This window comes from Exiguobacterium sp. s125 (assembly GCF_018618605.1).
In the GTDB taxonomy this organism is placed as follows: Bacteria; Bacillota; Bacilli; order Exiguobacteriales; family Exiguobacteriaceae; genus Exiguobacterium_A; species Exiguobacterium_A oxidotolerans.
In genome coordinates, this window is the sequence record NZ_JACSMI010000001.1 from 1250845 (window position 1) to 1364227 (window position 113383).

125 protein-coding genes, 1 other RNA gene, 1 pseudogene and 2 riboswitches (1 of these 129 cut by a window edge) are annotated in these 113383 nt (G+C 46.6%); of the genes and pseudogenes, 32 read left to right on the forward strand and 95 right to left on the reverse strand.

Annotated features, from left to right (window positions below; translation table 11 throughout):
• Together KNQ05_RS06340 and KNQ05_RS06345 are read right to left on the reverse strand one after the other, a co-directional pair.
• Positions 1 to 1876, reverse strand: partial view of a glycoside hydrolase family 3 protein gene (locus tag KNQ05_RS06340; RefSeq protein WP_214804785.1) — the 5' portion only. 65 nt of this gene lie to the left of the window's left edge; the window shows 1876 of its 1941 coding nt (coding positions 1-1876); its start codon is at positions 1874 to 1876; the stop codon falls past the left edge of the window.
• Between the two features lie 829 nt (positions 1877 to 2705).
• Entirely contained in the window at positions 2706 to 3488 is a 783-nt protein-coding gene (locus KNQ05_RS06345; protein WP_251132431.1) for a type I restriction endonuclease, read from the reverse strand.
• Positions 3489 to 3705: 217 nt separating this feature from the next.
• On the opposite strand from KNQ05_RS06345, the gene KNQ05_RS06350 reads away from it, so the two are divergent.
• Positions 3706 to 4215 (forward strand): hypothetical protein, encoded by a 510-nt coding sequence (locus KNQ05_RS06350; protein WP_214804787.1) that lies wholly within the window; start codon positions 3706 to 3708, stop codon positions 4213 to 4215.
• Positions 4216 to 4271: 56 nt separating this feature from the next.
• Here the strand turns inward: KNQ05_RS06350 and KNQ05_RS06355 are convergent, their stop codons facing one another.
• Positions 4272 to 4508, reverse strand: a complete 237-nt coding sequence (locus KNQ05_RS06355) for a hypothetical protein (RefSeq protein ID WP_214804789.1) — start codon at positions 4506 to 4508, stop codon at positions 4272 to 4274.
• Between the two features lie 206 nt (positions 4509 to 4714).
• Positions 4715 to 5044, reverse strand: coding sequence for a winged helix-turn-helix transcriptional regulator (locus tag KNQ05_RS06360; RefSeq protein ID WP_012370213.1), 330 nt, complete (start codon positions 5042 to 5044; stop codon positions 4715 to 4717).
• Between the two features lie 329 nt (positions 5045 to 5373).
• Here KNQ05_RS06360 and KNQ05_RS06365 point away from each other — a divergent pair, with 329 nt between their 5' ends.
• From KNQ05_RS06365 to KNQ05_RS06375, 3 genes are read left to right on the forward strand one after another with little or no spacing between them, the layout of a single operon-like run.
• Positions 5374 to 6576: an MFS transporter gene (locus KNQ05_RS06365; RefSeq protein ID WP_214804791.1), complete on the forward strand. Its 1203-nt coding sequence runs from the start codon at positions 5374 to 5376 to the stop codon at positions 6574 to 6576.
• Positions 6577 to 6588: 12 nt separating this feature from the next.
• Positions 6589 to 7539, forward strand: coding sequence for a TIGR03571 family LLM class oxidoreductase (locus tag KNQ05_RS06370; RefSeq protein ID WP_214804793.1), 951 nt, complete (start codon positions 6589 to 6591; stop codon positions 7537 to 7539).
• A 13-nt stretch (positions 7540 to 7552) separates the two neighbouring features.
• Positions 7553 to 7831 (forward strand): winged helix-turn-helix transcriptional regulator, encoded by a 279-nt coding sequence (locus KNQ05_RS06375; RefSeq protein ID WP_214804795.1) that lies wholly within the window; start codon positions 7553 to 7555, stop codon positions 7829 to 7831.
• Between the two features lie 14 nt (positions 7832 to 7845).
• Here KNQ05_RS06375 and KNQ05_RS06380 read toward each other — a convergent pair whose 3' ends face one another.
• Entirely contained in the window at positions 7846 to 8589 is a 744-nt protein-coding gene (locus KNQ05_RS06380; RefSeq protein ID WP_214804797.1) for a class I SAM-dependent methyltransferase, read from the reverse strand.
• 145 nt (positions 8590 to 8734) lie between these two features.
• On the opposite strand from KNQ05_RS06380, the gene KNQ05_RS06385 reads away from it, so the two are divergent.
• A complete protein-coding gene (locus KNQ05_RS06385) occupies positions 8735 to 9640 on the forward strand; it encodes a TerC family protein (protein WP_214769467.1) in 906 nt (301 codons plus the stop codon).
• Positions 9641 to 9723: 83 nt separating this feature from the next.
• On the opposite strand, the gene KNQ05_RS06390 is transcribed toward KNQ05_RS06385, so the two are convergent.
• The 20 genes from KNQ05_RS06390 to KNQ05_RS06485 all read right to left on the reverse strand — a co-directional run bounded on the left by KNQ05_RS06390 (position 9724) and on the right by KNQ05_RS06485 (position 24098).
• Positions 9724 to 10578, reverse strand: a complete 855-nt coding sequence (locus KNQ05_RS06390) for a hypothetical protein (RefSeq protein ID WP_214801373.1) — start codon at positions 10576 to 10578, stop codon at positions 9724 to 9726.
• Between the two features lie 105 nt (positions 10579 to 10683).
• A complete protein-coding gene (locus tag KNQ05_RS06395) occupies positions 10684 to 10914 on the reverse strand; it encodes a hypothetical protein (protein ID WP_251132430.1) in 231 nt (76 codons plus the stop codon).
• 32 nt (positions 10915 to 10946) lie between these two features.
• Positions 10947 to 11711: an ankyrin repeat domain-containing protein gene (locus KNQ05_RS06400; RefSeq protein ID WP_214804799.1), complete on the reverse strand. Its 765-nt coding sequence runs from the start codon at positions 11709 to 11711 to the stop codon at positions 10947 to 10949.
• Positions 11712 to 11752: 41 nt separating this feature from the next.
• Positions 11753 to 12409: a UbiA prenyltransferase family protein gene (locus KNQ05_RS06405; RefSeq protein WP_214804801.1), complete on the reverse strand. Its 657-nt coding sequence runs from the start codon at positions 12407 to 12409 to the stop codon at positions 11753 to 11755.
• Between the two features lie 17 nt (positions 12410 to 12426).
• Positions 12427 to 13041, reverse strand: a complete 615-nt coding sequence (locus KNQ05_RS06410; protein ID WP_214804803.1) for a hypothetical protein — start codon at positions 13039 to 13041, stop codon at positions 12427 to 12429.
• 66 nt (positions 13042 to 13107) lie between these two features.
• The gene (locus tag KNQ05_RS06415) at positions 13108 to 13365 is read right to left on the reverse strand and encodes a hypothetical protein (RefSeq protein ID WP_214769483.1); all 258 of its coding nucleotides are present in this window, start codon (positions 13363 to 13365) and stop codon (positions 13108 to 13110) included.
• Positions 13366 to 13415: 50 nt separating this feature from the next.
• On the reverse strand, positions 13416 to 13850 hold the full coding sequence (locus KNQ05_RS06420) for a hypothetical protein (protein WP_214804805.1): 435 nt from the start codon (positions 13848 to 13850) through the stop codon (positions 13416 to 13418).
• A 55-nt stretch (positions 13851 to 13905) separates the two neighbouring features.
• A complete protein-coding gene (locus KNQ05_RS06425) occupies positions 13906 to 14124 on the reverse strand; it encodes a hypothetical protein (RefSeq protein ID WP_214804807.1) in 219 nt (72 codons plus the stop codon).
• 147 nt (positions 14125 to 14271) lie between these two features.
• Positions 14272 to 14823 carry a DUF2691 family protein gene (locus KNQ05_RS06430; protein WP_214804809.1) on the reverse strand — a complete coding sequence of 184 codons (552 nt, stop codon included), beginning with the start codon at positions 14821 to 14823 and terminating at the stop codon, positions 14272 to 14274.
• Between the two features lie 488 nt (positions 14824 to 15311).
• The gene (locus tag KNQ05_RS06435; RefSeq protein WP_214804811.1) at positions 15312 to 15791 is read right to left on the reverse strand and encodes a hypothetical protein; all 480 of its coding nucleotides are present in this window, start codon (positions 15789 to 15791) and stop codon (positions 15312 to 15314) included.
• Positions 15792 to 15881: 90 nt separating this feature from the next.
• Positions 15882 to 16490: an NfeD family protein gene (locus KNQ05_RS06440; protein ID WP_214804813.1), complete on the reverse strand. Its 609-nt coding sequence runs from the start codon at positions 16488 to 16490 to the stop codon at positions 15882 to 15884.
• Between the two features lies 1 nt (position 16491).
• Complete coding sequence (locus KNQ05_RS06445; protein WP_214804815.1) at positions 16492 to 17214, reverse strand: DUF2750 domain-containing protein; 723 nt, start codon at positions 17212 to 17214, stop codon at positions 16492 to 16494.
• A 29-nt stretch (positions 17215 to 17243) separates the two neighbouring features.
• Entirely contained in the window at positions 17244 to 17783 is a 540-nt protein-coding gene (locus tag KNQ05_RS06450) for a hypothetical protein (protein WP_214804817.1), read from the reverse strand.
• 16 nt (positions 17784 to 17799) lie between these two features.
• Complete coding sequence (locus KNQ05_RS06455) at positions 17800 to 19101, reverse strand: suppressor of fused domain protein (RefSeq protein ID WP_214804819.1); 1302 nt, start codon at positions 19099 to 19101, stop codon at positions 17800 to 17802.
• Positions 19102 to 19445: 344 nt separating this feature from the next.
• The gene (sstT, locus tag KNQ05_RS06460; protein ID WP_214804821.1) at positions 19446 to 20717 is read right to left on the reverse strand and encodes a serine/threonine transporter SstT; all 1272 of its coding nucleotides are present in this window, start codon (positions 20715 to 20717) and stop codon (positions 19446 to 19448) included.
• Positions 20718 to 20917: 200 nt separating this feature from the next.
• Positions 20918 to 21913, reverse strand: coding sequence for an SMI1/KNR4 family protein (locus tag KNQ05_RS06465; protein ID WP_353048685.1), 996 nt, complete (start codon positions 21911 to 21913; stop codon positions 20918 to 20920).
• Between the two features lie 26 nt (positions 21914 to 21939).
• Positions 21940 to 22245, reverse strand: a complete 306-nt coding sequence (locus tag KNQ05_RS06470) for a hypothetical protein (protein ID WP_214804823.1) — start codon at positions 22243 to 22245, stop codon at positions 21940 to 21942.
• A 35-nt stretch (positions 22246 to 22280) separates the two neighbouring features.
• Positions 22281 to 22613 (reverse strand): hypothetical protein, encoded by a 333-nt coding sequence (locus KNQ05_RS06475; RefSeq protein WP_251132429.1) that lies wholly within the window; start codon positions 22611 to 22613, stop codon positions 22281 to 22283.
• Positions 22614 to 22661: 48 nt separating this feature from the next.
• A complete protein-coding gene (locus tag KNQ05_RS06480; RefSeq protein ID WP_214804825.1) occupies positions 22662 to 23342 on the reverse strand; it encodes a hypothetical protein in 681 nt (226 codons plus the stop codon).
• A gap of 66 nt (positions 23343 to 23408) precedes the next feature.
• Positions 23409 to 24098: a hypothetical protein gene (locus KNQ05_RS06485; protein ID WP_214765716.1), complete on the reverse strand. Its 690-nt coding sequence runs from the start codon at positions 24096 to 24098 to the stop codon at positions 23409 to 23411.
• A gap of 138 nt (positions 24099 to 24236) precedes the next feature.
• Here KNQ05_RS06485 and KNQ05_RS06490 point away from each other — a divergent pair, with 138 nt between their 5' ends.
• On the forward strand, positions 24237 to 24458 hold the full coding sequence (locus KNQ05_RS06490) for a hypothetical protein (RefSeq protein WP_214765713.1): 222 nt from the start codon (positions 24237 to 24239) through the stop codon (positions 24456 to 24458).
• A gap of 189 nt (positions 24459 to 24647) precedes the next feature.
• Here the strand turns inward: KNQ05_RS06490 and KNQ05_RS06495 are convergent, their stop codons facing one another.
• The 3 genes from KNQ05_RS06495 to KNQ05_RS06505 form a co-directional block, all read right to left on the reverse strand.
• On the reverse strand, positions 24648 to 25007 hold the full coding sequence (locus KNQ05_RS06495) for a cupin (protein WP_214804827.1): 360 nt from the start codon (positions 25005 to 25007) through the stop codon (positions 24648 to 24650).
• An 87-nt stretch (positions 25008 to 25094) separates the two neighbouring features.
• Entirely contained in the window at positions 25095 to 26066 is a 972-nt protein-coding gene (locus tag KNQ05_RS06500) for a LacI family DNA-binding transcriptional regulator (RefSeq protein WP_214804829.1), read from the reverse strand.
• The gene (locus tag KNQ05_RS06505; protein WP_214801348.1) at positions 26050 to 26943 is read right to left on the reverse strand and encodes a Cof-type HAD-IIB family hydrolase; all 894 of its coding nucleotides are present in this window, start codon (positions 26941 to 26943) and stop codon (positions 26050 to 26052) included. The genes KNQ05_RS06500 and KNQ05_RS06505 overlap by 17 nt, the downstream gene beginning before the upstream one ends.
• Before the next feature lie 231 nt (positions 26944 to 27174).
• On the opposite strand from KNQ05_RS06505, the gene KNQ05_RS06510 reads away from it, so the two are divergent.
• On the forward strand, positions 27175 to 27753 hold the full coding sequence (locus KNQ05_RS06510) for a histidine phosphatase family protein (RefSeq protein WP_214765701.1): 579 nt from the start codon (positions 27175 to 27177) through the stop codon (positions 27751 to 27753).
• A 110-nt stretch (positions 27754 to 27863) separates the two neighbouring features.
• Here the strand turns inward: KNQ05_RS06510 and KNQ05_RS06515 are convergent, their stop codons facing one another.
• Genes KNQ05_RS06515 through KNQ05_RS06525 form a run of 3 tightly spaced genes read right to left on the reverse strand, consistent with a single transcriptional unit; the run spans position 27864 to position 31331 of the window.
• Positions 27864 to 28490 (reverse strand): hypothetical protein, encoded by a 627-nt coding sequence (locus KNQ05_RS06515; RefSeq protein ID WP_214801344.1) that lies wholly within the window; start codon positions 28488 to 28490, stop codon positions 27864 to 27866.
• Complete coding sequence (locus KNQ05_RS06520) at positions 28487 to 29347, reverse strand: ATP-binding cassette domain-containing protein (RefSeq protein WP_214765695.1); 861 nt, start codon at positions 29345 to 29347, stop codon at positions 28487 to 28489. Before KNQ05_RS06520 ends, KNQ05_RS06515 begins: the two co-directional genes overlap by 4 nt.
• Positions 29340 to 31331 carry a hypothetical protein gene (locus KNQ05_RS06525; RefSeq protein ID WP_214769532.1) on the reverse strand — a complete coding sequence of 664 codons (1992 nt, stop codon included), beginning with the start codon at positions 31329 to 31331 and terminating at the stop codon, positions 29340 to 29342. Before KNQ05_RS06525 ends, KNQ05_RS06520 begins: the two co-directional genes overlap by 8 nt.
• 170 nt (positions 31332 to 31501) lie before the next feature.
• On the opposite strand from KNQ05_RS06525, the gene KNQ05_RS06530 reads away from it, so the two are divergent.
• On the forward strand, positions 31502 to 31855 hold the full coding sequence (locus KNQ05_RS06530; RefSeq protein ID WP_214765689.1) for a hypothetical protein: 354 nt from the start codon (positions 31502 to 31504) through the stop codon (positions 31853 to 31855).
• Positions 31856 to 31878: 23 nt separating this feature from the next.
• Positions 31879 to 32259 (forward strand): GNAT family N-acetyltransferase, encoded by a 381-nt coding sequence (locus KNQ05_RS06535; protein WP_353048684.1) that lies wholly within the window; start codon positions 31879 to 31881, stop codon positions 32257 to 32259.
• 220 nt (positions 32260 to 32479) lie between these two features.
• Here KNQ05_RS06535 and KNQ05_RS06540 read toward each other — a convergent pair whose 3' ends face one another.
• A complete protein-coding gene (locus tag KNQ05_RS06540; protein WP_214765683.1) occupies positions 32480 to 32701 on the reverse strand; it encodes a DUF2188 domain-containing protein in 222 nt (73 codons plus the stop codon).
• Positions 32702 to 32838: 137 nt separating this feature from the next.
• On the opposite strand from KNQ05_RS06540, the gene KNQ05_RS06545 reads away from it, so the two are divergent.
• Positions 32839 to 33486 carry a DUF3885 domain-containing protein gene (locus KNQ05_RS06545; RefSeq protein ID WP_214765680.1) on the forward strand — a complete coding sequence of 216 codons (648 nt, stop codon included), beginning with the start codon at positions 32839 to 32841 and terminating at the stop codon, positions 33484 to 33486.
• A 49-nt stretch (positions 33487 to 33535) separates the two neighbouring features.
• Here the strand turns inward: KNQ05_RS06545 and KNQ05_RS06550 are convergent, their stop codons facing one another.
• The 6 genes and pseudogenes from KNQ05_RS06550 to KNQ05_RS06575 all read right to left on the reverse strand — a co-directional run bounded on the left by KNQ05_RS06550 (position 33536) and on the right by KNQ05_RS06575 (position 38139).
• Positions 33536 to 33979: a helix-turn-helix domain-containing protein gene (locus KNQ05_RS06550; RefSeq protein WP_214765677.1), complete on the reverse strand. Its 444-nt coding sequence runs from the start codon at positions 33977 to 33979 to the stop codon at positions 33536 to 33538.
• A 72-nt stretch (positions 33980 to 34051) separates the two neighbouring features.
• Positions 34052 to 34576: a DUF421 domain-containing protein gene (locus tag KNQ05_RS06555; RefSeq protein WP_214804831.1), complete on the reverse strand. Its 525-nt coding sequence runs from the start codon at positions 34574 to 34576 to the stop codon at positions 34052 to 34054.
• A gap of 127 nt (positions 34577 to 34703) precedes the next feature.
• A pseudogene (locus tag KNQ05_RS06560) lies at positions 34704 to 35270 on the reverse strand (helix-turn-helix domain-containing protein); the annotation flags it as partial.
• Positions 35271 to 35828: 558 nt separating this feature from the next.
• Positions 35829 to 36056 (reverse strand): DUF2188 domain-containing protein, encoded by a 228-nt coding sequence (locus KNQ05_RS06565; protein ID WP_088836900.1) that lies wholly within the window; start codon positions 36054 to 36056, stop codon positions 35829 to 35831.
• A 67-nt stretch (positions 36057 to 36123) separates the two neighbouring features.
• Positions 36124 to 36981 carry an SDR family oxidoreductase gene (locus KNQ05_RS06570; protein ID WP_214765671.1) on the reverse strand — a complete coding sequence of 286 codons (858 nt, stop codon included), beginning with the start codon at positions 36979 to 36981 and terminating at the stop codon, positions 36124 to 36126.
• Positions 36982 to 37200: 219 nt separating this feature from the next.
• Positions 37201 to 38139 (reverse strand): SMI1/KNR4 family protein, encoded by a 939-nt coding sequence (locus KNQ05_RS06575; protein ID WP_214804833.1) that lies wholly within the window; start codon positions 38137 to 38139, stop codon positions 37201 to 37203.
• 171 nt (positions 38140 to 38310) lie between these two features.
• On the opposite strand from KNQ05_RS06575, the gene KNQ05_RS06580 reads away from it, so the two are divergent.
• Both KNQ05_RS06580 and KNQ05_RS06585 read left to right on the forward strand, forming a co-directional pair.
• On the forward strand, positions 38311 to 39216 hold the full coding sequence (locus tag KNQ05_RS06580) for an EamA family transporter (RefSeq protein WP_214804835.1): 906 nt from the start codon (positions 38311 to 38313) through the stop codon (positions 39214 to 39216).
• Between the two features lie 12 nt (positions 39217 to 39228).
• Positions 39229 to 39693: a hypothetical protein gene (locus KNQ05_RS06585; protein ID WP_214804837.1), complete on the forward strand. Its 465-nt coding sequence runs from the start codon at positions 39229 to 39231 to the stop codon at positions 39691 to 39693.
• Between the two features lie 82 nt (positions 39694 to 39775).
• Here KNQ05_RS06585 and KNQ05_RS06590 read toward each other — a convergent pair whose 3' ends face one another.
• Positions 39776 to 40252: a glutathione peroxidase gene (locus KNQ05_RS06590; RefSeq protein ID WP_214804839.1), complete on the reverse strand. Its 477-nt coding sequence runs from the start codon at positions 40250 to 40252 to the stop codon at positions 39776 to 39778.
• A 75-nt stretch (positions 40253 to 40327) separates the two neighbouring features.
• Positions 40328 to 40546, reverse strand: coding sequence for a hypothetical protein (locus tag KNQ05_RS06595; RefSeq protein WP_214804841.1), 219 nt, complete (start codon positions 40544 to 40546; stop codon positions 40328 to 40330).
• 254 nt (positions 40547 to 40800) lie between these two features.
• Between KNQ05_RS06595 and KNQ05_RS06600 the strand changes: the two genes are divergently transcribed.
• A complete protein-coding gene (locus KNQ05_RS06600) occupies positions 40801 to 41772 on the forward strand; it encodes a DUF2268 domain-containing putative Zn-dependent protease (protein WP_214804843.1) in 972 nt (323 codons plus the stop codon).
• A gap of 107 nt (positions 41773 to 41879) precedes the next feature.
• Here the strand turns inward: KNQ05_RS06600 and KNQ05_RS06605 are convergent, their stop codons facing one another.
• Positions 41880 to 42497: a hypothetical protein gene (locus KNQ05_RS06605; RefSeq protein ID WP_214804845.1), complete on the reverse strand. Its 618-nt coding sequence runs from the start codon at positions 42495 to 42497 to the stop codon at positions 41880 to 41882.
• A gap of 660 nt (positions 42498 to 43157) precedes the next feature.
• On the opposite strand from KNQ05_RS06605, the gene KNQ05_RS15670 reads away from it, so the two are divergent.
• The 4 genes from KNQ05_RS15670 to KNQ05_RS06625 all read left to right on the forward strand — a co-directional run bounded on the left by KNQ05_RS15670 (position 43158) and on the right by KNQ05_RS06625 (position 46040).
• On the forward strand, positions 43158 to 43400 hold the full coding sequence (locus KNQ05_RS15670; protein WP_251135101.1) for a hypothetical protein: 243 nt from the start codon (positions 43158 to 43160) through the stop codon (positions 43398 to 43400).
• A 65-nt stretch (positions 43401 to 43465) separates the two neighbouring features.
• A complete protein-coding gene (relB, locus tag KNQ05_RS06615) occupies positions 43466 to 43621 on the forward strand; it encodes a type II toxin-antitoxin system RelB family antitoxin (protein WP_251131949.1) in 156 nt (51 codons plus the stop codon).
• A 486-nt stretch (positions 43622 to 44107) separates the two neighbouring features.
• The gene (locus KNQ05_RS06620; RefSeq protein ID WP_214765643.1) at positions 44108 to 44587 is read left to right on the forward strand and encodes a DUF7878 domain-containing protein; all 480 of its coding nucleotides are present in this window, start codon (positions 44108 to 44110) and stop codon (positions 44585 to 44587) included.
• A gap of 1045 nt (positions 44588 to 45632) precedes the next feature.
• Complete coding sequence (locus KNQ05_RS06625; RefSeq protein ID WP_483297399.1) at positions 45633 to 46040, forward strand: YrvL family regulatory protein; 408 nt, start codon at positions 45633 to 45635, stop codon at positions 46038 to 46040.
• Between the two features lie 1416 nt (positions 46041 to 47456).
• Here KNQ05_RS06625 and KNQ05_RS15815 read toward each other — a convergent pair.
• The 4 genes from KNQ05_RS15815 to KNQ05_RS06645 all read right to left on the reverse strand — a co-directional run bounded on the left by KNQ05_RS15815 (position 47457) and on the right by KNQ05_RS06645 (position 48619).
• On the reverse strand, positions 47457 to 47615 hold the full coding sequence (locus KNQ05_RS15815) for a hypothetical protein (protein WP_353049617.1): 159 nt from the start codon (positions 47613 to 47615) through the stop codon (positions 47457 to 47459).
• Positions 47584 to 47820, reverse strand: coding sequence for a hypothetical protein (locus tag KNQ05_RS06635; protein ID WP_214804849.1), 237 nt, complete (start codon positions 47818 to 47820; stop codon positions 47584 to 47586). The genes KNQ05_RS15815 and KNQ05_RS06635 overlap by 32 nt, the downstream gene beginning before the upstream one ends.
• A 128-nt stretch (positions 47821 to 47948) precedes the next feature.
• The gene (locus KNQ05_RS06640) at positions 47949 to 48236 is read right to left on the reverse strand and encodes a hypothetical protein (RefSeq protein ID WP_214765637.1); all 288 of its coding nucleotides are present in this window, start codon (positions 48234 to 48236) and stop codon (positions 47949 to 47951) included.
• Between the two features lie 41 nt (positions 48237 to 48277).
• Positions 48278 to 48619, reverse strand: a complete 342-nt coding sequence (locus tag KNQ05_RS06645; RefSeq protein WP_214804851.1) for a hypothetical protein — start codon at positions 48617 to 48619, stop codon at positions 48278 to 48280.
• Between the two features lie 1265 nt (positions 48620 to 49884).
• Here KNQ05_RS06645 and KNQ05_RS06650 point away from each other — a divergent pair.
• Entirely contained in the window at positions 49885 to 50130 is a 246-nt protein-coding gene (locus tag KNQ05_RS06650) for a hypothetical protein (RefSeq protein WP_088836884.1), read from the forward strand.
• A 483-nt stretch (positions 50131 to 50613) separates the two neighbouring features.
• On the opposite strand, the gene KNQ05_RS06655 is transcribed toward KNQ05_RS06650, so the two are convergent.
• Together KNQ05_RS06655 and rnpB are read right to left on the reverse strand one after the other, a co-directional pair.
• Positions 50614 to 51759, reverse strand: a complete 1146-nt coding sequence (locus KNQ05_RS06655) for a THUMP domain-containing class I SAM-dependent RNA methyltransferase (RefSeq protein WP_088836883.1) — start codon at positions 51757 to 51759, stop codon at positions 50614 to 50616.
• A 109-nt stretch (positions 51760 to 51868) separates the two neighbouring features.
• Positions 51869 to 52242: RNase P RNA component class B (gene rnpB, locus KNQ05_RS06660), an RNA gene on the reverse strand.
• Between the two features lie 135 nt (positions 52243 to 52377).
• Here rnpB and KNQ05_RS06665 point away from each other — a divergent pair.
• Entirely contained in the window at positions 52378 to 52830 is a 453-nt protein-coding gene (locus tag KNQ05_RS06665; protein ID WP_235195231.1) for a hypothetical protein, read from the forward strand.
• A 52-nt stretch (positions 52831 to 52882) separates the two neighbouring features.
• Here KNQ05_RS06665 and KNQ05_RS06670 read toward each other — a convergent pair whose 3' ends face one another.
• The 4 genes from KNQ05_RS06670 to KNQ05_RS06685 form a co-directional block, all read right to left on the reverse strand.
• Positions 52883 to 54226 carry a S8 family peptidase gene (locus KNQ05_RS06670; RefSeq protein WP_214804853.1) on the reverse strand — a complete coding sequence of 448 codons (1344 nt, stop codon included), beginning with the start codon at positions 54224 to 54226 and terminating at the stop codon, positions 52883 to 52885.
• A 59-nt stretch (positions 54227 to 54285) separates the two neighbouring features.
• On the reverse strand, positions 54286 to 54699 hold the full coding sequence (locus KNQ05_RS06675) for a hypothetical protein (RefSeq protein ID WP_088836881.1): 414 nt from the start codon (positions 54697 to 54699) through the stop codon (positions 54286 to 54288).
• A gap of 59 nt (positions 54700 to 54758) precedes the next feature.
• Positions 54759 to 55451 (reverse strand): hypothetical protein, encoded by a 693-nt coding sequence (locus KNQ05_RS06680; protein WP_159172631.1) that lies wholly within the window; start codon positions 55449 to 55451, stop codon positions 54759 to 54761.
• Between the two features lie 68 nt (positions 55452 to 55519).
• Positions 55520 to 56515, reverse strand: a complete 996-nt coding sequence (locus tag KNQ05_RS06685) for a potassium channel family protein (protein ID WP_251132428.1) — start codon at positions 56513 to 56515, stop codon at positions 55520 to 55522.
• A gap of 70 nt (positions 56516 to 56585) precedes the next feature.
• Between KNQ05_RS06685 and KNQ05_RS06690 the strand changes: the two genes are divergently transcribed.
• From KNQ05_RS06690 to KNQ05_RS06700, 3 genes are all read left to right on the forward strand, one after another.
• A complete protein-coding gene (locus KNQ05_RS06690) occupies positions 56586 to 56813 on the forward strand; it encodes a DUF1659 domain-containing protein (protein WP_214801289.1) in 228 nt (75 codons plus the stop codon).
• An 18-nt stretch (positions 56814 to 56831) separates the two neighbouring features.
• On the forward strand, positions 56832 to 57038 hold the full coding sequence (locus KNQ05_RS06695; protein ID WP_214804855.1) for a DUF2922 domain-containing protein: 207 nt from the start codon (positions 56832 to 56834) through the stop codon (positions 57036 to 57038).
• Positions 57039 to 57130: 92 nt separating this feature from the next.
• Entirely contained in the window at positions 57131 to 58030 is a 900-nt protein-coding gene (locus tag KNQ05_RS06700) for a hypothetical protein (RefSeq protein WP_159172632.1), read from the forward strand.
• Positions 58031 to 58139: 109 nt separating this feature from the next.
• Here KNQ05_RS06700 and KNQ05_RS06705 read toward each other — a convergent pair whose 3' ends face one another.
• Positions 58140 to 58562, reverse strand: coding sequence for a hypothetical protein (locus tag KNQ05_RS06705; RefSeq protein ID WP_088836877.1), 423 nt, complete (start codon positions 58560 to 58562; stop codon positions 58140 to 58142).
• A gap of 315 nt (positions 58563 to 58877) precedes the next feature.
• Here KNQ05_RS06705 and KNQ05_RS06710 point away from each other — a divergent pair, with 315 nt between their 5' ends.
• Both KNQ05_RS06710 and KNQ05_RS06715 read left to right on the forward strand, forming a co-directional pair.
• On the forward strand, positions 58878 to 59561 hold the full coding sequence (locus KNQ05_RS06710; protein WP_029333472.1) for a lytic transglycosylase domain-containing protein: 684 nt from the start codon (positions 58878 to 58880) through the stop codon (positions 59559 to 59561).
• 13 nt (positions 59562 to 59574) lie between these two features.
• Complete coding sequence (locus KNQ05_RS06715; RefSeq protein WP_029333471.1) at positions 59575 to 60156, forward strand: DUF1643 domain-containing protein; 582 nt, start codon at positions 59575 to 59577, stop codon at positions 60154 to 60156.
• 117 nt (positions 60157 to 60273) lie between these two features.
• Here KNQ05_RS06715 and KNQ05_RS06720 read toward each other — a convergent pair whose 3' ends face one another.
• The 13 genes from KNQ05_RS06720 to adhE all read right to left on the reverse strand — a co-directional run bounded on the left by KNQ05_RS06720 (position 60274) and on the right by adhE (position 78642).
• Entirely contained in the window at positions 60274 to 60528 is a 255-nt protein-coding gene (locus KNQ05_RS06720; protein WP_251132427.1) for a hypothetical protein, read from the reverse strand.
• A gap of 19 nt (positions 60529 to 60547) precedes the next feature.
• Complete coding sequence (locus tag KNQ05_RS06725) at positions 60548 to 61450, reverse strand: acyl-ACP desaturase (protein ID WP_088836876.1); 903 nt, start codon at positions 61448 to 61450, stop codon at positions 60548 to 60550.
• Positions 61451 to 61727: 277 nt separating this feature from the next.
• On the reverse strand, positions 61728 to 64064 hold the full coding sequence (locus KNQ05_RS06730) for a glycoside hydrolase family 31 protein (protein ID WP_251131948.1): 2337 nt from the start codon (positions 64062 to 64064) through the stop codon (positions 61728 to 61730).
• Between the two features lie 213 nt (positions 64065 to 64277).
• Positions 64278 to 65801 carry a cardiolipin synthase gene (locus KNQ05_RS06735; RefSeq protein ID WP_088836874.1) on the reverse strand — a complete coding sequence of 508 codons (1524 nt, stop codon included), beginning with the start codon at positions 65799 to 65801 and terminating at the stop codon, positions 64278 to 64280.
• A gap of 112 nt (positions 65802 to 65913) precedes the next feature.
• On the reverse strand, positions 65914 to 67032 hold the full coding sequence (locus KNQ05_RS06740) for a GTP-binding protein (protein ID WP_214765614.1): 1119 nt from the start codon (positions 67030 to 67032) through the stop codon (positions 65914 to 65916).
• Between the two features lie 110 nt (positions 67033 to 67142).
• Positions 67143 to 68012 carry an alpha/beta fold hydrolase gene (locus KNQ05_RS06745; RefSeq protein ID WP_214765611.1) on the reverse strand — a complete coding sequence of 290 codons (870 nt, stop codon included), beginning with the start codon at positions 68010 to 68012 and terminating at the stop codon, positions 67143 to 67145.
• Positions 68013 to 68024: 12 nt separating this feature from the next.
• A complete protein-coding gene (locus KNQ05_RS06750) occupies positions 68025 to 68471 on the reverse strand; it encodes a DinB family protein (RefSeq protein WP_214804859.1) in 447 nt (148 codons plus the stop codon).
• The gene (locus KNQ05_RS06755; RefSeq protein ID WP_214804861.1) at positions 68464 to 68979 is read right to left on the reverse strand and encodes a GrpB family protein; all 516 of its coding nucleotides are present in this window, start codon (positions 68977 to 68979) and stop codon (positions 68464 to 68466) included. Before KNQ05_RS06755 ends, KNQ05_RS06750 begins: the two co-directional genes overlap by 8 nt.
• Before the next feature lie 86 nt (positions 68980 to 69065).
• Positions 69066 to 71783: a bifunctional 2',3'-cyclic-nucleotide 2'-phosphodiesterase/3'-nucleotidase gene (locus tag KNQ05_RS06760; RefSeq protein ID WP_214804863.1), complete on the reverse strand. Its 2718-nt coding sequence runs from the start codon at positions 71781 to 71783 to the stop codon at positions 69066 to 69068.
• 211 nt (positions 71784 to 71994) lie between these two features.
• Entirely contained in the window at positions 71995 to 73383 is a 1389-nt protein-coding gene (locus KNQ05_RS06765; RefSeq protein WP_214804865.1) for a hypothetical protein, read from the reverse strand.
• Between the two features lie 149 nt (positions 73384 to 73532).
• Complete coding sequence (locus tag KNQ05_RS06770) at positions 73533 to 74870, reverse strand: LLM class flavin-dependent oxidoreductase (RefSeq protein WP_214804867.1); 1338 nt, start codon at positions 74868 to 74870, stop codon at positions 73533 to 73535.
• Positions 74871 to 74907: 37 nt separating this feature from the next.
• Positions 74908 to 75660, reverse strand: coding sequence for a 3-oxoacyl-ACP reductase (locus tag KNQ05_RS06775; protein ID WP_214765596.1), 753 nt, complete (start codon positions 75658 to 75660; stop codon positions 74908 to 74910).
• Between the two features lie 137 nt (positions 75661 to 75797).
• Positions 75798 to 75898: riboswitch (TPP riboswitch) on the reverse strand.
• Between the two features lie 149 nt (positions 75899 to 76047).
• Positions 76048 to 78642, reverse strand: coding sequence for a bifunctional acetaldehyde-CoA/alcohol dehydrogenase (gene adhE / locus KNQ05_RS06780; protein WP_214804869.1), 2595 nt, complete (start codon positions 78640 to 78642; stop codon positions 76048 to 76050).
• 332 nt (positions 78643 to 78974) lie between these two features.
• Between adhE and KNQ05_RS06785 the strand changes: the two genes are divergently transcribed.
• The 4 genes from KNQ05_RS06785 (at position 78975) to KNQ05_RS06800 (ending at position 82617) form a co-directional block, all read left to right on the forward strand.
• The gene (locus KNQ05_RS06785; protein ID WP_088836864.1) at positions 78975 to 79526 is read left to right on the forward strand and encodes a beta-class carbonic anhydrase; all 552 of its coding nucleotides are present in this window, start codon (positions 78975 to 78977) and stop codon (positions 79524 to 79526) included.
• A gap of 142 nt (positions 79527 to 79668) precedes the next feature.
• The gene (locus KNQ05_RS06790; RefSeq protein ID WP_029333456.1) at positions 79669 to 80991 is read left to right on the forward strand and encodes a Na+/H+ antiporter family protein; all 1323 of its coding nucleotides are present in this window, start codon (positions 79669 to 79671) and stop codon (positions 80989 to 80991) included.
• A gap of 104 nt (positions 80992 to 81095) precedes the next feature.
• A complete protein-coding gene (gene uptA / locus KNQ05_RS06795; RefSeq protein WP_214804871.1) occupies positions 81096 to 81689 on the forward strand; it encodes an undecaprenyl phosphate transporter UptA in 594 nt (197 codons plus the stop codon).
• 55 nt (positions 81690 to 81744) lie between these two features.
• Positions 81745 to 82617: a hypothetical protein gene (locus tag KNQ05_RS06800; protein ID WP_214804873.1), complete on the forward strand. Its 873-nt coding sequence runs from the start codon at positions 81745 to 81747 to the stop codon at positions 82615 to 82617.
• Between the two features lie 41 nt (positions 82618 to 82658).
• On the opposite strand, the gene KNQ05_RS06805 is transcribed toward KNQ05_RS06800, so the two are convergent.
• From KNQ05_RS06805 to KNQ05_RS06830, 6 genes are all read right to left on the reverse strand, one after another.
• Positions 82659 to 83621, reverse strand: coding sequence for a glycoside transferase (locus KNQ05_RS06805; RefSeq protein WP_088836860.1), 963 nt, complete (start codon positions 83619 to 83621; stop codon positions 82659 to 82661).
• Entirely contained in the window at positions 83618 to 84847 is a 1230-nt protein-coding gene (locus tag KNQ05_RS06810) for a glycosyltransferase family 2 protein (protein WP_088836859.1), read from the reverse strand. Before KNQ05_RS06810 ends, KNQ05_RS06805 begins: the two co-directional genes overlap by 4 nt.
• A complete protein-coding gene (locus tag KNQ05_RS06815) occupies positions 84844 to 85614 on the reverse strand; it encodes a hypothetical protein (RefSeq protein ID WP_088836858.1) in 771 nt (256 codons plus the stop codon). The genes KNQ05_RS06810 and KNQ05_RS06815 overlap by 4 nt, the downstream gene beginning before the upstream one ends.
• A gap of 191 nt (positions 85615 to 85805) precedes the next feature.
• Positions 85806 to 86573, reverse strand: a complete 768-nt coding sequence (locus tag KNQ05_RS06820) for an ABC transporter permease (protein WP_088836857.1) — start codon at positions 86571 to 86573, stop codon at positions 85806 to 85808.
• A gap of 1 nt (position 86574) precedes the next feature.
• The gene (locus tag KNQ05_RS06825; RefSeq protein ID WP_239456869.1) at positions 86575 to 87498 is read right to left on the reverse strand and encodes an ATP-binding cassette domain-containing protein; all 924 of its coding nucleotides are present in this window, start codon (positions 87496 to 87498) and stop codon (positions 86575 to 86577) included.
• A gap of 130 nt (positions 87499 to 87628) precedes the next feature.
• Positions 87629 to 88438 (reverse strand): transporter substrate-binding domain-containing protein, encoded by an 810-nt coding sequence (locus KNQ05_RS06830; protein WP_088836856.1) that lies wholly within the window; start codon positions 88436 to 88438, stop codon positions 87629 to 87631.
• Between the two features lie 205 nt (positions 88439 to 88643).
• On the opposite strand from KNQ05_RS06830, the gene KNQ05_RS06835 reads away from it, so the two are divergent.
• Entirely contained in the window at positions 88644 to 89285 is a 642-nt protein-coding gene (locus KNQ05_RS06835; RefSeq protein ID WP_214767565.1) for an SDR family oxidoreductase, read from the forward strand.
• 43 nt (positions 89286 to 89328) lie between these two features.
• Here KNQ05_RS06835 and KNQ05_RS06840 read toward each other — a convergent pair whose 3' ends face one another.
• From KNQ05_RS06840 to KNQ05_RS06855, 4 genes are all read right to left on the reverse strand, one after another.
• The gene (locus KNQ05_RS06840) at positions 89329 to 90357 is read right to left on the reverse strand and encodes an ABC transporter permease (protein WP_214767562.1); all 1029 of its coding nucleotides are present in this window, start codon (positions 90355 to 90357) and stop codon (positions 89329 to 89331) included.
• 72 nt (positions 90358 to 90429) lie between these two features.
• Positions 90430 to 90852 carry a MarR family winged helix-turn-helix transcriptional regulator gene (locus tag KNQ05_RS06845; protein WP_088836853.1) on the reverse strand — a complete coding sequence of 141 codons (423 nt, stop codon included), beginning with the start codon at positions 90850 to 90852 and terminating at the stop codon, positions 90430 to 90432.
• A 104-nt stretch (positions 90853 to 90956) separates the two neighbouring features.
• Positions 90957 to 91265: a hypothetical protein gene (locus KNQ05_RS06850; protein ID WP_214767559.1), complete on the reverse strand. Its 309-nt coding sequence runs from the start codon at positions 91263 to 91265 to the stop codon at positions 90957 to 90959.
• Positions 91266 to 91305: 40 nt separating this feature from the next.
• The gene (locus tag KNQ05_RS06855) at positions 91306 to 92040 is read right to left on the reverse strand and encodes a nuclease-related domain-containing protein (protein WP_214767556.1); all 735 of its coding nucleotides are present in this window, start codon (positions 92038 to 92040) and stop codon (positions 91306 to 91308) included.
• Between the two features lie 132 nt (positions 92041 to 92172).
• Between KNQ05_RS06855 and KNQ05_RS06860 the strand changes: the two genes are divergently transcribed.
• On the forward strand, positions 92173 to 92478 hold the full coding sequence (locus KNQ05_RS06860) for a hypothetical protein (protein WP_088836850.1): 306 nt from the start codon (positions 92173 to 92175) through the stop codon (positions 92476 to 92478).
• A gap of 102 nt (positions 92479 to 92580) precedes the next feature.
• Here KNQ05_RS06860 and KNQ05_RS06865 read toward each other — a convergent pair whose 3' ends face one another.
• From KNQ05_RS06865 to KNQ05_RS06925, 13 genes are all read right to left on the reverse strand, one after another.
• Positions 92581 to 92796 carry a hypothetical protein gene (locus tag KNQ05_RS06865; protein WP_214767553.1) on the reverse strand — a complete coding sequence of 72 codons (216 nt, stop codon included), beginning with the start codon at positions 92794 to 92796 and terminating at the stop codon, positions 92581 to 92583.
• Between the two features lie 598 nt (positions 92797 to 93394).
• Entirely contained in the window at positions 93395 to 94132 is a 738-nt protein-coding gene (locus KNQ05_RS06870; protein WP_214767550.1) for a Bax inhibitor-1/YccA family protein, read from the reverse strand.
• A 59-nt stretch (positions 94133 to 94191) separates the two neighbouring features.
• Entirely contained in the window at positions 94192 to 94983 is a 792-nt protein-coding gene (locus tag KNQ05_RS06875) for an AAC(3) family N-acetyltransferase (protein ID WP_214767547.1), read from the reverse strand.
• Between the two features lie 12 nt (positions 94984 to 94995).
• A complete protein-coding gene (locus KNQ05_RS06880; protein ID WP_214804875.1) occupies positions 94996 to 98007 on the reverse strand; it encodes an AAA family ATPase in 3012 nt (1003 codons plus the stop codon).
• Entirely contained in the window at positions 97989 to 99110 is a 1122-nt protein-coding gene (locus tag KNQ05_RS06885; protein WP_214804877.1) for an exonuclease SbcCD subunit D, read from the reverse strand. Before KNQ05_RS06885 ends, KNQ05_RS06880 begins: the two co-directional genes overlap by 19 nt.
• A 179-nt stretch (positions 99111 to 99289) precedes the next feature.
• Positions 99290 to 99652, reverse strand: a complete 363-nt coding sequence (locus tag KNQ05_RS06890; protein ID WP_214767536.1) for a hypothetical protein — start codon at positions 99650 to 99652, stop codon at positions 99290 to 99292.
• Between the two features lie 126 nt (positions 99653 to 99778).
• On the reverse strand, positions 99779 to 100789 hold the full coding sequence (locus tag KNQ05_RS06895) for a ThiF family adenylyltransferase (RefSeq protein WP_214804879.1): 1011 nt from the start codon (positions 100787 to 100789) through the stop codon (positions 99779 to 99781).
• A complete protein-coding gene (locus tag KNQ05_RS06900) occupies positions 100786 to 101550 on the reverse strand; it encodes a thiazole synthase (RefSeq protein WP_088836837.1) in 765 nt (254 codons plus the stop codon). Before KNQ05_RS06900 ends, KNQ05_RS06895 begins: the two co-directional genes overlap by 4 nt.
• A 2-nt stretch (positions 101551 to 101552) precedes the next feature.
• Positions 101553 to 101756 carry a sulfur carrier protein ThiS gene (gene thiS / locus KNQ05_RS06905; RefSeq protein ID WP_029333431.1) on the reverse strand — a complete coding sequence of 68 codons (204 nt, stop codon included), beginning with the start codon at positions 101754 to 101756 and terminating at the stop codon, positions 101553 to 101555.
• A complete protein-coding gene (locus tag KNQ05_RS06910; protein WP_214804881.1) occupies positions 101740 to 102744 on the reverse strand; it encodes an NAD(P)/FAD-dependent oxidoreductase in 1005 nt (334 codons plus the stop codon). Before KNQ05_RS06910 ends, thiS begins: the two co-directional genes overlap by 17 nt.
• Positions 102741 to 103331, reverse strand: a complete 591-nt coding sequence (locus KNQ05_RS06915; protein WP_214804883.1) for a thiamine phosphate synthase — start codon at positions 103329 to 103331, stop codon at positions 102741 to 102743. Before KNQ05_RS06915 ends, KNQ05_RS06910 begins: the two co-directional genes overlap by 4 nt.
• Positions 103332 to 103420: 89 nt before the next feature.
• Positions 103421 to 103523: riboswitch (TPP riboswitch) on the reverse strand.
• Positions 103524 to 103589: 66 nt separating this feature from the next.
• Complete coding sequence (gene nagZ / locus KNQ05_RS06920) at positions 103590 to 104804, reverse strand: beta-N-acetylhexosaminidase (protein WP_214804885.1); 1215 nt, start codon at positions 104802 to 104804, stop codon at positions 103590 to 103592.
• On the reverse strand, positions 104801 to 105226 hold the full coding sequence (locus KNQ05_RS06925; protein WP_088836833.1) for an OsmC family protein: 426 nt from the start codon (positions 105224 to 105226) through the stop codon (positions 104801 to 104803). The genes nagZ and KNQ05_RS06925 overlap by 4 nt, the downstream gene beginning before the upstream one ends.
• A gap of 205 nt (positions 105227 to 105431) precedes the next feature.
• Here KNQ05_RS06925 and KNQ05_RS06930 point away from each other — a divergent pair, with 205 nt between their 5' ends.
• Together KNQ05_RS06930 and KNQ05_RS06935 are read left to right on the forward strand one after the other, a co-directional pair.
• Positions 105432 to 106619: an MFS transporter gene (locus tag KNQ05_RS06930; protein ID WP_214804887.1), complete on the forward strand. Its 1188-nt coding sequence runs from the start codon at positions 105432 to 105434 to the stop codon at positions 106617 to 106619.
• Positions 106620 to 106836: 217 nt separating this feature from the next.
• Positions 106837 to 107334, forward strand: a complete 498-nt coding sequence (locus KNQ05_RS06935; protein WP_214804889.1) for a C40 family peptidase — start codon at positions 106837 to 106839, stop codon at positions 107332 to 107334.
• Between the two features lie 94 nt (positions 107335 to 107428).
• On the opposite strand, the gene KNQ05_RS06940 is transcribed toward KNQ05_RS06935, so the two are convergent.
• From KNQ05_RS06940 to KNQ05_RS06970, 7 genes are all read right to left on the reverse strand, one after another.
• Entirely contained in the window at positions 107429 to 108514 is a 1086-nt protein-coding gene (locus KNQ05_RS06940; RefSeq protein WP_214804891.1) for a hypothetical protein, read from the reverse strand.
• A 10-nt stretch (positions 108515 to 108524) separates the two neighbouring features.
• Positions 108525 to 109337, reverse strand: a complete 813-nt coding sequence (locus KNQ05_RS06945) for a hypothetical protein (protein WP_214804893.1) — start codon at positions 109335 to 109337, stop codon at positions 108525 to 108527.
• Entirely contained in the window at positions 109334 to 110014 is a 681-nt protein-coding gene (locus KNQ05_RS06950; protein ID WP_159172669.1) for an ATP-binding cassette domain-containing protein, read from the reverse strand. Before KNQ05_RS06950 ends, KNQ05_RS06945 begins: the two co-directional genes overlap by 4 nt.
• A complete protein-coding gene (locus KNQ05_RS06955) occupies positions 110007 to 110387 on the reverse strand; it encodes a GntR family transcriptional regulator (protein ID WP_029333419.1) in 381 nt (126 codons plus the stop codon). The genes KNQ05_RS06950 and KNQ05_RS06955 overlap by 8 nt, the downstream gene beginning before the upstream one ends.
• A gap of 213 nt (positions 110388 to 110600) precedes the next feature.
• Positions 110601 to 110891, reverse strand: coding sequence for a hypothetical protein (locus KNQ05_RS06960; RefSeq protein ID WP_029333417.1), 291 nt, complete (start codon positions 110889 to 110891; stop codon positions 110601 to 110603).
• A gap of 222 nt (positions 110892 to 111113) precedes the next feature.
• Positions 111114 to 113123: a catalase gene (locus tag KNQ05_RS06965; protein WP_214767518.1), complete on the reverse strand. Its 2010-nt coding sequence runs from the start codon at positions 113121 to 113123 to the stop codon at positions 111114 to 111116.
• 63 nt (positions 113124 to 113186) lie between these two features.
• Entirely contained in the window at positions 113187 to 113375 is a 189-nt protein-coding gene (locus KNQ05_RS06970) for a hypothetical protein (protein WP_029333410.1), read from the reverse strand.
• Positions 113376 to 113383: the final 8 nt, after the last annotated feature.

Consider the following 113383-nt stretch of genomic DNA (forward strand, 5'->3'; position numbering starts at 1 on the left):
CCTCAAATTTCGGGACATCGACCGGCAGTTTTCCCTGTGGTTTCACTTCACTAAAGATGGCACGGATTCCTGCCGGTAAATTCGGTCCGGCCGATTTCGTGTTCCCGGCTTCCGAGTCGGGCCCGTTTGGATCGCCCTTGAAACCGTAGACAAGCAGTTGCGCTTTCGCGTCCGGTTGCACGGCGACATCATACGGATTCCGGAGACTGAGCAGGACGGACGGTGTGTTGGTCCGTTTCGCCTGACGGAAGACTTCCGCCGGTACATAATGATCCGCCGCCGTCGCTTTCAGCTTGTCACTGTTGTTGACGTTTGAGCCGACGATGATGTAGTCCGCCGCATCCAGCTTTTCTTGCAAGACCTGGTTTTGCTCCAGGTGCGGCGTCGACGCCGTATAATTTTCTGTCACGATGTTGACGTGTTTCAGGTTACCGGCGTTTTTCTCAAGCGACCGGATCGTCTTGACCATACTGTCCGTCTGATCTTTTGCCGGTGACAGGACGAGGATTGTCTCGCCTTTCTTCGGTTTGATCGGCAGTGTTTTCTTATCATTCTTGACGAGCGTGACCGCGGCTTCCGTCATTTCTCGTTCAAGTGCTTTATGCTCCGGACTGCCGACGACCGTTTTTGCTTGTACGAGTTTTTCGTCGAGCGTCGCCGCGTCGACTGTTTCGTTCCAAATGCCGCGCGTTGCTTTTAACGTCAAAATTCGTTCGACGGATGCGTCAATCGTTGCTTCCGATAATTGACCGGCTTCAACGGCTGCAATCACATCGTCAAAAATCGTCTCCAGTTTCGTCACATCGTTCGCAGATCTTAAAATCGTCGGCATCAAGGCGATATCGACGCCTGCTTTAAACGTCTTGATGACGGCTTCCGACTCCGTGAAGTTGTCGGCAATCGCCTGCATGTTCAAGGCATCGGTGACGACAAGTCCGTCATAGCCGAGTTCTTCGCGCAGGACACCGGTGATGACGTCATCCGACAACGTCGCCGGTAACGGGAACGTCCCTTGTTTGGACTCGACGACTTCATCCTCGATTTGCGGCATGCCGATATGTGCCGTCATGATCATGTCGATGCCTTCCGCAATCGCCCGTTTAAACGGAATCAGTTCAAGCTGTTGTAATGCTTCAAGTGATTTATCGACGACCGGCAGACCGTAATGCGAATCGACCGCCGTATCGCCGTGTCCCGGGAAGTGTTTCGCCGTCGCAACGACACCTTGCTCCTGGATGCCGCGTGTCATTGCCGAACCGAGTTCCCCAACCAGGTTCGGATCACTCGAAAACGAGCGAACGCCGATGACCGGATTGCCCGGGTTGTTGTTGACGTCTAGGACCGGACCAAAGTTGACGTTGATGCCGAGGGCCTTCAACTCGGACCCGATGATGCTTCCTGCCGCTTCCGCGTAAACCGGACTGCGGGTCGCCCCGAGTGCCATGTTGCCCGGTAAATTCGTCCCCGTCCCGAGGCGTGTGACGATGCCACCTTCCTGGTCAATCGTCACGAACAGTGGAATGTCGTTACTCGCGTCACTTTTGATGACTTCCTGCAAGTCATGGACCAGTTTCGTCGTCTGTTCCGTTGCACTGACATTTTCCGCAAACAAGATGACGCCGCCTAAATCAAACCGGTCGATGACCCGTCCGACTTCCGGTGCCAGCTGCGTATGGTCGCCCCCGTCCCACAGCCGGAAATCCGGCATGATCATTTGTCCGATTTTCTGTTCGAGCGTCATCTGATCGAGTTGTGCGTCGACCCGCTCCGTGACGGAGGTTGCCGTTTCCGCCGCGACCGGTTGCATCGGTAGCGACGCAGCGAGTAGCGCCGTCGTCAATCCGAGTGTTGCCGTCCAGTTGAGTTTTTGTCCCATGTGCTCAGCTCCCCTTTAATGAAATCATTGACCGTTATAAGACAATGTAATATAAAACATCGTTTTGACTGTACATCGCTCGTTGATCCGTAATTCGTGCGCAAGTTCCCCGTGTTCACCAACAGTATAGCAAGTCCTCATTTAAGAAACAATGTTTTAATTGAAAGCGTAAACAAATTAAAATAAAATTACTGAAATGAAATAAAAAAACCTACCTCGCTAAAGGTAGGCATGTTGTAGAACAATTAAAAATCTGGTGTTCATGAATGTTTAGCCGCTCATTTCATTCTTTTCTCAAATCGCCTCTTAGCGCCAATCTTGTACGCCGCTACGCTACGATGCAGGGCTGGTTTTGGTTACCCTTTCCCTTAAAAGCGATTCATGTCGGAAATCACGTCAATGCCCTCGCTATCAAAAGTAAGAATTGGAACTGACATTCCAACCACTGAAGCAGCGGGCTTCCTAGCCATAAATTCTGTGAAGACAGACATCTAAATAAGGAAATTAAGTTGAAGCAATGATTTCGTTGACGATATCTGATAAGCGCTCTTTATATTGTTCGATTTCATATACTTCATTAATTTTATGTCGCACATTCGGTTCATCACGGAAAGTTATATATTTATTTGTTAATGAATTAAGGTGCAAACGACAGACCCATTTCCGATTACTATCATCAATCAGAATGTTAAAGTAGCTCGCGTTATCCCGATAAAAAATTCGATTTTTATCGACTGTCGATCCAAGTAACACCTTTACGGTCGCATAACCCTCAATTTCTTCTTGTGTGGTTTCAATCGAAGGCTGTGATGGAATATCTATAGCCGGTTCATCGATGGTATTTTCTGCTTCTAACTCTGATGAGGAAGGAACAGAGAGAGACCGTCGATGATTCCGAGTCTCCTGAAATTACATGTTTGATTCGTTCATTCATATTCTCATTCATGAACTGCGTAAACGCTTTTGAAACGATAGGTCTAAACTTATCAACCACAGTTTGCGTTTTAATCCCTTGATAGCAGTCTTGAATCAGTAATCTAATAAACTCGTCGCTCGGTAACTGTGATTGTGTTTTTAACTGTTCTTTAATCGCACTTAAATATTTTAGTTCCTCTGCTGTAGAGAGAATCGTGTTGACGTTAAATTCTTGTTTTTTAAATTTGTACAGCTCTTTGATTTCATTATCCTTAATGGTAGACAGTGTAATTTCAAAGAATGGAACAGTATCCATTACGTTGGGTGTTTCTAAATCCGTGTAGAATCGATAAGTGTCGCCATTCGTTAAAATAGCAAACTTAGCTTGTGTCGTTCCATAGTACCTAAACAGTTGCGAATCATGTTTCGTGAGAGGTTCTCGAATTGATTTAGCTTCAATAAGAATAGTCGGCTGTCCCTGATCCATGATTGCATAATCAACCTTTTCACCCTTTTTTATTCCGACGTCAGCAATATACTCCGGAGTGAACTCTGCCGGATTAAATACGTCATAACCCAACGTTTGAAAAAACGGCATAATTAAAGCGGTTTTAGTAGCTTCTTCGGTAGAAATCGAATGTTGAATTTGTTGAATCCTTTGAGAGACCAAACGAATATCTGAAGAAAATTTTTCCAATGTAAAAACCTCCTCATTTCATAGTTCAGTAAAGATGTATTTAAAGCGAACTAATGTTAATTCACATTATTTATATAGGAATTTCCATTTACCATCAAGTAAAAACAGAAATTAACGATATTTAATCAAAAATTATCCGATTCGCTTTATTCAACTTAGTTTGACGTGTAAAAAAGATAATTACATAACTCGATTCACGTAAAGGAGTACTAAAGACATGAAAAAATTCAGAGGCAAACGGCGCTACTTCCGAAATCTTCAAAAAGAACAACAACTCAGCGCCCATCCGCTCGATTTCAGTCCTGACAGCTGGTTCGATTTTTGGCACGTCCACCTCGATTTTGACGGACACGGAAACGGTCACCTTAAGATGCGAACAGCACATGTCCAGGCCTTGTTTCATCTGATGGATGAGTTAAACGCCGCCCTTCAAACGTGGGGACAACCGTACCAGCTCTGGATCGAACTGTCCCAGCTGGATGCAGGATCGGACGCGGTTTTCATCCATACAAATAATCCGAACGACGATAATTTTCCGTTTACCGATCCAACGTTAACGGATTTGACCGAAAGATTGCCGGACTATTTGCAAACCATCGAGGGTTTGGAGCAATACCAAATCCGGTTGTCCGAACGAATCACGTATGATCCGTTCGACGACGAACCGGAAGAAATCACGGATCACATTCTCGTCATCGAACGACGAGGGAGTCGTTACCCTCTTTAACCACGTACATACGGATGGTCCTATGAAAGAAACCGTCCGTTGATTGCAACTGACCTTTATATTCTTTTGAACATCATTTTCGAACCGGCAAGGAACACGATCAGAAGTACGCCGCCGAATATGAGATTGATCAGACAAGGTAATGTTCCTGTGAACACTTCTTTAGCCGCACCGTTGAACCAGTAAGCTAGAGCCGCAAACAACACCACGCTCATCAGCAGGATAAACGAAAAGCCACTGTCCTGCTTTTGTGTTTTCTTGGCAATCCCGCAACCGATGAGAAAAACAACCACTGCTCCAGTTGCAAAATAAATGTAAAACCATGCATCGACAGACAGCGTAAACGGACCACCTCCTATTAAGAAATGAATTTCCTTAATAAGGAATTTGCCGTTTTAATCTCTAATCCTTTCGCACGGTCAAACACTTCAATCGTACTAACAAAAACGACCGCCTGAAATCAGGACGGTCGTTTTGCTGTGCAGTATGATGGTCCGCTTTAAGAAGAAACGACTTCCTCACCCGTCAAATCGATATGTCCTTCGCCCCACGCACACATGGCGTCGAGAATCGGACGCAATGACCAACCGTAGTCGGACAAGGAATAGATGACTTTCGGTGGGACTTGTTCGTAGACGGTCCGGATGATGACACCGTCCTGTTCAAGCTCGCGCAATTGTTGCGTCAACATTTTTTGCGTGATGTTCGGCATCAGCTTCTTCAACTCACTCGTCCGTCGTTCCCCTTTGATGAGATGACACATGATGACGACTTTCCATTTGCCTCCGATGACTTGCAGCGTCGCTTCGACCGGAATGTTATAGGCCATGCTGATTCTTCCTTTCGATTCTTGGAGTACAGCGGGACAGGTACTTTTTAGTGACTATCGTACTTAAAAGTGTGTACTTCTCAAGTGCATTTGATGGGTTTATGATAACAACTGTCAACAGAAAGTACAAGTTGCTTTCGTCCATTGATTTGATGAAAGTAGGTAAGGTACTTTTTAGTGCCTATGGTACTTGAAAGTGCGTACTTCCTTAATTCAACTTGTCATTCTATGATGGGATGCAGAAGCTTCTCCTTTTCATCAAGCAGACTGGGCCCGGTCTGCCGGCAACAAACTGTTTTTTATTCATTTCAACCTTAGGAGGAATTATCATGAATCAATTAAACCCCCGTTCCGAACAGGAACAGGTTCCTAAAAACGGTCGCCTCGCCCTGCTTGCCCTTGCAATCAGCGCTTTCGGCATCGGAACAACAGAATTCGTCCCGGTCGGATTGCTTGCTGCCATCGCCGGTGACTTAAATATCGGCATCACTCTTGCCGGGTTGATCATTTCCGGTTACGCGATTGGCGTCGCCGTCGGTGCCCCGATTCTGACTGCTTTAACGAACCGGATGAACCGGAAAACGTTACTGATGGCATTGATGGTCATCTTTATAGCCGGTAATCTCGTCTCTGCCGTCGCTCCCAGTTTTGAACTGTTGATCGTCGCCCGTTTTATCACCGCATTCTCGCACGGTGTCTTCTTCTCGATTGGTGCGACGATTGCCGTTCAGCTCGTACCGGCAGATAAAAAAGCCAGTGCCATCGCCTTGATGTTCACCGGACTGACGGTCGCAACGGTTACCGGCGTCCCGCTTGGTACGTTCATCGGTCAAGCGTTCGGTTGGCGCGCGACGTTCTTCGCAGTAGCCGCATTAGGTCTTGTCTCAATCATCGCCAGTTTCTTCTTAATTCCAAAAGACTTGAAACAATCTCCACCAGCGAAGTTTTCCGACATGTTTAAATTGTTGACGAACGGGCGCTTGATGCTCGGTTTCTTAATCACTGCGCTTGGTTACGGTGGAACGTTTGTCGCCTTCACCTACTTGACGCCGATCATGCAGGACGTCACGAAAATCAGTCCGAGCCTGATCAGCATCATCCTGCTCGTCTACGGCATTGCCGTCGCGATCGGCAACGCAGCAGGTGGAAAACTCGCCAACGGCAATCCGATTAAAGCATTGTTCTATATGTTCATTTTGCACGCCATCGTCATGATCGCCTTGTCATTCATGATTCCGTTTAAAGTCGCCGGTATCATCGGCATTATTCTAATGGGATTGCTCGCCTTCATGAATGTCCCGGGACTGCAACTCTATATCGTTCAGCTCGCTGAAAAATATGTCCCGGCTGCCGTCGATGTCGCGTCTGCGTTAAACATCTCCGCCTTTAACATCGGGATCGCCCTCGGTGCAACGATCGGCGGACTTGTCGCCGACACGATTGGACTCGTTCACACACCGTGGGTCGGTGGCATCATGGTCATTCTCGCCGTCATTTTGACTGCCGTCTCCCGTCGTCTCGAACACCAGTAAGGAGGAAATTTCATGCTTGACAATCATGCCAGTTACCGGCGGATGTACCGGGAAGGTGAGCTGACGCTCGGTCTCCACATTCCGCTGGAGAATTTTAAGATGCAGACACCGACCCTCGCGAAACAAATCGAGCTGGCACAAAAAGCCGATCAGTTTGGTTTTACAACCCTTTGGTTACGCGACGTGCTGTTGAAAGATCCTTATTTTCTTGATCCTGCCGTCGGTCAAATTTATGACATGTTGATTTATGGTACTCACCTACTCAGTCAGACGAAACAGATTGCCCTCGGAACATCTGCTTTGGTCCTGCCGCTCCGTCACCCGTTACGGGCTGCCAAAGAACTCGCGACGATTGACGCACTGTTCCCGGAACGGCTGATACTCGGTGTTTCGTCCGGCGACCGGCAAGCGGATTTTCATGGTCTCGGAATTGATCATCCGAGTCGGGGTGTCCAGTTTAAAGAAGCGTTACGCGTGATGGAGCAAGCATTGTATACGGACTACCCGACGATTCAGTCTGAGTACGGCGACGTCACCGGTGCGACACTCGTGCCGCGACCACAGAAGCGGATTCCGACGATGATTACCGAGTTTGCCCAACAAAACATGGACTGGCTTGCAACCAACGGGGACGGCTGGATGTATTATCCGCAAGGACCTTTGGAACAGGCAAAAGCGATTGAGGATTGGCGCCAGACGAGTCAAGACGCCGGAATGACCCGGTTCCGCCCGTTTTCGATGCCAATGCATCTCGATCTATCTGCTGATCCGGATGAAGAACCGACACCGATCCGACTTGGATTCCGAATCGGACGCAATCGTTTGATTGAACTGCTCCATCTCTACCGTGACCTAGGTGTCAACCACCTTTTCTTCGCCCTGTTCGACAGTGAACGACCGGCGGAAGAGGTCATTGATGAACTCGGAACCTATGTTTTGCCGCACTTCCCGCCGTTACGTTGAGGAGGTGTATCACATGACATCTGATATACGCGCACTTGACCATACGGTCCGGATCCTCGGGACCAAGTTCGAGATGCAGATTATTCGGGTGCTGTTGCAAGCTCCCTGTTCCTTCGAACAACTGACAGCAGTCGGATCAGCACATTCCACACCTGAGTTGACCGTTTGTCTCGCGCAACTCGAACAACGCGGAGTCATCGAACGACCGGCATCCATCTATCGTCTGACACCAATCGGCGAGAGTTTGCAGCCCATCTTTCACGCCATCGAAAAACAAACCCAGCATCCGTAAATGGACGCTGGGTTTTATGTCGTCGCGACAAGCGTGAACTCCCACGGGAGGTTTTCACCGTCCCAGCCCCGGTGTTCGTCCAGTTGTGCGAGGGTGAAGCCGCTTCGGATGACCGTGTTTACGATCTCACTCATCGTATAGTGCCGCAGCATCACCTTCGGAAACTCCGTTTGCTCAGCGGGATCAAAATGTGATTGATAGGCGATTTTGTCTTCGTACACATCCTGATCGAAATAACGCGGGATGTACGTGTCTTCATCAATACAATGTTTGATTGGGTGATAGTCGCTTAAAATCAGCTTTCCGCCCGGCTTGAGCAAGGCAAACAAAATCGCCGTGAATGCCTCCAGGTCATGAAAATAATGTAATGTCCCGCCTTCAAGATACAGGACATCAAACTGATGCCGGTACGTCTTCAAATTAATTTCATAGATATCTCCAACGATATACTCGAGGTGCGTCCCGGCACAGGCGGCAAGCTCAAGCGCATAACGGCGGTTTTCTTCCGAGATGTCGAAGACCGTGACGTCAGCACCGAGTAACGCCAGCGGAACCGCTTTGCGCCCGTTCGATCCGCAGAGATTGGCAATTTTTTTGCCGGTAACCTCTTTAAACAAGTGCTGATGTTTCTTCAGACTCGCTTTCGGGTCGTTCCTGATTGCTTTCGCCTTGTCCGCCGGCGTCCCATCGCGTTGATTCCAAAATTCATAGGCGCGGTATTCCCAGGCGGTTTTGTTGATGGCACTTGTTTTTTCCATACCAATCTCCCCTTTTGATTTTAAGACGAAAAAGTGTCTGATTGATTTTATAAACAAAAGCAGCACACTTCCTTCTTTACTTTAAGTTCATTTGAACCTATAATTTAAATATGAACAGAACACCACTTAAAAGGAGGAAGCGCTGTTGACACTATTGATTGTATTTTTAGCGATCGTCTTCATCATGCTCGCATTGGACCTTGGCGTATTTCACAGGAAAGCCCATGAGGTTTCGCTCCGCGAAGCCTGGACGTGGACGTTCGTCTGGATCGGACTCGCCGTTGCCTTTGGCGGTTGGTTATTTTATGCGCAAGGAAGCGACGCTGCCATTGAGTACACGAGCGTCTATTTCATCGAAAAGGCACTTGCGATTGATAACGTCTTCGTCTTCTCACTCGTCTTTGCGTACTTTGCGATTCCGTTGAAGTATCAGCACAAAGTCTTGTTCTGGGGCATTCTCGGTGCCATCCTCTTCCGCGTCATCTTCATCGTCGCTGGGGTGTCGCTCCTTGAGAACTTCGCCTGGGTCTACTACATCTTCGGTGCGTTCCTCGTCTACACCGGTTACATGATGTTCAAGAACATCGGGCAGGAAACGTCGCTTGAAGAGAACAAGACGGTCCGTTGGCTTGAAAAACGTTTGCCAATCACGCAAGACATCTCGTCCGGTAAGTTTACGCAGCGAATCAACGGCAAATTGTTCTTCACACCGCTGTTGATCGCGTTGATCTTCATCGAAATCTCGGATATCGTCTTCGCCGTCGACTCGGTCGCAGCAAGCTTTGCCTATTCGCGTGACCCGTTCATCATCTTCTATGCGAACATCATGGCAATCCTCGGTCTCCGCAGTCTCTACTTCGTCCTCGCGAACCTGATCGACCGCTTCTATTACCTGAAGCACGGTCTCAGCTTCATGCTCGTCTTCATCGGAGCGAAGATGATTCTCGGTGATGTCTACAAAATGCCACTCTGGATGTCGCTTGGTACGATCGTCCTCGTCATCCTGATCAGCGTCTTCTACAGCTTCTATAAAACAAAGCCAGGAAAATAATTGATGACAGGAAAGGGAGAATGATTCTTCCTTTCCTGTTTGTTTACGTAAAAACAGCATCCCGGCAGGATGCTGTTTTATATTTACTTCTTCATATACCGTTCAATGATTTTCGTGTACAATGCGTCTAATCGGGCGTTTTCCTCGACGACGATCGTGTCTTTCGCATACGTAAAGAGTTCGTTCGCTTCTTCGAATTTACCGGCGTAAATCAACAGGAACATCTTGCCACGCGTGTCCCCTAACCGTTCTGACGATTCTTCCCGCGCGTTTAACATCCGTTCACTGTTAAGGTCGATAATATCCGCTTTTGCATCCTTGCTGTAATGGTTTTCCGTTAAATAGTTGTCCAAGCGCGTGAGATAGTCACGGTAGCTGATCAGCGTCAACGCTTCGCTGATTGAACCGTACCGGCTTTCAAACGAGAGGATTTGTTGTTGCTCATAGTTTGTGATGACTTTGTACAGGGCCTGGCCCTGTTTTAACAACGCTTTTGATTTCGCCTTCAAGCGCGCCGTTTCTTTCTTCAAGGCCGCGACACGTCGATCCGTTATCTTTTTCTCCTTCGCCGTGTTCACTTCAGGAATGAATTTTTTTAGTGCTTTGACTTCTTTGACCGCAGCTGCATGGTCTTTTTTATACGACTCGACTTTTTTATTATAACGTTCAACTTGTGCACGGTAGACAGGATCAGTCACATAGTCCGGCACCTTGATGCCACCAAATCGATCCATGTGAAAGAGGGTGCTATCGTATGAAGCAACAGCTTTCAGTTGTTTCGCACGATATTTTTTATAATCCGTCTTTTTTTTCACGACTTGGGTCGTCTTTGTTTTTGTCGCTGCATCCGCGACTCCCCCCTGAAAGGAAGCCCCTGTCAATACAAGCGCTGTCACGACACCGCTTGCTAACACATTCCGAAATGTTATTTTTTTCATACGAACCCATCCTTTTAAATAAAATTAAGTCAATATAAGGAAAAATCTCCCATCTTTTATTTTATCACTTGACATTTGAATCGACCTACAACTTTTTAACCGTTCTCACTTTAATTTTTCTTCCGGGATGAGGAGAAAAATCCCGACAATGATCAAGATGCTAAATAAGACATAATCCATTACCGGAAGGCCGCCTCCCCAAGCAAGACTACCGTCATTCGTAGCGATATATGCTCCTGCTTCCGCAATCGTATCTGTCATCTTGTCGAGTTGAATAATCAGCATGCCAAACAAGATCGTTTGTACAAGAATGATGAGACCAATCCATTTTTTCATCTTATTTCCTCCTATGTATGGTTTGTAACAGCTTAATGATTTCCGGATACCGGTGTTTCAATGCAAAGCCGAGCGCTGTTCGCCCTTTTGCATCCTGACTGATGATCCCACTCTGCACCGTGTGCCAGCAACACTTTCGTGATGTCCGTCAGACCATACTGACTGGCAAGCATCAGGGCTGTATTGTTAGCGTCTAACGTATTTTCGATTTCGATGTCTGCTCCTGCCGCCAGTAACGCTTCCACCGCTTTGACATGCCCTTCTCCCGCTGCGAGGTGCAATGGTGTGAATCCGTTCATTTCGATGCGATTGACATCAGCTCCCGCCGCTGCCAACATGACAATCTTCTTTGTTTTTCCTTCCTGCGCCGCATAATGCAGAGGTGTATATCCTGCTCCGTCGTCCGTCTGCCAGTCAACACGTGCCTGATCTTCAAGTAAACGACGCAAGACTCGTTTGTTGCCAGAGCGCGCGGCGATGAAGTGCACCGCCGTGAATCCGTGTCCGTCAAAATCAAGAGCGGCACCACGGTCAATCAGTTGCATCGCGATAGCGGACCGGTTTTCATACAACGCAAGGTGCAACGGCATTAACCCGTGCCGGCTCCGTCGGTTGATGTCTGCCCGGTGGTCAAGTAACAGCGTGACGATGTCGTCATTCCCTTCCTCGATTGCCCAGTGCAATGCCGAATTTCCTTCTTCATCCAGTGCATCCAGATCGTCCCCGCGATCGATGCACTTTTTTACCTTTTTGATGTTTCCGTAAAAAGCATGGTCCTGCAGTGATTTTTTAGGCAAGCTGATTTCCCCTTTTTAGATATTGTAAAAATTGAATGCAATCACCAATCTTCTTCTGAATACTCTTGCAACGGACTGGTTTCAATCGTCGGTGCACCTTCATTTGCTTTCTTTGAAGGGTACAAGTAATGCTTTACAACTAGTAAAAGAAGAACAATTGACGACAGAATGCAGCTAGTCGCATAAACCGGTTGCAGGACATTTTCCAGTCCGAAGACTGACAGAACTTGTAACAGTGTCAGGATAAAAAGCGTCAGGTGGAAATACTTGCGCACAATTTTCGGAATACCGGTTTTCCCATAAATCCCCCACCAGACATATAAACTTAAGCTGAATGCCACGACGTTCGGAATCGTATAGGGACTGACGAACAGTAAAATACCCATTAAAAGCATCAACCAGGCATAACGAATCGCCTGCTTAAGAAAGGTTGAATCGATTCCTTCGTCACCGTTGACGATTGCTGCTTCCTCTTCCGCTGTCAACGACCGAAAGCCAAGTGCTTTCTTTTCTTCCGCCAAGTGCCGCATTCTTTTTTGCATGCCGATGTACAGCGGATACCGTTCTTTCGTCATTTCGCCGTCATTCGATTGACCGCTTTCGTTCTCCTGGATAAAACCCTGATGCAGCGTCCGACCAATTCGGTAACAGACCCAGTGGTCAACCTGCCGACCGTTTTCCCGTTTCAAATAAATCATTTGTTTCGCCTCGTCCTTCATAGAGTAACTTTCTTCGTCTCTTCTTCTTTTAGCGTTTGAATCACATGCAACAGTAAGAGAAAACCGGAGATGAGGCACACCGTACCGCTGATCGAAAGATTAATCGGGTTTAAGTAGTTTTTTGACGTGCCGCCCAAGGGAATCAGCATGATGGCTCCGTACCAGCGATAGAAACGGGCACGGCTCGATTTCCCTTCATCCATCGGCCAAACCCACGGGAGATAAAATAACGGAATATAACCTGGGACGGGCAACACTCCCGTCAGTGATGACAGTCCACAAAGCATCGTGAACAGTGCGACAAATACTTTCCGTTTTTTACTGCGACGTTCAATCCATTTGTCCATCGTTTTTGACGAAGGGAAATCTGACTTGAAGTAGCCATCCGCTTTCTTTAGGCGAATCCATTCTTTCTTTTGCCGATATGCTGCTATTACGTGCCGACATTTGACTACCACGGTCGCTGCTTCAACATTGACCTGGACTAGTTCGTCACCTCCCTCTTGCTTCTCCTTACTGGCAATCCCTTCCCGGTAAAACAACGTTCGTCCTTCCTGGTGATAGACGATGTGGTGCACTTGATCGTCGATTTGTTTTAATAATTGAATCATCGTGCTCTCCCTTTACTCCGCTTTATATACTACTTCCAAGATGAGTCAATTCCTCATCTCGATCGTTTACCAGACAGAATTGACATAGTACAGTACGAACAGTCCTCCTGCGATACATATATAACCATACTGTCTGACGGTCAACGAACAAAAAATGATCGTTCCGATTGAGAGTAGGATGCCAAGAACGAATGAATCGATGTTGTCGACGTAACTCCCATGTCCCTCTAACGGCGTCTGCTTCGCATGCTTCGACCGGATGAAGTACGTTCCTACTATCAATAAGAAGAGACCGACAACAAGACCGATGAATGGTAAAATCACAAGCGCTCCCTCCAAGATATGTAACGAAGCCGCTGTGGATCAGCGGCTTTTTAGTTTTTACTCTGTTTCGTGATCAAAATATGGGTTCTTTCAGGAATCTCAATGTCTTCCAACTGATTAAGTTCTAAAGACAGTGTCATGCTTTTCTCTTTTGGATATGACTCTTCCCCAATCCAACATGTATACAGTTCAAACGATTCACCCTCGTCTAAGAAGTCGTTCATGAGCGTAAACAGATAGCGCAGCTTTTCCTTTGACTCCTTTGAAACCCTGGAATCAAAAGGTTCGACGATCTCGATTCCCCAATCACTTGAAATCTCATATACATACCATTTATGAAAATGTCTCGTTTTTACTTCATACAGACAGTCTTTATCCGCAAAACTGGGTCCTATATATAAGGGAAGTGTTTCATCTTCTTCATCCAAATTGAGATACTGATCAGGAATTTGTCTCTCCATACAGATATATGATGCTAAGCTCATTGTGCTTCCTCCTTATGTTTGATGTTGCCATCGTTACTTGAAAGACGTCTCTACCTCATCTATTTTTCCAAAATGCGCAATTTTTCCATTCATACAAAAAGTGATCGAGCATGCCAAATACATGGTAAACCGTATCGATGATCGTCTGTTCAATCATCTGTCTCATTCGTTTTTGATCCGCTTCGCTCGACTGCTGGTAAAACGCGATGCAGGCCGTATAGTCAATGACGTTTGGATTGACTTCTTCTTCATAGATGTCCTTATAGTCTGCCATACCCTCTCTAACAACCGTTCGATAAACCACTCGAACGAATTCTTACATCTCTTGATTCATGATTTTTCTCTCCTCTAGCAATGCTCAGCGCTTTACATATCTAACCTTAAACGCTTAGCGTTTACATCTGTTAGTCAGGACTACTTCTTATTCTGACCAGACCGACAAACGGGTGCGAGGATCATTGTCATCGGTCACCCACTCGATTCCGGTATATCCACGTCTCACAGCGTTCTCATAAAACGCTTCGGATACGCGCTGCTCCTTACAATAGATCTCGACGTACGTGCAATCATAAATCAAAATCGCGATTTGGCAAGTGCTTTCTTGAAACCATTCATAGGTCATTCCCACTTCTTCAGTCTGACCACTTTGAAATGCAAACAATTCAGCGAAGATCAGGTAATTACTAGGTCCCCTTAGCCATTTCGCTAATTCATGTCCTGTCGCTTTCTGATTGGTTGAAAACTCTTCTAAACTGTCATACCATTCCCCGTCCATGGTTTGAATCGGAAAATCAAAATTGCGAAGAAACCAATCATACGCTTTCATCTCAATCGCACTTAATATGTCGATCAAGACACGCCCCGGTTCATTCGGGATTTCAAACGATACACCACGCAGACTCATTGAATCCCCTCTTTCTACCTTGTCATAAGAAGGCTGCAGTAAGAAAACACTGAAGTTCCTGTTCTTCACTCGAACTCCCCCACGTACAAACAGCGTAACCTCGTGCGGTGAATGTCCTAACTATCTCGGTGACTGGTAAACTTCCGCTTTCTGTTAAGCCGATGTCATGTACCTGCGCAAGTAGCTCCTGACAATATGATGGTCGATCATGATTCGTACAAATAATGGTATACATAGATGGAGAATCACTAATCATCTCAATGGCTATCGAGACCAAATTCAGCGATACCGACGTAAATTCTTTTAGACTGGAACTCATTTCCGACAAGTATTACTACATAAAAGCGATAGGTGCCCAGCGCATGCTTTTGCGTTAGCTCGTCATGGAACATCTCACTACTGATTTGTTTGAATTGGACGATGTCTTCTGGAAACAAAAGCATTTCACCGACCAGACATAAACAACGAATCGATGAACTCGCATCCGCAAGCCATGGAAAGATGCGTGTCGCATCGCTATGCCCTTCGACATACGTTTTCGTGAAGAATCTCCTTTTTTAATCCCACTGACACGTCACGCTTTGATTGACCTCAAGACGAAGACAAACAAGTTCATTTGTTTTGAGACCAGACAGTCGGAGCGAGCGTTGCGCTTCATGGGTATAGGACAACTCGAATCTGACTTTATCCACCTTCTTCAGTAAAAAGTATGCCCAGTGCTGATTGTATTCACTCTCGGACAGGACTTCCCATAACGCATCCTCACAATGATTCGCCTCGTAGACATACAATTTCATGACCGTATTCTCTGCTATCACGGGTAACGCCGCGAATACGGGAGGGTTCGGAATTCGCGGTTTCTGAATGACCAAGGTATAGCCATCTTTCAGAAGACGATCCAATTGTTCTCGGCTATCCGGAATCTCTTCTTCGATGACGCAAGACGGTAGTTCCGCGATTCGGATCGGTAGCCCCACTTCATATTCAAATGGATCTTCGAGTGCTAACAATTCTTCGTGAGAATAGGTTACTTTCATACTGTCATTTTCCCCTACCTTTGTGCAGTGCTTTGAAGTTTTAGTCATATCAGAAATTGATTCTTTAAAAGGATTCGTAATCTCTTTGTTTCATTCATTATGTAGCGATCTCCACATTAAGGAGATTCTTTCGATTTTACGTTTGTGCTTGCTTCGAAGATATAATACGAGTGCCGTTCCTGTTCCAATCGACAGAATCGGAAATAGATACGGGATATACGGCTCTTGCCGAAAACTGACATGTATCAAGAAATAACCGACGAAACAGATGACACGTAACCACTTCGGCAACTGATCTTTACTGATGAATGCTAAGAACATCAGAACGATACCGATACCTAATACAACAATCGGTAATAGAGAGAACGGTGTCACGAACTGGAACAGACCGAGTCCAACAAGGAGATAGGCGAACCACGACGTTCGGCGTCGAAACGTCTCGCGTTCTTTCCGTCCGGGTTGCATCCCGTAAATATCATCCTGCTTGTATCCTTCCGCTTGCTTCTCTGTAATCAATTCCTCCATCCGTCGTTTTGCTTGGCGCCGAAATGTATACCGTTCTTCGATTGAATCGCTGACATCCTGATCGAGCTTCCATTGCTCCGTGACTCCGTGATACATCTGAATCGTTCGACCATCGCGGTACAAGAACCAGACATAGGTGATGCCACCCACTTGTTTACTGAGTGTCTGAATCATGTTAACCCTCCAGATCTGTCAGAACATCTTCCGAATCAAGCTCAAGTCCGACGAGCTCCGGTCCCCAGTTCAAGCCACAATACAGTCCGTCGTCGATCATGTTCGGTAACCAGCCATTCATGAACAAATCTAAATCTAAGCGAATCAGATGATAGTTCGCCCATTCCTTTGTCTGTAAAGCCTTCGCCGCTGCTTCCGTCGAAAAAAATAACAGCACGTCCGTCTCGTCTTGATTCGACGGACAATACGCCCAGCCCGACTGTTCAAACTTCGATAGCCCATAAACAATGCCTGTCTCAAGAACTGTCTGTAAGAAGAGTTCTGCTTGTTCCGCACTCCGTTCCATGTGTTGTTCCTTTTCAATAAACGCCTTCAACGTCGGCGCTACTGGAAACAACTCTTGTTCTACATGATCCCATAAGACGATCGTCTCCGTGTCCGGAAGCTGATACCCGAGTTCGTCACCTGTGCCGTCACTTGCGATCCGCAAGAACCCGGATGGATAGTCCTCCGCATCCGTCGTGTTAACACGAACGAGATCGTCCCATGTCCGTTTGATATATTGCTCGTCCTTGATCGGATAAAACTCCCATTCGCCGACGCTGAACTTGTTTTCACGCTTGTACCTGTTTCGTAGTTCTTTCGGAAGCTCGAAGCCGAGTTCTGCTTCTACCTCTTGTAGTCTCTCTTCCGTGATACCTGGTAAGCCGATTTGCTGTTTCATGTTCCATACTCCTTTTACGAAACCTCGAATTAATTTTTCCGGTTAAAGTTCTTTCCTGCAGGATAAAGTCCGGTCAAGCGTCTGCCGTAATGAACCTTTGCCTGCCCCACCCGGATCTTCGTCACGCCATACTGTGCCTTAAAATATTCAATGACGGGTTCGACGATCTGAGATGGTTCGAGAACATAGAGGACGAATTCGATTGCTTCCGGACCATAATCATCCTCAAAAAAATAACCGTTTCCCGACGAAAAAAGAAATTCATTGAGTTCCTCTTCGATGTTCGCGCGATGCTCCGAGATGACGTCATATTCTTTCTCCTGACAAAAGATTTCGATGACAATTTCGTAGTAATCCGCTTCTTGAACGACGTAGTATCCGTCTTTTTCTTTCTCTACTACAAGTTCCCGGATGTAGGCATCCAGATTAAAAAAACGCGAGAATTTTTGCTCGCTCATTGGTTCTTCTAACCGCTCTCCCATGATGCCGTGAAACGTGTAGAGCGTCCGACCATCCTTTTCGAACAGCCAAAAATGATTCTGACCGTTAATCTGTTTGATGACTTGCATGCCTTTCCTCCCGTTCTTATAAATCCGCGAACCATTCTCCATTCAGCTGCCGAATCACCGTATCGCTTGGTAACTGTTGACGCAATCGTTTCGCCCAGTCCGTCCGAAGATCATAAGCGAAGTGTTCTTCGTTCGAGAGCAGATAAAGCATTGCACCATCATGACCGACGATCACGACCGTCGAATCCTCCGGATAAACGAATCGATCTTCTAACACACGTGTTTTCCGGTAGATGGTTTCGATCTCTGTTTGAATCGCCAGATGGTCGGAATACGAAAACATGAACAGTTCGTTCATCAATGCGACTCCGTACGCGTGTTCAAGGATGAGTTCGAGTCTCTTAGCATCTTCAATCTTGACCGTGAAGTAATGCGTCTCAGTCGTCGACGATCGTTTTCCGAGTAACCATCCGTTCGTTTGTTTTTGTCTAGACAAGACATGTGAGGTGAACGACATATGATGTTGCGCGAAGAACGACCTGTTTTCTTTGGCTTCCTCTTGAAACGCAAAAAAGGTCGCGTATACCGGAAAACGATTTTGATGAATCAAAAAATCATACAGGAAGGCTTGGTTTAGGACAGAATTACCTCGTTCTTCCGATTCTACGCTGATGTCATACGCCTTCCCTAAGGGTCCGTCCAGTACTAACGGCCGTTGGATGTCGTCTTCAAAAAGGTCATCTGTGATCTTACATTCGAGAACGAAGACCTGTCTGTCAGGCCTTGATTCATCAATCATTTCATCGTCCCCGACGAGTGGATGCCGCTTTAAATTGAGCAATTGCATCTCTGTTTCATACAGCATGTCATTAAATTCATCAATGCCGTACTGCTCGATGTATGCGACTTCCGAAGCAAAAATCGGCACGAACCAGACCGGTAATACCGTCTCCGGTTCTCCGGACGCCGCATCTCCGTGATGGACTTGAAACGATTCCTCGAAGTAGAACGGTGTCGTCACATACCGAGCAGCGAAGCCGTACTTCGATAACAATCCATCCGGCAGCGGTAAGTACTCGCCTAAATCATAAGCATGTCCAGTCTTTAATGCTTCCAGCGTCAAGCGATAGACCAATTCAACCAGGTCCGATTCGGCATCTTGTTGCATGACGGACAGCATCACTTCTTGATGGACAATAGCGCTATTATCGAATCGCAACGGGTTGCGCAACAGTCCGAGTGATGTCACTGTACTCGCATTCGCAAACGGTGCATTTTGAAACTGCACCAATTGAATCGCCTCTTTTTGTAATTCTTCAATCTCGAGATGACCCATCATCTTGCCACAATGTTTTTCCAAATGCTCGATATAATTCATATGTACCTCCACTATGTTGCCTTTGATTAAATTTGCTATTCTAACGTAATCAATTTCCATTTCTCATATTTATTATATAATCAGAAAACATTTTTGGAAATTTTTATTTAGTGGAGTCGATTGATACACAAACAAAGATAATTTCTTTCACTCAGTGAAAATACTGATTCCATTAGTACATCACACGCTAACGTTGAGCGGCCCTGTCAGCACCCATTGCCGGGAGACGATATCGATGTCGCTCAAGGCTTGTAAATCCATCAAGACAAAAAAGGTTAAAACACATCCCATTCGGGTGGTTTTAACCTTTTTTTGTAGCATCACCGATACTATTTACAATCGAGTCAGCTATTGACGACTTTTTCAGTTGTTTCTGCAGCCATGACCGATCGGTTGATTGACAGTTGTTCCCCTTCTTTTAAACGTTTTTTGAATTCAGCTGTCGCCGTAAACAGAACGTCTGTCGAAGAGTTAAGACCTGTCTCAAACGAATCTTGCAAGACTCCGATAATGAAACCGACCGCTACAACCTGCATCGCTATATCATTTGAAATACCGAATAGACTACATGCGAGCGGAATCAGGAGGAGTGATCCGCCTGCGACACCGGAAGCCCCGCACGCACAGACCGCAGCCAGGACGCTTAAGATGATTGCTGTCGGAAGATCGACTTGGATGCCTAACGTATTTACCGCTGCGAGCGTTAAGACGGAAATCGTAATTGCCGCGCCACCCATGTTAATTGTCGCACCGAGCGGAATGGAAATCCCGTATGTTTCTTTATCAAGTCCAAGCTTCTTACAGAGTTCCATGTTGACCGGAATGTTTGCTGCCGAGCTCCGTGTGAAGAAAGCCGTAATGCCGCTCTCACGAAGACATTTGAAGACAAGCGGATAAGGATTTTGACGAACATTGATGAATACAATCAGCGGATTGATGATCAGTGCAACAGCGAGCATAGAACCAATCAAGACGAGTAATAAATTGAGATAACTAAGCAAAGAGCTGAGACCATTTTCCGTGATCGCTCCGATGACAAGCCCCATGATACCGAGCGGAGCGAGCTTGATGATCCATCCGACCACTTTAGCGATCGCGTCCGAGAAATTCGAGATGAACGTCTTCGTCGTATCCGAAGCATTTTTAAGCGCTAACCCTAAGACGATGGCCCATGCTAGAATACCGATGTAGTTCGCATTGATTAACGCGTTGACTGGATTGTCGACCACATTCAAGACGAGCGTCCGGAGAACTTCGACGGCATTCCCTGGAGCAGTCAGTTCTTCTGTATTTTGAGTCAGAGTAATATCTACCGGGAACAGGAAGCTAAACACGACTGCCACGATTGCTGCTAAGAACGTACCGAGAAGATACAAAAAGACGATTGACTTCATGTTCGTCTGCTGTCCTTTTTTATGCTGGGCAATCGACGCCATGACGAGGAAGAAGACCAGGACCGGTGCAACTCCCTTCAACGCGGAAACAAACAGTGTCCCAAAAATCGTTAAGGATTTTGCGGCTTCAGGAATCGATACAGCTAAAATAATACCAAGAATCAAGCCGATTGCAATTTGTTTCACTAAACTGATTTGGTTCCACATCTTCAACACTTTCATACTTTCCCCTCCAGGCTTAAAGCAAATAAATTATTTAGAATTTGAAAAACGACGATTTTCTCTTTTATCCAAAAAATTAGATAATCTATTCGTTCATTTTTCTAAAAATTCTCTCAGTTTGTTGTCCTCTATTTTTACACAAAACCTAAGAAATAAAAACTAGTTTTTTGCAAGAGAAACGATTCATTTAATCTGCTGCTTTAATCGAATACGGATGCAATCGTTTGCATAAATACAAAAGGAAGACACCCTCGTTGCGAGACGTCCTCCTTTGACTTTTCTTCTTTTCTGTTAGGTATTGCATTCATTTTCCAATCCACCAGACGTTCATTCGTCCTCTGCGAAGTTGACCCGTACTCCGACGATTTGCCACGAGACATCATACTGGATGTCAACATCATACAGCCCGTCTCCAAAACCTGACGTTGAGACAGCACCAAATGAGACGATACCAGCCTGATCATCGGCAGAAACAACTGTCTCAAACTCCATCGCTTGATTCTGACGATAAGCTGTCCAATCAAAAATGCCGGCCAGTGCCGAGTCGACGCCGACCAGTTTTTCCTGCCGGTGCCATTTGCCGCTTCGCTTTTTATTCCCTTCAAAAACAAGAGCTGTTTGACCCAGTCGTCCTCCGTGTAAACGACAGCTGCGGTCCAGCTGCCTGACTTCACATTCGACAAAATCAGCTGTAAATCAGTGCCTTCTTCTAGTCCGTAATAAGGATCCGTCACGATTAGCTCGTTGCCTTCTACCGTGAAACGACCAATTCGGTTAGCTTGATTCGTTTTTCGTTTCGAGACATGCCAATCGACGAACTCTCCCAAAGAAGACGACGGGTATTTTGCGATTCCCGACTGTTCATTCCATCTAAAGACGAGCTCCTGCAGAAAACGTTTTCGAATCCGGTAACACAGCTTGTCTCCGGTCAGATTTTCACCGATACAGATCAAATCGTCCGGTAAGCCGGCGGGGCGATTCTCGTTTTGACGAACGATATCCAGTGAGAACGTTTGACCAGTTGGTACAGGGTACAAGGTCCATTCACCAAACTGTGCACCGTTCGTCTGTAAGAACAGGTCTTTGTATTCATCCGGAAACAACACACCTAAGGCACGTTCCGCTTTTTTCAGGTCAACAGCTGATGCCCCAGACACCCTTGCATCGGGATAGAGGCGTTTAATGAGTTTGCTCACGATAGCATCGCTCCTATCCATGTTGTTTAGACGGCGTAAGGCAACCAAATAATTAATACAAGTGACAGCACCGTTTTCGAAAATTGTTTTTTCTCCAGAAACCATGGCAGTAACACCAGTCCGACTATCGTCATCGCAAGCAACACCAGTCCGACTATCGTCATCGCAAGCAACACCAGTCCTAGATTAAAGTAATGCGCTCCCGCTGCAATCGGAATACTCAAAATCTGAAAATCTGCATTCGGAAAATAACCGAGTCGATCGAATAAAATATTTCCAAATACGCCGCCTACCATCAGCAGGATGGAAAGAGTCAACATTTTTTTCTTCAATATGAATAGCTCCTTTTTAACGTCTATGTATGATTTCAATCATATTTCATCCTAAAACCGTTCCGAACACCAACACGATCAGGGCCAGGGTCAGTGACCAAACGATTGTTTTTTTTATTGTTCCCTTCAATTCGTACATACCAGAGCGCAAAGATATTCATGACTAAAAAATAAAATGACCGATCCAGCTTTTTCTCTGCAGCATCCCACCCAAGCAACGCAGTCACACTCACCAGGACAAACAACAAGCCGGTCAGACTGATACTGATCGCCCGGACACGACTGCTCGGTTGCAACCGATTAAACAGAAAGGCCACGACCGTCCCGATACAGGTAGCTATACACAGATAATACAAAACGTGCTCCACTCTCATTCCTCCATGTTCAGTTTCAACCTTCTTTTACGTGTACCAGGATTAATCGGTTTCGTCATCTAGTAACCAGTCATTAATTTGCGAAATGACGGTCCCTTTCGGAAACCGGGGCATCAGGTGTTCGATTGGTATATAGCTTTCATCGTTTGACAGCAGGTAAAAACCGTTGCCATCGTGGGCAATCTTAAAACGGGTCATGTTTTCATGCATGGTCAGCACACCAATCGGACGAATCAGTTTTAATCGCCACCATTTTGTCTCCCCTAATTTAAATGACAAGTTATCCGAGTACGAGATCGTATAAAACAGATTTTCCGATGCCAGCCAGTAGGTTTTGTTCAGGACAAGACGCAGTTCTTCTGCATTTTGAACAGTAATCGTATAACACGGATGGTATTCCTTATAACGGACTTTCACCTCTCCACTTCGAAACTGTGTATCTAAATCCAATACGACATATGAAAGCTTATTTTGCTTGAAAAACGCGTCATGTTCTTCATGTAGTCCATACTCATCCACGAAACTGATATAGAGTGGAAACACCTGTTGATGGATTAAGAATTCGATTAAAAACTCTTTGTTTTCATCTGCTTCGTCTTTTTCAATTCGGCTTACATCAATGAAATAAGCTGTCTTCAACTCTCCACTCATTTCAAACGGGTATCCTAAGTTCATCGCATCCTTTTCGATAATCTTTTCTTCCGTAATCATGATTTCTGCCATTTTGTTCTCCTTACTGAGACACAGCTTTTTTATTCTCTAAAGTGCAAATGATGCAGAAGACGAAATTTAAATGTCTTTTTCTTGATCCTCTGTATGTAATATCTCATCTTCTATTATTTCATCGTTGACTTGCGTAACGACCATCTGATCCGGCAAACTGGCGATCATGCCAGCAAGAGAAGCATACTGCGTATCCCGGCTGAGGATACAAAATCCTACCCCGTCATAATCAGTGGTGATGTAGGTCTTTGAAGCATTAAAATCAAATACAGCGATGGATCGTCTTCTTTTGACTCCCCATTCTAAGAAATCTCCCCATTCAAACATTAAAGAATCTGAATGACTGATGCAGTAGAATACATTTTCAGATGCGAGCCAGTACGTTTTGTTTAATACAAGCCGCAAGTCAGCAATATTTTGGATTTTTGCCGTAATACAAGAATAATAGTTGTACCGTTTATACCCGTAAGATTTCAAGTTGCCGCCACAGTCGTCAACCGTATAGTCAATCTGATGTTGTTGAAAAAAGGTCGTAAAGTCTTCAGACAGTTCATACTCGTCGACAAAATGCACATACAACGGAAAGACCGCTTGATGCGTTAAGAATGCCATTAAAAAATCTCCACCTTCTTCGACGTGTCCTTCTCCGCTTAAACGATGCACAAAAGGTAAACCTCCATCAAACCGATGGGGATGCACTAAATCTTCTATGAAATTTGTGGTAACAGGTTCTTCTATAATCAGGACTTCTGTCATTTTATGCTCCTTACCGGAAAATAATGTTGTGCTACCTATAAAGAATAACGGAACATGTCTAAGGTTTCCATTTTTTCTAATATAAAGTCTATTCTTTGATATACTACATTATAGATTCACCCTGAAAGGATGAGCTTGATGTGGAAAGCACTATTATTCTTTTCTGTATGGATCGGCATTACCATTCCGATTCTTCTGTCTATCGTGTTCACGATCTTTAAACCGCTTGTTTTAGCAGATGATACCGGTATCAGTATGATTGTCATCGCAGCTATCGTTTCAGTATGTAATATTTATATCGCAACACGTATTTGGAATCGAATCGAAGAGAAAATGTACAAACGAAGGACTTTCATGTGAAAAACGCAGATCCTCCTGTTTACGGAAGAACAGAGCATCTGCGTTTTTTCATTCACACCTGAAAGCGGGCTATCTATATCAAATCTGGCAAGACAAAGAAATCCTCTTCACAATCATTGCACCGAATGAATAAGCTGTAACGGCAGCTTATTCAGGATATTTTTTTAGTTTCTCACATGTATTTAGCACTTAAAATTTTTCCAAAGATATTAATGATGAAGTGGTCAGCTCTTCGCTTTCTATAACGATTGCAGTCAACCCCGTATCTGTTTTGGTTTCATGCCATTCATCTTTATCCCAGAATATGGCTTCCCCACTATGAACTTTGATATATTCATCCGTCTCACCTTTGACCCAGCCTTCTCCGTTTACAACTACAAGAAGCTGAGAAACAACAGCCTGATGATAACCGATTAATCCATCCTCATCTAAATGCACACATCCGATATGTGCTACTTTGTCTGTCTGTGTAATACGTGACATCACAAAATCAGAGTCGAACTTTGTAATTTTCTTACCCACTTCTTTTTTAAATTGATAGATTTCCATATAATCCTCTCCTGACCAACCGCTTTTGAATATGACCGCTTTGAGAAGATAAACCGCTACGTTTACAAGCTTTACAACTTTCAAGTATCATGTCGTTTCACGCACAATCAGCTCGAGTGGAATCGGCTGACAGACGGGAAGTTCTTTTCCCCGAGCCAATCGATCGAGCAGTTGGACTGCTTCTTTCCCGAGACGTTCAATCGGTTGGGCAACGGTGGTCATCCCCATTGCCTCCGCAATCGCCTGATTGTCAAAGCCGGTCACAGCAAGCATATCCGGAATTTTAATACCTTCTTGTTTCGCCTGATGAATGATGCCGGCAGCGACATAATCGTTTCCGACAATCATCGCCGTTGGTCGGTCTGTGAGCGTCAACAACTGATTCATGACCTTTTGTCCATCGGCAAAGGAATAGTTCTCCTCAAAATACCAATCCGGCGAAACGAGTAGTCCGTGTTCCTGAACGAACGCTTCGAAAGCATGACGGCGAATCAAACCAACTCCGCTCGCCGGATTTCCGAGACACAGTCCGAGAGAAGAATGCCCCCGTTCCACTAGATGAGATAACACTGCTAAGACTCCGCTTTGATGATCAACAGCGACCTGCGCGAGACTTTCTTCCCGCTGTTCGCAGATTACGACCGGACCATCGCGTCGAACACGCTCAAGTGCTTCCGGCGGACTGACTGACGATCCGATGATCAGCCCGTCGATTTGTTTATGCCGCAGTTGTGTAAACGACAGCTGTTCCTGTTCCCTGTCACTAAACGTTTGATGAATCAGCATCGAAATGTTCTGTTCGGCACAGGCAATACCGATGCCCTCGATCAGTTGACTGAAAAACGGATGGTTGATTTGCGGAACCATCACACCGATGACATTTGTTTTGCCACGCGACAAATGAACCGCATTTTGATTCGGCCGATAATCCAGTTGCTTCATTGCCCGTAAGACGGCCTCCCGTTTCTCAGCAATGACATACGGCTGATTGTTCAACACACGGGAGACCGTCGAGCGGGAAACGCCGGCTTCCTTTGCGATTTCAGTAATATTTGCCATCCTGTACTCCTTTATGTCCGACTTGAATCGAACGGAACGTTTCTAACGCCATGGCAACTCCATCGTCATCATGATGTCCTGTCTTGTAAGTCGCCAGTCGTTTAACGGTGTCTTCCGCATTCCCCATCGCAATACTTGTCCCGGCCACCCGAAACATCGGCAAGTCATTGTGATGATCGCCGATCGCTACGGTTGCTGTCAGTAGAATTCCCATCCGTTCAGCAAATTGTTGCAACGCCATTCCTTTATCACTTCCGCTCGCAGTCACCTCAAGGTTAAATGGGCCAGAGCTTGTAACGGTGCAGTTTCGTGACGACAAGTCATTTTGAATCTGTTTAAGTACGACTGCTTTCGGACTGACAATCATGAATTTCATGACTTGCGTGAAATTGACATCAGAGAAATCCGTTACTTCCCGGACGCCATACTGCGTCAATTGAGGGTGCACGGATTTAAGAAATTTGTCAGCTTGAAACGACGGATTGGTTCCTTGTTCTTCTTTGATTTTTTTCATCAACTGATCCGTCGCGTCATACGTCATCAGAATTTCATCTTCCAAGTAAATTTGAAGATATACGTTCTGCTTCAGCAAGCAGTTCAAGATGGCTTCACTCTCATCAGAGGGAACATAAGTATTTTTCCGTATCGGTTCTCCTTCGTATTCTGCCCGGAGTTCTGCTCCGTTTGAACCGATGATTGGACAATTGAGTTCATGGAACCGTAACAGGTGCGCTGCGTCAAACGCGGCACGTCCTGTCGCAATCACGACGATGTCTCCATTCTTCTGGCATTGCTTGACCGCTGAGACATTTCGTTCTGAAATTATATGAGTTGAGTGTAACAACGTGCCGTCTAAATCAATGGCAAATAAGCGCATGGTGTTCCTCCTTGCGGGATAATGTACTGTTCGTCTTCAGTATAGATTCTGAAACGCATCCCAGAGCAACCTCTTTGTTCCCATTCCACATAGGTTAAAATGAATGTCTCTTTTTTGTGAAATGGCTCATAATTACTCAAGTAGGGCTTTAATCTGCTTTGTCAGCTGTATCCTTTAATTTTTACCTCACCAATCACTTTACTCCATCACAGAAAGGCGGGTTCCGCTTCTATGACAACTGTTTACTTTGTAAGGCACGCTGAATCTCCGAAAACCGATTTGGATGAACGAACACGAGGTTTAACTGATGGCGGACAAATGGCTGCACAACACGTCACAACCTACTTAAAGGATAAAAAGATTGATCTGTTTTTCTCCAGTCCCTATCAGCGTTCGTTGTTGACGATTGAAGCGGCAGCGCATTATTTCGGGAAAGACATCTTGATTGAAGAAAACTTACGGGAATGTGCCTTTTCCGGACAACACCAGACGATGCCGCAAGCTGACGTCTATCCGCTCGTCCAACAGATGTTTACTGATCACGATTTTTCTCGCGACGGCTCGGAAACATTTCAATCCTGTCAGCACCGTGGAATTCAGGCATTGATGTTGATTTTGCAAAAGAACGCTGGAAAACGGCTCGTCATCGGCACGCACGGTTTCATCATGACTGCGATTTTTCACCACTTTGATGCTATGTACGATTTTAATTTTCTTCGCCAAACGACAAAGCCGGATATCTATCAACTTACCTTTAAAGGAACAGAGCTCGTAAACATGTCACGCATCACGTTATCTCTTTACGATTGATGAGACGTGATGAACTCGAGCAAAATCGATTGTTCCGGCGGATTGATTCTGTCTGGTAAATTGTCGAGACGGAAGAACTTTAAGAGCAAGAATTGGTAGTCGGTTTTCGTTTAAGATCGTTGCCATAATCGAATACCCGACAATCCGGCAAAAAGGATTGTCAGAACACCAACCCGTTGAACTTTGGATTGGTAAAGAGGATCGGTCAGATTAACATCGAGCTGAAAAACGTGTGGCCATGGCATGAACTGTCCTTTTGTGACGATTTCTAATAAGGTGTACATCAAGATTAAGGCGAGCGCGTATTCAAACTTCTGAGTCCACAACATCAGACTCATCCCGACAAATAAAAATAACAACAGCAACAAGATATGATGAACATATACAAGAAATGGCAAGGCGCTAAAATCTAATTCGAGAATTGTCGCCATCAACACGATGTATCCACCAAAATAAACGAGGAAAAACCTGCCTGCGTCTATCCAAATCCACTTTCGATACTGCAAAACTAACGTGTGATACGCTCCTTCTTCAAATAGAGGTTGGAGGTGTAACATAATGGTCCACGCCACACACGGAATAAACACGGTATGAACGATTTGAATTCCGGACGTCAGGCAATCCGATAACGCAGACACCTCCAACACAAGGAAGACCAGCACCGGAAGTAATGCAGCGACGCCGTGCAGTTTCCAATCGAACATAAATAAGTGATGGAGAATCTGCCTTTTCTTCATATAGCACGTCGCATGACTATCAAGTAGCCATCCATTAACTTCGGTTCGATTGTAGAAATGCCAGTCGCCTCGTCTTCTAAAAAACGTACTTCCACGACGTCCCCTTTTTCATTTAAATGTACGACACGCTCATCCTGCATCCACCTTCCAAGATCCTCTGCCATGACGTCAACTTGTCCGAGGTAGCCAACCGCTTGTGCTTTTAACTCGGTCGGAGTACCTTCAAACTGGACGGAGCCACCTTTGATAATCCCAATCTTTGTACAGAGGAACTCGATGTCCTCGACGAGATGCGAGGAGATGACAATCGTGTGGTCTACCCCCAACTCATGTAACAGATTACGAAAACGAATCCGTTCTTCGATATCTAAACCAGCTGTCGGCTCATCAAAAATTAAAATCTCCGGTTTCCGTAACAACAGTTGCGCAATACCGACCCGACGCCGCATCCCTCCGGACAACTCATTCATCCGTGTTTGTGCTTTGTCTTGCAGATTGACGCGTCTCAATGCTTCCTCCACCCGTTCCTGCCGCTGGTTCATCTCCATGATTCCTTGCAATAAAGCAAAATGAAGAAGTACTTCTTCCACTTTTAAAGTCGGATAGACATTAAAATCTTGCGGTAGGAAACCGACTCGATCGGAAACATCGGCATACTTTCTCCGGACAACGGATTGACCGTCAATCACAATCTGTCCGCCGGTAATCGACGTCAATCCACAGAGCATTTTCATTAATGTTGTTTTCCCGGCTCCGTTTGGACCAAGCAATCCATAGATACCTTCGATTTCTAGCGAGACTTGATGCAGAATGTGTTTTTTGCGGTAAGACTTGGACAGATGTTGCACTTCAATCATCCCTGTTCCCTCCCTTCTGCTTGGCATTCAACTCACGGTACCATTTCTGTAACAGCACCAACTGCTGGTCATGACTGCGATCAGAAAACATTTTGATCCAACCGTTAAGTTGCTTCATATCCCGTCCGGTTTGTTGAAGATAAAATGAATCAATCTCAATCGGTTCGAGTTTCAGTTCGATTTGCAACCAGTAGGCAAGTGCGGCATTAAACAGCTTCCACTTTGGATCTATTTTGACGTGGCTTGATGTCTCAGACCACATCAAGCCCGGTACATAGGCCGCAATCACTTCATTTAAACTTTGATCCAGTCTGAGGTTAGTCCCCACTTGCAACAACAAATGATGACTATCACAGAAACTGTTTCGCTCAAGGTTCGGCGAAATAAGCACCACCTTATCCGGAAAAATCACTTTTTTCCCAAACGTGCGCCGAATAACTGTATTTGTATGTTTCAGTACCTGTTCGACCGGCAACCAATAAGTCGAAGGATTGGACCAGGAAGAATCCGTTACGATCTGGATCCCTCTAGCTTCATAGGTCGACAGGTTCCCACGAAGCAACGTCACACCTGATACTCGTCCTATGTACGTATTTTCATCCTGTCTTGTTAAATTCGATACGAGATCATTCGGCAACTCACCTGTGATTCGCACATTCATCAGATTAGATCGGTCAACAATCAGATCAAGCGTCTCCACGCCTAAACGATTGATGGGCTCAACTTGGCGGGCCGGGTACCAATTTGTCGTCGCCGGCAGATACCATTCTTCCTCTGTCACCGGAAAATGAGGACTGTTGTGGAGTTGATAACGGATCGTCACGGTGTGCGTTCGTGCCTGCGGAGGAAGCGACATGCTAATAAAGTCGCCGTACTGTTTATACTGCAACTTTTTTTGTCCGGCTGATACGGATGTGATGTGGTACTCGTGCCATAAAGACAAGACAATATGCGCCTGATCTGACTGGATTTTCAGTTCCGCCTCCGTCTCTATCTGATTTTCGACAGGATTTAAAGTTAAATTCATCTTTTGAATCGTATAGTCCAAATTTTTATGATTCGGCTGAAACCGATAAGGTGTTTTATAATGTTGGGCTAGCTCAGCATCGTGACTCCGGTCAAAGGTCTGTTGGTTGTTCGCCAGCGCATAAGGTGAGATTATGATCAGCAGGCAAAGCACGAGTAATGAAATGACTACTGTCATCCATTGTCGTGACAATCTGAGGTGCCACTGACCAATTAACAGAAACAGAATGATACTTTGAAGCACGATGTGAATGAAGATTTTCAACAGTAATGCTTGGTTTCCAAGATATCCAACGAGCGGCACATATACACTACCAGGTTGCAAAGGACCGATAAACAGAAAACTGCGGTCTCCTTCCAATCCACCTTCATAAAAATAAGCAGAAAAGAACTCGGTATTCAGAGGTCCGAGGAACACCCAGATGAGAACCAATACAAGCATTCCAATTTTTTGTTTCCCGAAAATCATCGCACAATTTATTCCCCATAAGGCTGCGAGGACAAGTGGAAGAAAATAAAAAATCAAGATGTGCCGTAATATGTCCAGTTGGAAGCTAGACCACGGAACTTGTTCCTGATGAAAATAGACAAACATTCCTGTGGCACCAAACAAAAGAGCCATACCGGTAAACAGAGCATGATTCATGAGTATTGCTATCACGCGTTGATACTGAATCCGGACGATGTCTGGAAAAAGAATGCTTTGTCGGTACTGGATTTCATCCGCGACAAGTCGGTACATATAGACGGCAACCAATAACATGATTCCCTGCATCGGGATGACGAGCCCATCCAGTAAACTAGCAAAGTCCATATAGGTATAGGTTTCACGAATATCGGCAACAACTTTCATGAGAACACTAAAAGGAAACACCAGTAATGCCCCTATGTAAAACAGGCTCGTCCCCATCTGTTTTCCATAAAATTTTAGCAGTTCGCCTAAGATAATTTTTTTCATGATTGCCCCCCTCTTATTACATAAAAACCATGGTAAAGAGTAGGATTTTTCTTTTTGTCTCTTATCTATTTTACCACTATATGGTTTTAATCTTAATCAAATGTTAAAATGATGGAAATGTATTTTGGTCGCAAAATCAATACATGTTTTCAGAACAGGAGTCGAGACAAGTGATTGATCATAAAAAACAAATTGAAGTCCTGCTGTACGGAAATCCATTACAGTTCGCCTGTGAAACACTTGGTGTCCCGAATATGCGAAATCATTCCTACGCAGACGTTTTTACTGTCAGTCGAGCGGAAGTCTTGGCTTATACGGCGGTACACGGTATACCTGAACCATCTTCGACCGAATCCAATCGTTTGCTGGACGGATTTCATTATTATGAAGAATACGGTACGTGGTACACGTTTTTTCGGGAACGTGGCATGACGTTTGACCAAAAGAAGTTCAGCGACGAAACAATCGCCAAAGAATACATTGTATCGATGCTTCTGAAGCTGACCATGACCGGATTATATTAAATCCATGGAAGGAAGGGATTACTTTGACTACTTCTCCATTCCCCATCCTGCAAACCACAAGACTGACGCTCCGCGAGGTGAAACCGCTCGACGCTCCGAGTCTACTGACGTATCTCGCTGATGAACGTGTCGTTAAACCGATAGGGCTCGCTCCCTTCCAAACGGAAGCCGATGCGTTGGACGAAATCAACTGGTATCACGCCATCCGAACAGAACAGACCGGTCTCCGCTGGGGCATCACTGAACATGCGACTCCTGACATCATCGGCAGTTGCGGTTTCTTGAACCGTTCTTCCCGGCATCAGCGGGCGGAACTCGGCTTTGAACTGAGTCCTGCTCACTGGGGTAAAGGACTGGCACAAGAAGCCGTTCGAGCCGTACTCGCACACGGTTTTAATGAATGAAACTTAAACCGGATCGAAGCGCTTGTTCTGCCGGACAATACGGCCACTCAACGGTTGCTCGAACGGCTTGGTTTCAAGCGGGAAGGACTGTTGCGTCAATACGAGAAGACACGCGGACAGTTCGATGATTTGTATATGTATTCCTTGTTGAAGACAGAATGGCAGGACGGCTCAATCCACAATAAAAACACGTCCTTATACTAGCGACGTGTTTTTGCGTTTACCCACGCGGCGGGAACGGATCATTGCCGTATGAATCTTTATCGCGGATCTGACCTTCCTTGTTATGAATGATCAGCTCGACCTGTTGTTTTTTCGCAATTTCCCGTCCGGCTGCGATCGCTTCTATTTGTGTCGGAAATCGCTTCGTTGCTCTCGATGCCCCTTCCGCAATGACCTGATAACCGCCATCCGGATGTGGTGTAACATGCTGATTCGCCATGCGTTCACTTCCTTTTGAGTGGATTGTTTTATTTTGATTCTATCTTTGATACCCTTAACTGGAAATCTTCATTCATCCGGAGACGTTCTTAAATATAATAGGAAAGTACACAACAACTGCCAAGGAAGGAACACTTTATGAAACTAAACGATTATTTCCACATTCACTTCGACAATCCAGATGTTTTGGAAGAATCTTTTGCGGAGCGTCCACTGACACTCAGTCTCGACTTGCAAAAAGGACTTTACCAAATACAGGAGGATTCCGATGAACTGAATATGGCCTACTTTGAGAAGGTCTATCAAAAATCCCTCGCCTTGTTTGAAGATCTGTTTCAGGAAGACGACCGTCTGTACCTCATTGTACGTGTCAGAAAAGAAGTCCAGTCTCCTCCGGCGAAAAGTACGGAGATCTTTGAGCGTTATCTTAAAAATAACAAGAATCGATACGCGCTTGAGTTCGAAAAAAAGGCTGTCCGCGATGAGGAAGAAGTCATTTACCAATACGCCCGCTTATTACCGAGCAGACAGTCCATTCGTTATAAAAAGTTGCTTCAAGCAATCTGCAATCAGGACTTTCCTGAATTGTATCCCCGCTTTAAGTCGAGACAGACGTACTATCCTGAAATTTTTTTCGTCAACCCTGCCAAAGACATCATCCTGTATATTTTTGACGACCGGGGTTGTTTCATTCTGCTCAATGAGAAAGAGACCTTTTATCGTCTGCACGAAAAATATAAATCTGACCAATCAGAAGGCTTTCTTAATTGCTTTGACACGCAGTAAGTTCATGTATTGCACAACTCAGGAATCCGACCTAATGGTCGAAAATTGATTAGGCTACCCCCGTCGTCCCGACGGTTGAAGAAGCTAAGATGCGTTCAGCTTCTTGTTTGAGGTTCAGTCCTGCGTTCACATCACGGTCGTAGTGGATGCCACAACTCGGGCACGTCCATTCACGCAAGCCAAGATGTTTCACATCTTTGTGTTGATGTCCGCAACTGGAGCACAGTTGACTAGAGGCGAAGGTCTTGAGTCCGACATCGACGCCGACGGACAAGCCCGTCTTCGGCATTTCGTTGATCTCCTGCTTCAACAACGGGAGTTCTTTTGAGCAAGAACCGTAAGACAGTCCCTTACCTGTCGTGTTATACCTCTCATCCCACTTCGCTAAAAAGTGATTGAAGACGAAGCGCGAACAACCAATGGTTTTCGCAATCAGGATTTCATGCTCTTTTGTCGGATAGATTCTGAATTTGTAGGCCTTCTGTGTCAACATGATGTTCACCACCTTACAAAGGATATACCTAAAAGAGAGGGTCGCGATTCATCTCCCACTTTCATTCGGGCTTCATCCGGATCGTTTAGAAGTGGGCGTTTTTCCGCCTAATTCTGGTAAAGTATCCTCTAGTTCTCCTTTAATAATTGATAAGCTACCGTCTGTTTCAAGAACAACAGCTTTCACCTCCTCTAATCCCCCGATTCCTTTATTACGCACGGCTTGTAAGATTTCGTTCTTGCTGATTCTTTCTTTTTTCATAGCCCTTTCAAGAAATTCGCCTCTTAAATATAGCAATCGTGGTTCTGACTTAATGAGTTTATTGAATTTTTCAAAACGAACAGCTATGAATGTCATTATGAATTGCATTAAAATTAATAGAGTAAGTGCAGTCAATCCTTCTAATAAACTGACATCCTTACTAAGTAAAATAGTAGATAAAGTAGAACCAAGTGCGACTGTAATCACTAAATCGAAAGCGTTCAACTTAGTTAATGTCCGCTTCCCAGAAATTCGTAAAAAAATTATTAGACTGATATAAGCTAAAAATCCTACAGTGGTAATGCGTATAAAACTCTCTATTGTTATTGAAAACATTTAGTCATCCCCTGTCTTTTCAAAATTTTATGCTACTGAACCGTTAGTTCAGTCTGTCGTGGAAAGGCTCAAATTGAACTACCTCTACCTACGCTTCGCTTAGAGGTTAAGGTCTTGCCGTACCATTCCGCTTTGTATTCGAGCATGCGGAAAGTTTTCCTTTCTTATCCAAGGCCAACCGTTGACGACGAGAAAGCTTGCGTTGCTCACGCGCCAGCTTTTTCTCAAGCTAACGAAAAAAAAACGGTCATTCTTGTACACCGTGCCGTTCGACAGGATGGCGAAGGTCTTGAGTCCGACATCGACGCCGACGGATGAGCCCGTCTTCGGGAAGTTGAGACTTGCCCTGAATGTTCGTCCTATACGATTGAACAGGGTTGCACTTTGACTTGAAGCGTGGCCGTTCGTTCAGCTTCTTGAAGAAGCGGTCAAAAGCACCGTCAAGATGTTTGACGTTCGTTTGAATAGACGTGCTATCAACTTCTTTCAACCAGTCGAACGCCTGCTTCAACATCGGAATTTCTTCCGAACAAGAACCGTAAGACAGTCCTTTTCCTGTCATTTTGTATGTCTCATCCCACTTCAATAAGAAGTAATTGAAGATGAAGCGCGAACAACCAATGGTCTTCGCTATCAGGATTTCCTGTTCTTTTGTCGGGTATATTCTGAAGTTGTAGGCCTTGTGTGTCAACATGATGTTCCTCTCCTTGCAACGTATATACCCGAAAGAGTGGTTAGCGATTCATCTCCCACTTTTCACTCGGGCTTCACGCGGATCGTTTAAAAGTGGGCGTATTCTCGCCTAATTTTGAAAAACTGTCAGATAGACGTCACCGTGCTCTTCGAATAAAAATTTTTTGGTCAGCTTTCTCTTAACGGAAGAGGCGTTATCTGATAATCCTAATTACATTGCTTATGCTAAGCCTGACGACAAGACGACAATTGTGTTCTCTGATAATAATGGTAAAGAACTTGGTCAAAATACGATCATATTTGGTACAGACCCTGTCGATTTTGAAATCAACGTCAAAGGACTTCGGGTGACGGCTGAAGGACTAGATACAGTGTAGACAGTCATTTCACCCGTGTTAACAAAGTAATTTCCTTTCATACACCATGAACTCTCATCTTTGAAGTATTTCTTAAATTTAAGTGGTGCACTCAAAGGAGATCACACACGAAAAATACTGCACAATAAAGCACGTCCAGTTTGTATGGACGTGCTTTATTGTGCAGTTCTACCAAACTTCGGTCATCCACGTGGCGGAAAAGGATCATTTCCGTAAGAATCCCGATCGCGGATTTGACCTTCTTTGTTATGAATTATTAACTCTACCTGTTGCTTCTTCGCAATTTCACGACCTGCGGCAATAGCTTCTTTTTGCGTCGAAAAACGTTTTGTGGCTTTGGAAGCCCCTGCCGCTTTGACTTGATATCCACCATCCGGATGTGGTGTGACATGCTGATTTTGTTTCGTCATGAGTTCACTTCCTATCGTTAAAAATTCTCTTGCAAAAAAATGCTTTTATAGAAAGTACCCTTTAAGTTTAATTTTTATTTTCTTGTCTGAAACTTTTAAAATAATCGTTCCAATATTGATGAGATCTACCTGCCGCTTCAAAGTAGTGACTCGTGTTGTTTGACTTACCTTCTCTGATTCCTTGATAAATTCCAGCCACAACTGTTCCAATAAATTCACCTAACTCGGCAATTCGTTCTTCTTTAAATTTTTCCACACTGATTGACGTGTAAGTTAAATCGACATCAAAAGCATTGCTCAAATAATTTGCAAGTTCGTATTGAGTAATGGCTTCGCCATGAAGATTGTATATTTTAGAATCATGCTTATCTTCTATCATCATTTTTGCATACGCATAAGCCAGTTCAGTTCTTGTCGTATAGCCGCATCTGTTGTCGCCTGCACAATTTCGAATGCCACCTTCTTTAATATAGGAGTCGATGTATTCAACATCGGGTTCAATATATATTCCATTGCGCCCAATAACCCACTCTAACCCGCTATCGATTACATCTTGTTCAGTCTGTCGATTACTCTTAACAATTGGTGAAAATGCAGTCCCCTCCTCTGCTCCTTGTATACTAGTGTAGACAATTTTCTTGACACCGCTATTTTTAGCAGCTCGAATGACATTGCGGTGTTGAATTACCCTCTTATCAGGTGCATCCATACCGGATACAAGTAACAACACATCAATCCCTTGAAGTGACTTCTCTAATGCTTCCAGATCGTCGTAATCGCCAGGACGTACTTCAATCCCAATATCCATTGCTTTTTCAGGCGTTCGCGCTAGTCCGATCACATCGCTTTTAGGTAATAGCGAGACCGCTTCTTTAATTATTGCTTTTCCCAACTTACCATTCGCAGCCGATATTGCTATTTTCATTTTTTCTCCTCCTTCGCGTTTTTTAACTGTTTCTTAAAATACAGACTAAACGTAGTAAAAATCCCAAAATGAATCGAGTCTCAAATAAGAAACAGAATATCTTTTCACTACTAAACCTATCCGGATGATAGTGAGTATTTCCCTTACACGCCGTGCTTCAATCTGTTTACTTGTTAAATGACTATTTTAAAAAATCACTACTTTTTCGCAAATCATTTCCTACTCCCAGCCCGGTAAAGGGCGTGGCAATTGTTCTGCAAAGGCCTGATAACCGTCATACTGTATGATTTGGGTTTGCGGATGTTCGACGCGTTTCGCGATCAGTTCACCGGATGCATCTTCGTTTTGCCAAATCGGTGCTTCTTTTTGGAACACATTGATTTCTGTAAAATGGAACCGTGGTTCATCCAGAGTACTCAGCAGGGAGCGATGCACCTGTTTCATCGTATCGTAGTCGGATCTCCACCATAAATCAGGTTTTCCATTTTCATATGTATAAAAAGAAACGATAAACCCTCCCCGGCGGTAAATCGGATACTCAATTTCAATCCGGACTCGTTCCTCGGAAGCAATCGGCACGCCGGCCTGCACATGCTCCGTTTCTTCTTCGACGTAGTAATCATCTTCCCGGACATCAAAAATGTTAAATTCCCAGTACATGTCGCCTTGCGCGATGATCGACCATTCAAGGAATGTCCCGAAGTTTTGACCGATGGCATCGGTGTCCTCGGTTGACCCTTCGTGATACTTCCAGTACATGTAGGGTGTATCTTCTATTTTCGCATGCTCCGTATGAATCAGTAAGTACCCTTCGTTTACCTCACCGATGATCCAGTAATGATCATAGTCTTCATCAATCAGACCGTCTTCCTTGGCTTCGATCGTCTTTTCGATCACTTCCTCGAGCGAATACAAGACCAGCCCCTCGTCACCTAACATAAACAGTTTCGCTCCGTCATGCAGTTCGAGAAATGTCTGGTATTCGCTTGGTAACGGTTGCTTGAACTCGGTTTGGAACGCTTGAAGTGTTTCCGGTTTAACCGGTTTCGGCAGATGGAACGTGCCCTGACCGATTGAATTGTAACTGCGCTGGATGAAAGTCGATCCATGGCTGATTTTCTGTTTGAGTCCATCGAGGACAACTGCGATTTGATTCATAATATCCATCCTTTTATTTCTCTATGTATGAGCCGTCTTGCCTCATCTTCCTTTAGTCTACCATTTTACCAATAATTTGGTCGATTCTTCCTTCCTGTTTCTGTGGTATTCTTTTTCTAATCATAACGGTGCCAGTGTCATATCAGTCACCGATTCATTTGGAGGTGAATCATGCAGAAACAATCGTCGATGTTGCTGATTTTACTGGCAGCGATGCTGTGGGGCACGACCGGCACGTCACAAGCCTTTGCGCCGGAAGCAACTCATCCGATTGCGATCGGCGCCGTCCGATTAGCGGTCGGTGGATTATTTTTACTGTGCCTCGTCTTACTGACGGGAAAGTTGACGCTGAAAGCTTGGCCGCTACAGACGATTTCTCTTGCCGCTGTCAGCATGGCCGCCTATCAGCCGTTATTTTTTTCTGCTGTTCTCATGACCGGTGTCGCCGTCGGAACGGTCGTCGCAATCGGCAGTGCGCCGATTTTTTCCGGAGTCATTGAATGGTTGGTCCTAAAAAACCGTCCCGGTACGATTTGGTGGCTGTCGACGTTACTCTCGATTACTGGCTGTTTGCTACTCGTCATGAATCAAGCGGCCGTCTCGGTCAATCCGCTCGGCATTTTGCTCGCTCTCGGTGCCGGACTGTCGTTCGCCGCTTACACGTTCGTCAGCCGGAATCTGGTGAAAACCCATCCCCCGCTGTCGGTCGTCGCCGTCGTCTTTACGCTCAGCGCCGTCCTGTTGTCGCCGCTCCTGTTCCTGTTCGACCTGTCATGGGTCTTCAGCCTGCGCGGTGCCGGTATCAGTCTGCATCTCGGAGTTTTTGCGACCGGTCTTGCCTACCTCTTGTTCGCAAAAGGGCTCGCGTATGTCTCGTCTTCGACTGCCGTCACGCTGTCGCTTGGTGAACCGTTGACCGCTGCCCTGCTTGGAGTTTTTGTCCTCGGGGAAACGCTCAGTCTGTTGTCGTGGATCGGCATTTTACTTTTATTCTGCGGCATCGGATTACTCATCTGGTCGTCACGGCGGGTGCGACAGCCGGATATCCTCGAACTCGCCAAGGAGAAGCACTCTTAAGGAGGAATAGTCATGCACATCACATTTGAGAAACTGTTGTACCGGGAAGACTATCAGATTGCACTTGATCACTTAGTCATAGATGAGAAAAACAGCGATCGGTTAGCACTTTATTTTCGCGGCCATACGGACGAAATCATGGTGCTCATCGGTGACTATTCCTGCAATTATTTTGAACTGTTGTTTGAAGCAGATTGTGTCTTACTCCGGTCGTCGGATTTGCATGAACTGGATGACGGACTGGAGTTCAGTACGGTTCCGCTCACCCTGTATCAGGACTCGGCACTTCTGACCTTTGCGACGGCCTGGATGGGATTGAAGCGGGACCCGTCGCGAGACTGGACCCACTACGCCATCCGGGCATTTGAGGATGACATTCATATCCTATCCCCGCGTCCACCCGCTTTTACGGACCTCGGTCACAAGATGAGCGACTATATCGTGAAACAGTCGTTAAATCCACAGGCGGATCGTTGATACAAAAAAGCCCTACCTCGCCAAAGGTAGGGTGATGCGATACGCCTGTCCGACGGCTTGCGCCGGACGGGACGTAGTTTCATTATACATAGCGCGCCAGTGTTTTTTCAATCGTCTGGATTGAATCGACCGGGGCAAACCGCTTGACGACCCGCCCTTGACGGTCGACGAGAAACTTCGTGAAGTTCCATTTGATGGTTGACGAAAGCAGTCCTCCCTGTTGCTGTTTCAAGTACGTATACAACCGGTGTTCTGCTGGCCCGTTGACGTCAATCTTCTGAAACATCGGAAACGTCACACCGTAATTCCGCTGACAAAACCGCATCGTTTCTTGCGGATCAGCAAATTCCTGACGGTTGAACTGATCACACGGGAAACCAAGCACCTGAACGCCTTGCTCGGCATACGTGTCGTACAACCGTTGCAAGTCTCCGAGCTGACCGGCGAGCCCGCATTTGCTCGCTGTATTGACAATGAGAAGTACCTCTCCCGCGTAATCTTGTAATGAAACGGTCTGTCCGGTTGCGTCTTTCACTTCAATCTCATAAAGCGATGGCATCCCGTCGCGCCCCCCTTTTCCGTCAGTATACACCGTTAGAAAAACTCCGTCTTTTTTGAACACGCGGCGACCTGCTTACCAGACAGATTCTTCCCGGTCACTCAGCTTAATGACGAACGGCATGATCAGTAAAAAAAACAGGCTGACGTATCCGAGCGACAGATAATGCTGCGTATCTTTTGAAAGATACTGCTTCTCGCCACAGTTCGGGCATGGCTTGCCATGCTTCGCAAAACCGACAGCCAGTACATCTTTCGTCTTCCACTTGTAGTCACAATTCGTACAGCGTACCATCTCATCATCCCCTTTGCTCTCTTCTACTTCTTCTTCTCAAAGCAGGTTTCATGATTTCGGTAATTTCTTATACGATTAGTATTCAAAACAATTTGATACGTGATACTTTTTTTGTAAATAAAAGGAATTATCGAAACCTTATGCAACGGTCTCCCGTATAAAGTGATGTCGCTTCACTATATTGAACTTACGCTCACTGAAGCATTCATTCCTACATATTGACAAAATAATAAACACTGATGGAGGTCCTCCCGTTGAAAAAAGTAATCGTTCCTTTGCTTTGTATCCCGTTCCTTCTGTTATCGGCATGTTCAGATGAAAAAGAAAAAGCAGTGACTCATTCCGAAAGTAAAGAATTTAAACCGGAAACCATAAAGATCGGCAAAGACAGCGAACTGACAATCGTACCGCTGTACGCGCCTTATCAAACATATTTGAAGGCATCGCTTAAGAAAGATGACTCAGCGATGGACGTAAAAAATTATGCAGAATATGTCCTCGGCTACATCGACACGATCGGGGAACAGGAGAACTTCAATACAAACAGCTTAAAAAGCTTTTTCTTGTTGCAATCAACAATCAATGAGCAGGATCTGCTCGATCGTACGAATGAATTGGCGAAACGGAATGACGAAATCAAAGAAATCATTACGAACAGCTACATCGCTTCCCATAAGGTTCTCCCTAAAAAAAACAGCACGATTTTCATCGCACCGTCCAATCCGGAATTTTGGTCGATGATTGATCCGTTAGGAGGAGTCGGTGGAGCAGCTTTTAAGGATTCCATCCTCTTTAATCTAAATCCCGACTTCGATCAGGACGTGCTTGCCTATACGGTCGCACACGAATACCATCACCTGGTCCTGAATGACACACCCGAGTTAAGTTCAATCGATACGTCCCTCGACTCTGTCATCTTCGAAGGGAAAGCCGATGCCTTTGCCGATCGCATCATTAAAGATGTCAAGCCACCGTGGGATAAACCAATCGATGAGGCAGCGAAGAAAAATGTAGCGCGTCTGATTGGAAACGGCGAAGCCGATTATCAGGAGATTACAATGGGAAACACTGAAAAAGACATCCCTTTATGGAGCCGTTACTCTTTAGGTCGCGATATCTTGACGCATCACCTGAAAGCAAACCCTGATCTCGCCATCAAAACATGGACGTATGAAGAGAACGATGACATCTTAAAGGACTACAAGTATCAGGATCTTCTCAAATGATGAATAAGCAAAATAGTAGTGAAAAGAGCAAAGATTCAATTGAGTCAGGTTCGGTGAATACAAAAGAATATCGTTACAGGATGCTTTCTTAATCGTCAAGTCCGTCCTTACATTACGTTTGATAATGGCCGAATTGTCTTTTCGATGATGTCGAGAGAAGCCGGAATCTGAATCCATCTTTCCATCTCCGGGTCAAAATAAAGTCCCTGTTCTCGCATGGTTTCTTTACTGTTCATTTCATCATATTCTAAAATTTGATCCAGATTTTGATCGGACTCCTCAAAGTCATCGAACGGTCCTGACCCATAATAAAAGAGTAAGCCTTCTTTTGTATATCCCTCTAATTCTTGAACCGTTTCTTCCATTAATTCGAGTGGACGTATGCGGGCTTTCGCGTAATCGATGATTGTCGGATAAACGTCAAATGGTATGTCGTGTTCTAAAAATCGTTTCGAATACCATTGCCAAATCCATTTCCACTTACAGATGAAATACACGATGTATTCGACTTGTGATGTTTCTTCCAGCTCATGCATTTCGTAAGACAACGTGATGGTGTCTTGTTCTAGCTCGAATTCAATAATAAATTCACCATTCCGATCTTCCTCTTTCAGAAGTTCATCGATTCGTAAATCGTTTAGTTCAAGGTAGTCCAACAATGGAACTGGTCGTTTTGCTTCTTCGCGAAACAACACCCTTATATTTTTAATTACTTCGATTGTCATTTGGAACCTCCAGAATGAGTCAAGCAAAGAAACCTTGCTTGATTCATTAGTTTTATCAAAACTAGCCACAAATCTACCTATTTCTAAACATTAAGGACGAAATCCTCATGAAAGTCATCACCGCGATACCTATATACAACACATACAAAAGGAAGGAGCAGGGTTCTATATGTATAGTAAAATCGATAAGCTCGGGTTTCAGATTATATCTCACAATATGAAAATAAATGCATCGTCAGTCTAAGTAGTGATATATATAATTGGACGATCTTCGATTTTGAACTATATCATATAGAATCAATCAGAAATGAAAATGAGTGTTTAAAAATCCGAGACAATTCAGGAAAAACGGAAGTTGATATCCGATTTAAGCCACATTTCAGTTTAACTCACATCAGATGATCTGATTAAAAATATGATTGATTTTTTAAGATACTACTTGCGTAGGAGAATAGTTTCAAATGCGTAAATACTTATTGACTGGTTCTGTAATGATCATCTTTGCGTTTTTTTGTTCAATTCGAACCCTTATGTAATGAGCCGCCAGATCCCCGTGTCGAGATAAAGGGACAAAGTATTTTAACGGTCCAAGGTACATTTTGCTGGAGTGGCTTGTTTAGCAGTCAATGTGTAGACAAAATCTACGTAGACGGTCTGCATATGACTGAAAAAAGTAAACCGGTCACCGTCATGCCTAACGAGAAAATCCAGATTTCCTTCGATCCAGAACCTGATACAATCAAAATTTTTCAGTTTAACAACAAGAAGACCGGTAACTCTGTTACGTTAAAAAATAATCAACTGGTAACACCAAAAAATAGCGGAACGTACGCATATGAACTTCAAGCAAGATGGTCGGAGAACGGTGATGGTCAGTTCGCTTTCTTGATCATGGTAAAATGAATAGCGAACGAATAGAGCTCGTGTATACTAACATCTAAATATATATTACAAAGGAGATGATAAGTATGAGTACGATTTCTAAACTTGTTCGCGATGCCGTCCTCGATCGTATTGAAGATGAGATGGATTTACAACTCTATCATGATTCCATGGCAGAATACCGTAAAAAATCAGAATCAATTTCGTTTGACGATATGATGAAGGAACTTGATTTAGAATAACAGCACCTGGTCGGGATGGAAAGAGACTTGTTGCAAATCGTTCGGGTGAATGGCATTATTGCATCGGCGACCCCCTTCTGATTGCTGACATCCAAAAGGAGAAAGTCGTCTTCTTGGTTCTTGAGATTGAATACCGTCGTGAGGTTTATAAATGATTATTATGAACAATTGATCAATTAACCCAGCAAGTATCACAATTTACTATAGTAAGAAGTCCACATCATTCCTCAAGTGTGGACTTCTTTCTTTTTAAATCCTGTTATCACAAGTTAGCAATAATTATCAAAAATTGATTAATCTAAACGACTATACTGAAGAAGAAATCAATACAGAAGAGGAGAGATTCAATTGATTATCGAAATCTGTACGTCTATCATCTCTGAAATCGTACGCAATATCGTTTTCTCAATGTCATTCAAGCGACGTCAGAAGACAAACGATTCAGGAAGTAACTAAAGCGTCTTTGAAAGGATCTGACAGTAAAATATGAGTAGTACTCCTAATCAAGTAATGTTTGCTTATACATTTTTAAATCAACCTACTGCTCTTTCAAAACGTTCTGCAAAGGATATCCCAGCCATTCTTTCAATCGAAGCATCGTTCACTATAACAATGAACGATGACATTTATTTAGAAACCTCATTGTCCATTTTAGAGTTTTACAAATCTCTATACCGTTGGAAAGAAAAAATAACGGAAACGTCAGTCCCTGAGTTTCATTATTACTCAGTTGAATTTGATGCGAACGAAAAAGAAGCCATTATTTCGATGATTCCCTTTTCTAATCGAGGTCGTATTAAATCCATATGGGGTGAACATGATCGATATAATGTATTTCCGTTAGACATGTTAGTTTCATCCTTACTTGACCTAGAACAGAGGCTAAAGTCAGACATTGAAACCTACTTCAATGTCCAGTTAGATAAGTTCATACATCATATTCCTTACACTTTATTAAAGGAATGAATTTCTAATCAAAATTTGTATATTAAATGTTTTTTATCAAAATTAGACGAGAATACTCCCACTTCTAAACGTTCAGGGCGAAGCCTTAGTGCAAGTGGGAGATGAATCGTCTTCGGGCAAGGCGTGTCTTGCGACACGTCAATTGTCCAACACTCTTGGTTTGAAAACAATTAAAACCAGGAATAAAAAAAGTCATGTTCTTTGAAAACTGAAGATATGGCGTTGTGACAGGAAGTTCGTCTGTCACGTAAAATCTTCAACGTTCACCTTGCGGATGACCGAAGTAGCGAAAACCAAGCAGAGTAGGCATCCGTATAAAAGAAACGGACAAGATCAACGTTCAACCGTCGGGACAACGGGGTTAGCCTGATAATTTTTTGACCGCTAGGTTGTTGAATAACTCAAGAATCCTCCACCTCTTAGCGCAGCGTAGGTGGAGGTAGTTCAAGAACCCATGAAGAAAATTCGATTGTCAACACTAAACTAGACAATCTTCTTAAGGAGTGATTGTCTAGTTTAGTGTTGACAATCCAGCTCTAATTATCGGTCCGGCAGGGGGGCAGCGGTGCGATGAGGCCAAAAAATCTTTTCATGTTGTACATCAAGTAGAAAGAACATTACTACCTATCTAACAGGAGGATCAATTCACTTCGATCAGCTATCTACCCTCAAACCTTCATACACTTCACTACTTGTCTCACTAATACATGCTCCATAACACTCTTCTACATAGAAAAACAAGATGTATTTTCTTACCCGCAGTGGATCCGTCCACTGCGAATCTCTCATTGCACTTGGATTCGGGACGAATCCATTCCTTACTCGCTTGCACTCTCTTAAAAGAAAAACGTTTCGCCGTTTTTCGTCCATAAATCAGTAGAACATTTATTGACAACCAATTAATTAAAGGAACCGTGGATTTAGGATTTGAAGGGATTGACCCTTATTTCGGCTCGGGAAAAGTTAACATTTATGACACTCTATCTAAAAAATAAAGGGGAAGATTAAAATTAAAGGAATTAAAACTCTATCTATAGGCGCTTTAATCATTTCTGTCATACTTCTTGTATTTACCTCTCTTGAATTTGTTTTTTTAAAGATACTTGGTCTACATTACGAATCTTTATCAAGTTTACTATTCTTCTTTGGTGTATATCTAGTTTTGGAAATTCCAATCAATTTATTTTTAAAGTCATTATTGAAAGCCCTAGTCACTCTAAATTTTATAAAATCAAGTAAAGGTTTTATAGCGTTGATCCTAAATATTGCTAGTACGTTTGTACTTTTAAAAGTAATCACTCAATTTATAGATACTGTTTCTATTTCTCAAATAGGTATCCTCATTTTTTCTCTAATCACAGGCTTAATAGGATGGTTAGCAATTCAAAACGACTCTGAACCTCCAAAGAGAGGCACCAAAGAATTTGAAAATTTTAAAAAAAGAGGAAAATAATCTGAGAGTCATACGACCAATCAAATACAGTCCTATTTTAAAGTGCACCCCAGGAAACTTAAGAATGCATTTTTTCTATAACTATTACGACAGATTCACATGGGAACGAGACGTACTCTCTTAAATGATGCATATAACAATCAATTGAATGGGAACTTTTCCGTCGTAGTGACAAGTGTCGGTAACCAAGCTCATTATACTTCTTGACAGTTCGCTATTTTAGGTGAGGAGAACGAGCGATTGCATTCAGAGACATGCCCTTTTGATACATGGATTGAACAGAAGAGACAAGCATTTTACGATTAGAATCATCGGGTAGAATCATCGGGCAAAAATTCTGTGATAGAGGATGAAAGTTCCTCTACCACAGACTGGCTCTTACAGATTGGTATACGACCAGATAGCACATTTCTACAAACAGTAACAATCAACTCCCACAGATTGTAAATCAGATAGAAACGATTACTCACTACTACAACGCCTTTTTTCTGAAATGTTTCTTGGTATCCTAGGAACCTGTCCGAAGAAGCTCGAACAGGCTTTTCAATCAATCCATCTATACATGTAATCATCTCGTCGGGATTCCATGAACGGAATAATTCGGTTGGACGATGGGTCTATGCATTGCAGATGATTGTCCCGTAACGATGTCCTTTTTTGAAGGCGAAGTCGTCAACCCCAATGATACACGGCTGTTCCGAAGCAAGATGAAGGAACTTGATTTAGGATGACTTCATACACCGTAGAGTTTGAGCACGGAGCTCAAAAGTCTCTCAAGAAGATGGGTCCCAACAAACGCGGATCATCATGGAAAGGGACTCGTCTCGAATCGTTCGGGTGAATGGCGTTATCGCATGATGGCTGACATCCAGGATGAGAAAGTCGTAATCTTGATTCTTAAAATCGGCCATCGTCGTGATGTCTATAAATGATTATCACGACGAATACTGACTATTTAACGTAGCAAAAGCATAGTTACTATAAAAAAGAAGTCCACATCATTCCTCAGGTGTGGACTTCTTTCCTTTCATTTTGCTTCCCTTTACGCGATAGTTGTCTCTATCGGCATTTAAATCTAGAAATACTAGCCAATAACGGTCTCTTATCTATTGGTCAAAAATTGTTTATCATATTAAAGAGCCGAATCATGCTGAAACTAAAACCCAAATCCGAGAAGATTTTCATTTCGATCACTGATCAATTGATATTGCTACAACGGCACGGGCTTATTATTGATGATTCCGTTTTCGTAATAGAAGCATTAATCCGGAAGAACTATTATGAAACTATCAATGGCTATAAGTAGTTCTAAATGAGTGAAAAGAACTTCAGTTTGTAGATGCTGCTAGACGAAGGAATGACAAATGCAGACAATAACGTTCCATTTTCTTATTTGTATAACAATTCCACATCCATTCATTCAGTCAACTGCGCCTTAATTCGTCGTACACCACTAGCGGAACTTTCTTCTTTGATCACTCTAAACTTCCCAAGATCACGTGTATTCATCACATGCGGGCCACCACAAATCTCTAGCGAGAAGTCACCCATCGAAATACACCTTGACGTTTTCATCGTATCGGCTTTCGAATAGTCCGGTAGCCCCCATTCCTTTCGCCTCGTCTACGCTCATCTCCTTGATACTGATTGCTAGCCCTTTACTAATTTGTTCATTGACTAAATCCTCCAACCTCTTTATTTCTTCTTGGGTCACCTTTCGATGGAACGTAAAATCAAACCGTAGTCTTTCGACCGTGATATTGCTACCACGTTGTTCCACCGACTCCCCCAACACTCTTCTCAATCCTTCGTGCAGAAGATGTGTCGCAGTATGAAGCCTTGTCGTCTCAGTTGAACGGTCTGCTAATCCATCGTGTAATCCCCTTTAAAAATTCATTCATGCCTCAATCAAGATCGGTTTTTTCTGTATTCGAGCAACAGTGGTGTCAGATTCAGTCCAATCGACACAATCGTTAAGAACCACCAGGCGCGTTCCATTCCGGGAACAACGTCTGCCAAGGCCGCCCAATCTTCGGCTTCGACCCAATTCGCAATTTGACTGTTTTCCGCACACAGCGTGAGCGCCGTGAGCGATAACCCGGCAGCCATTGCCAGCTTATAGTCCTTGCCGATGAAGTACAAAATCAGATTCACCGCCGTCGCGAAGATGGCGAGTATCCCAAACAGTAACCACATGACCGTATCCCCTTTTTTTCCTGATTGTTTGTCCTATTATTTTATTTCTTGTCTTCAAGATAGAGGGTTTCGTCGATTTCTTCATACGTTGAAACCGCGTCATACATGACAGTGAGTTCAGTGTCTTCAGACCACTGCCAAAAGTAGTCGCCTTGCGCGATGATTGCACGTTCTAAAAAACATTCGAAATTTAAATTTAACGCAACCGCCGTGTCTAACCCGTCCGATGGATGCACAACCGTGATATATGGGTTTCTAAAAGAGTCTTCTGCATCTGTACATTGATTTTTATCAATTAAAATCCAATTTTCATCGATTTGACCTATGATCCAGTAGTTTCCTTCCGAGAGGAGACCATCTTCTGAATGGTACTCTTCCGACATTTCAAGCATTTTCTCAAGCGGAAACAATTCTAGGATTAAACGGATTCTGTCTCAAATAAACCGCATCCATTATGCAACGTTAAAAAATGTTTGTAGTCCTTTGGTAAAGAATACGTATCTTTCAGGAAGTGTGAATCAATCTCTTTAGACGTTAACGGTGTATGGAAGGTGCAAGTGGCCCATCCATTTCTCCCGTATCTCCCCACAATAAATCTCGGTTCATCTTTGAACATTTGTTTGAGCAAAATCAACGTTCTGTCAATTGGTTTCATTTGATACGCTCCTACTTTTTTAAATTCCTATTACATCAAAAACATTACCTTCATTTTATACCTTTAGTTGGAAATAAAGATACTAGGTTACAGATTTTATGATATGATTAACGCAATACCTTAATTACATTTATTACCTATTCTATCTTTAGAAGGAGGGCTTTGAGTGAGTGGTGATGGACTACTTTGGAGTGTATGATTACCAAGCTTAATCGGATTTACGGGATCCTGTATCTCATCATCGATCTTGCACTCACGATGAAATACTTAATTAAAGCGAAGGCAACTAAATAATACAGCGTTTAAAAGAAACATAACGTCGAATCATGATACAGGATTTACTCACTTCAAATCCTGTATTCTCATGCGCTCTAAGTCTTTTTCCTGATTTTTTCGAAACACCTCTCGGCCTTTCCCCCATTCCGCTACCAAACAAAGCAAGCCGAACCCCGTGATTAGCAAGTATTGCATTGTACTAACCGACTCGACGTTAACATACCGCCAAGTCATTCCCGCTACAAAAAGCAACGGGACAACTGCCCCTACGTACACATTCTTTTGACTCGATAATAGATACTGCGCTCCGAGCACAGCTGCATAAAGTAAACCTTTCAACAGGATATCCATTCTTTTTTCTCCCCTCGTCGAGCATATTTTAAAATCTTCAACCGGCAAACGCCTTTTCATGAATACAGGCTGGTTTCTTCAACCATTTTCCAACATCAATAATTTACCATATTAAATTGAAGAATGATTTGATATTTCTGATGATTACAAAAATGTAAGCGAACACCTAAATAAAGTAAAGCTAAAAAACGACTCTTCTCGTGTAAGAGAACAATCGTTCTTCGTCTTCAATCTGAAACACTTAATTGGATGCTGTTTTCTATACATACAAGGACGATGATTTGACTAATTTTAATCAAACCAAGCATAATGATAAACAGCAAAGCGTTACACAACTCGCTCTGCAATGAAAGGATGTTGGTTATTATGTCATCAAAAAAAGTCTGGACAGTCGAAGGTTATGAGGAAAATGGTGTAGAGAAGCATCAAAAGGCAACTATGACGGAAACGTTTACGAATGAAGCCGATGCTCGTAAAGCTGCTAAAAAAATGGCGGATCAGCACGATGACCTCGATGTATATGTCATCTATACGAATACGTCAAGCGGTAAAGCAGAAGAACGCTTCTTCAATTCGGATGGATCTTATAGTGAAGAAGGATATGAATGGTAACAGCTTAGCCGTCGATTTGACGGCTTTTTTTGTATGACGAATTGTATGATTAAATACAATACCTAACTCAATACACAAAAAAAACGCTCTGTTGAGCAGTTCACGGGAAAACTCTTAAGGCTGACTCATGTGGGAGGATATCTCTGAATCCGTGCTTTATCATGCGTGATTCAGTCACAGACTAAACCGTTATGAACACTACGAATTTGTACCAAAATGGCCGATATTCCCGTGAAAAGTGGGATTATCGGCCATTTGACTGATGGAGGACGGAAACGTTCATCCTCGACTCCTATGGGAAAAGGAAACGTGATTCGCGTTTCCGTCAGGAAGAGGGAAGACCCGGCATGACCGCATCGAAATGCGGGCTGTCGCGGCTTACCTTCCGCCCATGGAAAGCGAGGATGGCGGAAACGTCCGTCACAAACATAGTTTTTAGACTGACTTATATCAGTCAAATTTCAATAAAACAACAGGAGCGACTTACGCTTGCGGACGTTTCCGGCGCAATCCGTAGTACTGATAAAACTGAACTTCGATGTTCCCGTTATACAGCTTACGGCGTTTCGTCGCCGGGCGGCCGAACGCTTTTTCGAACTCGACGTATGACGTAATCATATAGACACTGTAATACGGGAATTCCTTAAAGGCGTTACCGACTTTCCGGTACAACTGATGGACTTCACGGGCGTCCTCGAGACGTTCCCCGTACGGCGGGTTGCCGATGATGACACCAAAGTCTTCCTTCGGCTTGAAGTCGGCTGCGTCCCGTTGCATGACGTTGATCGCGTCCCGGACGTCCGCGAGCTCGGCGTTTTGTTTCGCGAGCTTGACCATCTCGGGATCGGTATCGTTGGCATAGATTTTGAGCGGCTTGTCCCACTCGGCTTTTTCGTTTGCTTCCTTGATTGCGTCGAACCAGGCTTTTTTCGGAATCGCTGCCCATTCCTGCGAGACGAACTCACGGTTGATCCCGGGTGCGATATTGCGTCCGATCATCGCCGCTTCGATTGCCAGCGTTCCTGAACCCGTAAAGACGTCGTAGAGCGGCATGTCCGGCTTCCAGTTCGTCAGCATCAGCATTGCCGCTGCCATCGTCTCTTTCAGCGGTGCCGCGGAGTGAAACTCGCGGTAGCCGCGTTTATGGAGGGCGTCGCCTGACGTATCGATTGTCAGCGTCGCGATGTCTTTTAAGAGCGCGACTTCAATCGGGAAGCTCGCTCCTGTTTTCGGCAGCCACTCGTCGCCTTTGTTGTACGCTTCCTGCATATGCGAGACGATTGCTTTCTCCGTGATTTTCTGACAGTCACGGATCGAGAACAACTTCGATTTGACCGAGCGGCCGTTGACGACGTAGTTCGCTTCCCACGGGAGCAGTTCGCTCCATGGGAGGTCTTTGACTTGATCAAATAATTTTTCGAACGACGTCGCCTTAAATTCCGCGACGACCAGTTTGACTCGGTCTGCCGTCCGGAGCCACAAGTTCAAACGTGGAATGTCTTCCATCTCACAGTCGATGTAAACTTTTCCGTCTTCGACCGTACACTCATATCCTAAATCGCGGACTTCTTTTGCGACCAATGCCTCGATGCCCATCGCTGCCGTCGCGATGACTAAACGTTTTGCCATGATTGTTCACGCTCCTACCTGTTTTTAAGATTTCCAAAATCATTTCAATAAAAAAAGAGCCCAGTTGGACCTGGACTCTCGTTCAAAGTAAAAATAACAGCCTATGTGGTCCTGTAAGCCATGTTCTGTTCCCTAGTGTTGCAAACGGTTTGACCCTCACACGTGGGCGACAATCATCTATCTCCGTATTTACATACGCTCTCCTTCGCGTTCAGTTCCGCTCCGGAAATTCCCCTACCAAATTTGGGTTTCTCGCTCGTGGGGTTTACCTCGTTCCACCCTTACTGTTTCCAGTAAGGCTCCGTCACTGTGGCACTTTCAAGAAGTTTCGGCCCTATCCGAAGACTTAGGCGTTCCTTCTGCCGTCAGCACGACGCTGCCTACACTTATCTTTTCGTGTAGCACGATCACTACAACCATCGCAGGTTGTGCGAGCATGGACTTTCCTCAAAGCACCGAAGTGCCCCGCAATTGTCCGAACCAACATAGTCACTGCTTAACAGTGTAGCGTACTCCCCTGTTTCCCGCAAGGTTTATTTTCAAAAACGACAATCGAAAAAGTTGCGTGTTCACGTGATTTCGCGGTATAGTACAATGGTTCAGAAGGGGGCATGTACTATGAAAAAACGACGCTCTGGTACGAACCAGCGTACCGTCCGGAAGCTGACGTTCTTGATCGAAATCGATGAAATCAAGGCGCTGCATCTCCGCAACGGCATCTTTGCCTTTTATCGTAAAGGAGAACTCATCCATGCGTTCGAGCCATTTAACGTCAAACAACCGGATGCGTTATCAAAACGAAGCTATCATTTCGACCAACACGATATTCTTTTGATGAACGAACGATTCCCACAACAAATTCCACTCTATGATGAAGCGATGACATTACGCTCATGGGCGGAACAGGTTGAATTCGGTTTGTATCAACTAATTGATTCGGGACGCCTCTCGTTTGTCCATGAGGATGATACCGGGTATAAAATGGAAGCTAAAATCGAGTGGACAGGTGAGACCCTCACTGTGCCGACTCCCGTTTATAAAAAAGGAAAAGACCCAAAGCAAGATCTTTGAGTCCTTTCTTCGAGCCAGTTCCTCACATGAGGAATTGGCTTTTTTTATTTGATTATTTGACCGTCAGGACACGTTCGACCGTTCGTGTATGGCGGCCGGCAGACGTCGTGAAGACGAGTTTGTACGTCCCTTTGTCCTTTAGCTTGTAGGAAAATTTGTGAAGCCCGTTGCGTAAGTTCGAGTCGGAAAACGTTTTGACGACGGCACCGTCCTTATACAGGCGGGTCCGGGTCGACGCACTCGAATACTCATTAAAATAGAACGAAAACGTCTGGTTCGGTTTAATGACGGACGGCAACGAGATTTTCGAAATCGGAGCCGGTACTTTCGCCAGCATCCCGGCATTCAGGCGTCCTTTCCCGTAATGAAGCGACGTATCGCCTGATTTTTTCGATGCGGCCGCATAAAGCTTACTGCGGAGCGTATGGTTCGAAATGAACGGGTTCTTTGACTTCGCAAGCGCCATGACGCCACTGACGATCGGTGTCGCCATCGACGTTCCGTCGAGGTAGCCGTATTTGTTCCCGACGATCGTCGAGTAGACGCCCTCCCCTGGTGCCATGATGTTCAGTCCACGTCCGTAGTTCGAGAATGTCGATGCCCGACCGAGCGTTCCGACCGAACCGACGGCGACGACCGACGACATCGACGCCGGGAAGAGCAATTTATTGCGACCGTCGTTGCCGGCAGCGCCGACGACGATGATGTTATTCGCTTCCGCCTTCTTGATCGCTTTTTCCATGTACGGATCAAATTCATATTGACCGAGCGACAGATTGATGACGTCCGCGCCTTGCGCGATCGCATATAAAATCCCGTCACCGATATCAATCGAACTGGCATAATCGCCGTCAAAGACGTCCGCGCCGATCAGCTTGACACCGGAAGCGACACCGACGATGCCTTTTCCGTCTTCTGCAGCTGCGACGATTCCGGCGACATGCGTCCCGTGATCATCCGGTTTACGGATTCCGGAAATCGTCGTCGTCTTATAGATGACGTTCTTGAATTCCGAGTGTTTCGTATCGATCGCGTCATCGATGATTGCGACGCGGATATCTGATTTCCCATGACTGTACTTCCAGTAAGTAGGGATGCGTGATTGATCAAGATATGTTTGTTGCAATTGTGCCGAATCGGTCGCCTTCTCGACATCCGTGACGGGAATCAAGTCAGCTTTGACTTCATCCGCATCGAGGTGTGCGAGTGGCTCGACGAGCGAAAATCCGTCCTGTTTCAGCGGACGTACTTCTTTTAGGCCTTGGTCTTTTAACCAGGTTTGTTTTTGTTGGTCAGTGAACGTCGGATCGTACTGGACATATTGGGAACTAGCGAATGCCGTCGTCGGTAGACCGACCGCAAGCGCGACAGTGAGTGATACAAGTTGCTTTTTCATATGGACCCTGCCCTTCTGTTAACACACGCCGATTCGATTGATTTGCTGATTCAACGGACTTAAAAAGGAACAGTGCCACCTGATTCTTCGCTGACTTCAAATGAAGTGATTTTCCCAATCGTGACATACGCATAGTACCGTGCCAGGACGGCGCGCCAACGCGCGGCGTCAATCCCCGTCAAGTCTTCTCCGAGCGGAGAACCGTCAAATGTCTCAAACTGCTGACAAAAAAACGCTTCTTCATCCTCGTTCCATATCACAGACTCGCCAATGAAACCCGTTGAAAATCTGACGAAATCCGCAATCGAGGGACCGATTACTTCTGCCGGGAGGCGTTCACTCATTCTCCCGACCAGTTCATAGCGGTCGCGCTGAGCTTGATCCGCGTCTTCTAACGTCTGACAAAGTAATACTTCGCGATTGATTTCAACTAGAACGATGTAGTCACCGCTCGGTACATTGACGTGTATCATCACTACACCCCTTGGATTAAATTCGTGTAGTTTCTTGATGTGACTTGCTGTTCACTGCCTTATAATGTCCATTTTCGATCAAACATCAATTCAATCGGTTCGTTGTTCTTAGACTTTAACACATGGACGCGCGTCGTATCAATTTGATCGAGTAAATCAGACTTTTGGAGCGAGCGGATTTCAGTCGCTTCCGACTCGGCGATGCGCGCCCGGTGTGGCTCAAGCAACGCTTGTTGCTGACTTGCGAGGGCATACCAGGCAAGCCGCGCAAACGGCTCGTCTTTCGCCGTCTCAAGAGCGTAACTTTCAAAAATGTCCGGCAGGTAGCTGCTGAATTGATCGAGCGCATCAATGCGTTCCGCTAAATCGAGGACCGTCAACCAGCTCGGTAACGATAACAACGATTCACTTGACCACCAGTCGATTAAATCGACGTGCTCTTTAAAAAGTTGTTGTGCTTCCGTCCGGTCGATGAAGTGGTGCATCGTTTGAATCAATTCATTCCAGGCGACCGTCCAATATTCTTCCGACGGGTTCGCCGAGATGAAGAATTGACGATACACCGTCAACAGCTCCGATACGTCACGGAGCGTTTCGACTTCCAGCCGCTGGTTGAGTCGACTGACTGCTTTCGTGAAATAACTTGGTTCTAATGTTAGCGCCATATAAAGTAATTTCGGGACATCTTTCAAATCTCCTTGATCGACAGTCTCAAATAATTCTTGAATCCACTCTGGTTGTTCGTTCGTCATAATAAATTCTCCTCTACATAGTAAATTTATTTACTATACCCGAAAAGAAATAAATGTAATCCTCTTCTTTAAAAAGCACCAATCCGTTTAGCTGTTTCTTCTCCACATAACACGATCAACAATGAGCCGGACGGAATCGTTTCGTCGAGCCTTCGGTTCAGGTCGAGTCGCTTTCCGTCGGACAAAATCGTCACGCCTTCTTCGAGCATCGCATGGAACGCTTCACGGTACGTCGTCCACTCCGGCCGTACCGGAATCGAGAACATTCCGTCCCCGTGTTTCGTCAATAAGTTCGTCACGACTTTCGTCACACCCGGGTGATGGGAGGCGAGAATCGCCATCCGGGAAATCGTTTCGTCCCCGAGAATGACTTCGTCGACCTTGATTTGTTCAAAGCTGTCGAGATGTTCTTCAAGCATCATCTCGACGATTGTATAGATGTCCGGATTCGCGCGTTCGATACTCGAAGCAATCAGCAGCGTCCGGCCGTCCGCCAGCGCCGGTGGCATTGAATGATCGGCGAGGACGATTGCACGCGCCGCCTGTTTGACGTTCGCCCGTTGTAACGTCGAGGCGAGTGCCGGGTCCCCGTTGACATAGTGGAACCGTTCGTGACTGAATGGTTCCCGCTGCAAATCATCGACGAGGATGACATCCGTCGTCTCGAGCAGTTCCTCGATGACATGTTTCGACCGGCGGCTGTAGCCGAAGACGATCGTATGGCCTGACTCTTTCACTTGCAACAACCCTCTCTCTTTTTGATCGCGGATCACTTGGACTCCGTCGACGAGCTTCGAAATTAAACTCCCGACGATCCCGATCCCGAAAATGAATACAAAAATCGTCATCATCCGCCCGAAATCCGTATTCGGGAAGAAATCACCGTATCCGACCGTGACGACGGTCGTCATCGTCCAGTAGACGGCACGGAAATATGAGCCGAATGTCTCCGGTTCGACGAGATACATCAGCAAGGCGACGCCGAACACAAAGAAAAACGACGCATAGCCTAACGTCCGCATCTTTAAAAAGGACATCTTTCGTAAAAATCGAAACCAAATCATCCTTTTTTTCACTTCCTTTCGAACAATATCTCTTCGCACCCTGTTAATAGGGGCGAAGGAGGTGATACACATGACACAAGCGGAAGAAATCAAAACGAGTCTCGTCGTCGTCTTCGAACGAGCGGATAAAGTTTCACCGAACGGAGATGCCCTCATCGCCCGTCGTCGCTTCAACGGACTCCGTCCAGACTTAGCACCTGAAGCTGTCGCTGCAATCGGTCAAGCCATCGGCGCAATAATCACAGGAACATACACACACAGTGAAATCAGTCGTGACTACGCTCTACTCAACGCCTAATCTTAAAGGAGGATTCTCATGGAACATACCATTTTATTGACGTTCGACACATCGACGAACAAACCGTTTCGCCTTCGGTTATCCGGTGCGAAAGCAGACACGACGGTCGCTGAGGTCAAAGCACTCGGCAACTTGATGGTCGCACACGATCCGTTTTATAACGGCATCATCAAACTGCGTCAAGCCGAACTGCAAAACAGCTCGGAATCCGCCTACGTCCTCTAACACGCACCAGTTGTCATCATCACCGATTGAGGTGATGATGACTTTTTTTTGGTATACTAGTGTTATCAACCAGCTGGAAAGGAAGTCAATTTATGGCCAAACGCCCTCTTACCCCTCGCGAATGCGAACTCGTCGTCTGTAGTCTCTATGTAATGGAACTGATTCCATTCGAAGGAATTATGGAACGACTCGAGTCGATCACGCTCCGAGACATCATCGGACCGGTCGCGACCGGTGACGCGACCCGTCAACAAGCAGCGGAGTCGCTTGATCAATACATCAAGGTGCGGCGCCGCCGTTTCCGTAACGTCCCTCCGGAACATTTATGGTCGCTCGACGACCGGATGGAGCAGGAAGCATTACGGATGATCCGTAAACGCTCTCCCCTCTCTGCCGGAGAGAAGCTCCAACCGAAAGCAATCCCGTTCGAGATGGGTGACACCGTCGAGATGAAGGTCACGGAGATTCAGGAACGCAACAGTAAAGTGACCGTCATCGGGAAAGTCGGACAAGTCACGGCAAAACTTCCCGTCGCGAACCGCCAAGCGCTCAAAGGCAGTAAAACGATAGCAGCTTGGGTGACGGGCATCGAGAAAAAACCGGCCTTGATCCACTTGTCGACTTCCGACTACGGAAAACACCAACCGTCGGCTGAAGTCCTCGCGGCATATGTGACGGCCATCCGGGGCTTACGTCAGTTTTTCGAAACGAACGAGCTGCCTTCGACAGAAGAAGTCGATTTAGCGAAATCCCTGTTCCAACGGATGATCCGCCGCGATCAAAATGACTGGTTCACGGTCTATGTCGCAATGGGCCGTCCCCAACTCGACCATGTCCGCCGCTGGGTCAAGGTCATCCAAATGCTCGGCAAGTCACTGCGTGGCGACGAAGATGCGACACGCCAACTGGCTTCACAGGAAGATCGCTTTTTCAAGGACGCGTTACTCCGTGCCTGCCGCTCCGTCGAGAAGAATCTCGATTCGCGTACGTAACCTCTTTCGACTCTCACGCATGAAATACCTATTAAATGAAACCGATTTTCCGAAACAAAAAAATGCCGCTACCGTCGAACACTTACTTCGAGGTAGCGGCATTTTGAAATTAAGTGATGTCGAGCGTCGACTCGAGGGCCCGACACGTTCTGCGGATCGTCGGTAAAAAGTCCGTTCGTTTCGCGACGCCGCCTTTAATATGAACATGATGAATCCCTTTCGTCCGTTGAATCGCCGTCAGGACCGTGACGAGTTCGACGAACCAATTCGAAATCAGTTCTACGACCTGCTCATCAAAAGCAGCCGCTCCATACACATCATACCCGTTCTCGCAGAGATGGTTCGGGAATTGTTGCTTAAACCGAAAAATTAACGTCTCCGTCGTCGGAATCGACCATTGCTGAAAGAGGATGCGTCGCTCATGATCCATCGACGTTTCAATCACTCCGTCCGTCTTTAACTTTGGCTGACTACCGATGTTCAAAATCCAACTCGTTTTCTTTCGTTCGCCAGTGGAAGTGATCGTTCGCATGGTTTCGTCCATCTCCTTTGATGTGTAAGCGTTTACTCTCTTATTCTACAAGCCGATTGACCTTTCGTGCAAGTGACAAACTAATGAAACTGAACGATGCCTTCGTCTGACGTTCAGTCTAACAAACTTTTCCGCTGTTGACGATGGCAGTAATTAACAACATTCCCCGCGTCTTACTTTTTTTAACCGCCTGGACGCAAATCGGTAAAAAATGATCGAATCCTTCGACACTATCCGTCCCGTAAAGAAATAGCTACTAGCTCCATTAAAAATGTGATACCATTCAGTGGAATCATCGAAAGAGGAGAGAACATTATGCGAAAGTTTTTACGAGTTAGCATCTTGTTCGTACTGTTCGTCCTCATCGCCGGCAGCTTCGTCTACTGGCAGAATCGGGAACGTGTCCAAAATGAATTGTATCGTACCTATTACGGGCAATACGGCGTCCCTGCCGAGAACATCGACATCTACGAACAAGCCGGTGACCGTTATGAAATCGACTGGAAGCTGTTAGCAGCAATCCATCGGGTCGAGACGATTTTTTCGAACTCTTCCGCGATGCAGTCGTCCGTCGGCGCCATCGGTCCATTCCAATTCATGCCGAAAACATGGGTCGGTTGGGGATATGAAGGTGGTACGTCGCTTGGTGACATCGAGCACGACGGGATTGATTTGACGGATCCGGAAGCAATTGAAAAGTATGGCGGTCTTGGGGTCGATGCTGACCAGGACGGCAAAGCCGATCCGACGAACCTGACGGATAGCGCCCATACGGCAGCGAAGTACCTCAACCAGCATGACGTCACGAAAACATCTGAACGCCAGACGCTCGAGTCCGCACTGTTTGAATACAATCGCAGTGAACAATATGTCGTCGACGTCCTCGCACAATATGATAATTACCAACAGCAAGTCGAGACGATTGATGCGAACGACCTCGACTTCAAACAAAAGACACTTGCCCTACTTCTTCGCGTCAGCTCACGTTTACTCAATTAAAGGAGGCACCACCATGACACAACCCGATCTTTCATCACTTCAGATCGAGGAATCGTCGATCCGCGTCAAGACGACATTTGATGCAGACAAGACGAAACGTTATTTGCGAAGCTACATCTTTGACGACATCGAGGAAGGGACGCACGTCGCCGCGATGATTTATACACCGCGGACGACGGACGCCTTTTTGTCCGGGACGACGACACAACGGGCGTATAACTTGATGAAGAAACACGTCAGTGCTCCCGTCAAACAATACGATATCATCAGCTTGATGCCTGATTTACTCGTCAGTGAAGATTTACCGTTCGCCCAGGCGAGCTATGACGAAATCAACTACCAATTCGTCGAACAGACGTTACAGCAAGTCCGGGCCAAAAATGGTGTTGTCTTATGCGGATGGGGCTCCCCCGGTCGCTTGATGCACCACTTGCCTGCATTCGAAGATTTATTCAACGAATATGCCGACATATTATACTGCTCCGGCATCACGTCTAAAGGCGAACCGAACCACTTGCGTCTGACCGTCGACGACAGCCCGATGATTACGTATCGTGAGATGCAACAAAAAGCGAAAAAACTGCGGCGTAAATAATGCGTCAACAAAAAGGTGTTCTTCCCGGTTCTTACACACGGGAGAACACCTTTTTTTAGGACGATTAAAGCATTTACGTCTGGATGCTGTCTTGTCTCATCGGTAAAGCGGTTCGAATCACTTTTCGACTTCGACTTCCAGAATAGCTTCGATTTCTGCTTCGACTTCTTTATTCACCATCTGCGAACGTTTTTTTCTCAATTCAAGATCCATTTCTTGGTCGATGAACTGGTTCGTATGCTTATCAAAACAGCTGTAACAAACCGCATGAAAGTCTTTTTCATCTGTCTTCAACGCTTTAAATTCCCACGTCTCCAGTTCCAGATAACTGACTTGGTTATTCGTTTCTTTTCCACATATTTCGCACGTCATGTTCATTCCGCTCCCCTTTTCAGACATCTTGCTTACTTTTTCCTAATTGGCGTTCTTTGATTCGTTTTAGACGTCCATGATATTTCATGATGTTCGCTTGTGATTGTTTGGCTTCTTCACTCGTCGGTTCCAAGTTCTCGATATCCCAGTATTTCACGACGACATCTAATACTTGGTCGAAGTATTGGAGTGGTCCGTAATTCGTATCGACGGCGATGGTTTTCATGCGCTCGGTAAAGTCCGGCATGACGGCACCCGGCATCGAGAAGTTAATGATGACATCTTCAAAGAACACGATGAAGTTCGGATCGAGCTCAAGGTGTGCCTTTACCGTATCGCGATAGAACGCATAGTGAAGGGCTTCGTCTTTCGCCAAACGGCGAAGCAGCGTCGCCAAGTCTTTGTCATGCGCCCCTGCCACTCTCGCGACGTTGTTATAGAAAACGAGTGTCGCAAGCTCCTGCAACGACGTATAGGCCATTGTTGCTAAAGGATTCGTAAAGTCCGGGAACCAACCACTTTCAACGACGCGTCTTCTTAATTGATGCAACCGGGTCGGATTGACGTTTCGTGTCACGAGTAAATACGTTTCGAGTAAGCTCGAATGCTGATCTTCCTCCGCCGTCCACGTACGGACGAAATCATTGATGACCTCCATCGAATTTTTAAAGGTGTAATCCAAATGCGACGTGTACCAAGGTAAATTCACTTCTGTCAGCAAGGCCGTTTCCACCGCAACGATGACACCTTCCGGAAGCGTGACTTGACTTTCCTCCCAAGGAACCCGTTTAAATGACATCGCCTTGTCCCAAGGAATGAATTCGTGATAGCTCCAGTCGATATGTGCAGAGCGTTCCTTATGTAATCGATATAATTCTTGAATGCGCGGTTCTAAACGAATATCTAAATCTGAATTTAACATGATCATGTCTCCTTTAAGATGTTTTTTTAACCTTAACCCATTTAAATGTATTTAACCATTATAATGATTTAAATCAAACTTGTTTATGGCTATAACATTTTAAGGAGCAGGTCGTATTAGCTACTGTAGACATTATAAAGTGAGACGCCGTCCTATCCAAGAAAAAAAACCTGCATTCACAGATTTTTTAAAAATCCATGCATACAGGCTTATGACTCACTTGAGAAAAATCGCTAAAATGATTTGAATACTATTCATCCTGTCGTTCATTTTCGCGTCAGTACAGCATCAATTCAAGTAAACAGTCGACGAGATCCTTCTCAAGATCCAGTGCCTGAAGCTGATGCATCAAATTGATCGGCTCAAGACGTTGCGTCAACAGACGATAGAGACGGTCCTTCAAGTCGTAGCCGATTTCCGCCTGATCGAGGAACTCATATAAGCGTTCCATCCGATTATCGTTCGTTGACATTTCGACTTGGAGCGATAACGTGACCGTTTCCGTCACTTCACCGAGCGATACCGTCAACGATTGTTTTTTCGGATCATATTCGCCCGGTAACGTTTCCCCGTCACGGACGATATACCCTTCGTTGACACCACGTAAAATCACGGTGATGACCCGTTTTTCAGGCAACAGTTCCTGTTTTCCGATTGGTGCTGCGATCGTCATCGTCCGGGCGACCCAGTCGAGTTCGAACGATGTCTCGACGTTTTCCCCGTCCCGGTGGGCGACACCGACACTGTCATCCTCAAACAGCGTGAATTGGTTCGAGGCGCCAGGGAATACGTGAACATCGAGGTGTTCCGGATTATGCAAGGCGTTCGAGTGCTCGACGTGTCGACCGAGCGGAATGATCGCGCCTGCTTTCGCCAGAACCGCCTGTTCGTCAAGCTTTCGGAACAGACGCATTTGTTTCCCGCCTGTATAACGGTGACCGGAGAAGAAATCGAACCATTCCCCGTCCGGCAACCACGCCGTCGTCGCCGCGACGTGTAATTTCTGATTCATCGGTTCGACGATCGGTGCGACCATCATTTCCGTTCCGAAATAATACTGGTTCGGGACGGCATACGCAAGTTCGTCTTCCGGATGCTCATAATACATCGGTGAGACGAGCGGCAATCCGTCAAAATGATTGCGGGCATTCATCGTGTAAATATACGGGACGAGTTGATGACGCAACCGTAAATACCGTTTCATGACTTGTTCCGCCTCGACCGAATACCGCCACGGTTCCTTCCCGTTAAAGATGCTCATCGTACTGTGCAAACGCATGATCGGGCTGAAGACACCATATTGGAGCCAGCGCGTCGATAATTCATCATCTTTTTCACCGCGCTGGTGTCCGCCGATATCGTGACTCCACCAGCCGTAGCCGATGTTCGACGCCGTCGCCGTGAAGTACGGCTGGAACTTGAGTGATGCCCAGGAGATGATCGTGTCACCGGAGAAACCGACCGGATAACGATGACTGCCGGGTCCTGCGTAGCGTGAGAAGATTAACGGACGATTGCCGTCACGGGCGATATCGAGCGCATGGTAATGATTGAGCATCCAGAGCGGGTCGAGCCCTTTAATCTTCGAGTTCGCTCCCTGTTGCCAGTCGATCCACCAAAAGTCGACGCCGTCCGCCTCATGCGGGTGATGCAGTTTCGTGAAGTAGTTTTCGATGAACGTCTTGTCCGAAAAATCAAACGGAATCCGGTCTTCCGTATCCGGATCAAGTCCCATCGCGACAGCCATCGCTTCATAGGCCTCTTCAAACCCGCGAACACCGTCCGCCGGGTGCAGGTTGAGCGTCACCATCCGGTCATCATCCTTTAACCATTTCAGGAAGCCTCGCGGATCGGGGAACAAGTCGCGGTTCCACGTATAGCCGGTCCAACCGCTCCCGTATTTTTCCGGAATGTCGGTCACGTGCCAATCCATGTCGATGACGCTGACGGAAAACGGGACGTCTTCTTTTTTGAAACGTGTCATCAAGTCTTTGTATTCTTTTTCGTTATAGCGCCAGTAACGGCTCCACCAGTTCCCTAGAACTTGACGCGGCAACATCGGCGTCGGTCCTGTTAAATGATAGAAGTCCTTCAGCGCTTGTTTGTAGTCATGACCATAACCGAAGTAATAAATATCTTTTGCCCCGTCTTGGCGCGGCTCGACGAAATGATCTTCCGTCAGGACGAACGAAGCCGAGTCGTCAATCGCCGCGTACCCTTGGCGGGAGATGATTCCTTCTTCGAGCGGAATCTCCCCGTCCGCATGGTCGAGTGTCCGCGCCGTCCCTTTGAGCGTCCGGAGCGGTCCGCCGAATGTATAGCGGCTGTAGTACGTACTGAAGTTCCCGAGCACGTCGACATATAACGTATTCTCAGCGAACGGACCTTTCGTATAGTGGAGGTGCACATGTTCCGTGATGATTTGCAATTCCGTATCGTCTTCAACGATTCGGAATGACGGGACGGGAAAATCGCGGTTCCAGACCGTTTGCGTCGGCCGGTCCTCAAAGCGACCATCCTCCGCGTATTCCATCCGAATCATCCGACTCGTCAAAATCGTGAAGCGGTAATGATCACCTTGAATGATCGCTTCCGGTCGTGCCAGTGGTTTCATGTCTCGCGTATAGAAATGGGATTCGTCAATTGTTCGCATACGGGATCAGGACGAAATCGTCCTTTTCACTTCCTTCCAAAAAGTAAGTAGTGCAACCGATGTACACCCTAAGTGTATAAAACTGTTTGTTCCCGTTTCAAGTTACAACTAATCCATTATTCAAAAAAAGTAGTCCCGCCAATGCATTATCGACGGGACTACGAACTCTGCTTTTTATAATAAGGGGGAAATCAGCCGCGAGAATGATTCGAACAGACGGAAACGAAGCGATCGCTTGACATAATCATTGGACGACAACTGAATCGAAACTTCGAAGTCATCGATGAAGTCCCGCTCAAGCTTCGATGCACTTTCCGTATCATAGAGAAACGCCATGATTTCGTAGTTGAGGACGAAACTGCGAATATCCATGTTCGCCGTCCCGACGACGCCGATCTTTCCATCAATCAACACGATTTTCGCATGGATGAAGTGACGGTTATACGTATAAATTTTCACTCCGTCTTTGAGCAATGGTCCGAAATAAGACCGCGTCCCGTAATACGACGTGAAGCTGTCCCCTCGTCCCGGCGTCAAAATCCGGACGTCGAGCCCGGCCCGTGCCGCAAGCCGCAGCAATGTCATCGTTTCATTGTCCGGAATCAAATAGGGCGTCGCAATCCAAATCGAGCGCTGGGCAGAGATGATTGCTGCAATCAGGGCATTACGGATCGCCGGATCTTTTGACGTCGGTCCACTCGTGACGACTTGTACCGCCCCGTCCGTCTCAGCGTCATGTTTCGGGAAGTAGCGTGCTAATCCGTCCTCGCCACCGAACGTCTCCCATGTATCCGTCCCTTCAAGATGCGCATAAATCCAATCATCCAAAAACGTCGCCTGCAACTCCTTGACGGCACGCCCTTCGAGTCGAAGGTGCGTATCGCGCCAAAATCCAAATTTCTTGTTTTTACCATCGTATTCATCGCCGACGTTCAATCCACCGGTAAAGCCGACTTTGCCGTCGATGACGACGATTTTCCGGTGATTCCGGAAGTTTGCCGTGAAGATGAACAAGGGACTCGAAATCGGATCATACGCGGCGATTTTTGCTCCGGCGTCACGGAGCGGACGTAAAAAGCCTTCCCCGAGCATATAACTGCCGAGCCCGTCGTACATGAAGCGGACTTCGACCCCGGCTTCTAGCCGTTCAATCAATGCTTCACGGATCGCCTTCCCCGTCTCATCGTTGCGGTAGATGTAATACTGGATGTGGACGTGATGCTTCGCACTCCGGATCGCCTCAAGAATCGCCGGGAACGTCTCCGTTCCGTTCGTCAAAATTTTACTTGCCGTATGGACATCGACCCCACCGCCACCGAAGTTTCGAATCGTGTTGGCGAGCTTCAGGTGATTTGCCGGCAATTCACTGACGGCGAGCGAACGGACCGGCCTGGTCGCTTGTTTGAGTAACATCCGCTCATCATGCGACCGGCGGTTCCGGCGACGGCGACGCGGGTTCCGACCGAACATCATCCAGATGATGACCCCGAGAATCGGTAAAAAGATTAAGACTAGAAACCAGGCAATCGTCGATTCTGCCGTCCGATTTTCAATGAAGATGATCATGATGACGGCGAGCGGCACGACGACCGCGGAAATCGTTAATACAAAATAGAGGTAATCCAATTGATACAATGTCCAAATGATACCTCCAGCGACTAAAAACACGAGCGCGAACTGTAAAACCCGATTGCGCACTTTACTTCCCCCTCTATGAAACATACTCTCTTATCGTCATTTCCCTGTTCCCTTTAAAAATATAGCAAAAAAAGAAACCACAGATGTGATTTCTTCAAAAGTTGACCTGAATTTAAAAAACGTCATCGTACATCGCGCGACCCGGAAGCGGATCGGCGAGCGAGGCCCAATCAGTTTCATCCCGCTGAACGAGGCAGGCATCGAATTGTGCTTCAAGCCGTTTTTGATCCAAACCGATCCCGATCAGGACGAGTTCCGTCCGGCGATCCGCTTGCGTCTCGAACCGTCCGGCGTATTCCATATTCGACGCATATCCTGCCTGATGAAACAAGAGTGCCACTTCCGGTCGTGTCGCGAGGAACAAAAATCCTTTCGCGCGGACGATTGTTTCCGGCCACGTCTCAATCAACGCAAGCAGGCGCTCCGGATGAAACGGGACCTCCCGCCGATAAACAAAGGATTGAATCCCGTATTCTTCCGTCTCCGGGACATGTTCCTCGGCATTGAGCTCACGGATCCAACCGGCACTTCCTGCCGCCTGCTCAAAATCAAATAAATCGACGTCAAGAATTGCTGCCGGGTCGACTTGTCCGTAGGTCGTCTCGATCAGTTTCGCCACCGGGTTCAGTGCTTTCAAATAACGGATGACTTCGAGACGTTCTTCCGCCGTCAGTCGGTCCACCTTGTTCAAGAGAAGGATATCCGCAAACTCGACCTGGTCGACGAGCAAGTCAACGACTTCCCGGACGTCCTGTTCATCAACTGCCTGTTGCCGTTCAATTAGTGATTCGCCGGACTCAAAATCTTTCAGGAAACTGTACCCGTCGATGACCGTCACCATCGCATTGATTTTCGTCGCGTCCGTCAAATCGATTCGGCTGTCTTCATCGACGTACGTAAACGTTTGGGCAACCGGAATCGGTTCCGAGATCCCGCTTGATTCGATGACGATGCCATCCAGATCACCTTGGTCGACGAGGCGACGGACTTCAACTAATAGATCATCACGAAGCGTACAACAGATGCAACCGTTCGATAACGTCACGAACGACTCCTCCGTCCGTGAAAAGCCGGCCTTTTCAATCAATGCCGCATCGATATTGACTTCACTCATATCGTTGACGATGATGGCGAGCTTCCGCCCTGCCCGATTATGTAATAAATGATTCAAGACTGTTGTTTTTCCTGCACCGAGATAACCGGACAGGACCGTGATCGGAATGCGTGACATGTAAATCGTCCCCTTTATAAATCGTAATGATTACGTTTTAAATAGTAACGATTCCGATTTAGACTGTCAAGTCCCGAAAAATTAAAAAAATCACGACAACGACCGTCCGTTCATTCAAAAAACGTCGTCCGGATCAACTGGACGATTTTTTCGGCAGCCTCTTTTGAAAAACCGGCAATCGTGTAATGGTTCGTATTCGCAATCAGATGGAATCTCGCATCCGGCAAACTATCGGCAAACCGTTCATGAGCTGCATTGATCCGTTTCGTCAAATCTTTGTTCAGCCATTTTTCAGGCATCCCGCCCGCCCAATCAGAAGCTGACAATACAAGAACCGGCGGCGTCACATGCGGGACGAGCTGTAGAATCTGCTGATTGTTGTGTGCGACGGTGTCCCACTCGTCAAGCGTGCCCCGCCAGTGATGCGTCCGGCTCAACTGCCGCCACAGCGGGACACGGTCCGCTTCCGGAAGGCTTTTGAACATCCGCGCCCCGAGATTGTCCGGAATCAACCAGGTGAGAGGACGGATATGACTGAGGACATACAAAAAACGGTTCCACTTTTCCTGCATCCGCTCATACCAGTCCGGCAGTTCAACATCGACTTCCGGATGTGACGGATCGAGCAAGACGATGCCAACCGTCTCGTCCGGGCGACGGCGCCCGAGTTCGAGCGAGATATAGGCACCGAGCGAATGACCGATGAACAGAAACGGTCCGTCGATTGTGAGTACATCCAGGACGCGTCCGAGTTCAGCCGCCTGCTGACTAAAAAATCGTTTCGTTTTGCCGCGCGAGGACTTGCCGTACCCGAGCCGTGAATATTCAAAGACGCGTCCGAGCTGCAATAACTCGCCGCGCAACCAGCCCCACTGGTGGTGGTTCGACATCATCCCGTGATCAAGGATGAATGTGACTTCGCCCGTTCCCGTCAAGCGGGTGTCAAACCGTCCGTCAACCGTCTCAACAATCCGTTCCACTTTAATCCCCCCTTATTCAAATAACGCCAGCTCGATATCGTACCCGAGCAGATTTAAGTAATCAAACAATTGTGACCGGTGATGATACAAGTGGACGGCTGCTTCCACCAACCAACCGGACGAACTGTCTCTGACGCCCCAGTAGGTCGGTTCCGTCGCAAAACCACCCGCCAGCCGGTCTTGATAATACTGCCACGACTGGTCCAAGCGGTCGACAAGCTGACCGGTCGGCACCGGGATCGCATAAAACTGCGCCATCTCCTCTGCCGTCGCGCCGGTCGCAATCCGCAAATCCGCTTCGAGCAACACGGCAAGATGGGCGGCGACTTCATATACGGACCGCTTCCCCGCAATCGGTCGCTTCTGCCAATCGTCCGGTTGAATCACTTCCATCAATCGGCTTGTCGTCCGGACACCAACGGCGACGTGCCGTTGTAACGCCTGTTGCCACTCATCCACGGGACCACCACGTGAGCGCCCGGTGTTCCATTTCCTTGACGAACGCATCCTTACCGGCGATATAGGCACTGATGTCGACCGGATGCTGCTTCGCCAGTTGTTCCTTGATGTCGCTGTAAGCTGTCGCTTCTTGCGGATGCTGCCGTAAGTAATCGCGAAAGACGACATGACGCCTGATTTCCGGACTGCCGTCCGCATAGAGATGGATGTGATGCGTCCGCGCATCGCCGCCCTTGCGGTAGTAACGCCGTCCCGGCATGCCGAACTCGCCCATGACTTCGTAACCGAGTGCTTCCATCGCCGTGTCGAACGACTCAATCTCACCCAGCGTATCGACGACCGGTAAGATGTCGATAATCGGTTTTGCCGACAGTCCCGCGACCGATGTACTGCCGATATGATGGATGCCGCGCAACCGTTGCCCGAAAATCGAACGCAGTTGTGCCGCTTCCGTTTCAAACATTTCTGCCCACACCGTTTGATACGGTGTAACGATGACTTGTCTCATACCAATCCTCTCCTCTGCTATTTAGTATGCCAGTTCTTTAAACAAAAACAAAACGACCTCAAGCGTGCGAGGTCGTTTTCGTTCGGTTATTTTTTCGTGATGAAGTAACGGGATTGATCGAGACGATCCGATGCCGTATAGACATTCATCTTGTACGAACCTGTCGCAAGACCCGTCCGCATTTTCAAGACGTAGTTGCCGTGGTTGTCGGCGACGTCTTGAGCAATCAATTGATAGCCGCTGCTCGTTTTTTCGAACAGACGGACGATTTGACGTTTTTCGACTTTGCCCGTCAACGTCTTTTTACCTGTCCATTTTTTGACCGGGTAGGTGTTTTTAATCGTGAATGATGCTTTTTTCGTGACTTTGTGCGAGATATCCGTCGATTTGACCGTGTATGTCCCTGTCGTCAAACCGTTTTTGACTGGAATCTTAAAGCCGCTCGCTGTCGTTTTTGCTTTGGCAATTTTTGTCGACCCTTTGTACAGCGTGACATCAAGTCCTGCTGTCGCTTTACCCGTCAAGACCGTCGAACCGTAGACGGCTGATTTTTTATCGATCGCCGGTGTCGCGACGAAGCCTGTTCCGACCGTGACGGTTGCTGATTTCTTCATGAATCCGAGTTCCGAGACGACCGTCAGTTTGTCACGGAGCTTGACCGGACGAACCGTTACCGCATACTTTCCTGTTTCGTCAGCAGTCGCCGTTCCGAGAACCGTCGTTCCGAGTTTGACCGTAATCTTCGCTCCGGCAACAGCTGTTCCTGTGACGACTTTCGCTCCCGGTTTGACGGTTGCGACGTTAACATTGAAGTTTTTCATCGGCACGTTCATTTCGAACTTCAGGAACGTTCCCGTTTCACCGGCACGTGTCACGCCTGTATTCGTGATTCCTTCGTAACGTTTCGTATATGCTGCTGCCGCTTCCGCTGAATCGAAGTTGACCGTCATCGGTTTACTGGCAACAAGCGACCAGTTCGCATCGGCCTTATAGTCGACCGGCTGCTTGGCTTGGATGAAGTCTGAGATGACGTTCCGTGTTTCGTACGCTGACTTGTAGACGATGTTTTTTCCGCCACCAAGACCCGGGAACGACGCACTGCCTGCACGGTAGTTGTTTGTCGCGACGAGGAATTCCTGCTCACCCGTGATTTCCTTGCCTTCGTACTTGATGTCTTGGACACGACTCGCATCCGCGTTGACGACGACGCCGTTGTAGTCATACTTCGCCGGTTTCGTAATGTCGATTTCATACGTCAATCCGTCGAGGATATCGAAGTTGTAGCTGCGGAAATCCTTGTTCAATAAATCGGTTTGTTCGCCTGATACTTCATTAAATTGCCCGGCCGACATCTCGAGCCAGTTCTTGACGTCTTTGCCCGTCACCTTGACGACTTCAAGCGTGTTCGGATAGACATATAGATCGGCGACGTTCTTCAGTGCAATCGGGCCTTTTTTAATCAACGTGTAGTCTGCCGCGTTGACTTGATTGCGTCCGCCCGTTTTGAATGGTGCACCGGCAGATAAGAGTGGCAAATCTTTATATTTCGCGAGTTCCGCATTGTCTTTTAACTGTTTTTCGACGTACCATTTTTGAGCGTTCGTGACGAACTGGACGGAATCATCATCCTGGACGAGTGCAAAGAAACTTTGGATATCGTCGTTGATCGTTCCGACTTCCTGACGGATATAGTCGAGTGTTCCTTGATGCGACTTCTCGATCAGCTTGACAGCACCGGCATCAGCGACCGTCTCTTTCGTGACGTCAGCGAGTTTCGCAGATGACGTATCGACTGTCCACTTGCCGTCGACTTGTTTTAATTGCAGATCGATGACACCGACATTTTTCCCTTGTGTGTTCGCCATGACGACCGGTTTTCCGTTAATCAGCCCTTTTTCGGCATCGACGTTCGGTAACTTATTGAATGCCGAGTCAGCTGCCGGGAACTTTCCGTGCTGGTGACCGGTCATCAAGACATCGATGTCGGCCAGTTTCGATAAGGCATACCCGACGTTCTCATCGCCGTCTTTTTGGTCGATCGTATCCCCGATTCCGGAGTGGGCCAGCGCAACGACGACGTCCGCACCAGCGTCTTTTAGTTTTTTCGCCGTCGCTTTAGCGACCGGGATGATGGCTTCCGCCGTCACTTTACCGGTCAAGTTCCCCGCGTCCCACGCCATGATTTGTGGTGTGACGACACCGAAGACGCCGACTTTGATTGTTTTCGGTTGATTGTTTTGATCCATCACTTGCCGTTCAATGATTTGATAGTCTTTTCCGTCTTCATTGTATTCCGCGACGATTGGTTGTTTCGTCACGGCGTCGAGGACGTTCGAGTTGACGAACTTGATTGAACCGCTTGAAGCACTCATCGCTGACTTCAGGAAGTCGAGTCCGAAGTTGAACTCATGGTTACCGAGCGTGACGGCGTCGTAACCGAGGTATTCCATTAATTCATACATCGGGTGTTTGCCTTTGTTGCCTTGATCGTACTGATTTTTGACATAATCCCCGAACGGCGTGCCTTGGAGTGTGTCCCCGTTATCGAACAGGAAGCTGTTCGTTTCGCCGACGACGTTTTGTTGCTGTTTGATGACTGTCGCTGCTTTGACGAGACCGATCGACTCATCTTGCGCGTCTTTGAAGTAATCATAATTCATCGAGTTTGTATGTAAATCTGTTGTTTCTAGAAAACGTAGTTTGACGACACTGTCATCTGCTGCGAGTGTTTTGACTTGGATGACGGGTGCTAACATCGGTGCGATCAACGTGGTAGCGATAATAATTTTTGTAGCCTGTTTCATCTGGTTTCCCCCTAAGATATAAATGACTGCTCAATTAATTTAACACGCTTTGATTGTAGCTTATAGCCTCTTTGAATAGGTCGGACATCCGTCTTATTTAACCTTCTTAACTAATTCCACAAATTGGCTTTACATTAACCTTGAACCTTTACAAATTTACTTGTAAAAAAGAAAACCGCTCCCCGAACTTACGGGAAACGGTTTTCACCCTTCATCTATCACCATGATGCTGTCGTTTGATTGCGTAACCGATGAAACCGGCAATCAGTGCCAGTACCGTCGCATAGAGAATCGTCGTCACCGTCACCGTCTCTTGACTGAACCGGACGAGAGCCTCGTCCTGCCATAAGAGTGCAAACGATGTCCCCGTCAGCGAACAGATGAACCAGCTAATCAAACCGGTCGCAACAGCGAAAACGACGGGATCGTATATTTTCTTAAAGGCCCGGATGCTGACAAGGAGATAGACGACGAACGGGACAATCAGAAACAGCCAAAACGGGAACGGCTTATCCTGTTCGACTTGATCAGCGGCCGCCGCAAGGACGACATTTCGTGCCGTTCCGTAATCGACTGCGTCAAGCGTCAAACGCGTATTCGATAAATCGGGACGTTCTCCCCCGATGACAGTCAACAGTTGATTCGTGACGCGCTCGGCGTCGATTCGGTTGACGACGTCCTCCATCGATCGTTTCAACCGCGTCACGTCGGTTTCCCCGTTCAAAAACGTCACCGGGACATTTAATCTTGCACCAAGGACATTTGCCTTGTAGGTCACTTGACTGCCGTGCATCAAATCATACCAGCCGTCACTGCCTGCGTTTAAACTCGAAACAGTCAACCACGTCCGGGTCGAGGCGTCCCCCTCATATTTCGCTTCATCCGTCACCGTAAAGAACAGTTGTGCACTACTTGCGACCATCAGGATAATGATCGCAGCACGGGAGGCGGCTGACATACCGGACAGTTGTCGTGGATAAAACGCGAGATAAAACAGACCTGTCAAAAAGAGTAAAATGAAGATTCCGTTCCAGACGGTCGCTTGATCAATTGTCAGCACATCAATCCCGAGTGCTGTGTTGAACGTAAATGCAAACAAGACGAAACTCGCCGCTAAAAAGCTGATTGTTCGAATCGTCCAGGTCACACGCGTTGCGCCGATCCGTAAAACTAAGAATAAGATTAGGAATAGACCGATTCCGAAAATCGATAAGAATGGACTGCCATATTCGGCGCGGAAGGATAGCGGTTCCAAGACTTGATTGAGATCGATTCCGAAAACCGACAAGATGTTCCACGTATCATTTGCGCCAATCAGTTGATTCGTCAATCCCTCTTTGACGGCTTCCGGCAACGTGACAGCCATTCCGCTGATGAAAAACAGGAGGAACACGAGGGTCAATTCCAATGTCGTCCACGAGACGTCCGTGTCCTGCATCAGTTCGACGAACGCCTGATAATCGGCAGACTTCTCGATTTGTTGGACGAGAACGGTCATGACACCGAACAGGACGAGAAAACCAATACAAGCGAGTCCTATACCAAACAAGATATTGCGTAACATATGCGAGCGTTCCTTTCGCTGTTGCCTCCGCTCCATAAAAGCGCCTCCCCTTGACTAGATTGTTTGTATAGTTATTCCTGTTCCAGGTGATTTGAAAACGAATCTTCTGCAGTAAATACAAAAAGTAGCCCGTTCATGACGAACGGGCTACTTCCCAGACGCCGAACTCCGATTGGCAGGAACGCTTACTTTACGATTTTTTTCACGTCCGACTGCCCCACCTGAGCTAAACCAAAATGTTCCCGAAGCGTAGTCCCTTGATAGGCTTCTCTAAACAACCCTCTTTTTTGCAGTTCAGGAACGATCAGGTCTACAAAATCCTCTAAGCTTGACGGGAGTGACGGCGGCATCAGATTAAATCCGTCTGCGATACCCATTTCAAACCACAGCTCCATCTGATCGACGATTTCTTCCGGTGTACCTATCAGTGTCAGGTGTCCCCCACCAGCTGCCAGATAACCTAACAGTTCTCTTAGTGTAGGCTTTGTATCATCGATGATTTCAAGAATCGTTTTATAGCGTCCGACCGGTCCTGAAAACGCATCGACAGGCGGTAAGGACGGCACCGCTTTGTCAAGATCCCAATCAGAACAGTCCTGTTGCAAAAAGAAACTCAGTTGCTTCAAGGCATTCGCGACCGGTAATTTCTCATCCAGTTCGGCTTTCTTCGCCAGCGCCTCTTCCCGGGTTCGACCGACGTATGTAACCAATCCTGGAAAGATTTTAATCTGCCGCTCCGGTGACTCACTTTCTTTGATTTGTGTCTGTAGACTTTCCCGGAATGCTTTCGCTTGCTTTACATTCCACGACACCGAATAGACGGCATCCGCGTGCTTTGATGCAAGTGCAATCCCTTGGGCAGATGCACCCGCCTGCATCGCCACCGGCTTCCCTTGAGGACTACGCGGTGTAGACGAAGGACCTTTTACGTTGAAGTAGGTCCCGCTATGATGGATCGGTTGAATCTTTTCAGGATCAATTAACCGGTTGTCCGTCCGGCTCGAAAGGAAATCAGCTCGATCCCAGGATAAAAATAATTTTTCCATTACAGATGCAAATTCATCCGCCTTTTGATACCGTTCGTCCCTTGCAGGGAGCGCATCCATACTATGGTTTAACGCTTCCCAGTCCGTCATCGACGTCACCAGGTTCCAGCCGACACGCCCGTTCGTCACGTGATCAAGGCTTAACAGTTGTCTCGCCGCTGTATACGGATTTGAAAACGTACTCGATATCGTTGAAACTAACCCGATATGGCGGGTTACTTGAGAAATAGCGGTTAAATTGATTACAGGATCGAGCCAAAAGGCCGGTAGTTCAGTTGCGTTTGCAGCAGGAAAAGATTGATTGTCAGCAAAAAATACAGCATCCAGGCAGCCCGCTTCCGCTAGTTGAGCCAATCGCTGATAATAACCGCTCTCCCCGATTTCTTCAATCGCAGAATCCGGCATTAACCATGCCGCTTGATGATGGCCACAGCCGTACAATAAAACACCGATGTTTAACTGCTTCGTTTTCGTCATCTTTAGGTCCCTGACTCCTTTCTCCTGAGCGCTGACATCAGTTCATCGTCAATCCGCCATCTACGGTTAGATTTTGACCGGTAATGCCAGAGGCTGCTTCTGACGCTAAAAAGGCGACCAATTGCGCAACCTCTTCCGGCGTCGTCACTCTTTTTAACGGAGTTGATTGGGCAATCAATTCGAATACTTCAGCGGTCGTCACAGCACTGGCATCCGTCACTTTTAACAAGCCGCCGGAGACGACATTCACGTTTATGCCGTACTGTCCTAGCTCTGATGCAAGATTACGCGTAAAGCCGATCAACCCTGCTTTTGCCGTCGTATATTCGTGATAGGGAACTACCGGGTTTTGATACAGATTCGTGCCGATGCTGATGATGGTGCCGTTATTTCGTTCAATGAATTGCGGCAGAACACTTTGCACGACGTGGAACGCTGCTTTCAACGTGCCATCCAACTGTTTTTGATAATCTTCCCATTCCAAATCGATGAATGATTTTTGAGCGCGCGGATCGAACTTAAAATCGACTAAGGCATTATTGATTACGACATCGATTTGTCCGTAATGAGCTGTCGCTGACTGCATCAATGTCTCGACGTCTTCTCGCTTCGTGACATCCGCATACAGGGCAATGGCATGTTCTGCACCGAGCTCATTTACGAGTTCCTCTGCCGCATCCTTGCTCTTATAATAATTAATCACAACTTTAAACCCATTGTTCACCAATACTCTTGCAATCGTCGCGCCAAGTCCCCGACTGCTTCCCGTCACTACTACCGTTCTGTTCACTGTCTTCCACTCCTTCATCGTCTTTTGCAACTTAAATAGCGAAGTCGTAAACAAAAAAAGCGCAACTCTCCAAAAGGAAAGTTGCGCACGTCTAAATAATCACATAGCAAAAAACCGACAGACTGGTCTTCGCTGGTTTATTAGAGTCTACACTTCCCTACGCTAGTACGAACTAGTTCAGGTTCAAAGGGTTTGAGTATCTACTCATCTCAGTTTAGCAACACCCCTAGTGATTCTATTCAAGTTACCTTCACTTTAGCGGTCTTAGAAATATCTGTCAATAATGACAAGACAGTTTTATCGGTGTCTCTTCTGATTACGAACGAAAGCCTTGCCTCCGTCGACCGGAAGCAAGGCTCTTTTGAATTGCCATGATTTTTTTCTCTGTTATACGCCTTCGTACGCAAGCTCCATGATGTTCCGAAGTTCCGTCACGAGCGGCATTTTTGGATTCGCTGTCGTACATTGATCTTCGAATGCATCGACGGCCATCTTGTCGAGTTTTGCTTCAAAGTCGGCTTTTTTGATGCCTTGGGCTTTGAATGACATTTTGATGTTCAACTGTTGTCCGAGTTCTGTGATCGCTTGGATTAGTGATTCGACACCTTGTTCCGTTGTCGCTGCCGGTAGTCCGAGATAACGCGCGATTTCTGCGTACCGTTCATCAGCGATAAATGATTCATATTTCGGGAACGAAGCGAGTTTCGTCGGTTTCGCTGCATTGTAGCGGATGACGTGTGGCATCAGAATCGCATTCGTCCGACCGTGTGGCGTGTGGAACTCCCCACCGATTTTGTGCGCGATCGAGTGGTTAATCCCGAGGAAGGCATTGGCAAACGCCATTCCGGCCATCGTTGACGCATTGTGAACTTTTTCGCGTGCTTCGGCATCGTCACCATTCGCATAAGCGCGTGGCAAGTAGTCGAAGATCATCTTGATCGCTTTTAGCGCCAGTCCATCCGTATAGTCGTTCGCGAGGACGGAGACGAAGGCCTCTGTCGCATGTGTCAAGACGTCCATTCCGGTGTCTGCCGTGATTGATGCCGGGACCGTCATGACGAATTCCGGATCGATGATTGCGACGTCTGGTGTTAATGCATAGTCAGCAATCGGATACTTGACGTTTTTCTCTTTGTCCGTGATGACGGTAAACGGTGTGACTTCAGATCCTGTTCCGGACGTCGTCGGAATCGCGACGAACTTCGCTTTGTTACCGAGCGCCGGGAATTTATAGGCCCGTTTCCGGATATCGAGGAACTTTTGACGTAAGTTCGAGAACGTTTCGTTCGGTTGCTCGTAGAAGAGCCACATGCCTTTCGCTGCATCCATCGCTGATCCGCCACCGAGGGCGATGATCAAGTCCGGTTTGAAGTCGCGCATCGCTTGCGCTCCTGTCTGAACCGTTGCAACCGATGGATCCGGTTCGACTTGGTCGAAGATCCGGTAGCTGACGCCTGCCGGTAAGTTGCGGATGACTTTATCCGCGTAGCCGAACTCGACCATCGCTTGATCGGTGACGATCAACGCACGTGAGACATCTTGAATCGATTTCAAGTATTGGACTGAATTTTTTTCAAAGAAAATCTTTTCCGGTACTTTGAACCACTGCATGTTCACGCGTCGTCTCGCCACCTTCTTGACATTGAGTAGATGTTTCGCCGTTACGTTTTCAGAGACGGAGTTTTTCCCGTAAGAGCCGCAACCGAGTGTCAGTGATGGTGTCAATTCGTTATACAGATCACCAATCCCACCGTGTGCTGACGGGCTGTTGACGAGAATCCGGCAGGCTTTCATCCGCATTCCGAATGCCGTCATCAAGTCGTCATTCGTCGTGTGGATGACTGCCGTATGACCGAGGCCACCGATTTCAAGCATCCGTTCGGCGACATGGAACGCATCTTCCGTTGACTGGACGCTATACGCACCAAGGACAGGGCTTAGTTTTTCGTGTGAGAGTGGTTCTTCTGAGCCGACTTTTTCAAGTTCTGCGACGAGCATGACGGTGTTGCTCGGAACGTCGATGCCGGCTTTTGCTGCGATCCAGGTTGCCGGTTTCCCGACGATGTCGGCATTGACGGCACATGTATCGGTTTTGATGACGAGCGCTTCGAGACGTTTTTTCTCATCTGCTGTACAGAAGTAGCAACCGAGTGCTTCCATCTCCGCCCGGACTTCCGCGTAGATTTCCTGATCGATGATGACCGCTTGCTCCGATGCACAAATCATGCCGTTATCAAACGTTTTGGAGAGGACAAGGTCACTGACGGCACGTTTGATTTTTGCTGTTTTTTCGATGTAGCACGGGACGTTCCCCGGTCCGACACCGAGTGCCGGTTTTCCTGTTGAATAGGCTGATTTGACCATGCCGGCTCCGCCGGTCGCAAGGACCATCGCGATATCCGTGTGGTTCATCAAGACTTTTGTTGCTTCGAGTGACGGTTGTTCGACCCACTGGATACAGTCACGCGGTGCGCCGGCTTTGACAGCCGCGTCACGTAACGTTTTCGCTGCTTCGAGTGAGCAGTTTTGCGCTGACGGGTGGAAGGCGAACACAATCGGGTTTCGTGTTTTAATCGCGATCAACGCTTTGAACATCGTCGTTGATGTCGGATTCGTCACAGGTGTGACGCCACAGACGACACCGACCGGTTCTGCGATATAGGTGATGCCGTTTTGAACATCTTCTTCTAAGACGCCGACCGTTTTTTCATCACGGAGACTGTTATAGATATATTCCGTCGCAAACATATTTTTAATCATTTTATCTTCAAAGACACCACGTCCTGTTTCTTCAACGGCGAGTCGTGCCAGTTCAACGTGACGTTCGAGACCGGCAAGCGCCATGTCACGGACAATCGTATCGATTTTCTCTTGATCAAATGTTAATAATTCCTGTAATGCGGTTTGACCTTTTGCAACGATTTTATTGATCGTTTGTTCGACAGGTGATACGTCTTGTTTGATTTTTTCTTTGACAGCCATGTTAGGTTTCCTCCCTATTTTGGAACGAATCTGAGTCTGCATTTCCCTACTAAATGTTAGGAATGCCAAGCTGATATTCAATAGTTTGTGCTTTCCTTCACAAATCAATCATACCGCCTTTTTGATGATTTGTGCATGACCATCCTGTGAACTATTTCACATCATTGAAAACGTTCTCATTCTCAAAAGGTGTTGTCGGACAAGGCATCCTTTTTGAATCCCTTGCCTGTGACTTTTCTCACAGCACCTATTTTCTTTGCTTGTCTGACGGACAAAACATCGTGTAATCTATTAAAAGATACATATTTATTTGTTTTGAAGGAGGAAGTTTCATGACAATCGTCAATCAAATGCTTGCGTTCAACGAACAATTCGTCGAAGAAAAACAATACGAACAATTCATCTCGGATAAATTCCCTGATAAAAAGGTCGTGATCTTAACGTGTATGGATGCCCGCTTGACGGAACTCCTCCCGCACGCGCTCGGTCTAAAAAACGGCGATGCGAAGATCATTAAAAATGCAGGGGCCGTTCTGTCACACCCATTCGGTTCCGTCATGCGCTCGATCCTCGTCGCCTTGTACGCACTCGGGGCGGAAGAAGTCATCGTCATCGGTCACCACGACTGCGGCATGAGTACGATCGATCCGGCAAACATGATTGCCGAGATGGAAGGACGCGGCATCAATCAACAAGTCCTAAAGACACTCGAAGCATCCGGCGTCGACTTGAAGCAATGGTTACGCGGGTTCACGTCAGTCGAAGAAAACGTCAGTCATTCCGTCGGTCTGATTAAAAACCATCCATTATTACCACCGGGCACGAACGTCCACGGGCTCGTCATCGACCCGGGAACAGGGAAACTCGACCGCGTCGATTGCTAAACTTGTCCTTATATAGTAGAAAGAAGGTACGACCGACACCGGTCGTGCCTTTTTATGTTTTTTTCTTGACAGCAAAAAGAACGGTCTGTATGATACTTTAGTATAGTACAGTGATACCAAAAGAAAGCGTGGTTTTATAGTTATGTTCAATGCTGTTGTTTTAGCCGTTATCCTTTTATTTGTCTTAGCCATCTTCCGTGTCCACATCGTCCTCGCGATGGTCATCAGCGCTCTCGCCGGTGGTTTACTCGGCGGTCTTGGTTTAACGAAAACGATCGAAAGTTTCTCAGGCGGTCTTGGAGCCGGCGCAGAAATTGCCCTCAGTTATGCCTTGCTTGGTGCGTTCGCCGTCGCCCTGTCGAAAACAGGTTTGCCGGACGCCCTCGCACATAGCTTGATTGCTCGCTCAAAAGGAAGTGCCGATGCGACGTCGGTCAAGAAGTTAAAAGGGTTCATCATGTTCGCGATTTTATTACTCGCAATCAGTTCACAAAACGTCTTGCCGATTCACATCGCCTTCATTCCGATCATCATCCCGCCATTACTCGGTCTGTTTAATGATTTGAAAATTGACCGGCGCCGGATGGCCATCATCATGACGTTTGGTCTCGTCACACCGTATATGTTTTTACCAATCGGTTTCGGTGATATCTATCTCAATCAGATTCTGTTACCGAACTTACAAGAAAACGGGATGGACACCGCTGGCGCATCAGTCATCAAAGCGATGGCGATTCCGGCGCTCGGGATGTTGTTCGGATTGTTACTCGGTTTATACAATTACCGGAAACCGCGTGAATATGAGATGCGGAACATCGCACCGGACGATTACGAGATTCCTGTCGTCACGAAATCCAAATTATTACTGAGTTCAATTGTCGTCATCGCGACGCTCGTCGTCCAATTGACGACGGAATCGATGATCATCGCCGCGACGACCGGCCTCCTGCTCTTCCTCGTGTTACGACTCGTCCGCTTCAGCGAAGCAGACGATGTCATCACACGCGGTATGCGGATGATGTCGTTCATCGGATTCGTCATGATTTCAGCGAATGGCTTCTCAAACGTTTTACGTGAGACAGGTGATATCGAACCACTCGTTGAAAACTCAAAATCGTTAATGGGCGATTCGCAGCTCGTCGCTGCCTTCGTCATGTTATCGATCGGACTTCTCGTCACGGTCGGAATCGGTTCAAGTTTCTCGACGATTCCGGTCATCGCCGCCATCTTCGTGCCGCTTTGCATCCAGTACGGATTCAGTCTCGAGGCGACGATTGCCATCATCGGTACAGCCGGTGCACTCGGTGACGCCGGTAGTCCGGCAAGTGATTCGACACTCGGACCGACGAGCGGATTGAATGCTGACGGACAACACGATCACATGCGTGAAACGGTCATTCCGACATTTTTACACTACAACTTACCATTACTGATTTTCGGTACAATCGCTGCCGTCATTCTTTAATGAAGAAATCATCTCGTTTTAACGACGGGATGATTTTTTTCTTTCCATTTTGCGTGGACTTCTCTAAAATGAAGGGATGAAGTGCAATTAAAGGAGTGTGGAACGTGTTATCTAGCGTCGTCAATACCGTCTTACTATATTTAGCCGACTTAGGTTATTTCGGAATCGCGCTTGGCTTGATGATTGAAATCATCCCGAGTGAGATCGTCTTATCCTATGGTGGGTTCATGATTTCTCAAGGGACGATCGGCTGGCCACTCGCTATCGTCGCCGCCGTCATCGGTGGATTGTTCTCGCAATTGTTTTTGTACTGGTTCGCCCGCTACGGCGGTCGTCCCCTCATCTTGAAGTACGGAAAATATGTATTGATCACGGAACACCATCTTGATCTCGCGGAACGTTGGTTCGTCAAATACGGACAAGGTGTCATTTTCGGGGCACGATTCATCCCCGTCGTCCGCCATGCGATCTCCATTCCGGCAGGTCTCGCCAAAATGGATCAAACAAAGTTCTCAATCTACACGATTCTCGCAATCATCCCGTGGTCGATTTTATTTCTCTATCTCGGTGAGACACTCGGAACGAACTGGCGCTCGATTAAAGGCGTCGCCGCTCCCTATACGAACGGCATCTTAATCGCAGCGGTCGTCATGATCGTCTTGTACGTCGCCCTCAAGAAACGCCAACGTACGACGTAATCCGTTTACAGCCTGTCCTACTGCGACAGGCTTTTTTTAAAAGGAGTGATTTCTATTGGAGACATCAAAAACCGTAACCATGCATCTGGATCGTGTCACTGCCTCACATATCCGTGGAACGCATATCGCGACGGGACTGACGATTGCCGGTCATATTCTACTCGTCGAACAAATCTACGATGAAAAACGGCACCGTCCTTTCTTGCATGTCCATCGGATTCATGACCAGTGGCGCAATACGATCATCATCGCCCAGGAAGACGTTGAATTCAGTTATGTCGAATCGTTTTCCGACGGACGGATCCTGCTCGTCGCCTCGCGTTGTGATGACGATGTCGACGGATCATGGTTACCAAATGCTTTTATTTACAATCAAGTCGGTCATCTGATTAACAGTTATTGTCTAGACGACGGAATTCAAAATGTCCAAGTCGATGAGCGTGACCACATTTGGGTCAGTTATTTCGATGAAGGCGTCTTTGCTGACGCCGCGACCAATTCAGTTGGGTCGTTCGGCCTCGTCGCTTTTAACGACCAGGGGAAAGTCGTCTTTAAAAATCGCGACTATCCCATCGATGACTGTTATGCAATGAACGTCTCGTCTGCGAATGATGTCTGGTTCTTTTATTACTCCGACTACCGGATCGTTCAACTGCAAGGAGGAACGAGTCAGGCGTTCCACGCACCGAAACGGCCGTTCACAGATTTTGCTATTTATAAGGACTATCTCGTCTCGACGGATAATACGCAGACCCACGTCTTACAGCAACAAGGAAAACGGTATGTCGAGCAAGGACGTATGTCCTTTTTATCGGAGCAACAGGAGCACTTATCCGGAAACATCAAGATGCGCAAAAACCAAATCGTCTTAACGACAGAAACGCGCCTTTATACAGGCGCATTAAGTGATATGATTTTTGACGCGTAAAAAAGTACCTCGATGGTTTGAAGTCATCGAGGTACTTTTGATTAACGATTTGATTCAATCGCAGCATTTAAATAATCAAATACATGTGTAGTTTTAGCATTGGTTAAGTCGATTGTTTTCAGACGTTGCTCAGTCTTATTTTTTAAGTCACCGTCTAAATACGAAAGCAACATTGCATATACTGTGCTCGATTCATCATTAGATTTTGGAGCTCCTGTTTTTAAATCATAACGCGTATAGATTTTTCCTTTTAATAATTCGTTACTGATGAATTGATCGAAAGATTTATCCTTCCTACCAGTCAGTTCCTTATAAGCAATTGCTATTAAAACTTGATCAATCATATTAACTTCAGCATCATTCGCAAACTGATATATTTGTTTATCTGGAAAATATATTTCCGAAAAAAATGGTCCACTTCTTTTAGATTCTAGAAGAATTTTTTTCATTTCATCAAATTGACCCAATCGTTTTACTGATTGACTATCCAAATAGTTAATATGGAGCGTTTTCGCCTTTTCTTGAAACTTCCAATCGTAAAAATCAATCAAAACGTTTGACCGAATCATATTTTTTTTAACGCTATCGTCAATCTTTGTAGCAATTTCTTTATATTTTTGCTTTTCAAACACTTTAGCAGCTAAATGTAATGCATTACTTATTCTAAAATCATCTACGATGGCATTAGTTGAAGTTGTATTATTTAATTCCCACTTAATAAATAGATTATCTGATTCGTTAACAAAGAAATTGTTTTCTAATACTTTCACCTGTTCCTCGAATCGTTTTTCGTCATTGATTTCAACTAAATAAGTCATATACTGTCCAATACTTTCAGCGAGATGCATAGATTCGACTTTATCATAATCACGAATCAGACCTTTTTCCATGTAGGAATTTTCAATTTGATTCACGATTTCATCTTGATTTTTCATAGTAAAGTAAACGCCTCCAGCAGCTATACACAGTATAATTACGATAACACCTAAGATAATTCGTTTCATGATTGCTCTACTTTGACACGTTTCGTTTTATCCCATACAATCACTTCATTATTGAGCTTACTTTTCACATATGCAAAAACACCTCGGAATAAAAGTACGACAAATAATTGAGCATATGTAAAATACATTATCAGGCCAATCAATACATTAAGTGGTGTCGCAGTTTTTTCTAATTCTTGTGCTGCTAAAATTTGAATAGTATAGACTAAATAAGTCATAAACCAAAACATGATTAATGGGGTGCTCACTTCATCAAAAGCGTAGCCAAACAACCCTAGTATCAAGACTGTGTCTGAAATAAGCAGTAAGAAAATAAATAAAAGGTAGGTCAAGATATGTTGCAATGAATGGACAAGTGTACGTCCCTTCCAAAATTCTTTAGTCACAAATGCTTTTTCCAATAAATATATATTCCCTAACATCCAACGTGTTCGTTGTTTCATATACACTTTCAAGTTTTCAGGTTCTTGCTCCCATGTCTCTGACTCGTATACGACAGGTAGTTTGTAACCAAGTGCTGTTATCCGCATAGTTAATTCTGCATCTTCAGCTAGTGCATACGGATCATATCCACCTAATTCTTCAATTACACTTCTTTTTAATAACATGTTCGTCCCGGCTAGTGAACCGGTATTAAAAGCTTTCCATCGGCCGCTTTGCATAATTAATTGAAATACTTGAAACTCTATGGCAATCATTCTTGTAAGTATATTCGTATTCGCATTAATCGTTTTTACAACACCTACTGAGCCACAGGCACCTTCAGTTTGAAAGGCAGCCTCTACTAATTTTGTAACAGCATCTGGTTTAGGTTGATTATCAGCATCGTAAATTAAAAAATATTCCGAGTCAGTGATTTTTAATCCATAATTTAATACTCTTGATTTACCAATCGGTTCACCTTTAGGAACAGGAATGTAATGAATCCGACTAAACATTTGAGTAAACTCTAGAGCAATAGTCTTCGTATCATCAGTTGATTGATCATCGAGCAGAAAAACATCAAGTTGACCTGCATAATCAATTGTCATCATCGCTTCTAGTGTTTGTCTCATTACAATTCCCTCATTGTGTGCAGGAATTAAGATAGCTACAGAGGGATAGTCTGTCATGGTTTTAACTTTCGATTTTGAAAATCTATCAACAATTCCGGCGACTGTTAAAAAAGAATAATAAATAAGCATCAACCAAAAAATAGCCATAATCCCGTTTAATAAAAGATTCATTGCGCCACCTCAATTTTTTCCAATGAACTCTCCACAGATTCTTCGACTAGAATAATTTTTGCTTCGAACGGATATTCGATCGAGGTAAAATCGGTACGGAGGTTTTCTAAATAACGTGACCAGGCAATAGTAGCACCTTTTTCCGTAGTATTTTGCAAAAATATAATAAACTCTGTTTTGTTACGTTGTGACATTACATCATAATTTGCGCGAAATACATTTAATCCGGCAACTGTTAGTGTTTGGATAATCGTTTTCTTATTTAAAGTGGAAGGATTAAGGTGGATGTGGATTAAATAATTTAGTTCATTCCGTCGATTTGCTCCAGTAATTAAAAAATCCGTTCTATCTAAAAATTCACTATAAGACAGGAGTTGAGGTGTTTCAGAATAACCCTCAAGAATTTTAACACGGTTTTCTAGTACTTGATTTTCTTCGAAGACCCCTCTCAGTTGTCGAAGCAATAACCAATATAAAAACACGATTATAGAGGATAAAAGATGTTCAAAAATATAAAAAAGCTGAGTTTCATTTGAAGACTTTACAAACCAGGTAATAAGAAGATAAACAAAACCTAGCGACAATACATAAGTAACAAGAATCACAAAATTTTTCCGTCCATTTAGTGCAGTCATTAATACTAAAACAGGCAACACTAGTATAGCTGAAATTGAAATTCTTGATTCTTCATTCGATACATGCAATACATAAATAGAGCAAGTTAACAGAGCAATCAAAATAAGTAATGAAAAACCATATTTCTTCATAAGGTATCTCCCAGCCTGAAAATTTTTATCAATTAATTATTACTGACATTAATTTATTTTAAAGGCATTTATGGGTTTAGTATACTAATTTTTTAAAAACGTACATTTGATGTTAATTTTTATAAAAAATCTCGCCTACATCGAATAAATATTTATTCGATGTAGGCGAGATTTATATTTTGCTAATCAAATCATTTTTTTAACGCTCCCCGTGCATTCAGTGCCGCAAACACAACCATCGCAAGACTGAGAACAGCCGCGACAAGCACCCCTTGCGTATAGACACTCCAGTCAATCGTCTCACGTAGCAAAACGGCCCGCATCCCTTCCATGATATAGGTCGTCGGGTTGATCGTCGCAGCTATCTTTAACCATTCCGCCTCAATCAATTCTTTCGGGACGAATGTCGTCGATAAGAAAATCAACGGGAAGAACAACAACGTTCCGGCTTGTGCCGCCTGTGCATTGCGTGTTTTCAAGGCGACCCCGACCGAATAGCCGGCAAAGGCGAGTCCGAAGCCAAGCGCAAGGACAATCGTCAGGAAAAAACCGGCAGCTCCGGCAGGAATCGATAATCCAAGTAAAAAGCCCATCCCGAAAATCAACAGTGTTTGGACGAACAACTGCAACATCCCGGCAATCATCGGGCCGAGGACGATCGCCGTCCGCGAGACCGGTGTCAAAAGCAGTCGTGCAAAATATCCACTTTCGATATCCTTGACGAGGGCTTGTCCCGCGCCCCCTGCTCCACCGACGGCACCAGAAACGATCGAGACGGGTAAGATGAAGTTCAAATAATCGACGCCCCCGAACTGAGGTAAGCTCGAGATGCCGGATAAACCACTCGTGTAGACGAGCAAAAAGAACACACTGATGATCAGGTTTGGGATGAAGGAGAATGGATTACGAAGTGTCACGAGCAAACTACGTTTCGTCAAAATCAAGGTTTCACGCCACATCTCAATCACGCTCCTTATAGACTTGACCGGTCAACTGAATGAAGACGTCGTCGAGCGACGGTTGCTTGACGAGTAATGATTTCGCCGTCAGTTGGTGTTCATCCAAATAACGGACGACATTTTTTAAGCTTTCCGTCCCGCTCGACGGTAAGATGACCGTCGCCTTTTCGACCCGACCGTCGAAGTTCTCACTGAGCCGACGCATCGCGTGTTCATCGTCGAGGACGACTTCGATCCGCTCTTCCCCACTCGTCGCTTTCAGCTCAGCAGCTGTCCCTTCTGCGATCAGTTTTCCTTCATTGATAATGGCAATCCGGTCGGCCAATTGATCGGCTTCTTCGAGATACTGTGTCGTCAGGAAAATCGTCGTTCCGTATTCTTCATTCAAGCGTCGGACTTCCGTCCAAATCTGGAGGCGACTGGACGGATCAAGACCGGTCGTCGGCTCATCGAGAAACAGGACGGGTGGACGATGGACTAACGTCAACGCTAAGTCGAGCCGTCGCTTCATTCCGCCGGAGTAAGTACCGGATCGTCGCTTGCCGTCGCCACTTAACCCGACGAGTTCAAGCAGCTCTGTCGCACGCCGTTCCGCTTCCTTCGCTTCAAAACCAAACAGCTTACCTTGGAGGACGAGTAATTCGTATCCGGTCAAATCTTCATCAATCCCTGTGTCCTGGAGTGCAACACCGATTTGGAGCCGAACTTTCTTTTCATCCCGCTTAATGTCAAATTGATTAATCGTCGCACTGCCGGAACTCGCCGTAATCAGTGTCGTCAACATTTGGACCATCGTCGACTTCCCAGCGCCGTTCGGTCCTAAAAAAGCAAAGATTTCGCCCTTGTCCACATGAAAGGAAATTGCATCGACAACCTTTTTCCCGTCGTATTCCTTCGTCAAATCCTGCACATCGATCATCGTCATCCATCCTCTCCACCTAAAAAGAAGCGATTTTAATTTATTTCCCCTGTTTTGATGACAATGAAGCGAAAAAAACTGCACCGCTCTTTTTAAAAGAGAACAGTGCAGTCTGAAAAAATCATTCTATATGTAGTTACGATGCGACTAACCATTTTTCCTTCAAGGCATCGATTTCCTGACTGCCTTCATAAGAATTCATCCACAAGTTCATCACATCGAGAACGTCCGGTTGCCGTTCCCGGACGAGATAACTTTTTTCAGCAGGGATCCATTTTTCCGTGATTTTCGGTGCCCCGAGTCGTTCGTCGAGTGAAGCATAGTGAACAGCCTCGACCGTATCGGTAATCATGACATCGACTTCACCCGTCGCGACGGCTGCCGGAATGGCTAAGTTATCCGTGTACATGACGATACGGGCACGATCGAACGTCTGACGGACGAACTGCTCGTTCGTTCCCCCCGGATTCAGACCGATTGTAATGTCCGGACGATTGATGGCAGCAATTGATGTCAAACGGTTTAAGTCACTTTTGCGGACGAGTGGTGTCTTTTGGAAAGACAAGTAACTTTTCGTGAAGTCACCAATGATTTCGCGTTCGATGTTTTTTGTCACGCCGCCGACAACCATATCGAATTTACCGGCACGTAAGTCGCGCGTCAACGTCGGCCACGTCGTCGGGACGAATTCGACTTCAAGTCCTGCTGTTTTTGCAAACGAGCGGATGACCTCGATATCGAACCCTTCATAGTCATTCGTCTGACGGTTCAAGTAGGTGAACGGTTTATAATCCCCCGTCGTCCCGACGATGATTTTTTTATCGGAAAAGACATCACGTGTCCGTTCCTCTTTCTTTGGGGAAACAAACTCTCGCAACCGCGTCACCGCGAACAAACTCGAAATAACAAGACTTCCTCCAAGCACGACTCCCTGCAGTTTATTCACCTAGCTCGCATCCTCTCTCTATCTCGTTCTATTTTGTATAGTACTCAAAAGAGTATCACATCCCTGTCCGTTCTAAAAGATTTTTTTGATTATTTCGTCAAATCGTGTTTCAACGTTTTTTCGTGCGAAGCCCTCTCGATTGCATTTGACGATGCGTTTCTTTCATAATAGGAAAGAATCGATTAGCGAAATGGAGGAATGTAAGATGAGTAAAGTATTCATTATTGGAGCGAACGGGAAAGTAGGACGGCACGTCGCCAAACAATTGAGTGACTCAACTCATGAAGTCCGCGTCGGTCTTCGGTCACCTGACCAGTTTTCTGACTTTGAAGCACTCGGACTGACTCCTGTCCTGCTTGATCTCGAGCAGAACATGGCATCGATCCAGGACGCACTCGGAGATAGCGACGTCGTCATCTTCTCAGCGGGATCCGGCGGACACACCGGTGCCGATAAAACGATGTTGATTGACTTAGACGGTGCCGCTAAATCAATTGCGGCAGCAGAGCAACAAAACGCGAAACAATTCATCATGGTCAGTGCCTTGAACGCCGACTCGCCGGAGACTTGGTCTGACAGCATGAAACCGTATTATGTCGCAAAACACTACGCCGATCGGTTGCTACGTGCCAGCAAACTCAACTATACGATTTTGCGTCCCGGCGGTTTATCGGACGACGCCGGAACAGGTGCCGTCACGACTGATCCATCTGATGCGGAGACAAAATCGATTGCCCGCGAAGATGTCGCAACCGTCATCGTTGCTTCAATCGGACAAGAAGCGGCATCCCGTCAAACAATTACACTCCTCGAAGGCGATACACCCATCGCTGACGTATTTGCATAAAACAAAAAACGAGCGACCCCGATTCCGGAGGTCGCTCGTTTTTTCATGACGCTTGTTTCACTTCAACGATGTGTGCTTGTTCGCGACGGATTGCCGTTACAATCAACGTAACGCCTAACGTCACAATTAAGATCATTACCAGGTTAAAGGCATACTGCGAGATATCTCCATCAAAGTAAATTAATCGTGTCAGTCCTGCGACTGCATTCGGGACGGGAAGAAACTGACCGAGCGACTGATAGAACGGTGCGAGCATCGATGGTGGCACGATATTTCCTGCCGTCATCAACTGGAACGGAATCAACGCGACGTTGACGAGCGGTGCGATTGGTCCGAATATCGCAAAGTTCATTTGCGTGACACTGATACAGGCTGCTGTTAATAAGACTTGGAATCCCCAGACTTTTAAAAAGGATGCTGCACTATCCGAGAACAAGAAGGCAATCGTCACCATGACGAGTGGAACGACGACAAGAACGATGCCATGCAACAATTGTTTACTCCAAAAGAGCGACCACTTTTGATGTTGCTTCTGAAGAATTTGTGTCACGAGATTAAACTGAATTCCCATCGTCATGACAGCGATGTAAATGACGAAGCCAAGGATGATCGGTAACATCGACGTCGAGAATTCTGACACGTGATGTTCGATGATGATATCGGATGTGAACGGGACATCTCCATTCAGTTGATTGACGATTTGTCCCGCTCCCTGTTTCAAGATTCCATTAGCGAACTCTGCATTGGCTTGGTTGACATGGAACGTCAAGCGCTGTTCATTCGTCAAATCCGCGACGAGGACCATTTCGACATCACCCTGGTCGAGTTGCTTCAGTCCGGTTTCTGTTGAATTGACTTGCGAGACGGTAAATGGACTTTCAGCTTTGAACTGTTGATAGAAATCTGCCGAGCCTTGATCCGCCACGACCGCGACGCGTAATTGATCCAGTCGTTCCGTCGCACCCTGGTACCCTGTCATCCAGACGACGAGGAAGAGAACCGGTACGACGAGGGCGAACATCAGCCCGACTTTTGTTTGTGTGATTGCAAATACGTCTTTCATTGTCTTCATTTTTTGTATCCCCTTTTTATATGCATCGCTTATAATAGCATGTGCAACTATTTAATCAAAAAAGAAAACCACTCACGTCACATTTTTGTGAATGGTTTCAAGCGTCCGAATGAACTGTTCAATCTCCGCTTTCGTCAGCCCTTGAAACGCTTGCTCTTGCAACGCATCAAGCGTCGGTTCAAGCAATTCAAGCACGTGGACACCCTCTTTTGTTGTCAAAAGAATGAACGCACGGCGATCTCTCGGATCAGACGTTCGCATGACGAACCCTTTTTTGACAAGCTTATCAAGAATCTTCCCAACTGTCGTTTGATCCCGTTCCGTCACGAGCGCTAACTGTTTTTGGGAAACACCTTCTTGCTTATGCAATTCACTTAAGACAGAGAGTTGTTCCGGTGTCAGACCGTGCACGTCCATCCGCTTCGTCGCCGCCCGTTTAAATGAATGATAGCTGCGCGACAGCTGCATGCCAAGCGACCAATCGACTTCCTTCACATGCTTCCCCTTCTTCCCGATAAATAGTTGCACTACTTATTATTTCGACTTACTCACTATACCGGTCAGGAAGAGGAGTTGTCAATGAAATTAAAATTAAACAATCATTCCGGTTTGTCTGCAGTTTTTGCTTTATCATTGTATGTTGAATTTCGATTTTTCAACCGTTCCATTGCAGTTAACACTTTTTCTAAGTCCGAAAGATCGTGTGGTGTATTTGGCGTCGTCAAAATGTGAGCAACTCTCCGATAAGCTAATTTTTTACCATATCCCATCAAAACATAAATGGCCCGTTTAAAATCCCCGTTTTCTTCCCAGTCGACATCACCATAAATTATCCGATAGTACGCATCTCGACTATGTTGAGGTGCATCGATGTCAATATAATCGATAGGTTCTTGATGAATAGCCATGCTCTCACTTCCTTTTCATTAACGTGTCTCACTTGATTTTTTACGACGTAAACGATTTTATCGATTCGATATGCGCGTCTTTAATCATTTGATCGACTTGCGACCGTTGCTTGAGCTCCTCGTAAACGTTATCGACTTGTGCTCGTGTCAAACGATTAACCGTCGCCAGTTTATTGATGGTCCGGCGTAACTCATTCCGCTTGATGACATGGACATGGCTCGAATCGACCGTGATTTTCTTCAGTTCGCACCGTTCACTGAAGACGATCAGTGATTTAAAAACATCTGCCTCAACCATTTCAGACAAAAACTTTTGAAGACTCTTCAAGTGCTGTTCATTTTGTTTGATCGGGTTGTAGAATTTTTGCTTGAACCGATTCTTGAACATCTGTGTCCACTGGCGGTCCGCTTCTTTCCCGAAAATCCAGCCGCTGTAGTTTTTCGATTCGAGGACGTAAATCCCGCTCTCATGAATGAACGTGACGTCGATTTCCGTCAGGCCTTTCCCCCGTGCTTTTGGTACATATGTATTGATGACAAACTTTCCGTATCCGTCGATTTTTTCAAGTTGGCGTGTCGTCAAATACTCGCCCCACAGCCCTTTGTCACGGACCGCTTTGAGGAATCGTTCTTGTGTTACTTGCTTATATGTACTTCGTTCAAATGAGCGGCGCCGTAAGTAATACAGACTTGAGAGCGTCACGACGAAACCACCGAACATGACACCACCTATGAGGACTAACAACGGAATTAACGATACAATGATTTTTTCCACTTTTTTCATTCCTTTCACCTAAAAAACCTTTATTTACCACTTATTAAGAATAAACGTATTCTCATGACTTTTCCACTATTTGTTACATGGTACAATCTATGCTACGGTGAACAAAAGGAGGTGGATGCATTGATGGATGCTTTATTCACATGGTTGCCCGTCTTGTTTCTTGCCATCATCTGGCAATCGATTTCACAACAACTAGCCAAGCAACGGATCCAGCAACAGCAATTAACGAAGGAAATTAAACGTATTCAAATTCACCTTGGAATGCCGGGAGTAGATGCGGATGAGGTTAAACTCCAACATCAAGTTAAACACCTTCTTCAAGAGGATCAGATGGTGGAGGCTGTTAAACTAGTCCGAAATCAACTTGGTTATTCATTACTCGAAGCTAAGCAGTATGTCGATTCTCTTCATTTTGATTCATCAAACTAAAAAGACAGGCAAACCTTCCCTAAGTGAGTGGAAAGTTTGCCTGTTTAATTCGGTGGATAAATTATTTGCTTTACTTCAATCATAGTCATAATTTAAACATCATTATGAATTATATCCAAATGACAACGTGCTGACGATGAAACCAATCGTCGCAAAGATGAAAAACGTACAACACATCGTCAACAGAACCAACAACGGTTTTGGCAGCTGAACTTTTACTTTCCAAATTGCCACGAGGAGCAAGGCGTTCAGGAGCAGGAATCCGAATAAAAATGCAAATAGACCGAGTCGTTCCTTCATCATGAAGATTAAATCCATGTCATTCTTCCCTTCTTCGATTTGTCAGTCAAACGCGTTAGCGATTACTTTCTTCAACCTATCCATTGTTACAAAAACATCCAAAAATGACAACGCGATTGATTCTTTCCAAGCAAATGATAGACTTCCTTATATGTCAAAACCCGACCATTCTTATAAGCTTATAAATGTTTGCGTTAAATCAGGACGAGTCTTTTTAAACTTGTAATTGCGCGTGTCTTATTCCCTAACAAGATTCAAAGCGCTCGTTTTGCTTCTTGTGAAAAGTGAGCTCATCGGCTATTCGATTGAAGCGGGATGGAAACGTCCATTCTCGACTCCTATGGGAAAAAGAAGCGCGGTTCGCGCTTCTGTCAGGAATAGGTAAGACCCGGCATGCGAGCATGAAATGCGGGATGCCGCGGCTTACCTTCCGCCCGTGGAAAGCGAGGATGACGGAAACATCCGTTTCAAGGATTTATCTGGGGATAATTTATGGATCAACCCTGCCGCCTTGCGCCTCGCCCGAGGAAAGCACGGGAAGAAAAAGCATTTGCCCAGCAACTTTTCATAAAAAAAACCGTCTCCGTTAAAACGGAAACGATGTGTTAAACAGGTTTTAGTCACGCGCGGCTAAACGATACAATAAATCGAGTAACTCGATATACAGCCAGATGATCGTCACGATCAAACCGAACGCGGCGACCCATTCCATCGACTTCGGTGCCCGTGCCTCGACTTGACGCGAGATGAAGTCGAAGTCCATCACGAGTGACAGCGAGGCGACGATGACGATGACAAACTGAATCCCGATCGCGAGCGGCGAGCTGCCTGTCATAAACGGGAGGTCGACACCGAACAAGGCGAGCAGGAAATTGACACCGTACAAGACGAGAATCGAGAGGATTGCTGCCGTGACAGCGGAACGGAACCGTTGTGTCACTTTAATCATCCCGGTCGTATAGACGAACCACATCGCGAACGATACGACGAACGTCGCGACGACGGCTTTTCCGACGATGCCTGGGTACATGCTTTCAAACATTAAGGAAATCGCACCGACTGCGACCCCTTCGACAAGCGCATAGACCGGTGAAAGAACAGGTGCCGTAGCCGGTTTAAAGGTGATGATGAGAGCAAGGATCAGTCCGAGGACGATCCCACCAATCAAAGCCGGGAATAAAAATTGCGGATTCGCGGCTAAAAAGAACCATGTTCCTCCGGCTGCTGCCGTGACGAGGGCGAGCATTAAGAAAATCTTACTCATCGTCCCACTTTTCGTCATCGACCGTTCGCCAGCCCGTGCCGTCTCAAAACCTCGGCGCAGCGCTGGGTTAACTTTAAATCGTGATGCCATCTTGCGTTCACTCCTTTTAATTTCTCTGTGTCTTATTACGAATCGTTCCCGAAAAAGTTTCAGCTTAACCAGCTATTTAAAGCACTCAGCTGGAACATGACGACGGGAATCGATTCTTTGGCAGAAACGAGGTGCGACGTCGCACGACCGATTTTTCCGCTCGTCACGAACGGTTCGTCCGTGAACCCTTCACCAATTGGACCGAATGGGTCGCTATCAATCAAGCGGTGCCAGTAGTGGACGAACTCTTCGTCATCGCCTCGCTTGATTTTACACCCGCTCTCGATGTCCGGACGCTCAATCCCATACTCGGCATAATGCCAGACCGTCGTCGCATCCCACGGTGAGCCGATATGCAGAATCTGACCGTCCGCCTCGATGAACCGTTCAATCGGTGATCCGGGACCGAATCCGTTCTCGAGCGTATGATTAGCAACGAACTCTGCTGCTCCTTTGCCCCAGGCTGCGACCGACCACATCGGGTGGTCGCTGCGCTCGACATCCGGAAATGTCCGGAATAATTCCGGCACTTTGCCGACGCTCCGCGTCGGCGTCTTCCGTTTATCATACGCCGGCATTTCTTGACGGACCGTCTCCCACCACTCCTCCGGTACGGCAGGACGACTCCAGTTTTTCGGGTCCGAGTTATCGGTACTTTGTGTCGCCATCATGATCAAGCCCGTCTCGGTGACGACTTCCTGGACAGCTTCGATGACCGCTTGCGCCCCGCCCGGAACCCAGCCGATCTGTTTCATCGCACTGTGCACGAACACTTTCATCCCCGGCTCGACCCCGAGCTGTTTCAGGTCGCGGATTAAATCCGACTTCGTTACCATTTGATTGACTTCCATTTGTCTCACTCCTTATTCAACGACAAGCTGTATCGTCGAGCCTGTTTTTCCTTGCGTGACTTCAATTTTAGCATCGACCCGTGACTTCAGCTCCTGGACGTGGCTGATGATCCCGACCATCCGTCCGCTCGCTTGAATCGACAGTAACGTCTCAATCGCTTGTTCGAGCGACTCAGGGTCGAGTGTTCCGAATCCTTCATCGATGAACATCGTCTCAAGGGAAACGCCGCCACTCGCTTCTTGGACGACTTCCGAGAGACCAAGCGCCAGCGCCAGCGACGCTTTAAAGCTTTCGCCCCCGGACAATGTTTTGACATGCCGTGTCTGTGACGTATAAGCATCAAAAACATTCAGGTCGAGGCCATACTTCTTCAAGCCTTTACCGGCTTCCGTCTTCCGCTCAAGCTGGAAGCGACCTGACGTCATCTCCGTCAAGTGGCGGTTCGCCGCCTGGAGAATCTCATCGAAGTACGCCGTCTGGACGTAGGTTTCGAACGTCATCCGTTGCGCATTTTCACCGACTCCAACCCGTGCCAGCTCCCCGATGATCCCGTACCGGGCGTCCTCGGCTTCAATCGTTTGTTGGAGCGTCGCCCAGGCATCGATCAGCTGTTTGACATGGATGTGTTCCTTCTCGGCACCGACACGTTGGTCTGTCGCTTCCGCCAAGCGTCCTTCCGCTGTTTCGACAAGCGTCCGTAAATGCGCGAGATCCGGACGTGCCGCGGCATTGATTTGTTGTTTCAAGCGTTCGAGTCCTGTCGCGACTTCCTGGCGCTTGACACGATCCGCTTCAAGCATCGCTGCGAGTTGTTGCATCTCCTGCCGGGACAATCGCGCCTGTTCGAATTGTTCTAACGTCTCAAAATGCTCTTCCGACAGGGCCTGTTCCAAGTCAGCCTTCGCTTGCGTCCGCGCTGCAACATGTGTCGTCGCCTCTTCGGTAATGTGTTGAAGGCGTCCCTGTCGTTCTGCGACTTCCCGATTGAGTTGATTTTTTTGTTGATCGACCATCGCCCGGTCGGTTTCATATTGTGTCTGTTTCGCCTGCAATGTCTGTTGTTCCTGTTCGAGAACCCCTTTCGACGCTGACGGCTCGCCTGCTTTCGTCAGCAATGCATCAAGTCGGGCAAGCTCAAGTTCGAGTTTCCCTTGTGCCGCGAGCTGCTGATCGATTTGACTCGTCAGTGTCTCAAGTTCTGTTTCGAGCGTCCGCAAGCGTTGTTCGAGCTGACGTTTTTTATCTTGTTGCTGTTTTTGTTCTGCTTCTGCCGCGACAAGGCCGCTGATTTCTGACCGGATCGCATCGAGTTCCGTCGGCAGCGTCTGTTCTTGCCCGAGTGTTGCGATATCGTGCTCGAGTTGTCGTTTCCGTTCGACGATTGTCCGGTACGTCGCCTGTAATTCCTGGTGGGCCGTCTGCGCTTTTAAATACAGCTGATGCAACGCTTCGACGTCATCCAGCTGTGTCTTCACCGCTGGTTCCGGGTGCTCACGGCTCCCGCAAACGGGACACGCTTCCCCGTCGTGCAGATGTTCAGCAAGCTCGGACGCGAGTTGCATCCGTTCTTTTCGCCGCCCTTCCGCATAGGCCGCTTCCGCTTCATCCTTTTCTTTCCGGACACGGGTCCCGCGTTCAATCAATTGTTGCCGTTCCGTTTCACTCCGTTGCCACTCGAGCCGCTTTTGTTCGAGAGTCTGAAGGCTGAAGCGCCGTTCCTGCAACGTCAGTTGCGTGTCCGAGACGTCAGCCAGTGCCGCGAGTTCTGCTTGGATGCGGGTCCGTTCCGCACGTTTGGTCTCACGCTCTGTCAGTAATGCTTGCGGGTTCAGGCGTGCGACGTCCTCCGCTAAACTTTTTTGTTTTTGTTGCAGGTGTTCCTGTTCGCGCAGTTGCTTCAATTCCGTCTCGATTTGGTCGATCCGTCGGGCCCCGTCACGAATTTCTTGTTCGCGACTCGCTAACTGTTCCGCTTGACCGGTGATTTGGTCAAGACGTCCTTGCAACGTCGTCAGTTCTGACGTCAATTGCGTTTGCGCCGTCTCCAGGCGGACGACCGTCTGCTGCTCTGACAAGAAGGCATCGTATCGTCCCGTGATGGCCGCGGCACGTGTCGCAATCTCATACCGGTTCGCTTGTCGCGTGATGTCGGGTAACGTCACGGCGAGTTCTTGCTCGAGTCGCGACAGCCGTTCATGTTCGACGAAGGCATGTTCGAGTTGTTCCGCCTGGCGGAAGCGTTCGCTAACCTGATTGACGTCTTGACGCACCTGCTGTTCGACTGTTTTGGCGGCAGTGATCGTTTCATCGAGCGACGCTAACAATTCATCCGTCACGCTCCGGATCGTCGTCTCATTTTGATTGACCCAATCAACTTCTAACGGCAATTCCTCCAGTTTTGCGAGCTGTTTCGTTTTTGTCTCTTTGATTGCTGCAGCAAGATCGAGTGCTTTCCGGTGCAAGCGTTGCTGGAACTCACCGTACTGCTCCGTCTTGAACAGTTGCTTCAGGATTTGCAGTTTGTCTTTTGACTCCGCCATCAACAGCTCCCGGAATTTATTTTGCGGCAACAGCAAAATTTGCGAAAACTGTTTATGGTCGAGCTGCAAGAGACTTTGAACCCGTTGCTTGACTTCGGGGATTTTGACGGCGAGCGGTTGCCACGCCGTCCCGTCGAACCGTGCCAGTTCTGCCTCGTGCGCATAGTCCGTTTTGTTGACGGGATGCGGTTGGCTCGGTTGGCGAATCACACGATAGCGTTCACCTTTCAGTAAAAATTCCAGTTCGACTTCCGTTTTGACATCAGGGCGCGCGAAATGACTCCGTAAATCCGTCATCTCCCGTTCGCCGCCTGACGTCTCCCCGTAAAGGGCAAACGTCAAGGCATCAAAAATCGTCGTTTTGCCGGCTCCCGTATTACCGGAAATGACGAACATCGTCCGTCCGGCGAGTGCCGTGAAATCAATCGTCTGTTCTTCTGCGAACGGGCCGAACGCCCGTAAGGTCAATCGTTCTGGCCGCATGTCGCTTCCTCCTCTAGGACGGTCTGCATCGCATCCGTCGGTCGTTTTTCCCGGACTGCTTCATAAAATTCACTGAATAAATCGGTTAGCGTCGCCGTCTTGACCTGGTCGCGCGATGCTTGGACGGATCGTGCGCTTTCCCTAGTAAAACCGGTCCGCTCGAGATGCAGGATGTTCGGATAAACTTTTTTCAGCTTACCCATCGGATCAATCAACGCTTCCGCATCCGTCAGGTTGATTTTGATGTAGTCGTCCGTCGATTGTGTCGCGACGAACGTCGGATCCATCAGTTCGGCAAGCGTTCCCGTCAACTCCCGTAAATCACGCCGCGGAGCAATCGGTTCAAAGCGACGATCAAACGTTCCTGCATCATTGAGCGTCAGGATATCGACGCCTTTGACGTGACTCGCTTCCGAAAAGGAATACTTTAAAAGTGATCCACTGTACCGGATCGTCTCGGAACGGATCGCGAGCGGGTTATGTAGGTGACCGAGTGCCGTGTAAGTGAACGGCGCAAACGTACTGGCACTGATTTGCCCTGCCGTCCCGACCGACAGTTGACGCTCCGAGTCGGTCTCGAGTCCACCGATGACGAAGGCATGACCGACGAGGACGCTTGGTCCTGTAATCGTTAAGGGGTCGATGATTTTTCGCATCGCTTCGTCATGATTCCGAATCGTGTCGTCCTGATAGACGTAACGGACGATCGCCGGATCTGCGAACGGGACCGGATAAAACTTGACGCCTTTAATCTCGATCGGCTCAATCACCGGTGTTAATTTACCGGCGAGATGCAGACCTGACCGTTCGAGAAGGGTCGTCGCGAAACTGAGCCGTTCCGCTGAATCGTGGTTACCGCTGATCGCGATGACCGGAATCCCGCGGTCGAGGACGATGTCCGCGAGTGTCGCATCGAGCAGTTCGACCGCCTCGGTCGGTGGGACGGCGCGATCATATAAGTCGCCCGCAATGACCACCGCGTCCGGGCGTTCCCGGTCGAGTAACGCTAAAAATGCTTCGAGCGCGGCGCGTTGATTTTCAATCATCGATTCGCCGTGGACGATTTTTCCTAAATGCCAATCCGCTGTATGAATCCATTTCATGTTTCCTCACCCTCACTTTACTAATATATTAAGTCCAGTTTAACACGTCTGAAACGATCAAGACGACTCTCGTCCGCACATACGTTTCGAACCGGCATGCGTCTATAATCAAAAAAAAGACAGTAAAGACCGGACGCGACCGGACCTTACTATCCTTTACATTCCATGCATTCATTTCCTTAATGTTTGTGCCGCAACCGCTTGACAGAAGTGATGATGGAGACGGATCCTCCGATGATAGCACCGACTACAATTCCTGTCGTGAATTTCGAGCTCTGATGTTTGTTCGGTATATGGGCTGTGTGTTGTTGTTCGAAAATTTGGGCAAGAGGGGACGCGTCTGGTTCAACTTCGATCAGATGATTGGCATGTGCTTCAACATCTTCCCGTCGTTCGACGCTACAAGGTGACAGATAGAACGGATTTAAGTTCGTCCGGTACCGATCTGGATTCCAATTCGCCTGCTGAACCGGTTCAGCTGTCTGTTCTGTCCGCTTCGTCTGGTCCGATGATTGGACCACTTTATCGAATTCTTGTTTCATCCTAATCACTCCTCTTCGCTTTCAGTCTACCTAAAACGCCATTTTGTGTCTTGAAGTCTTATTTACCTCTTTTCAAAACATCTAAAACATATATTTTGAATGTTAGTTTGATTTTTTTATGACTTTTTAACCGAAAAAGGCGTGATAGAGCTGTTTTGCACGGACGAGTTCCTGTTCCCCGTGAATCAGGACGCGTCCGTCACGAAAGGCGACGAATCGATGCGTCTCCGTCTTAAAACTGAGCAAGTACGGATTTTTCGCGACGATACTGACAACCGGGCTCAGATTCTGTTCAAGACGTTCTAAGTCACGCGCCTCATCTCCACGGACCTGGACGGCGTCGCGTCCACACAATGTTGTAAATTGCACCGGAATGTGCGTCAAATACGGATAGGTCCGGTTCTTTCCGCAGGACGGGCATGATGCCTTCTTCAAAGACGCGACATTGATGCGGCTCTGTTCATTCGTCCAGACGTCGAACGCGAGCAATTCCCGCCGTAACGCGTCCGTCGCACCGACGAGGAGCTTCAAGGCTTCCGCGACTTGATACGCGGCGACGAGTTGAATCGCCGGACCAATCACACCCGCCGTCTCGCACGTCGCTTGCCCGCGCGGTAAATGTTCGAGCAAACAATGCAGGCACGGGGTCTCGTCCGGGAGGACCGTATAGGTCATGCCGTAACTCCCGACGCAGCCGCCGTAAATCCACGGAATCTTGTGTTGCGCCGCCACATCATTGATCAGCATCCGGATATCGAAGTGATCGGTTGCGTCAAGAATCAAATCGACACCAGGAATCAATTGCGGTAATTCGTAACGCGTGACATCGGTGACGTGGGCTATAATCTCGACTTCCTGATTGATGGCATTTAAGCGGCGCTCCGCCGCGATCGCTTTCGGGACATGCTGCGCGGCATCGTTCTCCGTGTAAAGGTGCTGCCGCTGGAGATTGCTCCACTCGACGTAATCACGGTCGACGATCGTCAGCTTGCCGATTCCGGCACGGACGAGTTGTTCGGCACTTGCCGTTCCGAGTGCGCCCATGCCGATGAGGAGAACATGTTTTTTTGTCAGCTCATCTTGTCCCGCCTGACCGATCGGCCGAAACCGGATTTGCCGTGAATAACGATCCGTCATCGACTCATCCCTGTCTCGGGACTACTCGCCGTCGCGTACCGTTTCTTTTCGATCCGTCCCGCTTCAAAGCCAAGTCGTCCCGCTTCGACGGCAAGCTTCATCGCTCGCGCCATCTTGACCGGGTCTTTCGCATGGGCGACGGCCGAATTAAGTAAGACGGCGTCTGCACCGAGTTCCATTGCGTAGGCGACATCGGTCGGTGAACCGATTCCTGCATCGACGATGACCGGGACCGTCATCTGTTCGATGATGAAGCTTAAGGCCAGTGGATTAAGGATTCCTTGTCCGGATCCGATTGGGGACGCGGCAGGCATGATGGCGTGACACCCGAGTTCTTCCAGTCTTCGTGCCAACAACAGATCGTCTGACGTATACGGTAAGACGGTGAATCCTTCTTTTAATAATTCTTCCGATGCCCGCAACGTTTCAATCGGGTCCGGTAACAGCGTTTTATCACAGCCGATGACTTCAACTTTGACCATGTCGCACAGTCCGGACGCGCGGGCAAGTTTTGCCAGCCGAACCGCTTCTTCCGCTGTCTTCGCCCCCGCCGTGTTCGGTAATAAATGATACTGACTCAAATCAAGCGCCTCTAAAAAGTTCGGTTGACTCGCTTCAAAGATATCCATCCGGCGAACGGAAAAGGTCAGGATGTCTGCTCCTGATGCCTCGACTGCTTGCTGCTGTGTCGTCACGTCGGGGTATTTGCCCGTTCCGAGTAATAACCGCGACTGAAATGTCGTTTGACCAATCGTTAACATGATTAACCGCCTCCTACGAAGTGAACGATTTCAAAAGAATCGCCTGTTTGAATGGGTGTGTTTTGGTATGCTGTCCGCTCGACAATCTGTCGATTCTGTTCGATGATGACCATTTTTTCCGTCAAATTGAGATGATGAATCAATCCGTCGATTGTCGAAATCGATCCGTCAAGCGTATACGGTTGACCATTAATGGTGAGTTGCATTCGTGTTCCTCCTCGATTCATGTAATGAAAACGGACGAAGCTCATATTTCGGCGTGATTCCCGTTACCTCGTCTGCCAGGACGGACGCCGTGATCGGGGCGAGTAATATCCCGTGCCGATGATGCCCGGTCGCGACGAATAGGTGCCCGACTCCCGGGACCTGCCCGAGATAAGGCAATCCGTCCGCTGTTTGTGGACGAATCCCGGACCAGATGTCCACGATTTCCGCTTCTCTGATTGCCGGGAACAGTCGCGCCGCCGCCTGCAGGAGATGTTCAATCCCGCTGACGCTGACCCCTGTCGTCTCGTCACCGATCCGTTCCGTCGCCCCGATGATGATCCGTCCGTCAAACTTCGGGACGAGGTACACGTCGTCGCTAAACAACGTTTCGGTCAAGACATGCCCCGGAAGCCGGACGGCGAGGCATTCGCCTTTGACCGGTACCGTCGCGATCTCGACACCACTCGTCGCGAGTAACGCTTCTGATCCCCGACCGCTTGCGACCACGACGTTCCCGGCTTCGCGCTTACCGTTACTTGTCGCAACGCCGACGACGGTCGCCCCTGCCCGGTGCAGTCCCGTGACCATTGTCTGTTCTTCAATCACACCTCCGCGGGCTTTAATCGCGTGACGGAGCGAACGCGTCAACTGGACGGGATCGATTTGACCGACGGATGCAAATTGAATTTCCTCGTGCCCCCGAATCAACCGAAAGGGATTTTCTTTATAGCCACTATCAATGCCGGTCTCATTAAACAGCTCACGGACGAGGTCGGGATAAAGCTGTCGACTCGCTGCCGCCAGTTGATGTAAGGCAGGGATCAGTTCATGATCCGTCGCAAGCATGCCGGCTGCCGCTCGCGTCGTTCCTTCGCCACACCGGCTTTGCTCAAGCACGCGTACCGGTTGTCCTCGTTTGAGCAATTCGTAGGCGAGTGTCAAACCGATTACGCCTGCGCCGACGATTAACGTCTCTGTTGCTTTCATTGATCAAGCACCTCGCGATACGCTAGGACTGCTTCGACCGGATTTGCCTGACCGAGAATCCCTGACATCACAGCGATGCCAGCAACTCCGGTCGCGAGGACATCGGCGACATTCTCCGGCTGAATCCCGCCAATCGCGATGACGGGGACTTTTGAAAACGTGACGATTTGCGCGAGTGCCGCTAGTCCGCGCGGAGCAATGTCCTGTTTTGACGCCGTCGCAAAGACATGACCATACATGACGAAGTCGCTGCCCGTCTCAAGCGCTTCCGTCAAGGAGTGGATTGATCGGCCGATCTGTAGCTCGCTGAATTGACGCCGCACGACAGCGACGGGAATACTGCATGATGTCAACTGGACACTTGCCTTCGTCACGAGGGCGACATCAAGCCGGTCATGGACGATTAGTTTTTCACGTGGAACACCGGCGCATACTAGCTCCTCGATCAATTGGACGAGTCGGTCCGCCGACCAACCCGGTTCCCGGATATGAATCATGTCGACATAAGGCACAACAGCCGGCAAGACTTCTAGAAGATGTGTCAGCTCTTTTGTCCCGGTCGTCACAATATGTAACTTCGGACGCATACCTTCTCCTCCTTGCTACACAAAAAGGACCACCCCATGAACATGATGGAGTGGTCCGAAAAATGTCCAGGTAAGACCTGAGACAGGATGATAATCAGAAGCCACTTCCCTCCGCTAGTACGAACTAGATCAGGTTCAAAGGGTCCGGATATTTCCGTCTCAGTCTGCTGCGAGACTCCCCTAGTGTAGAACTATTTAGTGTTGGTTGGTTCATTCGTAGTCTACCATGACCGCTCGCTTGATTTCTAGTCCGACTTGTCAGTTCAGCCGATCCGTGACCGTTTTGACCTGTTCCGTCAATTGTTCACGCGTTGGAATCAGCTTCGTGTCTGCTAAATCATACGTTTGTTTTAATCGTAAGACACGTGTCACTTTTGCGTCGAGGTCAGCCCGTGATAGTGACTTGTCCTTGACCCCCTGCATAATTGCCGCATGAACATCCGTGTAAGCACCGGCTTGCGAGAACATCGCCATGTCGGCACCACGTTCGAGGGCGAGACGCGAAGCTTGGGCGAGACCATATTGTTTCGTGATCGCACCCATTACGAGGTCGTCCGTCACGATGACGCCATCGAACTTCAACTCTTCACGCAACAGCTGTTGCATGACCGGCTCTGATAACGACGACGGATTGTCTGGGTCGAGCGCCGGGAATAAAATGTGTGCGACCATCACCATTTCCGCTCCGGCATCGATTGCCGCTTTGAACGGGACGAGTTCCAGTTGCTCGAGTTGCGCTTTCGTCTTCGTCACGGTCGGTAAGCCGACATGCGAATCGACAATCGTATCGCCGTGTCCGGGAAAATGTTTGACGACCGGCACGACGTCTTCCGACTTGATTCCCTGCATTAACGGGACACCGAGCCGGGCGACGTCATCCGGCTCAGCACTGAGTGCCCGGTCACCGATGATCGGGTTCGCCGGGTTACTGTTGACATCAAGAACCGGGGCGAAATCCATATTAAATCCATAAAACCGTGACATCGCACCAAGCGCCTGTCCGGCCTTTTGCATCAATGCCGGATCGTTTTTCTGACCGAGCGTCAGACTCGGAGGTAAATGAAACGTTTGATCCGGGACACGACTGACACGTCCTCCTTCTTCATCGAAGCCGAGGAACGCGAGCGCTTCGTCGTCTTGTGCGTCCTTGATTGCTGCCGTCAAGGTTTTCAGCTGGGCGTCTGACGTGATATTGCCTCCGAGTAACAGGACACCGCCTATCGCGTGATTGTTTAACAGACTTCGGTCCGCGTCCGATAACGTCGTCCCGCTGATCCCGATATACAGCAATTGATCGACCTTTTCAGCAGTCGAGAGTTTGGCGAGCTGACGTTTGATGTCTTGCTCCGCCTGGTCGGCAGCCGTCGGTTCGTCAGCGACCGGCTGTTGCTGACTCGTCTTCGGTTCTGTTGCTGGTTCACTCGCGCATGCCGTCAAAAAGCAAGCCGTTAAAAGCAGGTAAATCGGTTTCAAAGCGGTTCCTCGTTTCGGACGCCATTGATTGAATAATAGACTTCAATTTCAGCATTCAGTGATTTCGAGACAGAACAGTATTTATCTTTTGATAACGACACGGCCCGGCGGACTTTATCATCCGGCAAGTCGCCTTCGAGACGATAATGAATCGAAATCGTCGTAAAGCGGCGCGGGTGTTCCGTCGCCCGTTCTCCCTCAATGTCCATCTCAAACGAGGTTAACGGTAAACGCATTTTTTCTAAAATGGAGACGATGTCCATTCCCGTACAGCCGGCGACGGCGTGTAACAACAATTCAGTTGGCCGCGGTGCTCCGTTCTCCCCGTTATTTTCAGGTGCTGCATCCATTGCCAGTTGGTGTCCGGACTCCGTCACTCCACTAAAGCCCATCTTGTGATTCCATGTAATTGTCGCTTGCATTTTTCTCACTACCTTTCGATTTTTAGTTCGGTTCGCTTCGCTCTCCTTCATTATAGCGTAGTCTCACCTGAAGAAAATTGACATGCTATTCAAAATAATTCTTCTTTTCCGTTTCCATCCGATTCCCGTTCACCTGACACACGAATCATGCTATTCTGAAAAACGATAGTTTCGCGCTGCTTAGCGCTAGAATTGAGGAATTGATATGTCATCTACTACCCGTTTAAGTAAAACGGACTGGCTTTTAATCGCCACCCTCTCCTTACTGACGTTCGTCTTAGGCACAAGCGAATTCGTCATTGTCGGGATTTTATCAGAAATCGCTTCGGCCCTCGGAATTACGATTGCGAAAGCCGGCACACTCGTCTCCGCCTTTGCGATTGCCTTCGCGATCGGGACACCGTTCACGATGTCGATCACGGGACGCTTCGAACGTCGCAAATTGATGCTCAGCCTGATCTTTGTTTGGGTCGTCTTGAACTTTTGCAGCAGCATCGCCGACACCTACTCGCTACTGCTCGCAACACGGATCGTCACGGCCGTCCTGACCGGTGTCTTGATTTCGCTTGCGATGGTCGTCGCGAGTGACAGTGTCCCGGTCGCGAAACGCGGTGTCGCCGTGTCGTTCATCTTCGGCGGCTTCACGCTCGCGAACGTCTTCGGTGTTCCGATCGGCACGTTCATCGGGCAACACGCCGGTTTTGAAGCGACGTTTTGGCTGACGACCGGTCTCGGGTTGCTAGCATTTCTTGCCGTCTTCAAAGTCGTCCCACGGCAACAGGCGACGGCGACAAGTTCGGTTAAGGATCAACTGCGCCTGCTCGCGAACCCACGTATCATGATCGCTTTCTTCATCCCGTCGTTCGGCTTTGGTGCGACCTATGTCGTCTACACGTACCTCGTGCCGATCCTCGAACTTGAACTTGAGCTGCCGCGGGGCTGGATCAGTCCAATCCTCCTCGCGTACGGTGTCGTCTCGATTTTCAGTAACATTCTGGCCGGGAAGATTGCCAGTCATAATCCGATCGGTCGGTTACGGTTCGTGTTCGTCGTGCAAGCGTTCGTCTTGGCGGCCTTATATGTCACGACGTCCTCCGTCACGCTCGGACTGATCAATATCGCCTTGATGTCACTGATGTCGATTTTATTGACGACATCGACACAAATCTATCTGATTGACTTGGCGGAAAAGTTCAACCCGGAAGCGAAAGGACTGGCTGCGTCCTTGATGCCGGTCGCAAGTAACGTCGGGATTGCCTTCGGCTCCGCGCTCGGTGGACTTGTTTACGCGAGCGGACCGATGATGAATACGGCGCTCGTCGGCGGACTTGTCGCTTTGCTTGCCGCGTTGTTGACTGCGATCAGCTTCCGACTCGACCGGCGCTCATCATGAACGAACTGGAACTAAAAGATTCTCACTTCACTTGTTTCCTAGGATGCAACGTGAAGGGAATCTTTTTTTATGCCTTGTATCCTCAAAAAAGTAGTTTCTCAGCCCGAACCTTACAAGACTGTTAGGGACTCGTTGCCAACTTGTTGCTTTATTTGTAAATCTACATGGTACGCTGAAACTAGCTTTTTACCCTAACTTAGTTAAAGGAGTTTTTTTCATGAAACCGTATTATGCCATCACATTAACGGCCTTACTTGTAACGGCTTCCGTCAGTCCAGTCGTTGCGTCTGCCGCAACACCAACAAAAGTCGAGACGAAAAAACCGTTGTCCGAAAAAGCACTCGCGAATAAGAAACTTGCGATCGCAAAACTCGCCACGTCACTGATCGGTACGCCGTATAAAGAAGGCGGCACGACGACAAAAGGATTTGATGCTTCAGGCTTCACGCAATACGTCTATCAAAAAAGCGGCTTGACGCTGGAGCGGACGGTTGCAAAACAGGCTGCCATGCCGTTGAAAACCGTCACACTTAAAAAAGCGATGCCGGGTGACTTGTTGTTCGTCCAGGCGAAAAAAGCAAAGACACCGAACTTCGTCGGGATCTATACGGGCAAAAACACGTTTGTCGCCGTGACGACGAAGAAGGTCGAAGCCCAGGACCTGACATGGAGTTATTATACGAAACAGGACATCCTCATTAAATCGTACCAATGACAAAAAACGCGCGGCTGACTTCAATGCAGAGTCAGCCGCGCGTTTTTACTTATTTTTCGAACTCTATGCAACAAGTTTTCAGCCTTAATCACAATTATTTTACAACGAGTTCATTTAATATTATGTCTTGTCGCTTTAATCGATCTTTGATATTGCCTTCATAAATTACGTTTCCCGACAATGGATCAATCACTTGGACGTTGAAGATGCCGGTCCCTGTATTCAACCCCGTGTAGATTACTCCGTTTTCTAGTCGGAAATATGTACTTGAGCCGTCAGCCCCCTGCCATTTGTTAAAATCATTTGAATGACGAGTCAGCTTCTTACTATCGATATCATATACAATCCATTTGAAGCGTTCCTGATCAGCATCTATAAGCGCAACAAGTTTTGTTCCATCCTCGATGAGTTCAGATTGATACAGATTGATTGAATCTAGCGCAGTCAGAGATTGAACCGTTTTTCTATCACTGATGTACGTGTTTCGTTTAGTCGCGTCCAATCCATTGATATCTCCTTCTGTTTGATAAACGATTTTCTCACCGTTAATCCCAAGAACATTGAAGTACTCATTTGATGTCTTCGGTAAATCGACTGTTTGAATCGTATCTGCTTTTAAGTCGAACTTAAAGAAATGATTTCCTACATTCGTTGGATCTTCATCTACGACATAAACATACAGGCTGTCACCAGAACGTTGGAACGGATTGAATTGCACTTCCCCTTTGTACTTGATTCCAGCTGGTGCTGATACTATTTTTTTAAAGAGGCGTTGTTTTTTTTGATTAAAATATTGTAGTTCCCATCGTCCCTCTTTCTGCAGACGCATCGCATAGACAATACCATCTTGCTCTAACGTATTAACCGAATTAGGGGCAATAAAGCGGCGGAACGCACGGGGAGCGTCGATGATGTCAAAAGGATTTTTGAAGAGTTGATCCACAAAATCATGTGTTGTTTTTTGCACACGACCATTCAGCGTGATCTCATAATCCATTGGCTTTAGACCACGATCTAAGATTTCAGCGTGGATGGACTGGACAGCTTGTTGTTTCGGATCACCTTTGACCGTCTCGATTACAAATTCTGATTCATCCATCGAATGAATGAACCATCCGTAAATGCCAATCGTCAAGAAACTGACGACAGTCAGAATGAGTACAAATTTAAAATTTCGCATGGTTTCCTCCTTAAACTGTGATTTTCCATTTTAACAAACGCAAACTTCTCCAAATTGTATAAATAAAATACAACGTAAATACTGACAGAACGATTGCTCCGAATTCTTCTTGAAGCAACCCGTCAATCATTTCTAAGCTATACTGCATACTAACTAAAATAACTATTAAAGCAACTAGTTCAATGATGATGAACAGCATTCCTTTTGACTTCCCGTATGACCGTTCAAGCAGAACGAACAGGAACAAGAAACTGACGATGAACAGCGATAAGATAACCAGCACAAATAAATCGATTAAGTTCATCATGTATAATTTATTGAGGCTCCTTGAGAGACCGAGCGAACCTGACTCCCTGTACCCATCTTTAATTAACCAGTTGAAGATCCCATGACTGAGTTGAATCACCGTCCACTGTAAACCAAGGAAACTGACAATCACGAGTACGAGAGAAGTAAATTTTGCGAAAAAGATTTTTGCGCGACTACCTGGTAGTAGTAATAACCGATATATGTACTTGGATTCGCCTAGCCAATCCCGATACCAGATTTGAATCGCATATAGCAAAACAAACGCAACCCCGATCATAATGATATAACTGAAATAAGAACTGGCTTGTTCAAACGATAATTTCCCGATTTCTTGAATCGCTTCGACTTCAGACAGTTTTGCACTCTTCATGTAACTTTGGACTTGGCGTTCATGGTAAATGATTCGTCCGACAACAATTAAGATTTCGATACTCGCAATCGCAAGAATGAACGATACGATGATTTTCCAGCTTCGTTTTAACTCTTCATTCGTCAGCATCAGATATTGTTTCATCGTTGATAGACCTCCCGCATGCGGTCTTGGACTGATTTCCCGTACATTTCCCGCATTTCTTCCGTATCGTGTTCATCGATAATCCGACCATCCTGTAAAAAGACGACCCGATCAATCAAATGTTCGACTTCGACGATTTCATGCGTCGTCATCAAAATTGCACGTCCTTCCATGAAATGACTCGAAAATAGCCAGGCAATTTGTTCTTTCGTAAATAAATCAATTCCTGCGAATGGTTCGTCAAGCAACAAATAGGGACGATCAAGTGCAAAACCGAGCACCAAACTGAACTTCGCCTGATTTCCTTTTGACAGTTCTAAAATCCGGTCGGTCGATAACAGCTTCAACAGCCCCATTAATTCTTCAGCGACCTTCGGATTCCAGTCCGGATAATAATCACTCATGTAACGCAAAGCATCTCCAATCGTCATGTAAGAAGGCATCGTTTGAAGATCGGGAACAAAAGCAATTTTTTCACGCGATACTTCACCGTCAACCAGCACTGTTCCGGCGTCGATCGGCACAAGACCCATAATCGCTTTTAAAATCGTCGATTTTCCTTCCCCGTTTAAACCGATCAGGCAGGTGATACTGTCTGGGCGAACTGAAAAGGAAACCCCTTCTAAAATCGGTTTCTTACGACCATATCGTTTCTTTAATCCATGGACTTCAAGCATCAATTTTCCTCCGTTCCGTTGATTGATAAACGGTTTCGACTTTCGTAACGACTTCGCCGAGCGGTATCTGAATCGCTTGGACCGCCTCGATGAATTGCGCAACTGCTTCGTCCAACATCTCCGTCCGGACTTTTTTTACAATGTTTTGATCCATCGTGATTTTACTCGGGACGTTTCGTTCTGTCGTAATCAATTGCTGGTCCTCCATTTCTTTGTATGCTTTTTGAGCCGTATTCGGATTAATTCCGAGTTGCGCAGCGGTTTCCCGCCGCGATGGAATTTCTTGCCCGCATTTTAAGTCTTCTGTCGCGATTCGTTCCTTGAACCAGCGGACGACTTGAAGATAAACCGGGCTTCTTTGGTCAAATTGCACGTGCCCTCGACCACCTTTCACCGTTTGTTGTATTAAAACAGTAATACACTTTCTTTCTGTATCATATCGATAGTACAGTTGACTGTCAATCATTTCCAATCTATTGATTTTATTTCTTTTTGACCAATCTCGTAGAATCGGTAGTCTCAATTATCTATCGACATAAAAAAGGTGATGCCGATCTCATTTCTGAGTCGGAATCACCTTTTTTACTTATTTTTCAAACTCTAAAATCGTTTGTTGCATCGGAACACCAGACATCGAAACCGTCCGTTCAACGAAAAGATAACGTTTCCCGCTTACTAAAAAGCGGCGGTTTCCTAAGTACTCGACCTGTTTTCCGTCCTGCTTTAATTTCTGCTCAATTGCTTTGACATGCTCATCGAGCGTATAAAAACGATCGTCAAACGTCATCGTGATATTTTTCTTTTTGAAGCCAAGTAAGTAACTGAAGAAAAACCAAAATGCTGCCCCGACTGCAATGATCCCCAAAATGATTTCCATCCGAACTTCCCCCTTTGTTTAACCTATTCTACGGATACCCACCTAAAAAGTTCCTGTTTTTTTGATTATTTTGTCATTTACCAAAGGCTTATACGATTCTTTTATAAAGGGGTGAAGCGTCTGCATCAAAAAAAGAGCCTTATCTACATAATGATTGAAGTCATACGTTATTTTGACGACGTCAAAAGGACCTCCCGCAACGCTGGAAGTCCTTGACTATTCTTATTTCCGGTCCCAAAAACGTGCTTGGGCGATGCCTTCGATGAACGAATCAAAATGATCCAAGTTATGTTCTTTGAATAAGAAGACACCCGGTTGATCCGTTTCAACACGGCACTTATCGAGTACTGAGTCATCATGGAGATGTAACGCCAGCGGTTTAGCATGTTTATACGTGTTCTCGATAAATTCGAGCACGTCGTCCGCTACTTTTGAAGATGCGCTGATTAAGAATGCGGCGTCAAACAAACTTGAATCGACCGTATCATACGTTTCTTTTACTTTCATTTCACCTAGTGTATAGGCTTTTTTACCAACGAGGCTGTAATTGATGTTATGCTCCGCCAGTTTTTCGACCCACGCCTTCACCTGATTTGCATCCACGTCCCCTGCAAGCAACAGAGCAACACTGCGCGTATCCGTTTTTCGAATCGTATGTTCCATACTGAGGGCATCTGAGCGTTTCTCTGATTGAACCCCTTCATCCGTCGTCGGTACCGCAACGTCAATGTTCTCCGCAACCTCTTTCGCGAGGGCATGGTCGATATGATTCAGCAAATCCACGGCATTCGTTTTGACAACATCAGATTCACACTTTCCGAGCTCGAAGCTGTAGGCATCACGAATGTGTTGTTGTTCAACAGTAGTCATGCTGTTGTAAAAGAGCTTCGCCTGTGAATAAAAGTCGAGGAAACTTTCACTCCGGCCACGCACTTTATGGCCGTCGACCTTTTCCTGGTAATGTTCAAAACCGCCTTCTTCGACCGGGACAGGCTCAGGCTGATTTTCATTCAAACCATTTTTGTGATAGCTCGTCTGTCCTTTATGGACCGCCATCTGATGCATGCCGTCCCGCTGATTGTTATGGTACGGACAAACCGGCTGATTGATCGGGATTTGATGGAAGTTCGGTCCTCCGAGTCGGGACAACTGTGTGTCCGTATATGAGAATAACCGCCCTTGCAACAACGGATCATTTGAAAAATCAATTCCCGGAACGATGTGTCCTGGGTGGAACGCTACTTGTTCTGTTTCCGCAAAGAAATTGTCGACATTGCGGTTCAATGTCATTTTACCGACGAGTCGGACCGGTACTTCTTCCTCCGGCCATAGTTTCGTCGGATCGAGAATGTCAAAATCGAACTTGAACTCATCCTCTTCCGCAATCAATTGCAGTCCGAGCTCCCATTCCGGGAAATCCCCCTTATCGATTGCTTCATATAAATCAACGCGGTGGAAATCAGGATTTTTACCAAGTGCTTTTTGTGCTTCATCCCAGACTTGCGAATGAACACCAAGTTTTGGTTTCCAGTGGAACTTAACAAAGTGCGCCTTCCCTTGTGCGTTGACGAGTCGGAATGTATGGACGCCGAACCCTTCCATCATCCGAAGGCTCCGTGGAATTCCACGGTCACTCATCGCCCACATGACCGTATGTGCAGTCTCATGATTTTGACCGATGAAATCCCAAAACGTATCATGCGCGCTTGCGCCTTGCGGAACTTCCGTATGTGGCTCCGGTTTGACGGCATGGACGAAATCAGGAAACTTGATGGCATCTTGAATGAAGAATACCGGAATGTTATTCCCGACTAAATCGTAGTTGCCTTCATCCGTATAAAACTTCGTCGAGAAACCACGGACATCACGGACCGTATCTCCTGAACCGCGTGACCCTTGGACCGTCGAAAAACGGACGAAGACCGGTGTCGTTTTCGAGGGATCGTTCAAAAAGCCCGCTTTCGTAATCTCAGCTAGCGGTTCGTATACCTTAAATTCACCATGTGCCCCGACACCTCTAGCATGGACGATTCGTTCCGGAATCCGTTCATGGTCAAAGTGTGTCATCTTCTCTCTAAAGTGGAAGTCTTCAATCAATGTCGGTCCCCGTAGTCCTGCCTTTAGCGAAAATTCATCTTCCGCCATTTTCAACCCTTGATTCGTCGTCAGTCCCGCTTTTTTCGTGTTATCGATTTGGTGCGCCTTCATTTGTTCTTCTTTTTTATTCGTCATACTGTTACCTCCCCATAAGTAAAAGCAATCGGTGTCAATCAGCTAGTTAGGTCATCGCTACCATCAATACGGTGTCGGATCTTCTTGTGGTGCATCCGGTATTTCTGTCGGTTCCGGGAACGTATCCGGCTCCGGCTGACGGATTGGATCTTCTTGCGGCGTGTCCGGAATTTCCGACGGTGGTGTTCCCGGCACTTCATTCGGTTCGTGATTCGGTTCGTGCTCCGGTACTTCGTTCGGATTCTTCTTCATAAAAAAGA

Bases quoted from the DNA above. Each gene is read 5' to 3' on its own strand.
- sstT (WP_214804821.1), bottom strand. From the start codon at position 20,717: ATGAAAGTGTTGAAGATGTGGAACCAAATCAGTTTAGTGAAACAAATT.
- KNQ05_RS06580 (WP_214804835.1), top strand. From the start codon at position 38,311: ATGCAGAAACAATCGTCGATGTTGCTGATTTTACTGGCAGCGATGCTG.
- KNQ05_RS06370 (WP_214804793.1), top strand. From the start codon at position 6,589: ATGCTTGACAATCATGCCAGTTACCGGCGGATGTACCGGGAAGGTGAG.
- KNQ05_RS06930 (WP_214804887.1), top strand. From the start codon at position 105,432: ATGTCATCTACTACCCGTTTAAGTAAAACGGACTGGCTTTTAATCGCC.
- KNQ05_RS06875 (WP_214767547.1), bottom strand. From the start codon at position 94,983: ATGGAAGTCAATCAAATGGTAACGAAGTCGGATTTAATCCGCGACCTG.
- KNQ05_RS06690 (WP_214801289.1), top strand. From the start codon at position 56,586: ATGACACAAGCGGAAGAAATCAAAACGAGTCTCGTCGTCGTCTTCGAA.
- KNQ05_RS06520 (WP_214765695.1), bottom strand. From the start codon at position 29,347: ATGATTGAAGTGCAACATCTGTCCAAGTCTTACCGCAAAAAACACATT.
- KNQ05_RS06485 (WP_214765716.1), bottom strand. From the start codon at position 24,098: ATGACAGAAGTCCTGATTATAGAAGAACCTGTTACCACAAATTTCATA.
- KNQ05_RS06450 (WP_214804817.1), bottom strand. From the start codon at position 17,783: ATGCAAGTCATCAAACAGATTAACGGTCAGAATCATTTTTGGCTGTTC.
- KNQ05_RS06585 (WP_214804837.1), top strand. From the start codon at position 39,229: ATGCACATCACATTTGAGAAACTGTTGTACCGGGAAGACTATCAGATT.
- KNQ05_RS06595 (WP_214804841.1), bottom strand. From the start codon at position 40,546: ATGGTACGCTGTACGAATTGTGACTACAAGTGGAAGACGAAAGATGTA.
- KNQ05_RS06725 (WP_088836876.1), bottom strand. From the start codon at position 61,450: ATGTTAAATTCAGATTTAGATATTCGTTTAGAACCGCGCATTCAAGAA.
- KNQ05_RS06500 (WP_214804829.1), bottom strand. From the start codon at position 26,066: ATGGCAAATATTACTGAAATCGCAAAGGAAGCCGGCGTTTCCCGCTCG.
- KNQ05_RS06590 (WP_214804839.1), bottom strand. From the start codon at position 40,252: ATGCCATCGCTTTATGAGATTGAAGTGAAAGACGCAACCGGACAGACC.
- KNQ05_RS06785 (WP_088836864.1), top strand. From the start codon at position 78,975: ATGACAATCGTCAATCAAATGCTTGCGTTCAACGAACAATTCGTCGAA.
- KNQ05_RS06505 (WP_214801348.1), bottom strand. From the start codon at position 26,943: ATGCGCTTATTTGCCATTGATTTAGACGGCACGTTGTTACACTCAACT.
- KNQ05_RS06445 (WP_214804815.1), bottom strand. From the start codon at position 17,214: ATGAAACAGCAAATCGGCTTACCAGGTATCACGGAAGAGAGACTACAA.
- KNQ05_RS06515 (WP_214801344.1), bottom strand. From the start codon at position 28,490: ATGAAGAAAAGGCAGATTCTCCATCACTTATTTATGTTCGATTGGAAA.
- KNQ05_RS06670 (WP_214804853.1), bottom strand. From the start codon at position 54,226: ATGAAAAAGCAACTTGTATCACTCACTGTCGCGCTTGCGGTCGGTCTA.
- KNQ05_RS06910 (WP_214804881.1), bottom strand. From the start codon at position 102,744: ATGAAAGCAACAGAGACGTTAATCGTCGGCGCAGGCGTAATCGGTTTG.
- KNQ05_RS06490 (WP_214765713.1), top strand. From the start codon at position 24,237: ATGTGGAAAGCACTATTATTCTTTTCTGTATGGATCGGCATTACCATT.
- KNQ05_RS06425 (WP_214804807.1), bottom strand. From the start codon at position 14,124: ATGGCAGACTATAAGGACATCTATGAAGAAGAAGTCAATCCAAACGTC.
- KNQ05_RS06900 (WP_088836837.1), bottom strand. From the start codon at position 101,550: ATGTTAACGATTGGTCAAACGACATTTCAGTCGCGGTTATTACTCGGA.
- KNQ05_RS06960 (WP_029333417.1), bottom strand. From the start codon at position 110,891: ATGGAAATCATTTTGGGGATCATTGCAGTCGGGGCAGCATTTTGGTTT.
- KNQ05_RS06435 (WP_214804811.1), bottom strand. From the start codon at position 15,791: ATGAAAGTAACCTATTCTCACGAAGAATTGTTAGCACTCGAAGATCCA.
- KNQ05_RS06755 (WP_214804861.1), bottom strand. From the start codon at position 68,979: ATGAGACAAGTCATCGTTACACCGTATCAAACGGTGTGGGCAGAAATG.
- KNQ05_RS06730 (WP_251131948.1), bottom strand. From the start codon at position 64,064: ATGAAACCACTGGCACGACCGGAAGCGATCATTCAAGGTGATCATTAC.
- KNQ05_RS06525 (WP_214769532.1), bottom strand. From the start codon at position 31,331: ATGAAAAAAATTATCTTAGGCGAACTGCTAAAATTTTATGGAAAACAG.
- KNQ05_RS06605 (WP_214804845.1), bottom strand. From the start codon at position 42,497: ATGACAATCGAAGTAATTAAAAATATAAGGGTGTTGTTTCGCGAAGAA.
- KNQ05_RS15670 (WP_251135101.1), top strand. From the start codon at position 43,158: ATGACTGAAAAAAGTAAACCGGTCACCGTCATGCCTAACGAGAAAATC.
- KNQ05_RS06950 (WP_159172669.1), bottom strand. From the start codon at position 110,014: ATGCTTGAAGTCCATGGATTAAAGAAACGATATGGTCGTAAGAAACCG.
- KNQ05_RS06765 (WP_214804865.1), bottom strand. From the start codon at position 73,383: ATGGAGCGGAGGCAACAGCGAAAGGAACGCTCGCATATGTTACGCAAT.
- KNQ05_RS06850 (WP_214767559.1), bottom strand. From the start codon at position 91,265: ATGGCTATTCATCAAGAACCTATCGATTATATTGACATCGATGCACCT.
- KNQ05_RS06360 (WP_012370213.1), bottom strand. From the start codon at position 5,044: ATGGCCTATAACATTCCGGTCGAAGCGACGCTGCAAGTCATCGGAGGC.
- KNQ05_RS06455 (WP_214804819.1), bottom strand. From the start codon at position 19,101: ATGAATTATATCGAGCATTTGGAAAAACATTGTGGCAAGATGATGGGT.
- KNQ05_RS06965 (WP_214767518.1), bottom strand. From the start codon at position 113,123: ATGACGAATAAAAAAGAAGAACAAATGAAGGCGCACCAAATCGATAAC.
- KNQ05_RS06440 (WP_214804813.1), bottom strand. From the start codon at position 16,490: ATGATTCAGACACTCAGTAAACAAGTGGGTGGCATCACCTATGTCTGG.
- relB (WP_251131949.1), top strand. From the start codon at position 43,466: ATGAGTACGATTTCTAAACTTGTTCGCGATGCCGTCCTCGATCGTATT.
- KNQ05_RS06760 (WP_214804863.1), bottom strand. From the start codon at position 71,783: ATGAAACAGGCTACAAAAATTATTATCGCTACCACGTTGATCGCACCG.
- KNQ05_RS06865 (WP_214767553.1), bottom strand. From the start codon at position 92,796: ATGGATTTAATCTTCATGATGAAGGAACGACTCGGTCTATTTGCATTT.
- KNQ05_RS06805 (WP_088836860.1), bottom strand. From the start codon at position 83,621: ATGAAACGAATTATCTTAGGTGTTATCGTAATTATACTGTGTATAGCT.
- KNQ05_RS06715 (WP_029333471.1), top strand. From the start codon at position 59,575: ATGACACAACCCGATCTTTCATCACTTCAGATCGAGGAATCGTCGATC.
- KNQ05_RS06420 (WP_214804805.1), bottom strand. From the start codon at position 13,850: ATGAGCTTAGCATCATATATCTGTATGGAGAGACAAATTCCTGATCAG.
- KNQ05_RS06390 (WP_214801373.1), bottom strand. From the start codon at position 10,578: ATGAAAAAAATAACATTTCGGAATGTGTTAGCAAGCGGTGTCGTGACA.
- KNQ05_RS06820 (WP_088836857.1), bottom strand. From the start codon at position 86,573: ATGTGGCGTGAAACCTTGATTTTGACGAAACGTAGTTTGCTCGTGACA.
- KNQ05_RS06685 (WP_251132428.1), bottom strand. From the start codon at position 56,515: ATGATTTGGTTTCGATTTTTACGAAAGATGTCCTTTTTAAAGATGCGG.
- KNQ05_RS06945 (WP_214804893.1), bottom strand. From the start codon at position 109,337: ATGAAACAATATCTGATGCTGACGAATGAAGAGTTAAAACGAAGCTGG.
- KNQ05_RS06620 (WP_214765643.1), top strand. From the start codon at position 44,108: ATGAGTAGTACTCCTAATCAAGTAATGTTTGCTTATACATTTTTAAAT.
- KNQ05_RS06570 (WP_214765671.1), bottom strand. From the start codon at position 36,981: ATGAAAATAGCAATATCGGCTGCGAATGGTAAGTTGGGAAAAGCAATA.
- KNQ05_RS06565 (WP_088836900.1), bottom strand. From the start codon at position 36,056: ATGACGAAACAAAATCAGCATGTCACACCACATCCGGATGGTGGATAT.
- KNQ05_RS06885 (WP_214804877.1), bottom strand. From the start codon at position 99,110: ATGAAATGGATTCATACAGCGGATTGGCATTTAGGAAAAATCGTCCAC.
- KNQ05_RS06555 (WP_214804831.1), bottom strand. From the start codon at position 34,576: ATGTTTTCAATAACAATAGAGAGTTTTATACGCATTACCACTGTAGGA.
- KNQ05_RS06740 (WP_214765614.1), bottom strand. From the start codon at position 67,032: ATGTCACGCATTCCGATCACGGTCCTGTCCGGTTATCTCGGTGCAGGA.
- adhE (WP_214804869.1), bottom strand. From the start codon at position 78,642: ATGGCTGTCAAAGAAAAAATCAAACAAGACGTATCACCTGTCGAACAA.
- KNQ05_RS06705 (WP_088836877.1), bottom strand. From the start codon at position 58,562: ATGCGAACGATCACTTCCACTGGCGAACGAAAGAAAACGAGTTGGATT.
- KNQ05_RS06380 (WP_214804797.1), bottom strand. From the start codon at position 8,589: ATGGAAAAAACAAGTGCCATCAACAAAACCGCCTGGGAATACCGCGCC.
- KNQ05_RS06815 (WP_088836858.1), bottom strand. From the start codon at position 85,614: ATGAAGAAATATGGTTTTTCATTACTTATTTTGATTGCTCTGTTAACT.
- KNQ05_RS06540 (WP_214765683.1), bottom strand. From the start codon at position 32,701: ATGGCGAATCAGCATGTTACACCACATCCGGATGGCGGTTATCAGGTC.
- KNQ05_RS06550 (WP_214765677.1), bottom strand. From the start codon at position 33,979: ATGTTGACACAGAAGGCCTACAAATTCAGAATCTATCCGACAAAAGAG.
- KNQ05_RS06480 (WP_214804825.1), bottom strand. From the start codon at position 23,342: ATGGCAGAAATCATGATTACGGAAGAAAAGATTATCGAAAAGGATGCG.
- KNQ05_RS06880 (WP_214804875.1), bottom strand. From the start codon at position 98,007: ATGCGGCCAGAACGATTGACCTTACGGGCGTTCGGCCCGTTCGCAGAA.
- KNQ05_RS06895 (WP_214804879.1), bottom strand. From the start codon at position 100,789: ATGACGGATCGTTATTCACGGCAAATCCGGTTTCGGCCGATCGGTCAG.
- KNQ05_RS06835 (WP_214767565.1), top strand. From the start codon at position 88,644: ATGAGTAAAGTATTCATTATTGGAGCGAACGGGAAAGTAGGACGGCAC.
- KNQ05_RS06640 (WP_214765637.1), bottom strand. From the start codon at position 48,236: ATGTGGTTACTGTTTGGGATACTCGCCATCTTCGCGACGGCGGTGAAT.
- KNQ05_RS06650 (WP_088836884.1), top strand. From the start codon at position 49,885: ATGTCATCAAAAAAAGTCTGGACAGTCGAAGGTTATGAGGAAAATGGT.
- KNQ05_RS06410 (WP_214804803.1), bottom strand. From the start codon at position 13,041: ATGATTCAATTATTAAAACAAATCGACGATCAAGTGCACCACATCGTC.
- KNQ05_RS06790 (WP_029333456.1), top strand. From the start codon at position 79,669: ATGTTCAATGCTGTTGTTTTAGCCGTTATCCTTTTATTTGTCTTAGCC.
- KNQ05_RS06575 (WP_214804833.1), bottom strand. From the start codon at position 38,139: ATGAATCAAATCGCAGTTGTCCTCGATGGACTCAAACAGAAAATCAGC.
- KNQ05_RS06710 (WP_029333472.1), top strand. From the start codon at position 58,878: ATGCGAAAGTTTTTACGAGTTAGCATCTTGTTCGTACTGTTCGTCCTC.
- KNQ05_RS06915 (WP_214804883.1), bottom strand. From the start codon at position 103,331: ATGCGTCCGAAGTTACATATTGTGACGACCGGGACAAAAGAGCTGACA.
- KNQ05_RS06350 (WP_214804787.1), top strand. From the start codon at position 3,706: ATGAAAAAATTCAGAGGCAAACGGCGCTACTTCCGAAATCTTCAAAAA.
- thiS (WP_029333431.1), bottom strand. From the start codon at position 101,756: ATGCAACTCACCATTAATGGTCAACCGTATACGCTTGACGGATCGATT.
- KNQ05_RS06720 (WP_251132427.1), bottom strand. From the start codon at position 60,528: ATGACGTGCGAAATATGTGGAAAAGAAACGAATAACCAAGTCAGTTAT.
- KNQ05_RS06695 (WP_214804855.1), top strand. From the start codon at position 56,832: ATGGAACATACCATTTTATTGACGTTCGACACATCGACGAACAAACCG.
- KNQ05_RS06890 (WP_214767536.1), bottom strand. From the start codon at position 99,652: ATGAAACAAGAATTCGATAAAGTGGTCCAATCATCGGACCAGACGAAG.
- KNQ05_RS06680 (WP_159172631.1), bottom strand. From the start codon at position 55,451: ATGACGAACGAACAACCAGAGTGGATTCAAGAATTATTTGAGACTGTC.
- KNQ05_RS06940 (WP_214804891.1), bottom strand. From the start codon at position 108,514: ATGCGAAATTTTAAATTTGTACTCATTCTGACTGTCGTCAGTTTCTTG.
- KNQ05_RS06365 (WP_214804791.1), top strand. From the start codon at position 5,374: ATGAATCAATTAAACCCCCGTTCCGAACAGGAACAGGTTCCTAAAAAC.
- KNQ05_RS06810 (WP_088836859.1), bottom strand. From the start codon at position 84,847: ATGAATCTTTTATTAAACGGGATTATGGCTATTTTTTGGTTGATGCTT.
- KNQ05_RS06510 (WP_214765701.1), top strand. From the start codon at position 27,175: ATGACAACTGTTTACTTTGTAAGGCACGCTGAATCTCCGAAAACCGAT.
- KNQ05_RS06645 (WP_214804851.1), bottom strand. From the start codon at position 48,619: ATGTCGGAAGAGTACCATTCAGAAGATGGTCTCCTCTCGGAAGGAAAC.
- KNQ05_RS06860 (WP_088836850.1), top strand. From the start codon at position 92,173: ATGGATGCTTTATTCACATGGTTGCCCGTCTTGTTTCTTGCCATCATC.
- KNQ05_RS06495 (WP_214804827.1), bottom strand. From the start codon at position 25,007: ATGGAAATCTATCAATTTAAAAAAGAAGTGGGTAAGAAAATTACAAAG.
- KNQ05_RS06925 (WP_088836833.1), bottom strand. From the start codon at position 105,226: ATGCAAGCGACAATTACATGGAATCACAAGATGGGCTTTAGTGGAGTG.
- KNQ05_RS06840 (WP_214767562.1), bottom strand. From the start codon at position 90,357: ATGAAGACAATGAAAGACGTATTTGCAATCACACAAACAAAAGTCGGG.
- KNQ05_RS06545 (WP_214765680.1), top strand. From the start codon at position 32,839: ATGAAACTAAACGATTATTTCCACATTCACTTCGACAATCCAGATGTT.
- KNQ05_RS06665 (WP_235195231.1), top strand. From the start codon at position 52,378: ATGAAAAAACGACGCTCTGGTACGAACCAGCGTACCGTCCGGAAGCTG.
- KNQ05_RS15815 (WP_353049617.1), bottom strand. From the start codon at position 47,615: ATGAAAACGTCAAGGTGTATTTCGATGGGTGACTTCTCGCTAGAGATT.
- KNQ05_RS06970 (WP_029333410.1), bottom strand. From the start codon at position 113,375: ATGAAGAAGAATCCGAACGAAGTACCGGAGCACGAACCGAATCACGAA.
- KNQ05_RS06870 (WP_214767550.1), bottom strand. From the start codon at position 94,132: ATGGCATCACGATTTAAAGTTAACCCAGCGCTGCGCCGAGGTTTTGAG.
- KNQ05_RS06395 (WP_251132430.1), bottom strand. From the start codon at position 10,914: ATGAAAAAATGGATTGGTCTCATCATTCTTGTACAAACGATCTTGTTT.
- KNQ05_RS06700 (WP_159172632.1), top strand. From the start codon at position 57,131: ATGGCCAAACGCCCTCTTACCCCTCGCGAATGCGAACTCGTCGTCTGT.
- KNQ05_RS06375 (WP_214804795.1), top strand. From the start codon at position 7,553: ATGACATCTGATATACGCGCACTTGACCATACGGTCCGGATCCTCGGG.
- KNQ05_RS06655 (WP_088836883.1), bottom strand. From the start codon at position 51,759: ATGGCAAAACGTTTAGTCATCGCGACGGCAGCGATGGGCATCGAGGCA.
- KNQ05_RS06825 (WP_239456869.1), bottom strand. From the start codon at position 87,498: ATGACGATGATCGATGTGCAGGATTTGACGAAGGAATACGACGGGAAA.
- KNQ05_RS06770 (WP_214804867.1), bottom strand. From the start codon at position 74,870: ATGACGAAAACGAAGCAGTTAAACATCGGTGTTTTATTGTACGGCTGT.
- KNQ05_RS06405 (WP_214804801.1), bottom strand. From the start codon at position 12,409: ATGATTTATTTGAAACGGGAAAACGGTCGGCAGGTTGACCACTGGGTC.
- KNQ05_RS06935 (WP_214804889.1), top strand. From the start codon at position 106,837: ATGAAACCGTATTATGCCATCACATTAACGGCCTTACTTGTAACGGCT.
- KNQ05_RS06675 (WP_088836881.1), bottom strand. From the start codon at position 54,699: ATGATACACGTCAATGTACCGAGCGGTGACTACATCGTTCTAGTTGAA.